Below are 115,343 nucleotides of genomic sequence, written 5' to 3' on the forward strand. Positions count from 1 at the left end.
CGGGAGAAGGCACGCTGGCATGTAGGTGGAGGGCCTTGCGCCCCGAGCTGAAGCCAGTCGCAGATACCAGCTGGCTGCAACTGTTTATTAAAAACACAGCACTGTGCAAACACGAAAGTGGACGTATACGGTGTGACGCCTGCCCGGTGCCGGAAGGTTAATTGATGGGGTTATCGCTTGCGAGAAGCTCTTGATCGAAGCCCCGGTAAACGGCGGCCGTAACTATAACGGTCCTAAGGTACGAAATTCCTTGTCGGGTAAGTTCCGACCTGCACGAATGGCGTAATGATGGCCAGGCTGTCTCCACCCGAGACTCAGTGAAATTGAACTCGCCGTGAAGATGCGGTGTACCCGCGGCAAGACGGAAAGACCCCGTGAACCTTTACTATAGCTTGACACTGAACATTGAGCCTTGATGTGTAGGATAGGTGGGAGGCTTTGAAGTGTGGACGCCAGTCTGCATGGAGCCAACCTTGAAATACCACCCTTTAATGTTTGATGTTCTCACTCAGGCCCGTTATCCGGGCCGAGGACAGTGTCTGGTGGGTAGTTTGACTGGGGCGGTCTCCTCCCAAAGTGTAACGGAGAGCACGAAGGTTAGCTAATCACGGTCGGACATCGTGAGGTTAGTGCAAAGGCATAAGCTAGCTTGACTGCGAGAGTGACGGCTCGAGCAGGTGCGAAAGCAGGTCTTAGTGATCCGGTGGTTCTGAATGGAAGGGCCATCGCTCAACGGATAAAGTACTCCGGGGATAACAGGCTGATACCGCCCAAGAGTTCATATCGACGGCGGTGTTTGGCACCTCGATGTCGGCTCATCACATCCTGGGGCTGAAGTAGGTCCCAAGGGTATGGCTGTTCGCCATTTAAAGTGGTACGCGAGCTGGGTTTAGAACGTCGTGAGACAGTTCGGTCCCTATCTGCCGTGGGCGCTGGAAGATTGAGAGGGGCTGCTCCTAGTACGAGAGGACCGGAGTGGACGCACCACTGGTGTTCGGGTTGTCATGCCAATGGCATTGCCCGGTAGCTACGTGCGGAAGAGATAACCGCTGAAAGCATCTAAGCGGGAAACTTGCCTCGAGATGAGTCTTCCCTGAGGCCTAGAGCCTCCTGAAGGGACGTTAAAGACGATGACGTTGATAGGTCGGGTGTGTAAGCGCTGCGAGGCGTTGAGCTAACCGATACTAATGACCCGTGAGACTTAACCTTACAACACCTGAGCTGTTTGAGAGCGAGCGTGAGACGAGAGCGAAAGCGAACGTTGACGCTCAAAGCGCAGGCGGATGACACCGCCGACACCCGCGCCAACCGCAGGCCAGATATGGCCGCGAAAGGCATAAGCCACACCGACCCCGGTGCGGCGGCAGGGCGTGCAGCGTGCGCAAGAGACAAGACATTATCAGCGATGTTCCGGATAACGCCCGACGGTCACGTGAGTGAGGGTCGGGCAGCAAGAGCCTTCTGCACGGCGAAAGCGGTGCGGACAACGAATTTGCCTGGCGGCACTAGCGCGGTGGTCCCACCTGACCCCATGCCGAACTCAGAAGTGAAACGCCGTAGCGCCGATGGTAGTGTGGGGTCTCCCCATGCGAGAGTAGGGAACTGCCAGGCATCCATTACGTCCCAACGGGTAAGCCCGCTTTGACGAAAAGAAGCATGCTGATATGGCTCAGTTGGTAGAGCGCACCCTTGGTAAGGGTGAGGTCCCCAGTTCGACTCTGGGTATCAGCACCAGTCATTAAACGGTACGAGTTCGGCTGAAAGAATTTGCCTGGCGGCACTAGCGCGGTGGTCCCACCTGACCCCATGCCGAACTCAGAAGTGAAACGCCGTAGCGCCGATGGTAGTGTGGGGTCTCCCCATGCGAGAGTAGGGAACTGCCAGGCATCCATTTAAGAAGCCCTCTGCTAACGCAGAGGGCTTTTTTCTTGCCTCCGAGGCACGCGGTTGTCACGGCCAAGGCCGGGGCGGCAGGCGCTATCAATGAGCCCGAGGCGCAAGCCGGGTGGCTTTTTTGTTGCCTCCGAGGCACGTGGTTGTCACGGCCAAGGCCGGGGCGGCAGGCGCTATCAATGAGCCCGAGGCGCAAGCCGGGTGGCTTTTTTGTTGCCTCAGAAGCACGCAGTTGTCACGGCTAAGGTCGGGGCGGCAGGCGCTATCAATGAGCCCGAGGCGCAAGCCGGGTGGCTTTTTTGTTGCCTCAGAAGCACGCAGTTGTCACGGCTAAGGTCGGGGCGGCAGGCGTTATCAACGAGCCCTCTGCCAGCGCAGAGGGCTTTTTTCTTGTCTCTTATGAGACAGGTGTTCACCAATCAGCACACCTGGTTCATTGGCTCACTTGACCAACCCGATCCACCGACGCCACCGTAATAAGGGTGCGGTATCGACATTATTAAATCAATTTTATTGCTTTAATAGGCGTCGGATGATCTGCTTTATAATCAGTCAACTAGGCCGGGAAACCGGAATGAGATAACCATTTTGAACAGCTTTTGTTCGTTTGATAAATCAATTTGATTGAACTTTTTTTTCTCCCGCATACTGCTATCAGGATGATGGGTGGAAAAGGACTATGAGAACCTCGGGTACGAATCTCGAACACGCCAAGGCTCACAATAGGCGAGTCGTTATTGAGGCTATTCGCCTGAACGGCGAACTCACTCGGGCAGAGCTGGCGCGTTTGACGGCGCTAACGCCGCAAACGGTTTCCAATATCGTCGGCGAGCTGCAGCAGGCGGGGATCTTATCCGCGCATTTGCCCCGGCGCGACGGCGCGCGCGGTCAGCCGGCGATTCCGGTTACGTTGAATCCAGACAGCGCTTACTCTATCGGCATTCATCTTGACCATCAAAGTTTGCTGATCGTACTGGTCGACCTTTCTGGCACGGTGCGCGCAAGACGCTTTACCCTTATACAACAGCCCCATCCTGGCGCCACACTCGCAATGATTACCCAACAGCTGCTGGACATAAAGCAGCAGACGGCGCTTGATTGGCGCAGGATGCTCGGTATTGGGATCGTGATGCCCGGCCCGTTTGGCGTTGAGGGGTTCTCTTCTAAAGGACCAACTACGCTGCATGGCTGGGAACATGTGGATGTCGTCGGGCGGCTATCCGCCGCGACCGGCTGGCCGGTGACCCTGGAGAATGATGCTACGGTGGCCGCTATTGGTGAGCGCTTTCACGGCGTGGCGAAACGGCTGGATTCGTTTATCTATCTCTATTTGGGCACCGGTCTTGGGGCGGGGATTTTTACCGACGGTCATGTCTACGGTGGCCATGCCCAAAACGCTGGTGAAGTGGGGCATATGGTGGTACGACCGGGCGGTCGGCAATGTTATTGTGGCAACCGCGGCTGTCTGGAGCGTTACCTGTCTTTGCAGACGGCCTGGGAAGCCTGCGGGCTGAACCCACTTACCGCGCTGCCGGAAGATTTGCTGCAGGTGCCGGCGGCGGATTTTGACCGCTGGGTGACATCGATATTGCCGGCGGCGCGCCAGGCAATCAATATTCTTGAATGCGTATTCGATCCCGAAGCGGTCATCATCGGCGGTTTAATGCCGCAGCCGCTGCTGGAAAAGATCGTTATGCGGTTATCTCCCCTGTTGCGCTCGGTGCGCAGTCGATATAGCGATGCTCACAGGGTGCGTATCGGCATGACCGGCAGCGATACCGCCGCGCTAGGAGCGGCGGCGCTGCCCATATTTGATGAGTTCAACCCGCAATACGACGTGCTGCTGAAATAAACGCACTGCTCAAAAGACTTGTCGGCGGTACCAAAAGTCACAAGCCATACACAACAGAGATGTGATGGTGCAGCGCGCAGACCAGTCGATTACCGCGCTGAAGCGGCGCTGGGAACCGTTTGAAATCCGACATCAAACCATTGTAGGCAACCTGGACCAGAGGCGATAGGTCCAAGAAAATGCGCTACCTGCCGGAGCTGGATGGCGCGATCGTCCGTTAGAGAAAGTGTCCGGCAACGTCTCTTTTGCGCATCAACGAGAAAGAGCGTTTGGTCGACTTTGACCACATTACAGGCGTGACCATCGGTGGGAGAGAATAACCTGCGCCACACGCTGCGGGGACGCTTTACGCAAAGCACCGCATTGCACTGCGGTTGCGCATTAGCTTTGTCCAACATCGTCGCAAGGGAATCAAACATTCCACCCTCGGCATGACTGAGAGTGGAAAATTGACTCGGGCTGCCCCCGCGCAGGGTGGGGTCAGCGCAATGGAGCTGACCTTCTTTGAGCGTGTCTGCCACCGCTGTGGCACAGGAAAGGCAATTGGTTTGCCCTACGCCGTGAAACCCAAACAACCCGCATACCCAGGCTAACGGCCGCAGCCACAAGGGACTAGCGCCGCGGCGGTTCACTTCTTGCAGAATAGGCCCGCGCAAATAATCACTCAGTTCGTTCTTGTAGGCTTCCCGTTGACCCGCTGCGGGAGAATAGGTTGGCGGGCGGAGGCCATCGGTGACAATAAGCGTTTGATATTCTGCCGGGCCGGGGATGTTATTTTCCTCAGTGGAAACGGTAATTATAGAAAATTGCTCATCAGACGCCTGTGATGTCAAACTTGGCGAGGGTGAGTTTCGCTCGACTGTAGCCGGTCGTTGCTCGGCATTGTCCGTGCTGGAGCGTTTCCGATATAACAAGTCGTTTAGTGTGCGAACGACATCTTGAATCTGCTCACTGGGCAAGGCTTCACTGGGATGCCTATTGAGGCTGGCGGAAAACCGTTTTTCACCCCCTTCCTCTATTAGAAAATAGGTGACATTGCCGATTATTACTGCATTAATATCGTTTAACGTAATGTGAGAAAGATTTTGCTGGAAATCACTTAATGATACGAAAGTGGGAACGGTGTTGGCCACCTCTTGTATATTGCAGGACATTGAAGCGATTGATGTATCATCAGGACGGCCTTGCGCCAAACCAGGAAGAATGGATGAAGGGCTCGCTTTATTGAAACTAGTTGTAGGGTTCATGGCAGTACCTTATATATTTAATTGCAAGAGAAATATAGTAGCCATTAATTAAGTGCAATATAAAAAAACGCCTCCAGGAATACGCCACACTGCGGCACAAAATTATGATAACGGGCGTTATTATAAAGTTTCATAACAAGTGTGGGTATGGATATTGGATGCGGAGTATAAACTATTCCGATACGGTTAGATTTGACCGCTTGATTTTCACTATTATTTCATTACCCGGTAATAAAGTCTGCCGCGGAAAGTGATGTTTTCTTAAGGTGAATAAACGCCATCATTTCTTTTTCTCGCTGGGTCGCTATCCATTATAAATCAGCAGGCGTTGGCGTATATCAGGTCCATTCTTGATAATGCACGTACGGCCGCGCGGTATCAGGGCCATTGTACGCCGGCATGTAGGGTAAAAGGTAGCGGCTAACTGCCTGTAGGTGGCAACAAAAATAGCGCAGGGGGAATCATGTTATTCACTGGCGGCAGGATGTCTGGCGCCAGGGTACCTATAGGATTATCCGCGCTGTACTGCAACAAACGCACCGGTTAATTCCATCGTCTTTTTACGAAAAAATAGAGTGAACCAAGCCAAGCAGTAAGGATATTATCGACGTGCTGCCAGCAGGCATGAGCGCGACCCTGTCATTTGCCGAGTGTATTGAAAGAAACAGGCGGGCGAGTACCCGCCGGGAACATTAGTGAATGACCTGTGAGAGAAAAGCGCGGGTCCGCGCCGATTTCGGCTGGGCGAAAAACGCTTCCGGCGGTGCCTGTTCAACAATTTCGCCGCGATCCATGAAGATCACCCGATCGGCCACGGTGCGGGCAAAGCCCATTTCATGGGTCACGCACAACATGGTCATTCCGTCTTCAGCCAGTCCTATCATGGTATCCAGCACCTCTTTCACCATTTCAGGATCCAGCGCCGAGGTCGGTTCATCAAATAACATGATTTTCGGCTTCATGCACAGCGAACGAGCGATAGCGACCCGTTGCTGCTGTCCGCCCGACAATTGTCCGGGGAATTTTTGCGCATGTTCGGCAATGCGCACCCGCTCCAAATAGTGCATCGCCAGCGCCTCGGCCTCTTTCTTGGGCATCTTGCGCACCCAGGTGGGCGCCAGAATGCAATTTTGCAGGACGGTCAGGTGCGGAAAGAGATTAAAGTGCTGAAATACCATGCCGACTTCGGTGCGCACGCGCTCGATATTGCGGAGATCGTCATTAAGCAGGGTACCGTCAACCACAATGTTGCCCTGTTGATGCTCCTCAAGATGGTTGATACAGCGTATCGTCGTGGACTTACCCGACCCGGAGGGGCCGCATAACACGATACGTTCGCCGGCTTTGACCTGCAGATTGATATCTTTCAAAACATGGAACTGTCCATACCATTTATTGACGTTTTCCATTGTAATCATCAGGTTGTCCGCAGGGGCGGCGTTATTATTCATGCTCATAAAAACCTCAATGCTGGTGTCCGGTATGAAAACGCTTTTCCAGATGCTGGCTATAGCGGGACATGCTGAAACAGAAAATCCAATAAACCAGCGCGGCGAAGACATAACCTTCGGTGGACATGCCCAGCCAGGCGGGGTCCACCGTTGCCTGCTGCACGCTGCTAAACAGATCGAATAATCCGATAATGACCACCAGGCTGGTGTCTTTAAATAACGCGATGATGGTATTGACCAGTCCGGGGATGACCATCTTTAGCGCCTGCGGCAAAATAATGAGGCCCTGGGTTTTCCAGTAGCCGAGCGCCAGGGATTCCGCCGCCTCGGTTTGGCCCTTTGGCAGCGCCTGTAGCCCGCCGCGGACGACCTCTGCCACATAGGCGGATTGGAACATGATAACGCCCACCAGCGCGCGCAGCAGTTTATCGATTTGGGTGCCTTCGGAGAGAAAAAGCGGCAGCATCACCGAGGACATAAACAGCACGGTGATAAGCGGTACGCCGCGCCAAAATTCGATAAAGATGATCGCCAGCCATTTTACCACCGGCATAGACGAACGCCGGGCCAGCGCTAGAATTATCCCCAACGGCATCGCGCCGGCGATGCCCACCGCGGCGATAATCAAAGTCAAAGTGAGGCCGCCCCATAAGCGGGTTTCCACGCGGCTCAGGCCGAAAAAGCCGCCGTAAAGCATGATCCAGGTAAAGACGGGAATCGCTATCACCCAGCAGGTGATATAGCGGCCGCGGCGCGGCATACCGCGCCAAAACATCGGCAGCAGCGAGAGCAGGCACACAATAAGGGTGGCATTGATGCGCCAACGCTCGTCCAGCGGATAAAGTCCATACATGAATTGGCCGAAACGCGCGTGGATAAATACCCAGCAGGCGCCTTCGCGAGTGCAATCAAGGCGCGAGGTCCCCAACCAATTGGCTTTGATGAACGCCCACTCCACCAGCGGCGGTAAGGCTATCCACAACAGCCAGAGACAGAACAGGGTCAGAAGGCTATTCGTGAAGTTGGAAAACAAATTGCGTTTGATCCAAGCCGTCGCCAGGACCAGCCGATTACGTGAGACCGACGCGATGGGTTCCTGCGGAGATAAAGTCATAGTCATCGGGACCTCTCAACGTTCCACCAGCGCTTTGCGCTTGTTATAAATATTCATCAGCAACGAAATAGCCAGGCTGATGACCAGATAAACCCCCATGGTAATGGCGATGGTTTCGATGGCCTGGCCGGTCTGATTGAGCACCGAGCCGGCGAACAACGACACCATATCGGGATAGCCGATAGCGGCCGCCAAAGATGAGTTCTTGACGATATTGAGATATTGACTGGTAAGGGGAGGAACGATCACTCGCATCGCCTGCGGCAGGATCACTTTGTTCAGCGTCACCGGATTTGGCAACCCGAGCGAGCGCGCCGCTTCGTGCTGGCCGAACGGCACCGACTGAATACCGGAGCGGATCACCTCAGCAATAAACGCAGACGTGTACACCGACAGCGCCAGCGTCAGCGCCGCGAGCTCGGGAATAAGCGCCATACCGCCGCGGAAATTAAAGCCGCGCAGCTGCGGCACATCCCAGGCGATCGCGGGGCCGGCGATAAACTGCGCCAGCGCCGGCAGCGCTATCAGCAGCACGATTATCCACGGCCAGCTGCGGCGCAATTGGCCGGTTTTAAGCTGATGGCGGCGCTGGAGGCGAAACAGCGCCACGGAGGCAGCCACGGCTATCAGCAACGCGAGAAAGGTCGCCCAAGCGCCCGAGCCGGCGTCGGGAGCGGGTAAATACAGTCCGCGGTTACTAAGAAAGGCAAGGTCGAAAGCGTTTACCGCCTGACGCGGTCCGGGCAGGTTGCGCAATACGGCGAAATACCAGAAGAAGATTTGCAGCAGCGGCGGAATGTTGCGGAAAATCTCGATATACAGGGTGGAGAGTTTACGCAGCAGCCAGTTCTCGGACAGTCTCGACAGGCCGATGATAAAACCCAGTATTGAGGCAAAAACAATACATAGCGCCGATACCAGCAGCGTATTGAGCAGACCGACGACAAAGACTCGCCCGTAGGTGTCGCCTTGTTCAAAATCGATGAGATGCTGCACGATGCCAAAACCGGCGGCGTTATTAAGGAAGTCGAATCCGGAGGTGATACCGCGGTGGTTCAGGTTGGTCAGAGTGTTATGCACCAGATGGCCGACAAACGCCACCAGGATCACAACAGCCAGAATCTGGTAAATCCAGGCGCGAACCGCAGGGTTGGTCAGGGAAAAGTTTCCCGTTACGGTTGGGCGGTGTTGCATAGGTAAGCCTCAGCAGGAAAAATCGAAGAAAAAGCACCGGCGGCGCCGGTGCTCCTGAACTGTGGCAGCTATTAACGTACCGGCGGGGCGTACTGAATGCCGCCGTGATTCCATAAAGCATTCAAACCGCGTTTGATTTTCAGATCGCTGCCCTGACCGACGTTGCGTTCAAACGATTCGCTGTAATTGCCGACTTGTTTAATGATGTTATGCGCCCAGTCGTTGGACAGTTTCAGCTCTTCGCCGTAATGACCTTCTTTGCCGAGTAGATGGGCCATATCCGGGTTTTTCGGGTTGGCGGCCAGTTCGTCAACGTTTTTCGAGGTGATTTCCATTTCCTCAGCGTTAAGCATGGCGTACAGCGACCATTTCACAATAGTGAACCAATCGTCGTCGCCGCGGCGTACCACCGGCCCCAGCGGCTCTTTCGAGATCACTTCGGGTAATACCACCCAGTCATCAGGTTTGCTTAGCTTAATTCGCAGCGCGTATAGCCCTGACTGATCGGTTGCCAACGTATCGCAGCGGCCGGACTCCAGCGCTTTGGCGCTTTCGTCGGCGCGATCGAAGGTCACCGGCGTGTACTGCATTTTATTGGCGCGGAAAAAGTCGGCCACGTTCAACTCGGTATCGGTGCCGGATTGCAAACAGACGGTAGCGCCATCCAGGTCTTTGGCGCTCTTTAAACCGGCTTTGTTATGCGTTAAGAAACCAATGCCGTCGTAATAGTTTACGCCGGCGAAGACAAAGCCCATGTTGCCGTCACGGGAAGAGGTCCAGGTGGTGTTGCGCGACAGAATATCGACTTCACCTGATTGCAGCGCGGTAAAACGCTCTTTGGCGGTCAGCGGAGTGTATTTTACTTTCGTCGCATCGCCAAATACGGCCGCGGCAACTGCCCGGCAAACATCCACATCCAGCCCGGTAAATTTCCCGCTGGCATCAGCATAAGAGAAACCCGGTAAACCATCGCTGATACCGCATTGGATAAAGCCTTTTTTCTTGACCGCGTCCAAAGTGGCCCCAGCGTGAGCCTGATTCGCTACCGCAAACAGGGCAGCGGCGGCAACCAGTGTGGAAATCATCATTTTTTTCATAATTCGTCCTGTGAGGCAGAATAAAGCAGTCGATTTTTTGATGTGCTCGGACACATCTTTCCTTAAGACGGCATAACGCCTGTAACCTCATAGCAAAGGTAATGCCAAAACGGCAGATAGCGGATTGCAGGGTTAAGTTACAACCCATTAACAGCCCATATAATGAGAATGGAGCCTGTTTTGCCCTATTTCGGGGCGTAGAGAGGACTTCAGAGCAGCATTTGCACCATAGAGATGCAGGCAGTTCCGCTATGTGGAATTGCCAAAGGGCCCGCTCGCCAGCACAACAGAAACGAGCCTGGGCGTGGCGGGCCGCGAAACGGGCGAAACGGCAGCACGCCGCGCCCAACAGGCGGCGGCGAGAAAAGCGTGCAGGGTCGTAGTATTATTCCCGCTGGTTATATCGTTTTTCTTCATAATAACGCTTGCGCCCCTGGCGGGAGTATGCGTTAATAGCGTTATCGGTTTGTGGTACAGACCTATTTATGTAAGCCATTTTAGTAAAGTTGTTCAGCAAAAAGCGATAGTCCACCATCACTTCTTCGACGAATTTCCTTCTTAATACGTGCCCATAAGTACATGCTGGCAAGCAGACCCTCTATCGCCGCAGGCGGTTTTTATCTTAATGAAGGAAGTACAAATGTCTAATAAAGTAACTGGTTTAGTAAAATGGTTTGACGCAGGTAAAGGTTTTGGTTTTATCACTCCGGCTGACGGCAGCAAAGATGTGTTTGTTCACTTTTCCGCCATCCAGAGCAACGATTTCAAAACCCTGGACGAAGGCCAGCGCGTAGAATTCACCATTGAGCAGGGTCAGAAAGGCCCGTCTGCTGCTAACGTGGTTGCCCTGTAAGATACGCGTCAAAGGGATGTCGGCGGTGGCCAAGTCTACCGTCCCGGCAACGTCCGGATGATATGCCCTTGCAACGCAGAGAAAGCCCCGGCCTTGGCCGGGGTTTTTTTATTGCCGGTAGCGGCGCGCCACGGACCACCGAAGGTCGCTAGGCGCTTCTTCGCCGTACTTGGTATCTCGGCCGCCACCCGCTCCCGTCTTTTCCGCTTGTTTTAATGTGTTAGGTCAAAAGTGTTTGCCCTAACTCTACGAACACGTTAATTAGTTTACTATTTGACGTCTAAAACAATAACGGGAGAACAGCGGGATGAGGTTATTACCTTTTAGTTATGGCAGAAAAACGTTGCTGGCGCTCATGTTGGGCGCGTTCGGGGCATCCCCATTAATGGTAACGGCGGCAGTGGTGCCGGCCGGGACGCTGCTGGCGGCGGATCAGGACATCGTCCGCAATAACGGCAGTGAGCCCGCGTCTCTTGATCCGCATAAAGTGGAAAGCGACGTTGAATTTAATATTATCAGCGACTTTTTTGAAGGGCTGGTCAGCGTGGATAATGACGGGAAAATCCGTCCGCGTCTGGCCGAACGCTGGGACAATGATCACAATACCCGCTGGGTATTTCATTTGCGACCGGGGCTAACCTGGTCGAATGGCGATCCCATTACCGCGCAGGATGTGGTCTTCAGCTGGCGTCGGCTGGTTAACCCGGTCACGGCCTCGCCCTATGCAAGTTATTTGAGCAACATGCAGGTGCTCAACGCGCAGGATATTGTAGACGGTAAGAAAAGCCCGGATGAATTGGGCATCAAAGCCCTCGATGCCGAGACGGTGGAAGTGACGCTGGTGAAACCTGTCTCCTATTTCCTGCAAATGCTGGCGCATCCCGCTCTGGTCCCCGTTGATAAGAGCGTTATCGATCAATTTGGCGATAAATGGACCCAGCCGGGCAATATTGTCAGCAGCGGCGCCTATAAACTCGACCAGTGGGTAGTGAATGAAAAAGTGGTCGGCATCAGAAATCACCGCTACTGGGATAACGCGCATACGGTTATCAACAAAGTGACTTATCTGCCGGTGACCTCCGGCACCGCCGATGTTAACCGCTACCGCGCCGGCGAAATCGATATAACCTATACCATCCCCGAAACGCTGTTTAAATCATTGAAAAAGGAGATTGGTCCCGAGGTCCATATTTCTCCGAAGCTGGCGGTGTACTATTACGAATTCAATACGCAAAAAGCGCCATTCAACGACCCACGGGTGCGGCTGGCGCTCAATTTGGGCTTGGATAAAAGTATCATCGCTGAAAAGGTCCTAGGCCAAGGGCAGACGCCCGCTTGGACCCTCAGCCACTATGCCGCCGGCGGTTATAATTTGAAAATGCCGGACTACGCGGGCTGGAGCCAGGACAAACGTAATCAAAAAGCGAAAGCGCTGCTCAAAGAGGCGGGTTTCGATGCGCAGCATCCGCTGACGTTTTCCTTACTGTATAACACCTCGGAATCCCATCAGCGTATTGCCATTGCCGCCAGCTCAATGTGAAAGAAAAATTTGGGCGTCGTGGCAACGCTGCAAAATCAAGAATGGAAAACTATGCTCGATACCATGCATACCGGCAATTTCGACCTGGTGCGTTATGCCTGGATAGCAGACTACGATGAGCCCTCGACTTTTCTGAATAATTTCTTGAGCAATAGCAGTGAAAATACCGCCAAATTCGTTAATGCCGATTATGACCAGGCGATTCATGCGGCATCCGCGGCCACGCCGGCGAACGCCGGCCGGTTTTATCAGCAGGCGGAAGCCATTTTGGCGCAACAGGTACCGGCGATCCCCGTCTATTACTACGTTTCAAGTAAGCTGGTAAAACCGTGGATCGGTGGTTTTAATGAATCGGCCCTCGGCTATTACTACACCAAAGATTTGTACGTGAAAAAGCACTAACGCGTTTGAGCGCTGCCTGCTTTCCTCTTGGGCGGCGCAAAAAAAACGTGAAGTTGCACTGTATTAGGCATCCAATGTCAAAAGTTCAGGATCCCGAGCAGTAATAATTGCTGCTCTTTTTACCAGGAATCCATGCTATGTCTTTGCTCGACTCGCCGCGTTTTTCCCCCGGCTTTGCGCTGGTGATAAGCCTGCTGACCTTTGTGCTGTGGTGCGTGATGCCGGTCGCGCCGCTCATTCATCTGGTGGAAGAGGGGCAACTGGTGGAGAACCTGACCCTGGTCGCTTATGCCATTACATTATTGAGTCTGCTGGTATTACCGCTTGATGGCGTGCGCTGGTCTACCCGGCTGGCGATAGGGATAGCGCTGCTGGCGATGATGGCGCGCGAGGCGGATTTACATAAATACATCGACCACATGAGCATGCTCAAGCTGCGGTTTTGGACCGGCTCGTTGCCGGCGTTGGATAAGCTGTATGCGTTGTTGTCGCTGGCGCCGATTGCGATTGCCTGCCTGTATTTGGTGATACGCTATTCCCGGCCGTTGCTGCGCGATATCGTGGCGCATAAAAGCTATGCGACGACCGTCGCTACCTTTGTGGCTTTGATATTTATTACCAATATCCTCGATCGCTCGCTGGGGGAATTTAAAGAAACCCTCGGTTGGCATGCGCCGCTGTGGCTGGTGGCGCTGCAAACATCGCAAGAAGAGTTTCTGGAGCTGCTGTTGCCGGTGCTTGCATTGACCGCCGCGCTGCAATACCGCCGTCAGACCCGTGCCGAACGGGCGGCTTACGCTCTTGATGTGCCCTCAGGTATATAGTCATCCCGGCAGTAGGCGCCATCGCCTTTTTCATGCTCAGGATGCCGGATAAGCGGGCGCCCGCGCGTTTAGGTCCGTCCGGCCTTGGTCCCCTAGCGAAAGGTCATTAATGCCGTCGCATTGACGCTGAATTTGCCGTATTGCGCCGCTCCCGCCGTACGCACGAGCCGTGCCCGGTAAACAAAGGTTGAGGAGGGGAGGGGCTTATCGTTATTGAACGTGACGGGTTGATGGTCGTCATTATCTATCTGGATGCCGATGTTGCTGAGCTGGGTCTGGAGTGTTTTGTCATCGAACAGCCGGCCGGCATAACGGAATTGAATCAACACATTGCGATAATCATCCGCGTTCGCGCAGGTGACGGGAATTTTGAAGTTTAACGCGGGCAGTGGCTCAGATAGGCTCGGCGTCATGACAATGCGGGGAAACGCGACCTGGATACGTTTGGCGGTGATACGACACAACGCCGTGGTGACGGTAATGTGAGGCGGCATCACCCTTAAGACAGGCTGAGAGGCGGCAAGAAGCGTAAGCGCCGGCAGGCTATAGCGCCCGCCCTGCAAATTGCCCGTTTTATACAGGCGCAGGATAAGCGTATCGCCAGGAATCCAAGGCGTATTCTGCGTCAGGCAGCGATCGCCGGCCCGGTTGCAAAGACTCAGACCCAACCCCGCCACGGGCGTTTGGTAAATGCCGCGGCCGGCATCCCATAAGGCGCCCGGCGTAGTGAGAGAGAGCCGTGTCGTCGATAATTTCTCGGCGGCGCTGGCGGGCAGTACCAGGGTTTTTAGCAGCGCCCCCTCCTGCTGCTGAGCCGCCTGATTTAGCGTGATGGCCGGCATCGGCAGCGTCAGTATCGCCGCCGTCGCCTGCAGCGGTGCTGCGGCGAGGACAATAAGCAGCGGTATGAGCCGAGTGATTATTGACATGTTAACTCCCAAATTTGGCTTTGTGGGTTGACGCCTTGCAGACTCGTGCGGCAAGTCATTTCCTCACTTCGGATTTGCAGCGGCCAGCGGCTATCTTGCATATTGAGTGCGGTGAGACCGCCGGCTGATACGATGCCGACGCTGCGATCGCCCGCATCGTACACGACTGCGCCAAACGGTAACGCTGCGCCTTCAGCGGTACGAATATGGGCATAATGGATGTCGCGCTTCTGGGCCGCAAAATCCACTTCGATAATGGCGCCTTGCCGTGGCGCGTTTTGATAGACATTGCTATCCACCTCCACCTGTTTTGTTAGCTTATTGGTGTTAAGGGACGTTTCGTTATAACGATAGGGCGACAACCCGGTGACAATGGCGTTGCCGAAATGATCGGTGGCCACCGCGGTGTTATTGGCGATGGGCAAATCGGAGACGTGGTCGGTATGGACCAGAGCGGTACTCTGGGTCAATGGCTGGCCCAAAGTGATACCATGGTGATGGGCTATAACCGACCCTTCCAGTCCTAAGGTGAGATCATCGCTGTTCTCGTCTTGGCTCCATGAGGTGCTCAGCGTCCCTTTTCCGGCATTCCAGCGCAGGGAACTGTCGTTTTGACGGTAACCGGCCGATGTCGAGGCGCCGATATCGTAGCTCAGGTTATCGTCTTCCAGTAAGCTGCCGCTGAGTGAGAGACGATCGTCGCTGCGGCCGCCCTGACCGCGCGTCTGGTTATAATTCAGATAATGGCGCGCCTCATTGCCCAACGGCAGCGACATATTCAAAGACAAAAGATTGTCTTTTTGGCTGCCGGATTGGTGCGATAGGCTGGTGATAACCGTCATGCGGCTCAGGGTGAAGCTGAAGCTGCCGCCCAAAGAGTGGCTGTTATCCCCCTGGAAGCCCACGGATTGCGCCAGATTTACCGTCAGGCTCACCGCCTCCATCGGCTGAGCGAGCTGTAGGATATAGCGCGTCCGATAGTGTTGGTCTGCTTGAGGCGCCATGGCATCCTGGTATTCCTCGTAACCCTCGGCAAAGCGGTGCTCCGCCGTGAGGTACAGATAACTCCCGGTGGCGGCGAAGCTATGGCTGAGGCCGGTAGTCAACATGGTTCCCTGCTGATGACCGCGCGTTTCGGTATCGCTTGCGCTGCTGTTGATAACGCCATAAAGACCGCCCAGCCAGCGCACGTCGGCGCCCATGCCGGCGGCGAGGTTATGATAATCGTTGGCGTATTGTACGCCGCCTATCAGCGTGAGGCTGTTGGCTAAGCCGTACAACGCATCGGCTTCCGCCAGCGGCGGGGCATCATTCAAACTGCGATTGCGACCGGCATACAGGCTATAGCGCAGACTATGTGCCGGAACCAAGACATCCACCGCGTTATAAGACTGGCTGAAATGGCGAGCGTCGCCGTTGGCTTCCACGATGGTAATATCTATGTCGCCGGCGCTGGAGGAGGCGGGGATATCTTTCAGCGCAAAGGGACCGGGCGGCACTTTACGCGTGGCGATGACGAAGTCGTTTTGTTTGATGATGATAGTGGCGTTGCTGCGCGCCACGCCGGTGATTACCGGGGCATAAACCCGTTCCCGGTTCGCCAACATCTCATTATTGGTGGCCATGGCTGCGCCGCGCAGGTTTTGCGCGGCAAAGATTTTGCCGCTGGTAAAGAAGTCCCCCAGCGTCAGGGTGCTGCGCAACGTATCGAGATCATGCTCAATATAATTTTTGCTGCTCACATAGCGGGTTTTATTGCCGCTTGTCACGTTAAGAAAACCATTATTTCTCACGCGAAACCCCATCATATTGACGCCGTTGGTGAAGTTTCCATACAGTGAATTGCGCCGCCCAACGCCCTCAAGGCGTGTGGTGTCGGTATTAACGGCATAACTGCTGAAGGCGGCATTAATCCCGTCCTGCCACGCCTTTTCGCTGGTGACATCATTTTCGCTGCTCTCCTGCTGGTATTTCTGCGGCACGGTAATCGTCAAGGTGTTATCGCCGAGATCGACATCGGTTTGCGCCTGATGGATATAGGTCGTTAACGGAATTTCGCCTTCCTGACAGTGGTCAATCGCAATACCCCACAATTTTAGCTTATCGCAGGAGAACACCGCTTCAACTTTCTCATTGCTTGTTTTTTTGAAAGTAATGCGTTGGCCGTCGAATTGACGATCGTTAACCACAACCGATAATGTATAGGTGCCCGGTAATATTGCATTGCCTTTATCAAATGCTGAGACATCCGTAATGGATAGGCCGCCGACATTTTCCAGCAGATCGGTCGCATATTTTTCTTCTGCATGTAACCATCCCATACAGAATATAAAAGGAATTAAGAGAAATTTAATTTTCATGAGGAGGAGCCGTAAATGATTAACCAGTCACATGCCACCATCCCTAGGGTGAAATGCGCCCCCAGCGGGGGCGCCAAGCGCGCAATTGATTATTTATAGGCAATTTGAAAAACGGCGTCGGTGGCTAAGCGGCCTGCCTTTACGTCTTCGGAGAGGTCCTCACGCACATAATTTGCGGTAAATTCGAGCGTGTTATCCCCTTCGTTCAACGGCTGGTTGTTTGAGGTGACCGCTATTTCTTTCCCTAATTGTACTAGATTGTTATCACGGTTAATTTGCAATCCAATTCCCTTCGCGGTGCCGAACGAATTACGTAGCACATTGTGCGCCTCGTCAACGTCTTTGCTGCTTACCGTCATTTTCATCTGATCGGCGTCTACATGCTGTAAGCAATTAACATGCAACTGGAAATGTTGGGGCTGTGCCTTGGTGGGCGTCGCGCCTTCGGACAGACCGGCGAAATCACTTACATTCACCGTCGGCAGCCCGACTTTCATTGATTTACCCCTGAGTGAACAGGTCGCCGGTTGCACCAAACCGCTAAAATGAACGGTCGTGGAGGAGTGCATTGCGCCCGCCGCGTTCGAGTCGGTACGGGTACCCGCTGTCGCGGAAGAAATACCACCTGCCATCATCATCGCCACTGTCAAAACAGTTAATTTTTTCATCTTCACATACCTTTATTTTAATGATTTCACCGCACTGCCGATGAAACCTTCTCACTGATATCGCCAAAATCTGTCAGGGTGTCATAAATGACTTTGCCTACTCTGGCGACGTTTTGATTTTTACGGGGTAACGCTTCGCTGGTATAAGGCGCGACCATATCGATGGTTAAGGCTTGTTGGCCGTCTGCCAGCGCTTTATTCACCGTGATAAAATAGGGCGTTGGGTTTTTAACCGTTAATTTCCCACTTTGATAAAACCATTCGAGCTTTTTCCAGGCATCGCCCCTATCCGCGGCAACCCCTTGCGGCCGGAAAAAGAGTTTAATGCGCGTCTGCATCGCTAGCAGTAAGTCGGAGCTGGCAGCATTAGTATCAACTTTGGGGATTTCTTTCACGTTAAGCCAAAATAATTTCTCGCTGCTGCCTTGACGCACTTGGGGATCCACAACATTTACACGCAGCGTGACTTTATGGTGCGCTTTTATTTGCGCTACCGGCGGCTCCACCATCAGATTTTCTTGTGGTTGGCCCGCGCTGTTCTCCAGCCAACTTTGCATCAAATAATCATCATCGGTAGGGTTTTCTACCACGATGGAGGCGGATTGTTCGCCGGCAGGGAAAATCAACCGCGTGCCGTCGAGGATCAATGCGGCTTTGGCTGAGAATAATGGCGAAGCTAACAGCATGACCGGCAGAATAACGCCGCCGAGTCGACGAAAAAGGATAGACATAATATCTCACCGTTTTAGATGGAGTGACTACATGTAGAGGTAAACCGGAGGGTAAGAGTAAAATTAATCGGTTGTCGTGCTAATCCGGGATTATGGCTCTCTACGTCTGATAATTGCCTATCCCTGTGCATCTATTTATGGGCGGTATTATTAAACTTTCTTTCTAAACCAAATCTAAATGAAAATGATTACCCTATTCTATAAATGTTAAATATGCAGCGAAATTGTTGCCCTTTCCGCGAGTGGCCCTAAGGTTTAAAGGCGTTGGTTAATGTTAGTTAGGTGAATACGGCGGCTTTGTTGAAAGAGAAAACGAAATGTTATCGCATCTTGAATAAGGCGAACGTATTTTTTACATGCGGTCTGCGGTATAGGTTCAGCGTTATCAAGATCCCCAGCCCAAAAGCGGGTAGGTACGACGGTCAGTCCACTGTGCCGCAACCGGCGTCAATACTATTACGGGCGGGGGCGGCGCTCGCTTGTGCCGCTGTCGCGTCTTTCAACGTGCCGCCAGTTGTGCAACCAAGGCAATTGCGTTAAAGGTGATAAAGGAGATCAACGCTAGCCGATTCCGCGATAACGGCAGCCTGAATGCGGAGAAATGCACAGGGCCTACGGTGCGCCTTAGGGGAGCGCTAGCCTGTCTGTGCCGGCTGATTTAAGAAAGTGGGGATGTGCCAAACGCGTAATCGGAATGAAAAGGCGTCGCTGGCGCTGGGGAGGGGAATGAGAATACAGCGTGGTGTGTGCGTGAAGCGATGAGGAAGGAGCGAGCTAAACAGGAGGTGTAGATTAGCTGCTCCGCAAAAACTATTCGCTGTTTACCGTAATAGTGCCGGATTGGCACCCCACCAGCATCATACCCGTCGCGACAAAAAACGGCAGACTTGCTCCCGATGGAAACGCTATGGAGAGACTAACGCCTGTGGCGAGCAAATTTAATACGAGAGGGAACTTATTCGCCAATTTGCACAAATTATGACAAATCGGTGCAGCCATTTTTAAACCGCAATTGGCAACCGAGCAAATTCGCGAAGCAAAAGCGGAAAGATCATCGTAGACCGTGACCTCTGCTGCTGGAGGAACGATGTCATTTCGGGTAATAGCGGGGCCGTCTGGAAAATAAGCGGGGAGTGAATTCATAAAAATTATCCATAATTTAGTTAAGTTTTCCTTAATAGTCTCTGTTTCCCGAGGCGGGTAAGGCGCTGTGGACGCTACACCAAGGCGAAATCAGAGGGTTATCATTGATAATTATCTTCACTCTGACGCCGTGACGCAAGCGCTGGCATGCATAACGGCGGGTCACGTCACATTCTCATTCTTTGTTAGAGGTTAAATTATACCTAAAAAATAGATAAATTAGCAATATTACGCGCGATTAAATCTAAACCACGGAGAATATGTTCTATTCCCCAAGGGCGCCATTGCGAAGAGGATCATCTCCGGCTATGTCTAAAGTATTTTAAATTCTCACCACGACCGTGCGGTGCATCATAAATATTCCGTCAATGCGCGGTAATAATCTAAAGGGACTCGTGATGATGACGGTGCAAAAGCATTTCAATCTATGCAGGCAATAAGGCCAAAAAAATGAATATCGACGCGCCGATAAAAGAGGGGCGCCCCGACACCGACATGGGGTGAAACCGCGTGGCTAAGACAAAGCCAAATAGAAGTCGCTGAGCCGTAGCCGATGCCCGACAGGGATTCGGCATCCCGTGTTGTCTTTTTCCTCCTCGGCGTGCTGTATGCATACCACCGTTAGCCAAATGGCGCGCGGGCGTGGGCGATGCGTAAGAGGCCCACGCGCGAAGCGCTGAAGCCAGCAGAGCAGGCGCTTAATGGCAAGCGTGGCCGTAGGCGGGCGGTACGGTCAGTGTGGCACCTATCTCTGCAAGGGACGGCGGGCGCGCAGGGATTCAGGGCTGCGGATATCGGTACAGCAAATTTTCGCGGGGGGAGGAAGATACGCCGGGCGGCAAGCGTGGCGGAGGCGGTGGGCCAGGAGATACAAAGCAAAAAAGGTGTGATGCCGCCAAGCAAAACACCTTTTAAATCAGTGCGATATGAGCTAATTAGTTCATGCCGTATTTTTTCAGTTTCTTACGCAGGGTGCCGCGGTTGATGCCCATCATCTGTGCCGCGCGGGTCTGATTGCCGCGGGTGTATTGCATCACCATGTCCAACAAAGGCTGTTCTACTTCAGCCAATACCAGCTCATACAGGTCGTTGACGTCCTGACCGTTCAATTGAGCAAAATAGTTCTTCAGTGCTTGCTTTACCGAGTCACGCAGGGGTTTTTGCGTTACCTGATCCTGAGAGTTAACGGTGGAAACGGTCAGTACGTCAGAATTTACGCGTTGTTCGAACATAGTTCTGTCTGCTCTTTTTTCTATTACGTAAGATTTGCAAAGTATGCCTCCAACGCCTCCAGCTGTTCGCTGGCATCCTCAATGGCGTTGAATGTGCGCCTAAACTGGTTGTCGGGGGCATGCGCCTGTAAAGACCAGGACACGTGCTTACGAGCGATGCGGAATCCCTTGCCTGGACCATAAAAGTCGTGCAATTTCCTGACATGCTCCATCAACAAATGCTGCACCTCGCCTAACGGCAGCGGCGGCAGCAGTTCCCCCGTATCCAGATAATGCTGGATTTCCCGGAAGATCCAGGGTCTTCCCTGAGCGGCGCGGCCTATCATCAGGGCATCCGCCCCGGTGTAATCCAGCACCGCTCTGGCTTTCTGCGGGTCAGTAATGTCTCCATTGGCGATAACCGGAATGGAAACACACTGCTTAACTGCCCGAATACTGTCGTACTCCGCGTCGCCGTTGAACAGGCAGGCGCGAGTGCGGCCATGAATCGTGATGGCCTGTATACCACAATCTTCGGCCAATTGGGCAATTTGTACACAATTTCGGTGATCCGGCGCCCAGCCTGTGCGAATTTTCAGCGTCACCGGCACGTCGACGGCATGCACCACCGCCATCAGGATCTGCTTTATCAGATCCGGATATTGCAGCAATGCGGAGCCCGCCAATTTTCGGTTCACTTTCTTGGCTGGGCAACCCATATTGATATCAATCAGCTGCGCGCCGTTCGCCACGTTAATGACGGCGGCGGCGGCCATATCAGCAGGATCGCTACCGGCAATTTGCACCGCCCGGATACCGGGTTCATCACTATGTACCATGCGCAAACGCGACTTATCCGTTCGCCATACCTCGGGGTTCGAGGACAGCATTTCCGAAACCGTCATTCCCGCTCCCATCGCGTGACATAAGGCTCTGAACGGGCGGTCTGTCACACCGGCCATCGGAGCCGCAATCAGGCAATTAGCGAGCTGGAGGTGTCCAATACGCATAGACAAAGAGAGACCATACTGTGTCCGCAAGGGCGCGTATATTACGCATTTTTTTCATCAGATGAAAGGCCAAACTTTGAACAATACCGTGTCTGCGATCAATGATTTCGGTCTTTTAGGCGCGGGAAAACCACTTTTTTCATTAAATACATAACGTTAACAAAACTTGTCTATTTTGTGCGTTAACAAATTTTTCCTCACCCCGCCGCGCGGCGCGAGCACATCATTAAAGCGCGGCTGACCGCGGCGCGGACCCGGCGGCTTCGCGCCCCGGTTCGCCTTTAGCGCCGCTGGCCGGTAATGCGGCACCACTCGTCTTTTTCGGCCACCGGATCGAGGGCGAAAGCCGCGGCATACGCCTGCGCCACGCTCTGTGCCTGGCTGGCCAAAATGCCGGACAGTCCAAGAAAGCCCCCCGGCCGGGGTAAATCAATAATGAGCGGCGCCAGTTCGCGCAGCGGTCCGGCGAGGATATTCGCCACCACCACGTCGGCATGCAGCTCCCGCGGCTGCGCTTGCGGCAAATACAGCGCCAAACGGTCCGCCACGCCGTTACGCTGAGCGTTGTCGCGGCTGGCCTGAATCGCTTGCGGGTCGATATCGATGCCGATAGCCTGCGCCGCGCCCAATTTCAGGGCGGCGATGGCCAGAATGCCCGAACCACAGCCGAAATCGATTACCGTCTTGCCGCGCAGGTCAAGACCGTCCAGCCATTGCAGGCACAACGCGGTCGTCGGATGCGTACCGGTACCGAAGGCCAGGCCCGGATCCAGCATCACATTGACCGCCTCTGGGTCCGGCACCGGGCGCCAGCTGGGGCAGATCCACAGCCGTTCGCCGAAGCGCATGGGATGAAAATTGTCCATCCATTCCCGCTCCCAGTCTTTGTCCTCCAACTGCTCGATTTTATGGGCGAAACCGGCGCCCAGCAGGGGATGGCCCTGGAGAGCGTCCACCACGGCCGTCATATCGGTCTCGGCGTCATACAAGCCGATGACATCGGTATCTCCCCATAAGCGCGTCTCGCCCGGTAGGGGCTCATATACGGGGGTATCGTGGGTATCTTCAAAAGTAACCGACACCGCGCCGCTTTCGGTCAGCGCGTCGCTCAAGGTATCGGCCAGTTGGCCGGTGGTGGTGATTTTCAGTTGTATCCAAGGCATAGCGGTTCTCGTCATAACGATGAAACGGGGGGGGCGGCCGGCCGTCCAAAACGGTTGCCCGCCAGGAACGCCAGCAGGCTTAGCGCCAGCGCCAGTACGATCGGGTGAAAGCCGCCCGGCTGCAGGTTGAAACCGGCCAAGAGGGCATAGCTTGCGCCGCCGGTTATCATGCTGCTCAAGGCGCCGGCGGCGTTGGCCCGCTCCCAGTAAAGACCCAGCACCAGCGGCCACAGAAAGACCGCTTCCATGCCGCCGAACGCCAGCAGGTTGAGCCAAATGATCATTTCCGGCGGACGCCAGGCGGCCAGCAGCAGCAGCAGGCCCAGCACCAGCGTGACCAGGCTGGATATGCGCTTTAGCCGGCGTTCGTTGGTCGCCTGCTTGGGCTGTAGGCTTAAATAGAGGTCTTTGATAATGGTGGCTGAAGATTGCAACAATTGCGCGTTAATCGTCGACATGATGGCCGCCAGCGGCGCCGCTAGAAAAATGCCCGCCAGCAGCGGCGGCAGCAGTTGCACCATCAGGGTAGGAACTACCAGGTCGGGCACGTTCAGTCCGGGCAATACCGCGCGGCCCAAGGCGCCCGCCAGGTGCATGCCCAGCATTAATACCCCTATCACCACCGTGCCGAGGATCATGCCGCGGTGGACCGCTTTACTGTCGCGATAGGAGATGCAGCGCACCGCGGTATGGGGAAGGCCGATGACGCCGAAACACACCAGGATCCAAAACGAGGTCATGAATTTTGGCGAGAGGATGCCATCCACGCCCGAGGGTGAAATCAGCGCCGGATCGATGTGCCGCAATGTTGCCACCGCCGCGCCCATACCGCCTGCGGCATGGACCACCGCCACCAACAGGATGGCGGTGCCCAGCAGCATCACCAACCCCTGGAAGGCGTCATTGAGCACGCTGGCGCGAAAGCCGCCGAAAGCGGTATAGAGCGCGATACTGATGCCGAAAATCAGCAGACCGGTATCGTAAGGGATACCGGCGGCGGTTTCCAGCAGGCGAGCGCCGCCGACAAATTGCACCGTCATGGCGCCGATAAACGCCACCAGCAGGCTGACGCTGGCCAGCCATACCAATAGCGGGCTACCAAAGCGGGCCAGAAGCATGTCGTTAAGGGTGACCGCGTTATAACGCCGGGCCAGGATGGCGAATTTCTTGCCCAGGACACCGAGGGATAACCATACCGCCGGCAGTTGAATTATTGATAACAGCACCCAGCCGAGACCATATTTATACGCCGCGCCCGGGCCGCCGATGAACGAGCTGGCGCTGATATAGGTGGCGGTGATGGTCATCGCCAGCACAAAACCGCCCATGGACCGGTTGCCAAGGAAATATTCCTGCAAAAAATTGCCCTGTGCGCGCTGGCGGAAGGCATACAACGAGAGCAGAAACACCAGCGCCAAATAGGCGACCAGCGGCACTATCACTTCACTGCGCATCGCTGTCCTCCAGCGATATATCGCGATAGATAATCCGTACCATTAGCCAACATAGGCCGATAAACAGCAGCGGTATCCACAGACAGGCCATTTCAAACCAATGGGGCAGTCCGGTGATACCCGGATCATTATCCGGCAGGTAAGCCGCCAGTAGCCAGGCGACCAGATAAGCCAGGGTCAGACCGAAAGCCCACCGTGCTTCGCGGTGAGCCTGGAGGAATCGTTTGTCCATAATGACCTTCGCCAAAAGAAGTTAACGCTTGCCGCAAACAACGCGTTTACGGCATGTCGACGGTTTGCCTGACGTTTATCGCCGTCATAGCAAAAGGCCGGTGTTTAACCGGCCTTGACGTATAACGCGCAAATATAAGGGGCCTTGCTCTGGCGTTTAGGTTTCCTGCAAGCCGAGCTTCTTCTCCAGATAATGGATATTGGTGCCGCCCTGCTGGAAATGCTCGTCATTCATGATCTTCAACTGCAAATCGATATTGGTTTTAATGCCGTCGATAATCAGCTCCGCCAGCGCATTTTTCATGCGGGCGATGGCCACGTCGCGGGTTTCACCAAAACAGATAAGCTTGCCTATCATGGAGTCGTAGAACGGCGGTACCGAGTAACCGGCATAGATATGCGACTCCCAGCGCACGCCCAAGCCGCCCGGCGCATGAAACCGGGTGATTTTGCCCGGGCTCGGCAGGAAGCTTGTCGGATCTTCGGCGTTGATACGGCATTCCACCGCGTGGCCGGACACCTTGACATCCTCCTGCTTCAAGGACAAGGGCTGTCCGGCGGCGATGCGCAGCTGTTCTTTGATCAGATCCACGCCGGTTATCATTTCGGTCACCGGGTGTTCCACCTGGATACGGGTATTCATCTCGATAAAGAAAAATTCACCGTTCTCGTAGAGGAATTCAAAGGTGCCGGCGCCGCGATAGCCGATTTCCACACAGGCTTTGGCGCAGCGCTCGCCGATAAAGCGGCGCAATTCTTCGGTAATGCCGGGCGCCGGCGCTTCTTCCACCACCTTTTGATGACGGCGCTGCATGGAGCAGTCGCGCTCCGCCAGGTAAAGGGCGTTGCCTTGACCGTCAGCCAGCACCTGGATCTCGATATGGCGCGGATTCTCCAGATACTTCTCCATGTAGACCATATCGTTATTGAACGCGGCCTTCGCTTCGGCGCGGGTCATACGGATGGAGGCGTCCAGCTCTTTGTCGCTGCGCACCACGCGCATCCCGCGCCCGCCGCCGCCGCCGGAAGCCTTGATGATTACCGGATAGCCGATGCGGTTGGCGATGGCGCGGTTTTTGTCCATATCCTCACCCACCGGTCCGTCGGAACCGGGGACGCAGGGGACGCCGGCCTTTTTCATCGCGTTAATGGCGGAAACTTTATCACCCATCAGCCTAATGGTTTCCGCGCGCGGGCCGATAAAGATGAAGCCTGAGCGCTCAACCTGCTCGGCGAAATCGGCGTTCTCGGAGAGGAAACCGTAGCCCGGGTGGATAGCCACCGAGCCGGTGATCTCCGCCGCGGAGATGATGGCGGGGATATTGAGGTAGCTTTTTACCGACGGCGGCGGGCCGATACAGATTGTCTCATCGGCCAACAGCACATGTTTTAGGTCACGGTCGGCGGTGGAGTGTACCGCCACGGTTTTGATACCCAGTTCTTTACACGCGCGCAGAATACGCAACGCAATTTCACCGCGGTTTGCGATGACGATTTTATCTAGCATTTGGCGCCTCGTTATTCGATGACGACCAGCGGCTCGTCGAATTCAACCGGTTGGCCGTTATCCAGCAGGATAGCTTTCACCACGCCGGCTTTATCCGATTCAATCTGGTTCATCATTTTCATCGCTTCAACGATACAAAGGGTGTCGCCAACGTTGACCTTCTGACCGACCTCGACGAAAGGTTTCGCATCCGGGCTCGGGGTGCGGTAGAAGGTTCCCACCATCGGCGAGCGCACAAGGTGACCGCTCATGGTCGCGGGCACGGCGGCGGCTTCCGCTGCGACAGGCGCGGCGGCGGCCGGGACCGCGGACTGCTGCTGCACCGCAGGGATATAAGCCTGTTGCATCATCGGGTAGGCCGGTTGCGCCGTAGCACGACTGATACGAACCGATTCTTCACCTTCAGAAATTTCCAGCTCGGAAATGCCGGATTCTTCAACCAGTTCAATCAGTTTCTTGATCTTACGAATATCCATGAGTGGGGTTCCATACTCTAATTAATTGGATGTGGACAGGCGTTTGACCGCCGTCTGTAAAGCAAAGTGATACCCATCGGCGCCGAGGCCGCATATCACGCCAACCGCAATATCGGACAGATAGGAGTGATGACGGAAAGGTTCCCGCGCATGCACATTGGAGAGATGAATCTCAATGAACGGGATGTTTACCGCTAACAGCGCATCGCGCAGGGCGACGCTGGTATGGGTAAACGCCGCGGGGTTGATAATGATAAAATCGGTATTCCCCCGGGCCTGATGGATACGGTCGATCAGCGCATGTTCCGCGTTGGACTGAAAATGGCTGAGTTCTGCCCCCAGGCTGCCGGCCAGCGTGCCCAGACTCGCGATGATGTCGGCAAGGGTGGTATGACCATACTTATCCGGTTCGCGGGTGCCGAGCAAATTCAGGTTCGGCCCATTGAGAAGCAAAATGTGGAACTTATCGGCCATTATGCGGCGATCTCCCTTCAATTTACGTTACCCCGTAGAAAATAACCAACGGTAAACGATTTGTCATCTTTTTGCTGACATTTCGATGCTGATTTGCCATCGGGGTCAGGCATTATAATGATATCGCGGATTTTCGCAGCAAATTACTGGCGGTATCCGCGAAGATATCTTTTAACGACCTGTTTCGGGCGGGAGCAAGATAACGCAACTGGTTACTATAACGGAAGTGAAAATTGATCTTTCACCGCCACCATTGGCGAAATTTCTTATAGCGTAGAGCCAGGAGCGCCAGCGCCGCCGCGGCATACAACACCGGCTGCGGCGAAAGGATTTTAACTGACCACAGATAGTGAATCGGCGCTAGGATGGCCACTATATAAATCAGATTGTGCAGGATTTGCCAGCGATTTTTTAATTTGCGCTGCGCCCACAGGGTAGAGGTGCCGGCCAGCAGCAGCAATATCACCCAACTGGTAATGCCGAGCACCAGATAGGGGCGGGTCACCAGCTCCCGGCTGAGTAAACGCAGGTTGTCGATCCCGAGTTCCAGCAGCGCATAACTGGCCAAATGCAGCGTGGCCCAGGCAAAACACCACAGTCCGAGCAACCGCCGGCAACGGACAAGCAGCGGCTGGCGCGCGTAGCGGGCCAGGGGCGTCACCAGTAGCGAGGCCAGCAGCAACTTAAGCGCCATGCGGCCGGTGAAATGCTGGATATCTTTGGCGGGATCGGCGCTGAAGTCGCCTTGGCTGACGGCATAGACCAGCCACAGCAGCGGCAGCAGGGCGGCCAGGTGCAACACTATTTTTAGCCAAAATAGGTGCTTTAGATTCAGACGCACTTAGAAATTCTCCCGCAGGTTCAGACCGCGATACAGGCTGGCCACACGATCGGCATAGCCGTTATACAGCAGCGTCGGTTGTCGTTTAACGTCCAGAATGCCGCCGCTGCCGATAACTCTCTCCGTCGCCTGCGACCAGCGAGGATGATCCACATGCGGGTTCACGTTGGCGTAAAAACCATATTCATTCGGCGCCGCCAGATTCCAGGTGGTGGGCGGTTTATTACGGGTCAGGCGGATATGCACGATGGATTTGATTCCTTTAAAACCGTATTTCCAAGGCGTAATCAGCCTGATGGGCGCGCCGTTTTGCGGCGGTAGCGTTTTGCCATAAACGCCCACGGTCATTAACGCCAGCGGATGCATGGCTTCGTCCAGCCGCAAAGCTTCTACATAGGGATATTGCAGGCCGCCGCCGATAAAGCTGTCTTTTTCTCCCGGCATCTGTTCGGGATCATCAAGGGTCTGGAAGGCAACAAAACGCGCCTGACCGGTGGGTTCCACCAGCTTCAGCAACTGATTGAGCTCAAAGCCTATCCAGGGGATCACCATGGACCAGGCCTCGACGCAGCGCAGTCGGTAAATACGTTCTTCCAGCGCGAACCGCTTGAGTATATCCGCCATGTCCAGCGTCATCGGTTTTGCGACTTCGCCGTCAATACGTATCTGCCACCCCTCGGTTTTCAGACCGCCGGCGTGCGCGGCGGGGTCCGCCTTATCCAGTCCAAATTCGTAAAAGTTGTTGTACCCGGTAACCTTGTCCACCGGCGTGAGCGGTGCTGGTGTATGCCACGCCGCGGGGCGCGTAAAGTCTAACGGTTTACCCGGCGGCGGCTTCACCGCCTTATCCCGGCTGAAAAAAGAGAGCAGATCCGCACGCGCCGCGGGAGAAAGGCTGAGAGTGGCGGCGGTAATACCGAGCGCTTTCAGTACTTTACGACGCTGAAAAAAAACTTCTTCAGCGGTAACGTCGGCCTCGCGCAATCTGGGCAAAGAAATCATGGCGAACTCCATCGGGATAATTTTGGTGCCGGTTTAAGTATGACGTATAAATTGCGTTTTTATTCGCTGACGGAAACGGCTATTTTTAAAGCGGCCGCTTAAGAATATCGGTAACCCCCTTTTGTTATGGAGTTCAGGGATGCGACTCAACGTCCGACTCTCGGCCATGACGGCCATGCTTTGTGCCCTAGTGACGCTGCTGATGCTGGCGGGCAGCGCATTGAGTTATTTCAGGCTGCACCAGCAACGGCTGGACAGGCAGTTGACGGCGATGGCCGACAGCTTCGATCGCTTGATGTTGACGGAGCCGCTGCCTGCCGTGGCGCCCTGGCTGCCGCTGGCGATGGATAGCGCCGGCATTACCCGACTGGAGCTGTTGCGTCGGGGGGAAACCGTTTACCACCTGGCGCTGCCGCCGGGCAGCGGACGCGGCGACCCATTGTCCGACACTCAGCGACAGCGGGAATTGCCGCTGCCGCGCCATCCCGACTACCGGTTGGTCATCTTCTACACCGACACGCTGGCCAGCGATGTTCACTCCCTGCGGGCTACCGCGCCGGTTAGCGTGGCGCTGGGTCTTATCCTCGTGTTTTTGTTTCTCGCTCTGCGCTGGCTGCGCCGGCAAATACAGCCACAAGAATCGCTGGAAACGCGGGCCAGGCGCATTATTTACGGCGAGCGCGAGAATGTGGGCGAGCAGCCGGATGAAATGCCTAGCCTGACCGGCAGCGCCATCGATCGCCTGTTGCGTGATTTGGCGCAGGCGCGTGAGCAGCGCAGTCGGGTGGATATTCTGATACGCGCTTTCGCCGCCCATGACGCGCGCACCGGGCTGACCAACCGGCTGTCGTTCGATAGCCAGCTGGCTCTGCAACTGGAGGATAACCAGGATGTGGGCGCCCACGGCGTGGTGCTGCTGATTATGCGCCCGGACCCCGAGCGGCTGGCGGAGCGTCTGGGGCCGGCCCATGCCGCGGCGATTGACGGCGCGTTAATCAATTTGGTGTCGGTCTCGGTCAAACGTTATCCAGACGCGTTGCTGGCGCACTATTTTCGCGACGATTTAGCGGTACTGTTGCCGCACTGTTCGCTGAAAGAAGCGGAATCCCTCACCCACCAGCTGCTGGGCGCTCTGGCCACCCTGCCGGATATACCGGCCGCCTGCCGCGACGATCTGCTGCACATTGGGGTAAGCGCTTACCGTCCCGGCCAGACGGCGGTGGAAGTGATGGAGAGCGCCGAGCACGCCGCGCGTGAGGCGGGGCTACAGGGGGGTAACGGCTGGTCGGTCTATGATAATCGCGTGCCGCAGCGGGCGCGCGGCAACGTCAAATGGCGCACGCTACTTGAGAACACGCTGACCGGCGGCGGCCCTCAACTGCTGATCCGCCCCGCTTTCGGCCGCGATGGCGCGCTTGACCATTACATCGTCATCAACCGCATCCAGGATGGCGCTGATACCTTGACCGCGGCCGAATTTTTGCCGGTGATGCGCCAATTGGGGCTGGCGCAGCGCTATGAACGCCAACAGCTGCTGCGGTTGATCCCGCTGCTGTCCCAACTGCCGGGGGTGGTCCTGTCGATAGCGATAAGTGTGGACTCACTCTTGCAGCGCGATTTTCGTCACTGGTTGCGCGATACCCTCATGCAGTGCGGTAAATCCGTGCGAAGCCAAATTATGTTTGAACTTGTTGAGGCGGATCTCTGTCAACATTTGGAACCTCTACGTCCGGCGCTACGTCTGTTGACCGGACTCGGTTGTTTGTTAACGGTTAACCGGGCCGGGATGACCCTGGTCAGTACCGGCTACATCAGTATGGTACCGATTTCAGTTATCAAACTGCATCCCGGCCTGGTGCGCGATATCGACCGTCGACAGGAGAATCAACTGTTCGTGCAAAGTTTGCCGGAAGCCTGCATCGGCACCCGGACGCGGGTTTTTGCGACCGGCGTGCGCAGCGCGCGCGAGTGGCAAACCTTGTTGGATCATGCCGTAGCGGGCGGCGAAGGCGATTTCTTCGCACCGATTGCGCCGTTAGGGGAGTTGCTAAAAAAATATTCACGATTTGATCCGAGATTAGTATAAAAGTCCGTGCAAAATTAACGTACAATACGCCTCAACAGCCTCACACGTTAGTAGGCGCTCACAATGCACGAATAGGTCAATTTACACGATTCTGACCCTCATATTCGTTATATTGGACGTCAGCATAAGTGATAATCTCGCACTTCGCCTGACTAAAATCCGCAGAGGAATTTTCTTCGGTTAGTGGGAATGTTAACGGGGACGTATTTTTCATAGAAGTCGCGCGTTTTTACGCCTTGTCGCTGCTTCTCGTGGTTGGTAAAGTAGGCGGATTTCATTTTTCGCCCCAGCTTGCAGGATTATCCTTCAGTTATGTTTAAAAAATTTCGTGGCATGTTTTCCAATGACTTGTCCATCGACCTGGGTACCGCCAATACCCTCATTTATGTGAAAGGACAGGGCATTGTCCTGAACGAACCTTCCGTCGTAGCCATTCGTCAGGACCGAGCCGGTTCGCCGAAAAGCGTTGCGGCCGTCGGCCATGAAGCGAAGCAGATGCTGGGGCGTACGCCCGGCAACATCGCGGCCATCCGGCCGATGAAGGATGGCGTCATCGCCGACTTCTTCGTTACCGAGAAAATGCTGCAACACTTCATTAAACAGGTCCACAGCAACAGCTTCATGCGGCCCAGCCCGCGCGTGCTGGTGTGCGTGCCGGTGGGGGCGACCCAGGTGGAACGTCGCGCGATTCGTGAATCCGCCCAGGGCGCGGGCGCGCGTGAAGTCTTTCTGATCGAAGAACCGATGGCCGCCGCGATCGGCGCCGGCCTGCCGGTCTCCGAGGCTACCGGCTCAATGGTGGTGGATATCGGCGGCGGTACCACCGAGGTCGCGGTCATCTCGCTCAATGGCGTGGTGTACTCTTCTTCCGTGCGTATTGGCGGCGATCGCTTCGATGAAGCTATTATTAACTATGTGCGCCGCAATTACGGCTCGCTGATTGGCGAGGCCACGGCCGAGCGGATCAAACACGGCATTGGTTCCGCCTATCCTGACGATGAGGTGCGCGAGATTGAAGTGCGCGGCCGTAATCTGGCCGAGGGCGTGCCGCGCGGTTTCACTCTGAACTCGAACGAGATCCTCGAAGCGTTGCAGGAACCGTTAACCGGTATCGTGAGCGCGGTGATGGTGGCGCTGGAACAGTGCCCGCCGGAGCTGGCTTCCGATATTTCCGAGCGCGGCATGGTGCTTACCGGCGGCGGCGCGCTGCTGCGTAATCTCGATCGCCTGCTGATGGAGGAAACCGGCATTCCGGTGGTGGTGGCGGAAGATCCACTTACCTGCGTCGCCCGCGGCGGCGGCAAGGCGCTGGAGATGATCGATATGCACGGCGGTGATTTGTTCAGCGAAGAATAACCTGCCTCGAAAAGGGGGGAACCGTCCGGGTAAATGCTGCAATGGGCTGTCCCGGACGGCGCCCCCCTTTTTTGTTGAGGAAAATGCCTAGTTTATGAAGCCGATTTTCAGCAGAGGCCCTTCTCTGCAACTGCGACTTTTTCTGGCGGTCATGGTGGCTATCGCCGTCATTATCGCCGACAGCCGGCTGGGGACGTTCGTTAAAATCCGGACCTATATGGATACGGCCGTCAGTCCCTTCTATTTTCTGGCCAATGGCCCGCGCCAGATGCTGGATAATGTGTCGCAGACGCTGGCGACCCGCGCCCAGTTGGCGCTGGAAAACCGGGCGCTGCGCCAGGAGTTGCTGTTGAAGAACAGCGAGCAGCTGCTGTTGGGCCAGTACAAGCAGGAAAACGCCCGGCTGCGCGAGCTGCTGGGGTCGCCGCTGCGCCAGGATGAACAGAAAATGGTCACCCAGGTGATCTCCACCAGTACCGATCCCTATAGCGATCAGGTGGTGATCGACAAAGGGCTGGATAATGGCGTTTATGTGGGCCAGCCGGTCATCAGCGACAAAGGGGTGGTAGGCCAGGTGATCGCCACCAGCAAGCTCACCAGCCGGGTGCTGCTGATTTGCGATGCGTCCCACGCGCTGCCGATACAGGTGCTGCGCAACGATATTCGTGTGATCGTCGCCGGTAATGGCTGTACCGAGGATTTACAGCTGGAGCATTTGCCGGGCAATACCGACATTCGCGTCGGCGACGTGCTGGTGACTTCCGGTTTGGGGGGGCGCTTCCCGGAAGGGTATCCGGTGGCGGTTGTCTCCTCGGTGAAAGTCGATACGCAGCGCGCCTATACCGTCATCCAGGCACGCCCCACGGCCGGCCTACAGCGTCTGCGCTATTTGCTGCTGCTGTGGGGCGCCGATCCGCGCGGCGAGGTGCCGCTGCCGCCTGACGAGGTGCATAGGGTGGCTAATGAACGCTTGATGCAAATGATGCCGCAGGTGCTGCCGCCGCCTGACGCTATGGGACCGCCGCCGCCGGCCGGTGCCGTGGCCCAGCCCGCCGCGAGCGGCTCGTCGCCGGACAGCGCGGGCGCAACCACTTCAGGCGGTGCGGCCACTCGCGGCGCAGCGGCGGGCGCAACCCCTTCTGCCGGCGCGGCGAATCGCGGCGCAGCGGCGGGCGCAACCCCTTCAGGCGGTGCGGCGAATCGCGGCGCAGCGGCAGGCGCAACCCCTTCAGGCGGTGCGGGCACTCGCGGCGCAGCGGCGGGCGCAACCCCTTCAGGCGGTGCGGCGAATCGCGGCACAGCGGAGGGCGCAACCCCTTCTGCCGGCGCGGCGAATCGCGGCGCAGCGGCGAGAGAGGGCGATGCTCACGGCAGCTCGGCGTCGTCGCGTCAGCAGAGAGAGGGCGCCCGCGCTGACGTGACCCGCCGCGTGGGTGAAAGCGCCCCTCGCGCAGAACGTCCGGCCAGCGGCACCAGCCGCGCGGCGAGTGCCGGAAGCAACGGCGCCAGCCAGGACGCCTCTGGCGCTCCCCAAAACGCCACACCGCCGCGGCGGCCCCTATTTGGCGGCGCGGGAGAGGGACAATGAACCGCTATCACCGCCACGGTGGCTGGATTATTTGGCTCTCCTTCCTCATCGCGATTGTTCTGCAAATCATGCCGTGGCCGCCGCAGCTGTACCTTTTTCGTCCCTCCTGGCTTAATTTGCTGCTCATTTACTGGGTGATGGCGCTGCCGCACCGGGTCAATGTGGGCACCGGTTTTATCCTCGGGCTGATAATGGATCTGATTCTCGGCTCAACCCTGGGGGTGCGTGCTCTGGCGTTCAGTATTCTCGCGTATCTGGTGGTGTTCAAATTTCAGTTATTTCGCAACATGGCCCTTTGGCAACAGGCGCTGATTGTGATACTGCTGTCATTAACAACGCAGGTGATCGTATTCTGGGCGGAGTTTTTGGTGATCAATATTTCATTCCGCCCGGAAATATTCTGGAGCAGCGTGGTGGATGGCGTATTGTGGCCCTGGTTGTTCCTGCTGATGCGCAAAATACGCCGTCAATTTGCCGTGCAGTAGCGAGAAAAGGAAACCGCGATGAAGGCGATATATCTGGCGTCCGGCTCGCCCCGGCGCAGGGAATTACTGGCGCAGCTAGATGTTCCTTTTGCGGTGATTAGCGCCCCGGTGGAGGAGCGCCGCCGCGCTGGCGAAAGCGCGGCAGACTACGTGCAGCGGCTGGCGCGCGATAAGGCCTGCGCCGGCCTGGCCTGCGCGCCGGAACCGCGGCCGGTGCTGGGCGCTGATACGATTGTGGTCCTTAACCGGCAGGTGCTGGAGAAGCCGCGCGATGTGCAACACGCCCGGCAGATGCTGACGCAGCTTTCCGGCCAGCGTCATCAGGTGATGACCGCGGTCGCGCTGGCCGACGCCGCGCGGGTTGCGAGCCGTCTGGTGGTGACCGAGGTGACCTTTCGCGTGCTGACCTCTGACGAGATCGCGCGTTATATCGCTTGCGGGGAACCGATGGACAAGGCCGGCGCCTATGGTATTCAGGGAAAGGGTGGCGCCTTCGTGCGCTCAATTCACGGCAGCTACCCCGCCGTGGTGGGCCTGCCGCTGGTGGAAACCTGGGAACTGCTCGGTGAATTCAACGCTCTGGCTTGAGCAAGAGGAATCTATGACAGCTGAATTACTGGTCAATATCACGCCCTCCGAAACACGGGTTGCCTATATCGACGGCGGCATCCTGCAGGAGATCCATATCGAGCGGGAAGCGCGGCGCGGCATTGTCGGTAATATCTATAAAGGACGGGTGAGCCGCGTGCTGCCGGGCATGCAGGCGGCGTTTGTCGATATCGGGCTGGATAAAGCCGCCTTCCTGCACGCCTCGGATATTATGCCTCATACCGAATGCGTGGCCGGCGAAGAACAAAAGAATTTTCAGGTGCGCGATATCGCCGAGCTGGTGCGCCAGGGGCAGGATATTATGGTGCAGGTGGTGAAAGACCCCCTCGGAACAAAAGGGGCGCGGCTGACCACCGATATTACGCTGCCGTCGCGCTATTTGGTCTTTATGCCGGGGGCCGCCCACGTCGGCGTGTCGCAGCGTATCGACAGCGAGGCGGAGCGTGAGCGTTTAAAACAGATCGTGGCGCACTACTGCGACGAGCAGGGCGGTTTTATCATCCGTACCGCCGCCGAAGGCATCGGCAATGAAGAGCTGTCTCAGGACGCCGCCTTTCTCAAACGGCTGTGGACAAAAGTCATGGAGCGCAAGCGCCGCAATCAGACCCGCTATATGCTGTATGGCGAGTTGGCCCTCGCCCAGCGCATATTGCGTGACTTCGCCGGGGCGGCGCTGGACCGTATCCGGGTCGACTCACGGCTGACGCACGAATTGCTGCTGGAGTTTACCGCCGAATATATTCCGGAAATGACCGCCAAGCTGGAGTATTACAGCGGCAAGCAACCGATCTTTGATCTCTATGATGTAGAAAATGAAATTCAGCGGTCCCTTGAGCGTAAGGTCGAGCTTAAATCCGGCGGCTATCTGATCATTGATCAAACCGAAGCGATGACCACTATCGATATCAATACCGGCGCCTTTGTCGGCCACCGCAATCTCGACGAAACGATCTTCAACACCAATATTGAAGCCACGCAGGCCATTGCGCGCCAGCTGCGGCTGCGTAATCTCGGCGGCATTATCATTATTGATTTTATCGATATGGGCAATGAGGAGCACCGTCGGCGGGTGCTGCATTCCCTTGAGCAGGCGCTGAGTAAAGATCGGGTGAAAACCGGTATCAATGGGTTTTCACAATTGGGACTGGTGGAGATGACGCGCAAACGCACGCGTGAAAGTATTGAACATGTGCTGTGTAGCGAGTGTCCTACCTGTCACGGCCGCGGGACGGTGAAAACCATTGAAACGGTTTGCTATGAAATCATGCGCGAAATCGTGCGCGTGCACCATGCTTACGACTCCGATCGTTTTCTGGTCTATGCGTCGGCTGCGGTAGGTGAAGCGCTGAAAAGCGATGAATCTCACGCGCTGGCCGAGGTGGAAATTTTCGTCGGCAAGCAGGTGAAAGTCCAGATAGAGCCGCTTTACAGCCAGGAACAGTTCGATGTGGTGATGATGTAAGCCGTTGCCGCCAGGCAGATCTGTAACCAGTAAAAGCCGTCACGTCGGACGCGACGGCCGCGCAACAGCAAGCAAGGAGACAGGCGTGAAGCGACTACCGGGGATACTGATGGCGATTGGCGCCACCCTGATCGTCCTGGTGGCGTTGACGGTCAGCGGGTTGCGTCTGGCTTTGCCGCACTTGAACAGCTTTCGTCCGCAGATAGTCTCCGTATTGAATCGCGCTTTCGATGCCGATATCCAACTGCGGCAGTTGCACGGCAGCTGGCAATCCTTTGGGCCGACGCTGGATATCGGGGGGATTGACGCCACTACCGCCGATGAGCGGCTGCACGTGCAGCGCGCCACGCTGGCGCTGGACGTGTGGCAATCCTTGCTGCACTGGCGTTGGCAGTTCCGCGACGTGACCTTTTATCGCCTGCAACTGGATCTGAATACCACGCTGATGGGTCGGGATCATCAAGGTAGCCCCATCAGCTCCGATCGTCTTTCCAATCTTTTTCTGCGCCAGTTCGATCATTTCATCCTGCGCGGTAGCCAGATCACCTTTTTAACCCCTTCGGGCGAACGAACCCGGCTCTCCGTGCCGCAGCTCACCTGGCTTAATACCGCCAACCGCCACCGCGCGGAAGGCAAGATAAGCCTATCGAATACCGATGTGCAGCAGGGCGCGATCGATGTACGAATGGATCTGCACGATCAGCAGGGGTTGCTGGATAACGGCAAAGTGTATCTCAAGGCTCAGGATGTCGATCTCAAGCCGTGGTTTAGCCAACTGCTGCAAAGTCATACCGGCCTGCAAAGCGCCGATTTCAGTCTGGCGGCCTGGCTTACCCTCGAAAACGGCGAAATTGCCGGGGCGGATGCGCTGCTGAGCCGGGGCGCGGCGCTATGGCAGGACGGCGACCAGACGCACCGGCTTGACGTCAATCAACTGGCGCTCCATCTCAGCAAGCGGCAGGATGCCTGGCAGATGGATGTGCCGGCGCTGACTATCGCCACCGATGGCCAATCTTGGGCGCCCGCCGCGCTGTCGCTTTTCTGGCTGCCGGCGAAACGGCAGCTCTTTTTCCCTGACCGGGAAGGTGAGATTCGCCTACGCGCCAGCGGGCTGGCGTTGGAGCGATTCACCCCGTTGCTGCCGCTTATCTCGGCGGTGACGCCGACGCTGCGTGCACGCTGGCACGACCTGCAACCGCGCGGCGAGCTTTCCGCGCTGGCGCTGGACATTCCGCTCAGCGACGCCGGCGCTACGCGTTTTCAGGCGCGCTGGCGCGATCTCGGTTGGCAGCCCTGGGAGTTGCTGCCGGGGGCGGACCATGTTTCTGGCGAGGCAGAAGGCTCGCTGGCCGCGGGGCGGCTGCAGCTCGCGCTGGACGACAGCACGCTGCCCTATCAGAGCATGTTCCGCGCGCCGCTGGCCCTATCCCGCGCTCGCGCAACCTTTGACTGGCGCCACAACCCGCAGGACGGGCTGGTATTATGGGGACGCAACATCGATGCCCAGGCGCGATCGCTTTGGGCCAACGGCGATTTCTACTTCCATAAACCGGTGAAAGGCGAGCCCTGGCTGGACATTCTCGCCGGTCTGCGCCTGGATAATGCCGCCGACGCCTGGCGTTATTTCCCAGAGCCGCTGATGGGGACCCGTCTGGTGGACTATCTGACGGGCGCGCTTAAAGGCGGCCGGGTAGAGAATGCCACTTTGCTGTTTGCCGGCAACCCCAGTCGATTCCCGTTTAAGCATAACGACGGCCAGTTTGAGGTGTGGGTGCCGCTCAAGCAGGCGGAATATCAGTTTGAACCCGGCTGGCCGGCGCTGACGCAGCTGGATATCGACCTGGATTTCGTCAACGACGGCCTGTTTATGCATGCGCCGCAAACCGCGCTCGGCGAGGCTCGCGGTCACAATATCGCCGCCAGTATTCCTGACTATTCCAAAGAAAAATTGTTAATTGATGCCGGCATCAGCGGCGCCGGCAGCGCCATCCGCGACTATTTTCTCCAGACGCCGCTGAAGGCGTCGCTTGGCAAAACGCTCGATGAACTGGAGGTCGGCGGGCCGGTGAATGGCGACCTGCATCTGGATATCCCTCTTGACGGTCAGCCGGTGACCGCCTCCGGCACTGTGGCGCTGAAAGATAACTCATTGTATATCAAACCGTTGGGCACGACCCTGCAGGGGCTAAGCGGCACTTTCCATTACAATAACGGCAATTTGGATAGCGCCCCTCTTGACGGGCAATGGTTTGGCCAGCCGATAGCGGTGAATTTCACCACCCGCGAAAAACCCACCGGCTTTGATATTAACGTGGGCCTGAAAGGGGACTGGGCGCTTAATCAATTGCCCGGGCTGCCGGCCGCGCTGATGGCGTCGGTCAACGGCCGCGCGGCCTGGCAAAGCGACATCGCCGTTGCTTTGCCGCTGAAGGGAGAAACGCGTTATGAGGTCGCGGTGAAAAGCGATCTGAAGAATGTAAGCAGTCACTTGCCCCCGCCGCTGGATAAATCGGGCGGGCAGCCTTTCTCGCTCGCGGTAAACGCCAAGGGGGACATGCACGCCTTCCTGTTAAGCGGCCATGCCGGTAGCCGCAATAGTTTCAATAGCCAATGGTTGTTGGGGCGCCAACTCGCCTTGGCGCGCGGCGCCTGGGCGGAGGGCGGCAAGATACCGCCGCTGCCGACGGATAAAAGCCTGACGCTGTCGCTGCCGGCGCTCGATGGCGAAAAGTGGTTGGCGCTGCTGAAGTCGCCGGCGTCGGGCGGGGAGACGCTGTCGGCCGCACGCTTTCGCTTTCCCGATGCGCTGACGCTGCGTACCCCGGCCCTGACGCTGGGCGGGCAGGTGTGGCATCAACTGGCGTTGACCCGCAATAACGTGGCCGGTGGGAGCAGGGTGACGGCGCAAGGAAAGGAAATTAACGGCGCGCTGACCATGACCGCAAACACACCGTGGCGCGCCGATCTGGACTATCTCTACTACAACCCGGCCTTCGCCGACGCCAGCGCCGATGCCGCGTCGTCCCCCACGGCGGCGCGCCTCAACGACAGCGCGAGTTTCGCTGACTGGCCTGCGCTGGCTGTCGCCTGCCGTCAGTGCTGGATTAAAGGCCAAAATCTGGGGCGCGTCAGCGGCAATATCAAGCCGCAGCAGGATCAACTGCTACTGACCGGCGGCGTGATCGATACCGGCAACGCCCGGCTGACCGCCGAGGGCAGCTGGCTCAGCAGCCGCCGCGAGAACCGGACGTCGCTGAAAGGGACGCTGGAAGGGAAAGATATCGGCGCCGCGGCGGATTATCTCGGCATGGATACGCCGCTGCGCGAAGCGCCCTTTCACCTGAATTACGATTTGCACTGGCGCGCGGCGCCCTGGCAGCCCGATATCGCGAGTCTGAACGGCGTGCTGCATAGCCAATTGGGCAAGGGTAAAATCGAAAATATCAGCAGCGGCAGCGCCGGTCGCATCCTGCGGCTGGTCAGCTTTGATGCGCTGTTGCGCAAATTGCAGTTTGATTTCAGCGACGCTTTCGGCAAGGGGTTTTATTTTGATTCGATCAAAGGCACTGCCTGGTTGAAAGACGGCACCTTGCATACCAACGATCTGTTGATTGATGGCCTGGAAGCGGATATCGCCATGACCGGCGATGTGGATTTCAACCGCCAGCAGATTGATATGGAAGCGGTGATCGCGCCGGAAATTTCGGCCACGGTCGGGGTGGCGACGGCATTTGTGATCAACCCGGTGGTAGGCGCCGCGGTTTTTGCCGCCAGCAAGGTATTGGCGCCGTTGTGGAATAAGTTATCGCTGATTCGCTACCATATAAGCGGCAGCTTGGACGCGCCGGAAATACAGGAAGTTCTGCGCCAGCCGCGCGGTCAGGAGGCCAAGTCGAAATAACGGGCTGTTATTTGACGCCGACGGTGAATTGCCGCAGTCTATAAAGATGACGCATGCCTGTATTCGCGCCGTGGCGGGTCAAATCCATTTTTTAAGAGCGAGCACCTATGAGTCTGACGTTAGTCAGTGAGCATTTACTTTCGGCTAATCAACTGCAGCATGACCATCTGTTCTCTTTATTGGAACAGATGAGCGCACGACGTCTGGACTATGCCGATCTCTATTTCCAATCAAGCTACCATGAAGCATGGGTCATTGAAGACGGCATCATCAAGGAAGGGTCGTATAATATCGACCAGGGCGTCGGCGTGCGCGCGATAAGCGGCGAAAAAACCGGTTTCGCCTATGCCGACCAAATCACGCTGGCGGCGTTGAACCAAAGCGCGATGGCGGCGCGCAGCATCGTCAGTGAAGCGGGCAACGGCCGGGTACATACCTTGGGTGCGGTGGCTTACCGTCCCCTCTATCCGCCGTTGGATCCGCTCGCCAGTCTGCCGCGCGAGGAGAAAATCGCGCTGCTGCACCGGGTGGATAAAGCGGCGCGCGCAGCCGATGCGCGCGTCCAGGAAGTTACGGCCAGCCTGTCGGGGGTGTATGAGCAGATTCTGGTCGCCGCTACCGACGGTACGCTGGCGGCGGATGTGCGCCCGCTGGTGCGTCTGTCCATCAGCGTGCAGGTCGAGCAGGACGGCAAACGCGAGCGCGGCGCCAGCGGCGGCGGCGGCCGTTTTGGCTACGACTTCTTCCTGGAGGAGGTGGCCGGCGAGGTGCGAGCCGATAGCTGGGCGCGGGAAGCGGTGCGGATGGCGCTGGTGAATCTCTCCGCCGCCGCGGCCCCTGCCGGCGCCATGCCGGTAGTGCTCGGCGCCGGTTGGCCGGGCGTGCTGCTGCACGAAGCGGTGGGACACGGCCTGGAGGGGGATTTTAACCGCCGCGGCAGCTCGGTGTTCAGCGGGCAGATGGGCAAGCCGGTGGCGTCCGAGCTATGCACGGTGGTCGACGATGGTACGCTCGCCGGTCTGCGCGGATCGCTGGCCATCGATGATGAAGGCGTGCCGGGGCAATACAATGTGCTGATAGAAAACGGCCGGCTGAAAGGGTACATGCAGGATAAACTTAACGCCCGGCTGATGGGAGTGGCGCCCACCGGCAACGGCCGACGCGAGTCCTACGCGCATTTGCCGATGCCGCGGATGACCAATACCTACATGCTGGCGGGTCAATCGACGCCGGAAGAGATTATCGCCAGCGTGGAGCGCGGCATTTACGCGCCCAACTTTGGCGGCGGGCAGGTGGATATCACCTCCGGCAAGTTCGTTTTCTCCACCTCGGAAGCCTATTTGATTGAAAACGGTCGCGTGACCACGCCGGTGAAAGGCGCAACGCTCATCGGCTCCGGTATCGAGGCAATGCAGCAAATCTCGATGGTCGGCAATGACTTGGCGTTGGATAAAGGGGTTGGCGTTTGCGGCAAAGAAGGCCAAAGCTTACCGGTGGGCGTGGGCCAGCCGACGCTGAAGTTGGACAAAATCACCGTGGGCGGTACCGCCTAAGCCGCGGCTGACGTCGGCGCCGCTACCTCCTGGGCGTCTCGGGCCTCACTGTCGAACGCGGTGGGCCCACGATAGCCTCAGGCATATCGCCTTAAGCCTCTCTTTGCGTCGGCGCCGCCGTCCACACGGCGGGCAACAGCCCATCCCGGCTTAACCGACGCTGTCCTGACGAAAAGTCTGATACATATCCGCCACCTTACTAAAGTAGTCGGTGAGGTGGTTAATGCAGACCTGTACCTTCAGCGGCAACTTATCACGCGCCGTATACACCGCATACACCGGCCGCGGATCGGAGTGATAGCGGCTGAATAAAATTTCCACATTGCCACGTTTGATCTCATCCAGGACCCACATAATCGGCACATAAGCGATGCCGGCGCCGGCGGTCAGCCAGCGGATCAGCGTTTGCGAATCGTTGGTGGCAAAGCGACCGGCCGGCGACAAATGCAGCGTAATGCCTTCCGGCGCAATGAGTTCAAACTCGCTGTCCGGGCGCACGTCATATTCCAGCCAGGAGAAATTGGCCATGTCGCCGGGTTTTTCCGGCGTACCCCGCTGCGCCAGATAGCTTTTAGCGGCGCACACCACCATCGGCATCGAACCCAGCCGGCGCGAAAACAGACCGGAATCCTGTAGCGCGCCCACCCGCACCACCAGATCCAGCCCGTCGGCGATAAGATCCGGCGCCGGAATACCGGTCACCAGGTTGACCGACAGGCCGGGATACTCCTTTAGCATCTCGGCGGTAATCGGCGCCAGAACATTTTGCGCCAGCGTCGAGGAGCTGCCGATGCGCAGGGTGCCGATGGGCGTATTATTAAAGGCGAATAATTGCTCATGCACCTCATTGAATTCCTGCAGCATACGCCGGCAGCCCTGGTAGTAAATTTTGCCGGCTTCGGTCAGGCCGATACTGCGGGTGCTGCGGTTAAGTAGCTTTACCTGCAAGTCATTTTCCAATTTCGCCACGGTCTGACTGACGGAAGAGACGCTCATTTGCAGCCGGCGCGCGGCGCTGGTAAACGAGTTGGCCTCCACCACCCGGGCGAATATCAACATGCGTTTTAGTCTTTCCATTATTCACTCTGGCTTAAAAGTGATTTAGATCACGTTATGTTGAAACCGACGGATTGTACAGGGTAATATAGCAATGTCGATTCGCTTTATCGCGGTCGCTAACCTGAAATAGTTTACCGTTTTATTGGCTTTTTATAAATAGTAACAATTTGAACGGGCTGTACACATTCGGCTAACGCCCCCTTTCCCGGAAAACGTCATCATTCCCCCCGCGGGGTTCTATACTCATCCTGAGCGCGACCGGGGGGGACGGCCTTTTGTCGCGACATCCCTGTCAAGGCGGCGAAAGGCGGCACAGGAATCGACATCGGTTACAGTTAAAGGAAAAAGTATGAGTTTGCTTCCGGTCATGGTGATCTTTGGCCTGTCCTTTCCTCCGGTATTTTTCGAGCTGATCCTCTCGCTGGCGCTGTTTTTCGCGCTGCGCAGGCTATTGCTGCCCAGCGGAATCTATGATTTTGTCTGGCATCCGGCCTTATTCAATACCGCACTGTATTGTTGCGTTTTTTACCTGATTTCTTGTTTGTTCGTTTGAGGTCGTCGTGAAAACCTTTGCCACTAAAATCGTCCGCGTCGCTATCACCCTGCTGCTGGTGCTGATAGCCGCCATCGCTATTTTCCGCGCCTGGTCGTTTTATACCGAGTCGCCCTGGACCCGCGACGCCAAGTTCACCGCCGATGTGGTGGCCATTGCCCCGGACGTCGGCGGCTTGCTCACCGAGGTGCCTATTCGCGATAATCAGCAGGTAAAGAAAGGCGATCTGTTACTCATCATCGACAAACCGCGTTTTCAAGAAGCGCTGGCGCAGGCGGAGGCGGACGTAAGCTATTACCAGGCGCTGGCGGCGGAGAAACAGCGCGAGGCGTCGCGTCGGCGTAGTCTGGGGACCAACGCCATGTCCCAGGAGCAGATCGATCAGGCCAGTAACGATTTTTCGACCGTCAGCCATCAGTTGGCCAAAGCCATCGCGGTGAGGAATTTGGCCAAGTTGGACTTGGCGCGCACCGAAGTACGGGCGCCGGCGGACGGTTGGGTGACCAATTTGAACGTTCACGCCGGCGAGTTCATCACCCGCGGCTCGGTTGCGGTGGCCCTGGTGAAGAAAGATACCTTCTACCTGCTGGCGTATCTGGAAGAAACCAAGCTGGAAGGGGTGCGGCCGGGGTATCGAGTGGAGATCACCCCCCTTGGCAGTAACCGAATTCTCACCGGCACCGTCGACAGTATCGCCGCCGGCGTGAATAACAGCAGCAGCGCGGTGGACAGTAAAGGACTTGCCAGCGTCGACTCCAATCTGGAATGGGTTCGCCTGGCGCAGCGCGTTCCGGTAAAAATCGTGCTTGATAAGCAACAAGGGGATCTCTATCCGGCAGGGACCACGGCCACGGTGGTGATTACCGGCCGGCGCGACGGCCACCCCGGACGGGTCTCACCGCTGATGCAACTTATCCATCGCCTGCGTGAGTTCGGTTAACCGGTGGCCCGCTGATGCTGCAACCTCTGTTCTTCCGCTGGCGCTTCGCCTTTAAGCTGACGTTTGCGATTTTGCTGGCGTTGGTCCTCGGCTTTCATTTTCAGCTGCAAACGCCGCGCTGGTCGGTATTGACCGCCGCCATCGTCGCCGCCGGCCCGGCGTTTGCAGCCGGCGGCGAACCGTTCGCGGGCGCGATCCGTCACCGCGGCATGCTGAGGATCATCGGTACCTTTATCGGCTGCCTGGGCGCGCTGGTTATCATTATCCTGACGTTCCGCGCGCCGGTGGTGATGCTGATGTTGAGCTGCCTCTGGGCCGGCCTGTGCATGTGGATTTCCTCGCTGGTAAAGGTGGAAAACTCTTACGCTTTCGGTCTGGCGGGGTACACCGCGCTCATTATCATCGTCGGTATCCAGAGCTTCCCGCAAATGACCCCGCAGTATGCCGTTGAGCGGGTGAGCGAAATTGTCCTCGGCATTGTTTGCGCCATCCTGGCCGATATCCTTTTTTCGCCGCGCTCCATCAAGCGCGATATCGATCGCGCGCTGGATACGCTTTTGATCGATCATTATCGACTACTGCAACTGTGCGTGAATAATGCGCCGAAAGAAGAGGTGGACAGCGCCTGGAGCGAGCTGGTGAAAGCCACCAACGTGCTGTCGGGAATGCGCAGCAATCTCATGATGGAGTCGGCCCACTGGCAGCGCAGCAATCAGCGGCTGGTGGCGATAAATACCCTGTCGCTCACGCTGATTACCCAGGCGTGCGAAACCTTTTTGATCTTACAAAATCACCCTGATTACCTTAAATCCCATTTACTACTGCTGCTGAGCGAGCCGGCCGACACGGTGAGCGCGATTCATCGCCGGATGAAGCTGATGCGCCAGGTGATCGCCGCCACGCCAAGCCGAGATACGCCGCTGACCCTGTATACCTGGGTGGGCAGCGCGACGCGCTATCTGCTGCTGATGAAAGGGGTGAAAAGCAACAGCCGGATAAGCGGCGTCGAGGCGTCGGTGCTGACCACCCAGCAGGAGGTCACCGCGCCGTCCGCCGAAGGGCGCCACGCGATGATCAACGGTTTGCGCACCGGTATCGCCACCGCGCTCGGCTGTTTGTTCTGGCTGTGGACCGGTTGGAGCGCCGGCAGCGCCTGTATGGTGATGGTGGCGGTGGTGACGTCGCTGGCGATGCGGCTGCCTAATCCGCTAATGGTGGCGAAAGACTTCGTTATCGGCATGTCGGCGGCGCTGCCTATTGGCGCGCTGTATTACATGCTTATCATGCCGTCCACCCAGCAGAGCCTGCTGCTGCTGTGCCTTGCCCTGGGTATTCTGGCGTTTATCATCGGGATTGAAGTACAAAAGCGGCGTTTGGGGACGCTCGGTACCCTGGCGGGCACTATCAATGTCCTGGTGCTCTCCAACCCAATGTCGTTCAATGTCAGTACCTTCCTCGACAGCGCTATTGGCCAGCTTATCGGTTGTATTTTGGCGATGCTGGTGATTTTACTGATCCGCGATACCTCGAAGCAGCGCGCGGGACGTATTCTGCTCAATCGCTTCGTTTATGGCGCGGTGTCGGCGATGTCCACCAATAAGACCCGCCGGCGGGTCAACCATTTGCCGCTGTTGTATCAGCAGCTTTTTCAACTGATGGCCATCTTTCCGGGCGATGTGGCCAAATATCGCCTGGCGCTGCTGCTGATCGTGGCGCATCAGCGGCTGCGTAGCGCGGATATCCCGGTGAATGAAGATCTCTCGGCCTGGCACCGCCAGATCCGCGCCACCGCGGATCAGGTGCTGGTGTCGCGCTCTGATCCGCGCCGCAGTCGTAAGTTTGATCAATTACTGACAGAGATGGGCATTTACCGGCACAAGCTTGAGACCTATCAAGTCGCGCCGGAGATCATCGAATCGGTAGCGCGCCTGACCGATATCCTCCAACGCTACCGCCACGCCCTGAGCGGCTAGCGCCGGCGCTTCCCGTAACGTATTTCCTTGCGCCGCGTCCGCGCGAACCCGCCGTCGGCAACTATACTGATAGTTTACAGCGTTTTTTCCCCCCGGCGGGGACCTCTTTGATTGCGAGGACACCATGACAGACGACACAACGCTCAAGGCCCATACCTTGTTCAACACCGGCTATTTTATCGATGGTCAATGGCACACCTCCGATACCACGTTCGACGTGGAGAATCCGGCCACCGGCGAGGTGCTAGCCCGGGTCGCCAAAGCGGGTAAAACGGAAACCGTTGCGGCCATCGCCGCGGCGGCGAAGGCTTTTCCGGCCTGGCGCGCTAAAACCGCTAAAGAACGTTCGGAAATGCTCTACCGCTGGTATCAGCTCATTATGGAAAATCAGGCCTATCTGGCAAAACTGATGAGCGCCGAGCAGGGGAAACCGGTCAAGGAAGCCGCCGGCGAAGTAGCCTATGCCGCCAGCTTTATTCAGTGGTTCGCCGAGCAGGCCAAGCGGGTCAACGGTGAGATCATACCGCCCGCCAAGGCCCACTCACGCATTTTCGCCACCCGAGAGCCGGTGGGGGTGGTGGCGGCCATCACGCCGTGGAACTTTCCGCTGGCGATGCTCACTCGCAAATTGGGGCCGGCGCTGGCGGCGGGCTGTACGGCGCTTATCAAGCCGGCTAACGCGACCCCGCTGTCGGCGTTCGCGCTGTTGGCGCTGGCACAGCAGGCCGGGGTGCCGGACGGTGTCCTTAACGGCGTCGCCGGCGATACCCAGGCTATCAGCGATGCCATCATGGCCAGCGGCACGGTGCGCAAAGTGACGTTCACCGGCTCGACCGAGGTAGGCAAAACCTTGATGCGCAACGCGGCCGGTACGATGAAAAAAATCTCCATGGAGCTGGGTGGCAATGCCCCGTATATTGTGTTTGACGACGCCGATATCCCGGCGGCAGTGGCGGGCGCCATGGCCAATAAATTCCGTAATGCGGGCCAGGTGTGCGTCAGCGTTAACCGCTTCTTTATCCAGGACGGCGTGTACGATCGGTTCGTCGCGCAGCTGGCGCAGGAAGTGGAAAAATTGAAAGTGGGTAACGGCGCCGATGAAGGCGTGGTGGTCGGGCCGCTGATTAACCGCGCCGGCGTGGAAAAGGCCGAGGAGCATGTTAACGATGCGCTGAAAAAGGGCGCGCGCGTGGTCACGGGCGGTAAGCGGCACCCGCTGGGCGGCAATTTCTTCCAGCCCACGGTGCTGGCCGATGTCACTGATGATATGCAGCTGGCGCGCGAGGAAACTTTTGGTCCGGTTGCCGCCTGTTTCCGTTTTGCCGACGAGGAAGAGGCTATTCGGCGCGCCAACGATACCCCTTATGGTCTGGCCGCATACTTTTATACCCGGGATCTGGCGCGGGTGTTTCGCGTCGCGGCGTCGCTGGAGAGTGGAATGATCGGCATCAACGAATGTGCGGTGTCCACCGAGCTGGGGCCGTTTGGCGGCGTAAAAGAGTCTGGGCTGGGACGCGAGGGATCGGTGCTAGGCATGGAGGATTATCTGGAAGTAAAAACGCTGCATATCGGCGGACTTTGAGGGCGCCGGTGGCCGTCCATGCTGGCGGGCGGCGCCTAGGCGTCCTGACGGGGGGAATTTAACCGGCTTAGCGGAGAGCGCCTTATGGAGAAAGTATCCTTCGATTTCAATCATATAGCCGACCTGCCGGCTTTTTATCGCGCTTTTGATCGCCAATTTGCCATCAGCGAACCTTACGACGCCAACCTCGACGGCCTGTGGCGCATGGTCATGCTGCATTTACCGCTGCCGGTAGAAATTGAATTTTTGCATTTAACCGCGTCGAAAAGACGACGTTTTGGCGCGTTGATACTGCTGTTTGACGAAGCGGAAGAGGAGCTTCAGGGCAAGCTGCATTTCAATGTGCTTACCGACGGCAGCGGCGCTTGACGGCATCGCGCGCCGATGGGGGGCACGGCGCCAGAGCGACGTTCGCGGCGCTGATGGCCAAGATGGCGGCCCTCGGGCGGCTTAGCGCTCCAATTGCGCTGCGGCGGGTGTGATGCCATCGGCCTGGTGCAAAGACCGGCTATCGATGTGCATAAGACGCGGCCGGCGTGCAGGGGAATACGAGCGGCGCGCATGCGTTGAGGCGGGCGTGATTGCCATCGCCCTGGGGCGATAAGCGCAAGGCAGACGCGACGAGCATCGGCCCGCCGGCAACCCAGGCGAGGCGCCCGGTCGCGCGGCGTTATTCCGCCTCGGCCAGCGTGCGCAGGTATTGATAAAGCTGCCGCGCGGTTTTCGGGGGTTTGTTGGCCGCCTGCTCTTTCTGGGCGTTGCGCACCAGCGCCCGCAACTGCTGACGGTCGGCCTGCGGATACGTTTCCAGCACATCCGCAATGGCGTCGTCGCCCTGTGCCAGCAGTTTGTCACGCAGCACCTCCAGCTTATGAAACAAGGTGACCTGCTGATTATGGCGGTTTTTCAGTTTATCCAGCGCCTGCTGGATAGGCTCCGGATCCCGGGCGCGCAGCATTTTGCCGATAAGCTGTATTTGGCGGCGCTGGCCTTCGCGCTTGATGCGCTGCGCGAGCGCGATCGCTGCGCGTAGATCATCGTCCAGCGGGATTTTATCCAGCGCGTTTTTGCCGAGCGACACCAGCTCGACGCCTAATTGTTTCAGCGCCTCGGCGTCGCGCTTGATTTCACTCTTGCTGACCCAAATTATCTCGTCCTGCTCATCGTCTTGCGGCTGCGCGGACTGCGGGTCCTGCCACTCTTCAGGCTGTTTATTCATAGGGGTTCCTTAAAAAGAGGCTCATCCTAGCAGGTTGCTTCGGATGATCAATGGCATTATTTCACCGCGCCACGCCAAAACGCCGTTTATTCCCACACCCCTTCGGCGGGAGAGGCGGAAACGCGCTACGGAGTGCGCGCCGCGGCGGCTAGCGCGGGCACCCTTCGCGCAACGAGGAAGGCGCGTTAGCGCGCGATCCCCGTGGGTCTTCGTGCATACAGTGCCAAATGCATTACGGACTGTTAGACTGAAGACATGATGCAACAGCGGTTTCAGATTGGCTGACCGTATAATCCGATTTTGCCGGGCGTGCGGCGAGATCCCTTCTAGCGGATAATGCTCTATGAATAATAGCGGAACCATGAATTTAGTCACCCAGGTCGCCCAGCAACGCACACTTTTGGAAAACGCGGTCGCACAGGCGCTGGAACTGGCGCACGCCGGGTCGGACGCGGCGGAAGTGGCGGTGACCAAAACCACCGGTATCGGCATTAGCACCCGCTATGGCGAGGTGGAAAATGTCGAGTTCAACAGCGATGGCGCCTTGGGGATAACCGTTTATTATCAGCAGCGCAAAGGCAGCGCCTCCTCCACCGATCTAAGTCAGGACGCCATTGCCCGCACCGTCGCCGCCGCGCTGGATATTGCGCGGTACACGTCGCCCGATCCCGCCTCGGGACCCGCGGAAAAAACGCTGTTGGCGTTTGAGGCGCCGGATCTCGATTTGTTCCACCCCGCCGAGCTTGACGCCGAGCGCGGAATAGCCCTGGCCGCGGCGGCGGAACGGACGGCCCTCGACAGCGATAAACGCATCACCCATACCGAAGGGGGCAGTTTCAATAGCCATTTCAGCACTCGCGTCTTTGGTAATAGCCACGGCATGCTGCAAAGCTACAGCAGCAGCCGTCACTCTCTCTCCTGCAGCGTCATAGCGGAAAGCGGCGGCGATATGGAACGTAATTACGCCTATACCCTCGGCCGCGCCTTCGACGATTTGCGCTCGCCGCAATGGGTGGGGGAGGAGTGCGCGCGCCGCACGCTGGCGCACCTTAATCCGCGCAAGCTGCCGACCATGGAGGCGCCGGTATTGTTTGCCGCCGAGGTGGCAACCGGTCTGTTTGGGCATTTGGTGGGGGCCATCAGCGGTGGTAATGTCTATCGCAAGTCCACTTTCCTGCTCGATTCACTGGGTAAGGCTATCCTGCCCGATTGGCTGTCTATCCACGAATGTCCCCACCTGCTAAAGGGGCTGGCGTCGTCTCCGTTTGACAGCGAAGGCGTGAAGACCTGCGATCGGGCCATCGTCCAGGATGGCGTGCTCAATACCTGGCTGCTTGGCAGTTATGCGGCGCGCAAGCTGGGCCTTGAAAGCACGGGCCACGCCGGCGGGATACACAATTGGCGCATCTCCCATCAGGGGGTGGATTTCGCCGGGCTACTGAAACAAATGGGACGCGGGTTGGTGGTGACGGAACTGATGGGGCAAGGGGTGAGCGCGATCACCGGCGACTATTCCCGCGGCGCCGCCGGCTTCTGGGTGGAAAACGGCGAGATACAATATCCGGTCAGCGAGATAACCATTGCCGGTAACCTGCGCGAGATGCTGCGCAATATCGTCAGCATCGGCAGCGATACCGAAACGCGCAGTAATATCCAATGCGGCTCGGTGCTGCTGTCGGCGATGAAAATCGCCGGCCAGTGATGATGAATTCTCATCCCTGATGACGCGTGACGGGGGCGGATGGACGTCAGGCGCCGATGATGATGATCGCTGGCCAATGCTCCAATCATTGACCATTTCACCTGTTAACAATGGATGCTTACCATGAACTTTGCCGCCGGTATGAAAAGGTTGTCCTCCGCACTATTACCGCTTCTGGCCGTTCTGTTGACCGCACCGGCGACGGCGCGCGATTTGAGCGAGGATATGGATATGATCGCCGCAAACTACAGTGCGGTGCTCCATGCCGATAATCCTGACACCTTGAAGCAGGCGCTGGCGGATATGCACGCCGCGGCAAAAGATGCCCGTGAAGCGACGCCGCCGAAATTGCGCGGGCAGGCGCCGGATAGCCCGCAAATGCAGGACTATCGTCGGGGGATCGATACGCTGTTAGGGCAAATCGAGCAGGCGCAAACGCGGGTCGACCGCGGCGATGTACAGGGGGCGAAGCAGATCGCGGGCCAGTTCAAGCAGACCCGCGATGAGAACCACGCCAAATTTCGCTAGCGCCGGCGGGGCGCGTTACCCGCGGTTTTGCTGATATACCGACAGGTGCGTCCATACCGCACTTATCAGCGGAACGGGCAGGCCGGCGCGGTCGGCGCGGGCTTTGAGATCGCCGATGATCTGATCCGCCTCCACGGCGTTGCCGGCTATCAGATCCCGATATAGGGAGGAGGTCATGGGCGATCCCTGCTGGGTCAGCAGGGCGGTGGTCTCTGCGATAACCTCATCACGCCGCCGGTAGCCGCCGGCCTCTGCGACCGACGCCACCTCTTCTATCAGCGCGCGAGCGAAAGCTTCGCCGCCGGGCGCCGCCGCGACCTGGCCGATGGTGCCGCGCATCAGGCAAGTAATGCCGCCCAGGCTCGAAAGTAATATCCACTTTTCCCACAGCGCGGTGGTGATTGACGGTGCGGCGCAGGCGTCAAAACCGGCGTTGCGCAGTGCCGCATCGATACGCGCCAGCCGCGCGGAGCGACTATCGTCCAGTTCGCCGTAAAATAGCTGGTGCGGCGGGGTAAAATGCACAATGCGGCCCTGCGCGTCCAGCGTAGCGGCGATTTTGCACACGCCGCCCATGACCGCCTCGGCGCCAAAGCGTTCACGCAGGCGCGCCAGATGCCCCATGCCGTTGAGCAGGGGCACGATAGCCGTTTCCGGGCCAACGGCGGGGGCGATATCCTCCATGGCCGCCGCCAGCGAAAAGGCTTTCACCGTCAACAGGATCACATCGTAGTGGTCCGCCAGGTCGCCGGCCTCAACAAGCGTGGGCCGCAGCACCACATCGCCGCAGGGACTGATAATTTGCAGACCGTGTTGGCGCAATGTCTGCGCCCGCGTCCGTCGCACCAAAAAGGTCACGTCGCGTCCGGCCTCGGCCAGACGGCCGCCGAAATACCCGCCGGTCGCGCCGGCGCCCACTACTAATATGCGCATTGCCCTCACCTTTACGAGCTGGAAAAAAGCGTCCAGACGCCGAATTCGCCGTTGCAGTGGTTCCTAACATAAAGGGATAACGTCCGTATCGCAACCGCGGGCACCTGGCTAGCGCCCGCGGCGCGACGGCGCTAGGGCTGCCACAGCGGATCTTTACCGTCGAGCTTGCGGTCAAGGAAAAAGGCGGCGCTTATCAGCGCCAGATGGGTTAGCGCCTGCGGCGTATTGCCGAGGGCATAGCCGCGACGGTCAAATTCCTCCGCATACAGGCCCAGCGGGTTGGCGTAGCGCAGCAGCTTTTCAAATTCAAAGTGCGCTTCGCTCAAACGCCCGGCGCGCGCCAGGCATTCCACATACCAAAACGAGCAGGCGGCAAAGGCCCCTTCTTCCCCCTCCAGGGGGTCAGCGGGCGTCTCCTCGGCGATATAGCGTCGCACCAGGCCATCATGCACCAGATGGGCGCGAATGGCGTCCAGGGTTGCCAACCACTCGGGGTCGGTGGCGCTAACAAAGCGGAAAAGCGGCATTAGCAGCATTGAGGCGTCCAGATCTTTACCGTGGCGCGTAGCGGTGAAATGGCCGAGCTCCGGATTCCAGAAGTTTGACCAAATATCCTCGCGGATGGCGGCGCGGGCTTTGTCCCAACGGCCATAGGGCATCGACAGCGATCGTTTCATGCCAAGGCGCAGGGCGCGGTCCAGCGCCACCCAACACATTAAGCGCGAATGGAGAAAATGCTGCGGTTCGCCGCGCATTTCCCAAATACCCGCATCCGCCTGCTGCCAGCAATCGCACACATGGTTGACGGTATTCACTACGTGTTGCCAACCCTGGTGCGGGATTGCATCGCCGTATTTATTGGCCAGATAGATGGCGTCCATCAGTTCGCCATAGATATCCAACTGCCGCTGGCGGTAAGCCTGATTACCGATGCGTACCGGCCGGGCGCCGCCATAGCCGGTCAGGTGAGGTAAATCGGCTTCCGGCAGTTCGGTGCCGCTGTCGAGACGGTAAACCACCTGCAATTTTTCCGGATCAAAACGGCTGTTGGCCATACACCGGCCGACCCAGCGGTTGAACGCTTTCGCCTCATCGGTATAGCCCAGCCGCATGAGGGCATAGACGCTAAACGAGGCGTCGCGCAGCCATGAGGCGCGATAATCCCAGTTGCGTTCGCCTCCCGGCGTCTCCGGCAGGCCGAAGGTGGCGGCGGCGGCGATCGAGCCGTGCCGGGCGGAGGTAAGCAATTTCAGCGCCAGCGCCGAGCGGTTTACCATTTCCCGCCAGCGGCCGCGGTAATTACTATGCGCCGACCAACGCTGCCAATAGTGCAGCGTTTCGGCGAATAAGACGTCGGTATGATCCACCGCCACCCGGTCGTCGTCGGCACCGCCGAAAACAAATATCGCCTGCTCGCCCGGCCCGAGCGTAAAGGTCGCTGCCGCGGCGTGATCTTCACATTCCAGCGCAACGTTGGCAGCCAGCCGCAGCGACGGCTGACCTTGGGTGACAAAGGTTACCGCGCCATCGTTTAACGTGGCATCAGGTCGGGCGCGCGCATAGTCTGGCATCGGCGCGCAGCGCATGCGCCAGCTGACGCGACCCTTCAATACCTGTAACCGGCGGATAATCAGCGGTAAACGCTCCAGATCGTCGCTAATCGGCATATAATCCGTGACTTCCGCGACCCCCTGCTGCGACAGCCAGCGGGTTTGCAGGATATTGGTGTCCGGCAGGTACAGCTGTTGTAGCCGCGCGTCGGGCCAGTCCGGTTGTAAACTGAACAGGCCGGCTTGCTCGCTATCCAATAGCGCGACGAAAACCGACGGGCTGTCGAGATCGGGCCAGCAGAAATAGTCGATGGTGGCGTCGCGCGCCACCAGCGCAGCGGAACGCAAGTCGCCGATAATGCCGCGATCGCCAATATTGCGGGTAATGCCGGGTTTGGGTAAATCCGTCATAAGGGCGCTTTCCTTCCAGCGGATCGGTAATCAATGACTTCTTAGTGTAGCTGACGCGCGTTAAGGGCCGGGCACGGGCGCTGACAAAACGCACAAGCGGCCACAAATTCATGCAACCCGGCCGGGCGTGTTTCTTACCTAGTACTGCGGCGACGTTTGCTCCCATGCTCGGCGGCGGCCTGCGGGCTTGTCACCGGGTCACAAACGTCAGCAGCGTCGGCAACTGCGAGAGTAGGTAAAGGACGACGCCAATTAGCCCTCCCACCAGGGTACCGTTGATACGGATAAACTGTAAATCGCGGCCGATATTCAGTTCAATTTGCCGCGACATATCTCGCGGATCCCAGCTTTTTACCGTATCGCTAATATGGCGGGTGAGAAACAGGGCGAATTCCGGTGCCATTTTCGCCGCCGCCAACTCCATATGATGATTTAACGACGCGCGCACGCCGGGATCGCGGGACAGGGTTTCGCCCAGCCAGCGGCCGGATTCCGCCACCCGGGCGTGCAGCAACGAGGCGTCGTGCGCAAGATCCGCCTTCAGCCAGGCGCGCATATCGCTCCACAGCCCGCGGATATAGCTATTCAGCGCCTCATCATTTTTCAGATACGCTTTGATCTCCTCGGCTCTGGCGGCCATCGTTGGATCCTGCTTAAGCCGGGTTATCATATGACGGGTAACCCGATCGAAACGCCGGCGCAATTCGTGGCCGCTATCCTGACCGATATCATCCAAAATGGAATTGACCGCGTTGGAAATTAGGTCGGCGCTGTGTTCGCCCAGCCAATCCGTTGGCAGCAACCGTTCTTTGATAGGATGTTCGCGCTTGAACCAGCGCACGATCTGCTCGCTGATAAGCAAACGGGTTTCCGGTTTGTTCAGCAACGCGGTCAATTGCGAAATTGCCGCATCCAGCAGAGCCTGATGGCGGCCGTCGCGGGTCAGGCTATCCAGAATCGAGCCCGTGGAACGGGATAAATCGATTTTATCGATCGCCGCATGTACCGCCTGGCGCAGGAAGCCCTGAATGCGCCGATCGTCGGTGAAATCCAGCAAACCGCTCAGCAACTGTAGGAGATAACCGCTCAGCCGGGCGGCATTATCCGGCGTGCTGAGCCAATTGGCGATGAGGCTCGCCGGATCGTGGCGGCGTATCAGGGCGACAATCGAGGCGGTATCAAGAAATTTATCCTGGACAAATAGCGCGAGATTATCGGCAATTTTTGCCTTATTGCGCGGAATAATGGCGGTGTGACGGGCGATAAAGGGCAGGGGGACGCGATGAAACAGCGCAATCACCGCAAACCAATCCGCCAGCGCGCCCACCATGGCCGCCTCGGAAACGGCTTTCAGACCGTTGACCCAGAAATTGGCCGGCAGGAAAAGCGTGAGGATGAAAACCGCCGCGGCGCTGACCAACAAGGTCAGCGCCAGACGTTTTATTTTACGTAATTCGACCGCTTTGTCGGTCATCGGCCCGTCAATCGGCAAGGGTGCGGCTGAACGCGTCGACGGCGATTATCGCCTGCGCCACGTCTTCAGCGCTGAGATAAGCGTTCAAGTTACGCAAAGTGTCCCCTTCGCTGCAGGCCAGCGCGCCCACTTTCACCAGGTTTTCATAGGGCTCGTTTTCCAGGTGGATAGCCTTAAGCGTGGTCGGCATGGCAATTTGGCGGTAAAAACGGATGTAGCGGGCGATTTCGTCATCCGGGCGCTGCTCCAGCACCATATGGGTCAACGTGCCGTAGGCGACTTTTTCACCGTGGGTCAAATGATGAATATCCCCCTGAATGGCGGTAAAACCGTTGTGGATCGCGTGGGCGCCGGCCAGACCGCCGTTTTCAAAGCCCAGGCCGGAAAGCAAGGTATTGGCTTCCACCACCGCCTCCACCGCCGGCGTGACTTTGCGCTTAGCGACCGCCTGATAGGCGCTATAGCCATAGGTGAGCAAGGTCTCCTCGCAGGCGGCGGCTATCGCCATTCCGGCGATGGTCGGTTTGCCGCCGACCATCGACAGGGCGTTCGTGCGTTTGACCGCCTGGGCCTCCACGTAGGTGGCCAGGCCGTCGGCGATGCCCGAGGCGAACAGCCGCACCGGCGCCTGGGCGCAAACGGCGGTGTCCACCAGCACCAATTCCGGATTTTTGTTGTAAAAGCGGTAGCTATCGAAAACGCCGTCGTCGCTATAGATGACCGACAGCGCACTACATGGGGCGTCGGTGGAGGCGACCGTCGGCACGATAGCCACCGGATGTTTCAACTCATCAGCGACCGCTTTGGCGGTATCCAGCGTTTTACCGCCGCCGAGACCGACCACCACGGACGTTTGCGCATCGCGGGCCACCCCCGCTAGCCGGAGGATTTCGTTGCCCGATGCTTCGCCGTTGAAACGTTCATAATTGTAAGCAATATCGGCTTTTTTTAACGTGGCCTGCACCCGCTCGCCGGTAATACCCCATACCACATCGTCGGCGATGAGAAAGGCTTTGCTGCCCAGGGCGGACAGATAATGACCCAATTCATCCAGGACGCCGCTGCCCTGGACGTATTTTCCTGGTGACGAAAAAATAAAGTTTCTCATAGATTTACCTCGGTCAATGACAATGAACTGTGCCGGCTTGCACCGACGGGCGCCAGGGTAGACAGCTGCTACGATTGTAGTACAGACGGGCGGATAGTGAGGGGCTGAGCACGCCTAAAACCGTTTTTAACAAAAGGGTGCGATCCGCGAGGAGGCTGACTGTCGGCTGACGATGACGCTAAAAACATAATAAGCTGGTAATATTGTTGACGCCACCCTGCATTCGCCGGCGATGGACTCTTTCTGACGCGACCGGCCCTCGGCACGTGCGGCGGCTGCTTTTATGATTTGCGAGAAAATTTACGCTATGCCTACGTTTTCCAAATGTGATATGAAAGGTTTTTGCGGCTTGTTTTTCAGCGTGTTGCTGGCGTTTGGCGCCCTCACGGTCGATGCGCGGGCGAATGATGCGCCGGCGGCCGCGAGCGACAGCGCCACGCCGGTAAAAATCAATGCCGCGGCGGAATTAAGTAAATTGCAAAAAGGTCTCGACTCGCTTAAGCAGCAGGTCTCCAATACCACGGCCGATAATCAACTGAACGCGCTCAACGATAGCGCCCAACAGTTGACCAGTGACGCCGATGCGCTAGTGACCGCGCTGCAACCGGATCGTACACAACTTCAGGCTCAGTTGGATGTATTGGGGCCCGTCCCTACCGATGCTGCAACCAAAGAGACCGGCGCGGTTGCGCAAAGCCGCAAAAGTTTGAACGCGCGCAAAACCCTGCTTGATAATCAGATAGAGCGGGCCAAAACCATTAGCGCCAGCGCCACCAAATTGTCGGTGCAAATTGTTGATATCCGCCGCAATTATATGCGTTCTCAAATGGCGTTGAATTCGGGAAGCATTTTGTCGGCGAGTTTCTGGGCGCCGGTATTGCAGTCTCAGTCTGCCGATAAGCGTCGGCTGGCCGGTTTTGGCGACGACCTTGTCGATGGCTGGCACGAAGCGTGGTCGTCCGAGTGGCGACTTAGCTCGGCGATGTTGCTCGTGCTGGCGCTGCTGATGTGGAGTTTCTGTACACGTATACTGGATAAGCCGCTAGGCTGGTTCAGCATCCATGTCTTGCCCGAGGGAAGGCTACGGCGCAGCTTCCTTGCCTGCTCTACCGCGCTGATAACGGTGTTCAGTATCAGCATTGGCGTGCAATTTATCCATTTCATGTTCGTTAGACTGCCGGATATCTCCGACGAGGTGGTCGACTTCGCCGATGGCGTTTTGCGTCTGACCTTTTTCTCATCACTCATTGCCGGGCTGGGACGTGGTTTTTTATCCAATCAGCGTCCTTCTTGGCGGCTGCCGGCGATGCCCGATGAAATAGCGCGAGCCATGAAACCGATACCGCCGCTGTTGGGGGGAGTGGTATGGATCTCCGGTGTCATTGATCAGCTCAATATTAGCGTGGGTACCAGCGTAGCCACGGCAAGTTTAGGCTACGGCCTGTCATCATTGCTGATAGCGTCAGTCGTGCTTACCGGCCTCATACGCATCAAACGGACGCGGCGCGAGCAATTAACCGATGCGACAACGACGCAAAAGCGCTCGGCAGTGGTGGGGCTGGTGCTTATATGCGTTACAGTGACCGCGATTGCCATCTTGCTTGCGTTGTTGATTGGCTATATCTCCTTAGCACGCTTTTTAACCTTTGAACTCATCTGGGTGGGCATCGTGCTCTCCCTGCTTTATTTTCTGATCCATTTAGTGGTGGACCTATGTGACGGTTTGTTCGCCCCCAATACGCCATTGGGGCAGCGAATAAAGCAAATGTTTAATCTCGACGACCGGCATCTCTCCCAGGCAGCCACCTTACTGTCGGCCATCGGCAAGACGCTATTGCTACTGTTTGGCGCTATCGCATTGATTAATGGCAATTTCGGTTCCACCACCCCGTTAGCGCTGTTGCATAAAGTGCTGGAAGTCTGGGGTGGAAAGGGACTGGAGAAGCTTAAAATCGTCCCTGCCCACGTGGTGAATGCACTGATTTTCCTGGCTATCGCCATCTATGTTTTACGCTCGGCCAGACGCTGGCTGGAGAAAGATTTCCTGCCGAAGACCATGATGGAACCGGGAATGCGTTCCTCGCTGGTGACGCTGTTTAGCAATGTCGGCTATGTGCTGGTGATCCTGTTGACTTTATCCACACTCGGTATCCAGTGGAATAATTTGGCCTGGATCGTCAGCGCGCTGTCGGTGGGGATCGGTTTCGGCCTACAGGAGATCGTGAAGAATTTCATTTCCGGCCTGATCCTGCTGACGGAACGCCCGGTAAAAGTCGGCGATCTCATCAGTATCAGCGGCATAGAAGGCGATATTCGCCGCATCAACGTGCGCGCCACCGAGATCCAGCTTGGCGACCGCTCGACGGTAATCGTGCCCAATTCCCAACTGATTTCCCAGAACGTGCGCAATGCCACTATGGGTAACGCGCAAGGCGTGGCCACGATCGCGCTGACGTTCCCGCTGGATATCGACCCTGAAAAGGTCCGCACGCTGCTGCTGGAAGCCTACCGCGAACATGAGGCGGTGCAAAGCGCGCCCGCGCCGTCGGTGACTTTCAGCCAACTGACGCCATCGGGAATCGTATTGAGCGTTACCGGTTTTGTCAGTAGCCCGCGCGTCGTGGCATCCACCAAAAGCGATTTGCTGTTCGAGATCTTAAAGCGCCTGCGCGCCGAGGGCATAACGCTGTCGATGCCGCAGAAAATGATAGTCGAGAACGCTAACCTGTCGTCCACGACACCGCCCGAATCCTGATCTTTTATCTGCCGGCGTAGAAGCAGGCCCGCGTGCGCCTCACGCCGCAAGCCTGCAAACGTCTGCGCCACGGCCCAGGTCGGGCCCGCCTGCGCATTGGCGGCAAGTCAGTTCAGGTCGGCGCCGGTGCACTGGACGGGCCGGTGCACTGGACGGGCTGGCGCGCGGTTAGCGTCAAATCTGTCTAGGTCGGCGCCGGCGCATTGGCGGCCTCCAAGCGTAAGCGAAGGTTGCGGGTTGACTGGCGGCACCGAAGGCCGGGCGCCCTTCCCGCCGCGGGCGGTGGGTGATTTACCGCGTTTTTAACCGTCGCGGGGCGGTGTTTGCTGGCCTTCCCCCAAGCTGCGCTGCATCAACAGGGTATCCACCCAGCGGCCATGTTTGAAACCTACCGCTTGAAGCTTGCCTATCAAGTGAAAACCGAGCTTCTGATGCAAACGAAACGAAGCGTGATTTTCCGCGTTACCGATAATCGCCAGCATCTGGCGCCAGCCCCCTTTTTCCGCCCTGGCGATGGCCTCGTGCAACAGCAGCGAACCGAGCCCGCGTCCGGCCTTTGCCGGATGGATGTACACGGAATCCTCGACGGTGAAACGATAGGCGTAACGGGGACGGTAAGGGGAAAGATAACAATAACCCAGCAATTCACCGTCCTGCCGGGCCACCAGCCAGGGGAGACCTTGCGCCATTACCGCCGTATGGCGGGCCATCATATCGTTCAAGGACGGAGGCTCGGTCTCGAAACTGGCGATACCGTGTTGCACATGCCAGGCATAGATATCACGAATGGCGAGCAAATCCGCCTCCTGGGCATCGCTGATGAGAATAGCCGAATGCGTCACTTTACCCCCTGGTACCTGGACCGATGAAGTCAACGATAACGCAAAAACAGCATGAAACGTAGAGTCGATACAATATTGCATAAATAATTATTATTTCTCTAGCAAAACCGTGCCGGGGCACTACGCGCGCGTGGTCAGCGTCATGCTGCGCTTCAGTGAAGGCCGCCGGCCGTCTCGACCGGGTAAGGGTGACGACAGTCCGTTTACCCTCAGCGAACGGGCAGCGCGGCGGTGCATCTGGGTCACCCGGGCGTCAGGCTGGTGGCTTCAGGCAAAGCGGCCGATAGCGCAGCGCGGGCATGGCCCGACGCGAGGGATCCAGCATACGATCGGGATAAACTTAATCCCGGCACTCTATTTAATGGCATTTAATGACATGGCTTTCGTGTGAGGTAATGAACAAGGTGAATGCTAAATCAAAAACGGATCACATGTTTTGCATGTAACAAATGTAATAAGCGCTACCATATTCCCGTTATACCCCCCTTTTGTTAGACTCAAGCGGCTGAAAATTAATATCGTGCTGGTCCGCGATGACCCAGGGAAGAGACGGCATCACGTGCTTAGTAGCCGCTATTGATTAGCCTCAAAATTAACCATAAGGACAGTGAGGAATCGATGAATATTGCGCATTATCTCGAATTGCAGGGCATGAAAAAAGGCAGATTGGAAGGGTTGATGGAGGGCATGCGCAAAGGGATGCTCGAGGGGCTGCTGGAAGGGATGGACAAGGGCAGGCTGGAAGGCAAGAAAGAAGGACGCAGGCAGGCTACGCTTAGCATCGCCACTCATCTGCTGGCCGGCGGTGTAGATCGCACGCTAATTAAAAATTGCACTGGACTCACTGAAAAAGAACTGCAGCGTCTGCATACGGAGTATTTTATGAAATTAGTTTAATAAGGTGTTTACCTTATTCCATTTGCCTTAATGGGGAGGGGGAATTCATTTTGCCAAGCGTAATGAATTAGCTTTGCTGAATAATGATTTATAATGCTGGGATAGTCGATAATCAACACTTTATTATGGTGAGTCTGAATTATTATCACTCGCAAGCTAAGAAAAAAGCCGCGCCGAAAAGCCTGCGCGGCAATATTGTTTCCATAAAATCCCAAGTAAGGTTTAGTCTTACAGCGTTCTCAGTATAATTGAAAGAAAATTGCGCTGTAAATACCGAAGTCGTTAACTTGGCATAATAATTTTTATCCGATCCGCCACCCTTCGGGCAGGGTTTAAAAGGATATCTATTATTAGCGTTAACAACAAATTTTAACAACCCGGGTTCGTCATAACACTTTAATGTTATCGCGGGAAAGGATTATTGGAACATATTCTTCGCGCATTATTTGAATAGTTAGCGTACCGGTAAATCGCACTCTTTAGTGCAATGATGCGGTTGAGCAGGGGACATCTTCACGGCCAGGGGGCGCACCGGATTAACGATAGCGCCAACGCGCATAGGCAACGTGGCGAAGGCGTAGTTCGTCAGGGGCGGTTTTACTGGGCTCCGAGTATTGCGGCTCAATGCCCCTGCGCCGACAGCCTAGGGTACATTCAGCCCTGTCGTGGGTAAGGCAAGCGCAAGCGCACCGTAGGCCGCTGTGCGTGGGTTGCGGCACGGCAAGGCAAGGCACTTTCGTGGGCAATACAACCCCGGCGTTAAGGCAGTAAAGCGCGTGGTTTCGAGCTTTGAGACGTCGGGCTCCGCTTATTGAGGCGCAAGATACGGGGCATCGACGCGCAGGGTCCCGGTGATTGAGACGCAAGATCCCGGACATTGAGGGGCAGGGCTCCGGGCGTCGAGACGCAATATTTCGGACATTAGGGCGAAGAGCTCCGGGCGTCGAGACGCAATATTTGGACATTAGGGCGAAGGGCTCCGGGCGTCGAGACGCAATATTTCGGGCATTGAGGCGTAGGTTCAGGGCGTCGAGACACAAGATCTCGGGCATTGAGGCGTAGGCTCCGGGCGTCGAGACGCAATATATCGGGCATTGAGGCGTAGGGCTCCGGGCGTCGAGACGCAAGATCTCGGGCATTGAGGCGTAGGTTCCGGACGTCGAGACACAAGATCTCGGGCATTGAGACACCGGGCTCCGATTATCGAGGCGCAAGATCCGGGACATCGACGCGCAGGGTCCCGGTGATTGAGACGCAAGATCCCGGACATTGAGGGGGCAGGGCTTCGGGCGTCGAGACGCCGGGTTCTGGGTAATAAAGCGCAAAAGAAAGTGTCCTGCAATCCGTTAAAACGCCCGAGGCCGGGCGGCGGCAAAAGGATGCGCCGTTGCCTCAGCCGCCGCCGCCGTCCGGTTACGCCATAATCCCTGTGGCGCGATGGCGCCCGCAGATTTGGCAGAAAGGGCATTCGTGCCATGTAAAGGTGAGACAGGCGTTTGTGTGGCTCGCCGAGCGAATATCGCCAGGGCCGCCGCCTGGCGTTGCTAACCGCAAGAGGCGGTTTGAACCAGCGGCGCGGGGAAAACTAGGCGCGAATGCCGTCGTCGATGTGGAGGATGAAATCGAAAACGCGCCCTTTGCCGTAGCGATCACATGCACCTGTAACACGTTATGTCCTGCCTGGTAACGCAGTCAGGCTCGGCAACGGTATGCACCTATCGGCAGCGCGGGCCGCCAGCACCGGGTGCCAATAAACCGCTCGGAGCGCGGATTTGGGCCGCGTTAGGGTGACGCTTAATGCACATCGGCACGCCATAAAGGCCGGTGGCATAGCCGGCGCTGTGGGCAAAAGCGCGAGCGGCCAAAACCGCTGCCGCCAATGGACCGCGGAGGGAGTGAAGACGAAAATTTATCCTGTTTCGGCTGTCAGGGTAAGTCAGGTAATAGTTACTTCTTCAGTTGATTTGCAAAAGAGTAATTTAATGCGAAGCGTTACTGGATGCGGAAAAATAGCGAACGGTATTATTACGTGTAATATGAAAAAAGCCGCGCCGTAAACGGTGAGCGGCTAAAAAATTTCCAAATAAACGCTAAATGCGTTTGATTTATAACATATAGAGACGGCAGTATAGTTTATTTCACGGCCCGCTGTAAACAACTGAGTGGTAAATGGTTCCATTAATGGAGAAAGGGAATTTAATCCCGCGGTGGATTGTATTATATCTATTTTTTCGCGTGGCGCTTAAATTAATCACGTTCCGTAATCTAGTTAATTTGTCACTAGAATGGTTGATTATCGAACCTTTCCTGCGCGCCTTTTTCGCGTTTCAGGTATATATTACTTCTGGCGCAGGGTTCTTATCACGGGTGATGAATAAGCCGTTGTCATGGCGCCGGCTCGGTATAATCTTGGCAATAGCAGCGCGGCCATTAACCCCAGCAAGCCCGCTAGCGATAGCCAAACGCCAGGCAGCGCATTGTCGCCGCTTTGATGAATAAGCACACTCGCGATGGCGGGGGTGAAGCCGCCAAAGATCGCTGTCGCTAAACTGTAGGCCATGGAAAAACCGGTGGCGCGCACCTCGGCGGGCATGATTTCCGTCAGCGTGACTACCATGGCGGCATTGTAGCCGGCGTAGAGAAAGGAGAGCCAGAGCTCCGCGGCAATGAGACGCTGCAAGGTAGGCGCGTCCGCCAGCCAGTAGAGTACCGGATAGGACGTCAGCAGCATCAGGCTGGTAAAGGTCAGCAACAGCGGGCGGCGACCGATTCTATCCGATAGCGCTCCCATCAGCGGCAGCCAGAAAAGATTGGAGAGACCTACGCCTAACGTAACAATAAAACTTTCCTCGGCGCTGAAATGAAGTATCGCTTTGCCATAGGTCGGGGTAAAAGCGGTGATCATATAAAACGAGACGGTGGTGGCGGCAACCATGCAAACGCCAAGGGCTATCAGCGGCCAGCTGCGCGCCACCGAGTGGAAAATCTCGCGGGTGCGCGGCGGTGGGCGGCGTTTTTGGAATGCCTCGCTTTCCTCCAGCATGCGCCGGATCCAAAACAGGCAGGGCAGGATCAGACAGCCGACGATAAATGGAATACGCCACCCCCAACGCGACATCATCTCCGCGCCGACGTAATGATTGAGCGTCATGCCTAGCAGGGCGGCAAAAATGACCGCGAGCTGCTGACTGGCGGACTGCCAACTGATGTACAGCCCTTTTCTGCCGGCGGGCGCGATTTCCGCCAGATAGACCGACACGCCCCCCAGTTCAACGCCGGCGGAAAACCCCTGCAGTAGCCGGCCGGCAAGCACCAGCGCCGGCGCCAGCAAGCCGAGAGTGGCGTAGCCGGGTACGCAGGCGATGGTCAGCGTGCCGAACGCCATAAGTCCCAGCGTCAATACCAGCCCGGCACGCCTGCCGCGGCGGTCGATATAGGCGCCAAGCACCAGCGCGCCCAGCGGGCGCATCAGAAAGCCGGCGCCAAAGGTCATCATGGTCAACATCAATGAGGCAAAAGGCGTTCCGGCAGGGAAAAAGGTGGCGGCTATGGCGCTGGCATAATAGCCAAATACCATAAAATCATACATTTCTAGAAAGTTACCGCTGATCACTCTGACCACGTTGATGAAGCCGGCCTGCCGGGCCGGCGCGGTAGTAGGCGTAGGCATAATCACTGCTCCGGAAATCAATCGCGGGGGCGGCGCAACGCGTGGGCCGTCAAACGGCCGTTATAGCGCCCCGGTCGTAGTGCTGGAGTATAAGCGGCCAGTCGCGGCGGCGAATGCAGAAAGATGTTGCGCATTCAGGCAATAACGGGCGCGGTCGGTTTGTCCGGCCAAGCCCGCAATTTGGCCATGCCGGCCGTGTCGTTTTACGGTAAACTTTGGTGCGTGTTTAGCGTCGCAATGAATTTTCCCCGCCCGACGGTGTCGAAAATTTTCGCAACCCGGTGGAGCATGATGCCCGCAGTCCGGTGTCTTTATTGCAGTGAGACGGCTCCACACGGACAATACATCGCCCAGTACAGGAACCTATTCCGGCATGGAACGAAGATCATTTATCAAAGCGTCTCTGGCGCTGGCCGCTTACTGCGGCGCGCCGACCATGGCCACATTGTTTACACGTTCAACGCAGGCTGCGGAAAACATTGCCGACGGCAGCGCGAGCCACTTCGATTTCTCCACGCTGAAAAACCTGGCTGCCGATTTGTCACGCAAGCCTTTCGGCGGGCCGCCGGCGGAGTTGCCCAAAACCCTGGCGGAGCTTACGCCGCAGGCCTATAACGAAATTCAATACGACGCCAATCATTCGCTCTGGCACGACATTCCCAACCGCCAGCTGGATGTCCATTTATTCCACGTCGGTATGGGCTTCAAGCGCCGAGTGCGCGTTTACGCCGTGGACCAAAGCCAAGCCTTGGCGCGGGAAATCCATTTCCGGCCAGAATTATTTAACTACCATAACGCCGGCGTCGATACCCAGCAGTTGGAAGGGCGTGATAACCTCGGTTTTGCCGGTTTCAAGGTCAATAAGGCTCCGGAACTCACCCGGCGCGACGTGGTTTCCTTCCTTGGCGCCAGCTACTTCCGCGCGGTGGATGATACCTACCAGTACGGCCTGTCGGCTCGCGGTTTGGCCATCGACACGTTTACCGATAAGCTGGAAGAGTTTCCCGACTTTGTCGCCTTTTGGTTTGAAACGCCAAAAGCCAGCGATACCACCTTTACCGTCTACGCCCTGCTGGACGGCCCCAGCGCGACCGGCGCCTACCGCTTCGTTATCCACTGCGAGGCCCAGCGTGTCGTGATGGATATCGAAAAACACATTCATGCCCGCAGCGATATCAAACAGCTCGGGATCTCGCCGATGACCAGTATGTTTAGCTGCGGTACCAACGAGCGCCGCATGTGCGATACCATTCATCCGCAGATACATGACTCCGATCGGCTAGCGATGTGGCGCGGCAACGGCGAATGGGTGTGTCGACCGCTGAATAATCCGCAAAAATTGCAGTTTAACGCCTACCAGGATGACAATCCGAAAGGGTTCGGTTTGCTGCAGCTTGACCATAATTTCGACAACTATCAAGATGTTATCGGCTGGTACAATCAGCGGCCCAGTTTGTGGGTGGAGCCTGTCGGGCCCTGGGGCAAGGGCAGCGTGAATCTGCTGGAAATCCCGACCACCGGCGAGACGCTGGATAATATCGTCTGCTTTTGGCAGCCCGCCGAGCCGATTAAAGCCGGTAATGAATACAGTTTCCGCTATCGGCTTTACTGGAGCGGCGAGCCCCCTGTCAGCAGCCCGCTGGCCCGGGTTAAGGCGACCCGTACCGGCATGGGAGGATTTCCTGAAGGCTGGGCGCCCGGCGAGCATTTTCCAGATACCTGGGCGCGCCGTTTCGGCGTCGATTTCGTCGGCGGGCAGCTAAAAGCGTCGGCGGATAAAGGCATCGAGCCGGTCATCACACTGTCCAGCGGCAAGGTGAGCAATATTGAAATTCTGTATGTGAAACCGATGGATGGCTACCGCATTCTGTTCGACTGGACGCCCACCAGCGACGCTGTCGATCCCGTCGAGCTGCGTATGTTCCTGCGTACCGGGCAGGAGGCGCTGAGTGAAACCTGGCTATACCAGTATTTCCCGCCGCCGCCGGATAAACGCAAGTATATTGACGATCGCACGATGAGCTGACGCCAGCAACGGTCACGCGTTGTCCTGGCGAGAGCCGGCGCGGGAATATGACTCCGCACCGGCCGTCACGTTACAGACTCGGGTCCACTGCGTTAGGGGCAAGCGCGCGCAGCGGCGCGCTGATAAGCCAGGGCCGCAGGGTCTGTGGCGAAGGATCGGTGGCTTTGATGATGCGTTGTTGTACGATCCATTTCCCTTCCGACGCCAGCAGCGTTGGCAAATCACTTTGCAACTGAATACCAAAATCGGTATCGCGCCACATCGCTTCCAGCGCGGCCTGCTGCAATGTGCCGTGCATGGATGTGGCTACCAGCGCCATGGCGCCGGCGGGATCGCGTTTGAGATCGGCGTCCGCGCGCAGTAATGCCGTCAGGAGTCCTTTGACCACCGCGGGCTTGTTGTTGATAACGCCCTGCGACACCGCCAGTAGAAAGTGGGATTGATAGCTTTCGCTTTGCAGTTCGCGATAGTCGGCGCCCAGCGCTTTGCGCGCGACGCTTTCGACGCCGGCGAACGGTACTATGGCCTGGATATCGCCGCGGAGTAGGGCGGGGATCAGATCCACCGGCGCGACATTGACCCGATCCGCGCTCACCCCCCCCTGGCTCAGCAGTTGGCTCAGATAGTAATCGGTGTTGGTGCCGAGGGGCGTGCCGATCTTCAGCCCGGCCAGATCGCTTACGCTGCGCAGCGGGCCGTATTTGGCCGAGCTGATGACCCGCGTACCCCGGTAGCGCGCGACATCGGCAACGATGCCAAAGGGCTGCTGACGCAGTGCGCCGGTGATGGCGGGAAATTCGGTTAACGTCGCCGCCTCCACTTGCCCGCCCAACAGCGCCTCGAAGGCTTCTCGGCCGCTGGGGAAATTAATGCGCCGCAGGTTAATGCCGGCGTCGTTGAAGTAACCTTTAGCGAGGGCGATTTCTACCTGTGGCATCAGCGGGGTCGGCGACCAGGCAAGCGTCACCGTTTCCGTCGCGGCAGACGCCGCCATGATCATTAGGGCCGGTAACGCCGCAGCAATGCGCCAAACTTGCGTTAATCTCATCGTGTTTCCCGTGGTTGGTTTTGGTCGGTGGGGTAGCCGTTGTTCGCGGCAGGATGCCGTCTGTTGATGGCGGTATAGGGCGTCATGACGGCTGCGCCAGCGGTCGCAGTAATGACAGAATCTCTTCGCGGATATCCAACAGAGTGGCATTCTCGCGATTGAGCGCCCGCGGCCGCGGCTGGTTCAGGCTATAGCTGCGGATAATTTTGCCCGGCGCGGCGGACATCACATCGATGCGGTCCGCCAGCAGCAGCGCTTCGTCCACATCGTGGGTAATAAACAGCACCGTCGCCCGGTGTTTTTGCCAAACGCGCAACAGCAGATCCTGCATAACCCCGCGCGTTTGTGCATCCAGCGCACCAAAGGGCTCATCCATCAACAATACCCGCGGCTCAAACGCCAGCGTACGGGCGATACCCACCCGCTGTTTTTGGCCGCCGGATAACTGGCCGGGATAATGATGGCATAGCGAGGCGAGACCGACCTCTTCTAGCGCCGCCAATGCGCGCCGATGCCGTTCCGCCCGGGATAAATTGAAGCGCTTTAGCGCGAATTTCACGTTGCCCAGCGCCGTCAGCCAGGGGAACAGCGCATATTGCTGAAATATTACCCCCACCTGCGCATCCGGGCCGTTCAGCACGCGGCCGTCAATCCGGATCTGGCCGCTGGCGGGCGCAATAAAACCGGCAATCGCGTTTAATAAGGTCGACTTGCCGCAGCCGGACGGTCCGATAATGGCGCTAAAGGTGCCCGGCGCCAGCTCGAGGCGGGTAACGTCCAGCGCCAATGGCGCCTGGCGCCGGGCGGGGTAACGGATACTGATATCGTCAATCGCAACGTGGCCTGACATGCTTTACCCTCCCGGATTAGTATTGTTGCCAATGCACCAGGCGGCGCCCGATGCGGTGGATTAGGGCGTCCATGAGCGCGCCGAGGATCCCAAGCTCAATGAGCAGGGCGAACATGCGATCGGTACTGATATATTGTCGGGCCTCCTGTAACCGGTAACCGATGCCGGACGAGGCGCCGGACAATTCGGCGGCTACCAGGCTTAAAAAAGCCAGCGCGACGCCCAGTCGGATGCCGGCGAAAATATGCGGGGCGGCGGCCGGGATCACCACCACGAAAAATTCCCGCAGACGGCTGGCGCCCAGCGAACGCGCGGCGCGCAAATAGATTTCCGGGACGTACTCCATGCCGTGATGGGTGTTGAACCACACCGTCAAAAAGACCGTATAGGCAATAACGAAATACTTTGACCCCTCGCCGATGCCGAACCAAACAATCGCCACCGGAATAAGCGCGATGGCCGGAATAGGCCGCATCAGATGCAAAAAGGGCGCCAGCAAGAGGCGAAATAGCGCTATCCGCCCGGTTAATAGCCCGGTGACAACGCCCAGGCTGGCACCGATAACAAAGCCCGCGGCCGCCCTGCCGGCCGAAATAGCCAAATCGCTTTGCAGCACGCCGCTACTCGCCATGTCCACCGCCGCCGCCCACACGCTCCACGGCGAGGGCACAATCGTTTCAGGGAACAGCGCCAGCGCCGACAGGCCGCTCCACAGCAGCAATACGGCGGCGAAAGAGAGCAGGGGACGCAGCAGCGAGACGACTTGGTTAGCGACAACATCAGACATGTTCGACTCCTTCAGGCAATAGCGTAAGGCCGCGGCGTCAGGCATGCCCGGTCGGTAGCCAAGGGATCGCCGCCGCCGGATAGCGGTGGGCGCGAAAGGCGCTGTTTTGATGGCCGCTTATCACCCCTTTCACGCTGTCTGGATATTCAGCGAAGAAGGGAATGACATACTCCCAAACCGTTTCGCCCTCGGGGGTGACTTCAAACAGTCGACCGAACGCCGATTCGCAAATAAAGGTATTGCCATTGGCCAACCGCTGGGCGCTGCCCATATAGGGCGAGAAAAAGGCCGGCGGCAGCGGATCGCTGTATTGCCAGGTAATGTTGCCGCTGTGCGGATCGAACTCCAGCGCTCTGGAGTGCGGCGAGGTGACGCCGGCGCGCACGTTGCCGTTATCAAACACCAGTACCGTCCCGCTGGCGGTCTGCACCGGGGTATGCTGCTGCGCCAGGACGTCATGGCCTACATGCCAGACCACTTCGCCGCTGGCGCGGCTGACCGCCACTACCCCCGAGGTAACGCGTAGACTCATCAGCACCAGGCCCTCGGGGGTCAAGGACAGGCCATTGATCATGGGCCAGTGGCGACGATCAAAAATAGCCTGCACCGGGAAATCTTCCGGCCGCAGGTGTTGCCAGGAACGCCATTCCCAAACAATCTCCCCCGCGCGATTCACTTCCCGCACCACATCCCCCTGGATAACGCCGTCAGGGGCATCCCGGCGCGGGTCGCCGCCGCAAATGCGCGCGGCAATCGCCGCCGGAATAGGCTCCGCGGCGGTGTAAAGCAGATGGCCGTTGGCCAGCCATTGGGCATCGTGATGATGGTGAATGTCCTCATAATGCCAAACGATATCGCCACCGGGCGTGACTTCATAAAAATCGCCGCCGTGCCAAATATCCCAGGCCGGATACAGCGCGGCAGACGTGGCGTGACTCCCGTTATAAGCCAGGTTGCCATTGGGCAGGATCACCGCATCACGTCCCGGCCGTACCGGCAATTGCCATTGATGGGCGATGTCGCCGTCGCTATCTATCAGGTACACCTTCCCCTGCGCCGTTTGCGGCGCAAACAGGGTAAAGCCACCCGCGCTGCGCTGCCGGTCGTTCAGGATGAGGCCGGTGGCGCGCCGGCGTACCGTTACTTGATCACAGAGGGTTGCGGTTTGGGACATAATGGCTCCAAGTATTGCCCCAATAGGGGGGATTAAAACGTTTTACTAGGCAGGGGAAAAAAACGCGCCATGCTTGATTATTCGCGATAACAAGGGGCGCTATATATTTTTAGTAAAACCTTTTACTATTGATCCTGTCAAGACGCCGTTAAACGAAATTTATGTATAAGTAAATGTTATTTAATGTATAAGTAACTTCGATGACGCTAAGGAAATTATCATGTCCGCTGCTCCGCCACCGCCTGAGAGTTTAGCCCGTCGCGCCACATTGATTGATGTTGCCCGTCGCGCCGGCGTCTCGCCTGCGACCGTCTCCAATGCCATCAACGGGCGGCGGTATGTGGAAGCCGGTACCCGCCTGCGCATCGAAGCGGCGATTAGCGAACTGGGGTATATCCCCAATCTGCGCGCCCGCGGTTTGCGTACCGGCAAAGCCAATACGATTGCGCTGTTTTCTTCCATGCCTGCCGCCGTCTCATCCGGACCCGCCAAACTGGGTTTTATGATGGAAGTGGCGATGACCGCGGCCCTGGCGGCGTTGGAAAAAAAACTGGCGCTTATTTTGGTGCCGCCGCAAAGTTTGGGCGTAGAGGATCTGGAAATGGATGGCGCTTTAGTGATCGAGCCGTGCGTGGACGACCCTTATCTTAGCGGGCTGCGGCGGCGGGGTGTGCCGGTGGTGTCTATCGGCAGGCCGCCGGACACCGAGGCCGTGATGCCCTTCGTGGATTTGCAATCGGCGCAGACCGCCGCGCTGCTGTTGGCCCACCTCAGCGCCAGCGGCGCGCGCGATATTGCCCTGTTTATCGGCGATACCGGCCGCAGCGCTTATCAGGACACCGAACAAGACTATTTGCGCTATGCGGCGCAGCACGGCATTGTGCCGCGCGTTTATCGGTTAAATGAGACCGATGGCGAACAGGCGGGGTTCCAGGCGGCGCTGGCGCTGCGGCGGGACGCGCCGCAGGTGGATGGCGTTTTGATCCTGGTCGATACGTTTGCCGCCGGCGCGGTGCGTGCTTTTACTCAATCGGGCGTGTCAATTCCCCAGGAGATGCGTATCGCGACCCGCTATGACGGTATCCGCGCCCGCGAAACCTGGCCGGGGCTGACGGCGGTGAATCTGCATCTGGATGACGTGGCCAGGCTGGCCATCGATCAACTTTTTTTGTTGATGTCCGGCCAGACACCTCGGCAACCCTGCTTGAGCCGGGGCGCGGAATTGGTTATCAGAGGCTCTACCCGCCGGGGGCCGCCGGTAGCATCGGTCTAAAACGGGCACCCTGTTCCGATCGCCTCTCCCGAGCGCGGGAGAAACGCTAGCAAACGGCTACGCCTTCTGTCTCTGTCGGACGCCGGCAGCGACAGAAGGCGCCCCAGAGACGGAAGGGCGCGGCTGATGTTCATGGCGTTGGTGATGTTATGGCACAGCTTGGTTTTTATCGCTAATTCAATCCTATCGCTGCGGACAAAAACGGCGGGGAAAGCTATTTTTTCAGCTATCGCGTTAATAGATGCAATGAATTAGCGCCGACTACCGCTGCGCTATAGAGTGGGCTCAGATAGCTTTTTCCTTTACCGTGAGCCTGAATATGATGAAAGATAAAACGCTGTTAACTACCGCCAGCGGTATCCCGGTGGCCGATAATCAAAACTCCCGTTCCGCCGGCGCGCGCGGCCCCTTGATGCTGGATGATTTTCATCTGGTGGAAAAACTGGCCCATTTTAACCGCGAGGTCATTCCCGAGCGGCGCGTGCATGCCAAAGGCTCCGGCGCCTATGGGACATTCCGCGTGACGCAGGACATCCGCCGTTTGACGACGGCGTCGCCGTTTGAGCACATCGGCAAAGAGACCCCGGTATTACTGCGCTTTTCAACCGTTGGCGGTGAACGTGGCTCGGCGGATACCGAGCGCGATCCGCGCGGTTTCGCGCTGAAATTCTATACCGAGCAGGGTAACTGGGACGTGGTCGGTAATAACACGCCGGTATTTTTTATCCGCGATCCGCTGAAGTTTCCTGATTTCATCCATACGCAAAAACGGGATCCGGCAACCAATTTAAAATCGCCGCAAATGATGTGGGACTTTTGGTCGTTATCGCCGGAATCGCTGCATCAGGTCACCATTCTGTTTTCCGATCGCGGTATTCCCGACGGTTACCGTTTTATGCATGGTTTTGGCAGCCATACCTACAGCCTGATTAACGCTGAAGGCGAGCGCGTCTTTATTAAATGGCATTTTAAAACGCTGCAGGGCATTAAAAATCTGTCGGTGGAAGAGGCCAGCCGCCTGGCGGGCAGCGACCCGGATTATGCGCAACGGGATCTGTTCGGCGCTATCGAGCGGGGTGATTATCCGCGCTGGCGGGTGTGTATCCAGGTCATGACCGAGCTGGAAGCCGCGCAGCGCCAGGAAAACCCTTTCGATGTCACTAAAGTCTGGTCGCAGAAAACCCATCCGCTGCAGGAAGTGGGTATCCTGGAACTTAACCGGAACCCGGATAACTACTTCGCGGAGGTTGAGCAAGCGGCGTTCGCCCCCAGCAACGTGGTCCCCGGCATCGGTCTGTCGCCGGATAAAATGCTACAGGGGCGGGTTTTCGCCTATGCCGATGCGCAACGTTACCGCATTGGCACCAATTATCAGCAGCTGCCGGTCAATGCGCCGCGCTGTCCCTATCACAATTACCAACGTGACGGCGCCATGCGCTTTGACGGCAACGGCGGCGGTACGCCCAATTATGAGCCAAACAGCCACGGCGCCGCGCCGCGTCAGGCGCCCGCGTTCAGGGAGCCGCCGCTGAATTTCAGTGGCCCGGCGGATCGTTACGATCACCGTGAGGATGAAGATTACTATAGCCAGGCCGGCGATCTTTACCGCTTGATGGACCCGCAGCAAAAAAGTCAGCTGACGGCCAATCTGGTCAGAGCCCTGGCTTCGGTGACCCGCGATGTCCAACTGCGGCAAATCGCGCATTTCCTGCGGGCGGATGCGCATTATGGCCGCGCGGTGGCCCGGGGATTGGGAATAGAAGACGACATACTGACATCGGCCAGCGCTTGATAAGACCCCGCGCCGACGGTGCGGACGTCTTCAGAATCACGGCGGGCGCGCCGACAACATAACTCTGGGCCCGGACAATGCCAACGGTTTCGCCGGCGTTAACCGGCGGAACCGCTCTTGGGGCAGTCTTGACCGTGATCGAGATAGCGGTTGCCGCCTTTATCGTCCGGCGGCAGGGTTCCGGCGGGCAGTTTACCGAACCAGCGATAGCGATGGCGGGCCACGCCGTCATAAAGCCTGTCGCGCAGCCCGCGCGGCAGGATGCGCATCACCGCCAGCGCCCGCCACGGCCAGCCCAGCTGGTTCAACGCCTGCAAGAAGGCTTCCGAACGCACCGAAACCTGCCCCTGGGCGATGTAGGCGATGGTATTAAAATTATCCACCGGCAAACCGGCCCAGCGCAACAACGCCTGACCCGGCGGCGATTGTACGGTGGCAAGCCGAATACGCTGACGGCTATCGATACGAATTAAACATTGTATCATCCGTCGGCACAGCACGCATTCGCCGTCAAACAGCATTACCCGGTCGCCGGTGGACAGATGAGGCGGCGGCAAGCGGCGCGGGTTTTTAATCACATACAGCTTCGGTCGAGTGGGACGGTGTGTGGTTTCCGGCATAAAACCCTCCTGTCAACGGTTGACGCGCCGCCGGGGGGCCCTGCGCGGCGCAACCTCGGGCGCTAGCCCCGCAAATCCTGCATGACCGCCTGCTTGAAGTCGCTCATCGGGCAGAAACCGGCGACATCCAGGGGACAGCCGTCGATGGCGAGCGTGACGCGCCGCGGCGGTGAAGCCAGCGACAGCGCACTGTCGTTGCGTATTTGCCTGCTGGTGGGATAGACATATTCGATCTTCATCAAATCCCGATTTTGTTTGTCATCATGCCAGCGCTGAAACACAATTGCACCACTGATTGGCGTACGTTCAAACTGATCCGGAAGCTGGTAATCACGCACTTTCATCGCCGCCAGCAGCGAGGCGATGTTGGAGTCGTGGCCGGCCAGCAGCGTCAATGCCGCGCGCTGAGCCGCCTGCTGGCGTTCTCCCTGCGGCGGCTGCGCATTAAGCGCGCCGGCGATAAAGGTTAACAGCGGTTTCGCCGCATTGGCGGCGATGGCAGGGGAGCCGAACAGCGTTTCATGGTACAAATTCTTTATCGCTTCCAACTGGCGCCATTGCGCAGGGGTAGTGATTTTGCCCCAGCCGACATCGCGCAGCGGGAAACCTTCGTAGTATTGCAGCATAAACGCGTCCGAGGCGCCGGTACCGGTGCGCAAGGGGCCGGTAATGGCCGGCTCTTTACCCTGCTCGAGAACTACCGAGGAGGGTTGTGTCGCCAGGCTACACCGTTTGTCGCGCTGGCAGGCCTGGCTTTGTGAATAATCCAGCACCTGTTCCAACAACTGATAGTTGGGTTTCAGCCGCGTATTCAGGCCGTCGATACCGCCTGGCCCGGCATGTTGCGCGATCGAATTTAACGCCGCGGTTTTGAAGTTTTCGCTCACCGCCGCGGTGATGATGGGATTGAAGGTGGGATCCATCGTGCCCACCGCCGTTTGATGATTCACAGGAATATCGCAGCCGGGAAACGCACCGTCGAGAAAGAATTTCGCCGTATCAATCGTGCGCGGCAGGCTATTGGCGTAGACAAAAACCGCGTCACCTTTGGGACAGCCACGTTCGCCGAACAGATGATTTTGCGCCAGCCATGCGTGGAAATAGTGTCCGACATGATTTTCCACCTTTCCGCCTTTGGGCGTCAGCAGCCCCCCCTCCGTTTGCCATTTCGGCCAGTGGTGCGGCGTCGCCTCCGCCAGCGCGTCGCCATAATTGACCAGCGGGGCGCGGATGCCGTGTCGGCTTAATGCCAGGACCTGCACCAGATGGTAATCCGCCGGCGTGGCGCCGGACTCTGCCGCCTGTGACGGGGCGGCGGTGAAACATGATAGGGTTAACAGCGCGGTAGGCAGGCAGGAAAAAATTTTCGTCATAAACGTTTCCCATTAATCAATAAAAGGCCGCACGGGCGAAAAGGTTAAGCAAATGTTGTCAGCGCTCGAAGCTTCAGCATAATGGATCGGCGGGAAAATAGAGGGATCCTTATCACACCGCAGCAGCGAAACCGCAACAGCGCCTGCGGGACGCCGCGCGCCCTCATGCGTCCTGACCGCACTTTCCGGTGCTCACAGGTGTGACACCGGGTATATGACCGCGTCGCAACGATGTTGCGACCGTCACCTTGTGCGCCGACACCGGGCCTGTCACCCTGATGCCGCATCCGCGGCGGCGCTTTCTCTGCCTGGCGTCAAGCGGCGTCAGCGCTGACGGTATCGCGAGTCTGTAACGCCGCCGGAGGGTTAACGCTTATCTGGCGGCGGCAGCGGCGCTTCCGTTTCTTCCGGTTGCGCGGGGGTCGACAACGTCAATTGATAAAAGGCCAGATCCAACCAGCGGCCAAATTTGTAGGCGACTTGATGCAGCGTTCCGCTAGGGTGGAAGCCGGCCCGTTCATGAAGCCGGATACTGGCCTGGTTGTCGGTATCGATAGCGCCTATCAACACATGTACCCCCTGCTGACCGGCGGCGGTGATTAACGCCTGCAGCAGCAAGTTACCCAGGCCGCGGCCGCGGAAAGCCTGCTGCAAATAAATGGAATGTTCAACGCTATAGCGGTAGGCCGGCCAGGCGCGGAAGGTACCGTAGCTCGCGAAACCGGCCAGCTCCCCGCTATCGGTTTGCAATCCTATTACCGGAAACGAACCGCGGGCTTTAACGGCAAACCAGGCCGTCATGCTCGCGCGGGTGCGTGGGCGATAGTCGTATAGCGCGGTGGTATTGACAATAGCATCATTAAAAATTGCCAGCATGGCATCGGCATGCTGCGTTTCCTGACAGGTAATGATATGCATCACGTTCCCCCAAGCTTCAGTTTCCACTATAATGAATATGTTTCCACTAAATTAATCAAGGATCCGCCGGCATGTCAATCGATCTTCTTATCGCCGCGCGTTTGCAGCGGCTGCGTAAACGTCAGGGGCTGACCATTGAGGCCCTGGCGGCAAAAGCCGGGGTGAGCCGCGGGATGATTTCCAAAATCGAGCGTCAAGACAGCAGTCCCAGCGCGCAGGTGCTCGGGCGACTGGCGGCGGGGCTGGGCGTGCCGTTAGCGGAATTGCTCATTGACGAGCTCGAGCGCGGCGGCGAAGACGGGTTTCGCCCACGGGACCAACAAACCCTATGGCGCGATCCAGAGGCGGGCTATCTTCGCCGCCAGGTGTCGGAGCGCGAGGCCGATACAGGACTGGAGTTGGTCGAAATTACCCTGCCGCCGGGCGCCAGCGTCAGCTATCCCCGCTGGAGTTCCGCGCCTTACCGCCAGCGATTGTGGCTCGTGACGGGCGTGCTGGCGATCACCTATGGTGAACGGCATTATGCCCTTTCCGAGGGGGATTGCCTGACATTTGGCGTTGATTTACCGCTAAATTTTACCAATCCTGGCGCGCAGGACTGCCGTTATTTACTGGTGATAGCGGCAAAATAGTGACATTATTCACGGATAACGCCGCAGTAGCGCCGCCGCAGACGCCACGGCTCCTCGCCTGGCTTACCCAACGAGGGATGCATACGCATAATGGAAAAATACACGCTGACGGTGACCGCCGAAATCGAGCCGGCGTTTGAGCAGGTGATTGCCGGAGGGTTGAATCGTTTCAACGATGAAATGACCGGCTATAACGATCGGCAACCCCTTGCCGTTGTCGTCCGAGATACCCAAACGCAGGTGCCGCTGGGCGGCATTCTCGGTCGTTCATCGCTGGGATTGCTGTTTCTGGAGTTGTTTTATTTACCGCCCGCGCTGCGCGGCAGCGGTCTTGGCAGCAAGCTCTTGGCGACCTTTGAGCAGCAGGGCCGCGAGCGCGGTTGCCGCTCCGGCGTGCTCTACACTATCAATTTCCAGGCGCCTGCCTTCTATGCGCGTTACGGCTGGCGGGCGTTCGGTGAAATCCCCTGCGCGCCGCCCGGCACCAGCCGGATTTTTATGACTAAGGCACTCTAACCACCCCTCCACGCCAGTCGACTCTCTATGAGTAAGGCATGGCAAAACCGGCGCATATTGGCCGGGTGGTTCCATTACGGGGCCCAAGAAGAGGGAAAAGGCGCCGCCGAGGCGTCGGCGGCGTCAGGACAAGGACGACCGTTACTCAGCTGAGAGTACCCGCTGCAAAAAGGTGCGGGTACGGGCCTGCTGGGGATCGGAAAAGATCTGTTCCGCCGGCCCGGATTCCACGATGCGGCCATGATCCATCACCACTACCCGATCCGCCACCTGACGGGCAAATCCCATCTCATGGGTGACCACAATCATGGTCATCCCCTCTTTGGCCAACAGTTTCATCACGCTGAGTACTTCGCCGACCAGCTCTGGATCCAGCGCCGAGGTCGGTTCGTCAAACAGCATCACTTCCGGCTGCATGGCCAGCGCGCGCGCGATGGCCACCCGTTGCTTCTGGCCGCCGGACAAACTCGCGGGCATCGCCTGCGCTTTTTGCGCCATGCCCACCTTGCCCAACAGCGTCATCGCACGGTCGTGGGCGCTGCCCACCGACAGCCCCAACAATTTGCGCGGGCCGATGGCGACATTGTCCAGCACCGTAAGATGGGGGAACAGGTTGAAGGATTGAAACACCATCCCCACCCGGGTCCGCAAATGGTTTAATTGCTTATCGGGCAGCGGCTGACCGTCGCGGATCAGGCAGGATCCGCCGATATGCACGGTTCCCCGCTCCGGCAGTTCCAATCCGTTGCAGCAGCGCAGCAGGGTACTTTTGCCGGATCCGCTGGAGCCGATGATCACCACCACCTCATTTTGCTGCACATCGAAATCCACCTGATGCAGCACGGTATGCTCACCGTAGGACTTCACCAAACCGCGGACGCTTACCATCGGAGCATCACTCATTGCACCATTCCCCCCGCGTGGAGCCGACGTTCGAGCCGGGTCAGTAATTGCGCCGTGCACAGGGTCATCACCAGGTAAATCACCGCAATGACCAGATACACTTCGACCGAACGGTAGGAGACGCTAATAATTTTCTGGCCTTCATGCATCAAATCATCAATGGTAAGCAGCGAAACCAGCGATGAGTTTTTGATGAGGGCAATAAACTCGTTGCCGAGCGGCGGGATCATCCGGACGATGGCCTGGGGAATAATGATAAGCCGCATGGCCTGACCCGACGACATGCCGATAGATCGTGCCGCCTCCATTTGCCCGCGCTCCACCGATTGAATCGCGCCGCGCACGATCTCCGACACATAGGCGCCGGAATAGACACCCAATCCCATAATGCCGCACACATAGGCCGGCAAGAGTACCCCAAATTGCGGCAGGCCGTAGAACAGAATAAACAGCTGTACCAGCAGCGGGGTACCGCGAATAAGCGTGACATACGCGGTGCAAATCCCATAGACCAGGCGTCGTTTAGGATTAAGGCGTCCAATGCCTATCAGCATTCCCAGCAGGCATCCCAACAAAAGGGATGCCGCGGTAACGCCAATGGTGATCTCCGCACCCCGCAATAAATCCGCCCAGCCGGCAAAGGCGGGGGTAAAATCGAGATCCATACTGTACCCTTAGCGCTTAATTAAGATGAGGCCGATTCAAACCATTTTTTCACCAGCGCATCGTAGACGCCGTTGCTTTTGAGCGTTTTCAGCGCCTGATTAATTGACTGCGTTAATTCCGGATGGTTTTTACCAACTACCACGCCGTATTGCTCAACGGTCAATTGTTCATCCAACACGCGGGTGGTTTGACGTACCCGAGCGTAAAGTTTGGCCGCGGGTTTGCCTGTGACCACCGCGTCGGCCCGGCCGGTTTCCAGCATATTGAACATTTCCTGATTTTTCTCGACCTCAAATACCTGGGCCTTGGGGAAATGCTCTTTGACGAATTGTACCGACTTGGTGCCTACCTGAACGGCGATTTTCTTATCCGCGAGATCCGCCGGGCCATGAATGGTTTGATTATTTTTCTGCACCATGATGACCAGACCGCCGGCGTAATAGGGGTCGGAGAAATCGACCACTTTTTTACGCTCGTCGGTAATATAAATTGCCGAGAGCGCAATATCCGCCCGGTTGGCCAGTACCGCAGGCACCAGACCTTTGTAGTCGATATCGACAAACTGCACCGTCCGATGTAACTCTTTGGCCAGCGCCTGCGCCAAATCAATATCAAAACCGGTATGCTGATCCTGGTCGATATATTCCATCGGCGGGAAGGTGGGATCGACCGCAATACGCAACGGTTTATCGGCCGCCTGCGCGCCGATAACATGAGAACCAAGCAGTAATAGCGCGGGGATAAGGCAACGTAACAGCTTCATTTTTCCTCACTTATTAACCAGTTAATAGATGCAGTCGAAAACAGTGTAACTCAGCCCGGCATTATACGCCTCGTTTACCGTCAAAGTAGCCGGCACGTATGGCGGCGCCAATCAGGTTTAAAATCAAGCGGCCGGCAATCATGCACGACATTTGATGAATATCGCGCGACGGCAAAATTTCTACGATATCCATACCTACCACGCGGCCTTTGGCGACCAGACCGTGAATCAGTTTACGCGCCTGGACAAAGGTGACTCCGCCCGGCGCAGGTCCGGCCACCGCGGGCATAATGGACGGGTCGAGGCCGTCGGCGTCGATAGAAAGATAATAGCGTCCGCCATCCGGAATGCGTTTTAGCACTTCATCCATACCGATATCGTGCAGCTCATAGGCGGTGATAATTTGTGCGCCCCATTCGCGGGCGTAGTCCGCTTCTTCCTGACGGGCGCTACCGGAGGCGCGCATGCCGATTTGAATGATGTCTTTGACAAAAGGGTGTTCGGAAGCGCGCCGCATCGGGCTTGAGAGACCATCGCGCACGCCGTTGACCTCGTCGCGCCAGTCGAGATGGGCATCCAGATGGACAATGGTCAACGGGCCTTGATCATCGAAAGCGCGCAGAATAGGGTTGGTAATGCCGTGATCGCCACCGAGAACGATAGGAATAGCGCCGGCCTGTAGGATTTTGCGGGTGGCCTGTTCGGCGCGCTGATAGTGACCGTCAGGATCGTCAAAGTCCGGCACCACGTCGCCGCAATCGACAAAGCGGATATCGTCGCGATTTTGCAGCAGGGGACCGTCGATATCAAAATCATAACGCTCCGGCGCGCGAATGACCCGATCGGAGGCCTGACGGATCGCCGTGGGCGCGCGCGTTTGATCGTTGGCGGCATCGTCGGGGGTATAGGGTTTGCCATAAGGCATGCCGAGTACCGCGAAATCGGCGTCAAGATGGTCCAGATCGAGCGCCAGCTCGGAAAACAGCAGAGATGGGTGGTTGGTCTTCGGTTTTACGGTTAACGGCTTATTCATTAACATGCCCCTGGCAGAAAAAACTGACTGATGATAATAAATGGTGATGAACTTTTTAGCCTGATACTAGCGTCGCGGCGGGCTAAGACGATGCGCATCATTGCGCCAGAATCTGCCGCCGGCCGGCGCCGGTGATCATTAACAACATACGCTTATAAGCAATCGTTTGCCTATTTGGTGGTAACACCCCTTTGGTAGACAAGCGTTACCGATCAACGCCGGAGACCGCTCCGACGTCACACTGTTTTGCAACGGATCGCGCCGCGTCCTATCGTCAAGGGGCTGGCAATACCTAGCCTGGATGAGGCGAATCAAGCAGGAAGATAATGACCGTGAATTGAAAAAAGCCCTGGTAAGGCGGCTAAGACGTTGCTATACCGGTCAGCGGCCGGTAAAAATTGACCTGATGGGGCGGCCATTATCGCACTAAGCCGGTGAAAGGCCGAAAACATTGCCTTTGTGACGACGTGATTGAGTGCTATACCGGCGAAATAGTCGGTAAAAAGGCGCCCCGGTGCAGCGGTCTTTCATTGTTATGCGGCGAAATAGCCGGTAAATAAAGTGCCCTGATGAGGCGGTCTTGCATTGTTATGCCGGCCAACTAGCCGGTAAATAAAATGCCCTGGTGAGGCAGTTTTACATTGTTATGCCGGCCAAAAGCCGGTAAAAAATTGCCCTGGTGAGGCGGTCTTGCATTGTTATGCCGGCCAACTAGCCGGTAAATAAAGTGCCCTGATGAGGCGGTCTTGCATTGTTATGCCGGCCAACTAGCCGGTAAATAAAATTGCCCTGGTGAGGCGGTCTTTCATTATTATGCCGGTCAAAACCGGTGAAAAAGCCTAGTGTAGTGAACTTCGTTATTATCGCGGCCAAGGGCCGTCAAAATGACCCCGGGTACTGCAGCGGTGACTATCGCCTGGGGCCAGACGAGAGGATTTCTGCCTCCTCAGTGTTCCGCCGCTATTCACTTATGAGTTGCCGGCCGGAAGTGACGACCGGCATTGGGTAAAACAAGGCGGGGGTAACAAGCGTAACCTCTGCCCCGTAGACCTATCCTGCCAAACCTTGGCCGGTTAAAAAACTGCCATTTTTTGCAATCATGGTTACGCTTTATGCAACAGGAAGGCTTGCGTGAAAAAATTATCGCCCCTTAACGAACGTGACTTACGCGCTCTGCGTATTTTTCGCGTCGCCGCGCAGGCTCGGGGCTTCTCGGCCGCGGAACGGCTACTTGGCATGACCAAAGCGACGATAAGCCGACAAATCAAAGATATTGAGGATCGGCTTGGCGCCCGCCTGTGCACGCGAGGGCCTCAGGGGTTCGAGCTGACGGATGTGGGGCGCGCCGCATTGCGCGCGACGCAGGAAGCGTTGGATGCCCTGGATCGCATTCGTCCGGAAGTGGACGCCGCCCGGCAGGTTTTAAGCGGCAAATTAGCTCTGGGCCTGACGGACAACGTGATAGGCAACCCGGCCGTGCGGATCCATTTGGCGCTGGGCGCTTTGTGTCGAATGGCGCCTGATGTGGATTTGACGGTCGAAACCTTGACCACCCGTGAACTGATACGCGCGCTACTCGATCGCCGGCTGCACGTCGCCATTAAAGGGGTCTATGAGCGCGTAGCCTCGCTGGAATACGCCGATTTGTTCACCGAGCAGCATTACATCTATGCGCTGGCTGAAGGTTCCGCCACCATCAATGGCGCAACGGCCATGGCCAAACCGGGTCGACATTTACCGCTAATTTATCGTGCCGAGCAACCTTTTGTCGAAGACGCCCTGCAAAAGCAGGGATTTCGCCGCGGGCCGGAGGCGTTTGGTCTGGAGTCGGTTGCCACGCTTATCGCGACAGGCTATTACTCGGGTATTTTGCCGGCGCATTATGCCGCACTGTTGAGCCCGCGTATTCCGATGCAGGTCATCGACGATACGCCGCGCTATAAGGTGACCTTCAGTGCGGTATTCAATAATGCCCGGCCGCTGCCGCGCAGCGCCGAGGTACTGGTGGAGCTCTTGGCCGCGGAACACGCCACGCCGGGTGGTCCGGCGCGTTAAGGGGGGACGCCGGGTGGGCGCGCGTCTTAGGCGGCGCACGCCGTGCCTGGAGCCGAGGCCTTGAACGGCGCACGCCGTGCCTGCTTGGCGCCCGTTACATCGACGCCGCCTGGGGCGGTGAGAAATTCGATAGCCACAATAAATTAAGGGCTGATGGTGACATCAGCCCTTAATGCGTTCGGCGTGTATCCGGAGATGTCCCGCTGAGCGCCTTAGCGAGGGTGTTAGATCGCACACTCGCGTCACTCTCTAGAGCAACGGAAGAGCTATTCCATCAGCGATATGAAAAGTGCCCTGATGGGATAGCCGTTATCCGTGGCCAGCTTATTTATACAGCTCGGCATTACCGCTCAGGGTATCGTTACCGCCGGCGGAAATAATGCGATAGGAACTTGCATTAGCCGCATCCGCTTTGGCGGCCAGCTGATCTTGCAGATCAGACAGGTTGCTGCTGTTTGTGGTGGCGGAAACAACACCGATGCGCTCTTGGCCTGCGGGCGCCGAGGTGACTTCCTGAGCCGCAAAGCTACCGAAGGACAGAGTACTCAGGGCGATGGCTGCAATAAGGGTTTTGACGTTTTTCATCTTCTTTTCTCTCTTTCATATCCCACCGGTAAAGTACGCTTTACCGGTGAGAAAATTAGGCGATGGCGCCGGTCACTGTGGCTCGGCTGGCGTCGGAATAGTGTGGTGGCCGGTGCCGGCCTGGCAGCACCGGACGAGGCCTTGGGTAATGCTGCGCCAGCGGTTAACGGCGGCGGGCAGGCCGTAGAGGTTACTGATAGATTACCGCGGTGCCGTGCAGGTTGTTCTGGCCCGAGGTAGAGGTAATTTTGTACGATTTCGCGCCGGCGGCGTCAGCCTGTGCGGCCAGCTGGCTTTCCAGCGAGGACAGGTTGGTGCCGCCCGTCGCGGAGATAACGCCAACTTTTTGCTGATCGACCGGAACGCTATTCACTAAATCGGCGGCAAAGCTACCAAAGGACAGCGTGGCAAGAGCCAGGGCGGCGATGGTGTATTTGATGGTTTTCATAATGTCTTCTCTCTTAATTTAAATGGGTGTCGTTAAGGCTGTTTTTGTGTCGGCGACGTTATTTGTTAACGTTCGATAACTAAATACTAGTCTTATCTGTGACACCGATCAACCTATTTTTTTAATGATTATTAATTTATTTGTCATGTTATTGAATTTGCTGTCATTAAAAGTCAGCGACTGTCAATTCAGGTCAGCAGGTATGTCGAGATATCACTCTAAGGCGGCGCGGTAAGCCAAAGCGGCATCAGGCGTCGCGGGTGGGGACGTAGACGCCGCTGACGCAACATCGATTCGCTCGTCAGCGTTTTAACCTTGTCGACGCACTTCCACGTATCCGATATTGAGGTGGCGGGCGGGGCGGCGATAGGGTGAAGACAAAGTGAGCGTTGTCGGTGACGATGGCGTAAAGCCACAAACAGACGAGGGGCACCGCGAGCGTTAGCGCCAGATGACGCCACAGCCGATAAACGCGGTAACGCCATCCTAAGCAAGCACGTCCTTACGCTGCCTGCACCTCAAGCGCAAGGATGCTTGCCTGCATGCTCCACCGTCATGAGAAAGTGCAGCCATACGTCCCACGGGCATGCTCCACCGTCAGGAGAAAGTGCAGCCATACGTCCCACGGGCATGCTCCACCGTCAGGAGAAAGTGCAGCCATGCGTCCTACGGGCATGCTCCACCGGCAATAGTTGCTTCCTTCAGGCGTGCCTGAAGGAAGGGCATTGATGAGTATAGCGCAAAGCGACAAAGGGAGAAACTTAATTTTTAACGATCATTAATTATATGCTACTCTCTCCGGTAACCAAGAGAGGATGCCATGAAAACTGAATCAGTCACCGTCGCCAGGCGCGGTCGCGGCCGGCCGAAACAATTTTGCCGCGAAGAGGCCCTGGATAAGGCGCTGGAACTGTTCTGGCGTCATGGTTTTGACGCCACGTCCCTGGCCGATCTGGTGGATGCGACGGGCGCCAAAGCCCCCACTTTATACGGTGAATTCGGAAATAAAGAAGGGCTGTTCTGCGCCGTCATGGACCGGTACGTGGTCAAGTTTTCCTCCACCGCCCGCGAGCGCCTATCCATGCCCGGCTTGACGACCCACCAGGCGCTGGAAAATTTCTTTCGCGCCGCCGCTGCGCTCTATACGGACAAAAACTTGCCGGCCGGATGCTTTATCATCTGTACTTCCTCAACGCTCGCCGCCTCCTCACAGGCGGTAGAAGAGAGGTTGCGGGCGCACCATCATCTGCAGGAGCAAACGCTATTGGCTTTTCTGCAGCGTCGGCAGCAACAGGGGCAATTGGCCATCGACGCCGATTGCGGCCGTTTGGCCAAATATCTGACCTGTACGCTGCAGGGAATGTCGGTGCAGGCGCGCGACGGCGCGGACCGCGAGGATCTCGACGCTATCGTGACCACACTGCTGGCGCAATGGCCCCATTTGCTGGAAAACGCCTAAACTTAGAGTCTCCCTTTTTTTACACCGTGTTTTGGTTCCCCCGCCGGCGCCTGTTACAGGCGGCCGGCTTTGACATGAGACTGGAGAAGAATATGTCCCTTAATGTACTCGGCTTTGCAGCCCAATCCGCCGATTCGGCGCTGGCAGCGCACCGTTTTGTCCGCCGCGATCCGCGCGCGGATGATGTGGTTATCGACATTCTTTATTGTGGCGTTTGCCATTCCGATCTCCATCAGGCCCGCAATGACTGGGGTGGATCGATGTTCCCGCTGATCCCCGGTCATGAAATTATCGGTAAGGTGACCCAGGTGGGGCGGGACGTGAAATCGTTTCGCGTCGGCGATATGGTCGGCGTCGGCTGTATGGTGGATTCCTGTCAGCAATGTGAATCGTGCCAGGCGGGACTGGAACAGTACTGTATGGAAGGATTCACAGGTACTTATAACAGCAAAGATCGTCAAGACGGGCAGGTAACCTTCGGCGGTTATTCGGAAAAAATCGTCGTCGCAGAGAAGTTTGTGTTGCGGATCCCGGAAAAACTGGATCCGTGTTCCGCCGCGCCGCTGCTGTGTGCCGGTATCACCACTTACTCGCCGCTGCGCCACTGGAACGTTCAGCCGGGGGATAAAATCGGTGTAGTGGGCTTAGGCGGTCTGGGCCATATGGCGCTTAAATTGGCGAAGGGGATGGGGGCCGAGGTGACGCTGTTTACCCGTTCGCCGGGTAAAGAGAGTGAAGCCCGCCGTCTGGGCGCCGATCATGTGGTGCTCTCTACCAATGAGCAGCAGATGGCGCAAGTGGCCGGTCATTTCGACTTAATCATCGACACCGTCCCGACCCAGCACGATATTAACCCTTATACCGCGACGCTGAAACTTAACGGCACCGTGGTGCTGGTGGGGCTGATTGGCAACATTGAGCCGGCGCCGCACACCGGTCCGCTCATCATGGGGCGCAGAACCGTTGCCGGTTCGTTGATAGGCGGGATCGCCGAGACGCAGGAAATGCTGGATTTCTGTGCCGAAAAAGGCATTACCTGCGATATCGAAATGATCGATATGCAATATATCAACGAAGCCTATGAGCGCATGCTCAATAGCGACGTTAAATACCGTTTCGTCATCGATATCGCTTCACTGAAGCAATCTGCCTAAAGACGGTGGGCGCGGTGCAATCCGCGCCCATAATCTCCTCCCTTCCCGCCCCAGACGGATCGATAGACACCCTCTAGTCTCCTTGAAGCAGATCAATTGACACCTTCTATCCCACCGTGGCGGCTGGGTTGACACCTTCTGTCTCCCTAAAGGCGGCTCGGTTGACACCGCCTCTCTCACCTCAAAGTGGGGTGTCCGGACGCGCTAGCCGTTCTCAATTGCCCCCCCGCGTCTACAGCCGTCGGCGCTTCCCAGCCGCCGCCCAGCGCCAGGAACAACATGACCTGATCGTCGGACAGTTGGCCTGCCGATTGCGCCAGCGCCGCATCGCTGGACGCTAAACCGCGCTCCGCGTCCAGTACATCCAGATAGCCGATTTTGCCGCTGCTGTAGAGCAGGCGGGTTTTCTGGGCGACATCGGCGGTTGCGGCGCGCGCCGCTTCCAGCGCCTGATAGCGATCCAGATCGCGGGCGTAATTGTTCAGCGCGGTTTCCACCTCCCGCAGAGCCGTCAGTACCGAGCCATCAAAACGGGCCAGCTCAGCGCGGGTGCCGGCCTGCGCCTGCGCAATGCGTGCTTGAACCGCGCCACTGGCAGGTAAAGTCCAGGAGATGAGCGGACCAAGGCTCCAACCGTAGGTGTCCTTTTTACCGATGCCGCTTAACAAACCGGCCGAGCTACCGTCAAGCCCGAGGGTGATTTTGGGATACAAATCCGCCATCGCCACGCCGATACGCGCGGTAGCCGCCGCCAGGCGACGCTCGTTCTGGCGGATATCCGGCCGGCGGCGCAGCAGAGCCGCGCCATCGCCCACCGGTATGACCTGCGTAAGACGCGGCGGCGTAGTGCAATCCGCTACCTGGCGCGGAAAATCTTGCGGCAGGTTGCCGGTGAGCGTGGCAAGCTGATATAGGCTGTTTTGGCGCCGCGCTTCCAGCGGCGGCAGCGTGGCGTTGAGTTGCTGGAGTTGCGCCCGGGCGCGCACGGTATCCAGTTCGCCGGTGCGACCCGCTTGCAGTAGACGGCGGGTGAGATCCACCGATTGTTGCTGCAATTCGATGGAGTGGCGTGTGGTCATCAACCGCAGACCGGTGGCGCACAGGTCGGCATAAGCCCGGGCGGTGTTGGCGGCGACATTGATTTTCACCAGATCAAGCGCGGCCTGCGCCGCTTCGCTGTCGGCGCTGGCGGCCTCCAGCGCGCGCTGGATCTGGCCGAAAAGATCCCATTGGTAAGAGAGGGACAGGCCGCCGTCATAGCGCCAGGCATTGTCGGGCACGGTGCCCGGCGCCAGCACCGACAGCCCCGACGGGTGACCGTAATAGGGTTCGGCATTGGCGCTCAGCGTCGGATTTTGCGCGCTGGACGCTTCCTGAAGCAACGCCTGCTGCCGTTCTAAATTGGCCATGGCAAGACGCAGATCGGTATTGCGCGCCAGCGCCTGACGCACCAAATCGTCCAGGCGCGGATCGTGGTACAGCCGCCACCAATACACCGGCAGCGGCTGCGCGCTGGCGATAGCACCGGACGGTGCCGCTTGGGCGACAGGGTTGTCGTTGTTCGGAGGCTGCGCGCTGGCGATAGCGCCGGACGGTGCCGCTTGGGCGACAGGGTTGTCGTTGTTCGGCGGCTGCGCGCTGGCGGTAGCGCCGGACGGTGCCGCTTGCGCGACAGGGTTGCCGTTGTTCGGCGGCTGCGCGCTGGCGATAGCACCGGACGGTGCCGCTTGGGCGACAGGGTTGTCGTTGTTCGGAGGCTGCGCGCTGGCGATAGCGCCGGACGGTGCCGCTTGGGCGACAGGGTTGTCGTTGTTCGGCGGCTGCGCGCTGGCGGTAGCGCCGGAAGACGCCGCTTGGGTGTCATGCTCGACATCGTGCAGCGGCAAGCTGCCGGCGCGGCTTAAGAGCGCGCTGGCCGGTGGACGGTAATCGGGCCCGACCGGGTGGCCGCCGCAGCCGGCGGTGATCAGCGCCAAGGACAGCGCCAGCGCGCTCGGACGCCTTCGGTAAAAGGCGCCTTTGCTGGGCGGGCGCGTCCGGGCGCGCGGCAAAGTAGCGGCCGCGCGTGGCGCCTGTCGGCTGGAAACGGCCGATGCACCGTTATCGGCGGTGCGCGGCGCTGCGTCGGCGTCGATGGGAGGAACGGCGCGCCTATGTTCAGCGCGCGAGCGACGCACCAGGCTGCCGCCGGTTAACGCGGAAAAAATCATGCGCCGTGCTCCGGTGAGACGTGAGCGGTGGCGGCATTCGTCTCGCCCGGCGCCAGGACGTCGACGGTCACCGTTTGCCCCGCCACCAGCCGCTGCGTCGCCGGCAGCGGATCAATTTTGACGCGTACCGGAATGCGCTGCGCCAACCGCACCCAGTTAAACGTCGGATTCACGCTGGGCAGCAGATTATCACCGGTGATGCGATCGCGCTCGGCGATACCGGCGGCAATACTCTCCACCTTGCCGGTAAAGGGACCGTTGCCCCCCATCGGGATCACCCGTACCGCATCGCCGATATGAATGCGCGGCAGCTTGGTTTCTTCAAAATAGCCTTCGACATAAAACGAACCGCTGTCAACCAGCGCCAAGACCGGTTTTCCGGTGGTGGCGTAGCTGCCCTGGCGCAGCACCAGATTGGTGATCATGCCCTCTACCGGCGCCCGCACCTGAGCGCGCGCCAGATTGAGGCGCGCGCTATCCAACGCCACCTGCGCCTGCGCGAAGCCATTCTGCGCCTGCTCATATTGGGTGCGGCTGCGCTCGCGCTCCTCCTGCGGCACCAAGCTGCCTAACTGGGCATTGCGCTTATCTTCCCGCTGCGCCTGCGCCATAGCGATACGCTGCGCATTCACCGCCACCTCAGCCTGACGCACCGCCAGCTCGTAACGGCTGCGGTCCACCACGAACAGTAGCGTTCCCGCCGCCACATGCTGGTTATCCTGCACCATAACCTCGGTCACCAGGCCGGAAACGTCCGGGGCTATCGGCACCACATTGGCGCGTACGCGTCCGTCGCGGGTCCAGGGCGCCAGCTCATAATGATCCCACAATTGCATGACCGCCCACAGCGCCGCCAGCGTCACCCCGAGGGTTATCAGCACGCGAATAAGCTGGCGGCCTCGCAAGGTAAAAGTTTCTGATTTCATTGGTCATTATCGCTGTAAAAGAGAAGTGGCATAGGTGAGTCCGTACAGTAATAAACAATAAAAGGCGATATCAAACAGCGCCGGATGCCAGACCCAGCGGTACAGCCCGGCCGCGGCCAGCAGCCGGCGCACAACGAAAAATAGCGCCAGGGCGCCCAGCGCCAGCAACATCAACCAGGGGATAAACACGCCGTAAAAACTCGCTTCGCCTATCATGTCGCCTCTCCGACGATCAGGTAATGGGGCGCATGGGGAAACAGGTTATGGCGCAGCCCTACTAGCGCGGTAATTAATGCGCGGCGGTGATGGGTCGTCTCCGGCAGGGACAAAACGGCGCTGAGCGACTGGTCCACCGTCAGCAACAGCGGCGCGGGCGGCAGGTTCTCCGCCCGGTCGAACAGCACCGCCAACTGCTTGAGCAGGCCCGGTAGCGGCAGGGCCGGAAAGTGCGTTTTTACTTGCTGCAGGGCAATGATATTGGCGCCGAGGCGCAAATCGCGCAGCGACTCGCGGGCAACGGTGTTGTGGCGCGTCACCTCGCCCTGCGCGATGCGCGCCACCAATAGGCCAATACGGTCGAGCATTCGCACGGCGAACACCTGCAACTGATATGCCCTGCTGCTGCTGGCGATCATCACCATCTCGCGGCGTATGGCGCGGCGGATCCGGCGCGCGCTCCAGTCGGCGCCCACGGAGCGGATCAGGCGGGTAACGCGGGCGGCGATGAAGGTACCCAATACCTGGGCGGTGGTGGTATTAATGAAACTGGTGACGTCGGCGCGGGCGCTGTCGTGCAGGGAGAGCGTGCCGGCGACGCCAAACAACAGCGGCAGCGCCACCATCAGCAGCGCCGGCCGGGCGCTGTAGCAGCCGAGCAAGATAAACAGCGGCGCGCAGACCAGCACGATCATGCCGAAATCCTGCACGTCCGGCAGCAACACCAGAATATACAAAGCGGAAAGTGGCACCGACCACAGCGTATACTTTAAAAACATATTGATGGCGGGCACCGGATCGTCCATCACCGCAAAAAAGCTGCAAAACACCGCCGCCATCATCGCCGCCGTGGCGCCGTCGGCCCAGCCGCCGACGATCCAGAGAAAGCAAGTGAGGCCGATAGCGACAAACGCCGCCAGCGCAGACAACAGGGCCATGCCAACATCGCGGTGCAATACCCGGTTGCCCAGGGCGGGAGCGCGGCGCTTCGGCCTTACCCCCTGCGCAACGCCTAACTGAATATCCTGGCGCAGCAGCAGGCACTCCTGCCACTGAGCGAGCAGTTCCTCCAAATACCCCGCGAGCGAAACGCGCAGCGCCCGCGTCCAGTCGCTGTCGCCGCGGGTGGTTTCCAGCTCGCGTACCGCGTCGCGCAGCGCCAAATTGGCCGCGCGGTCGGGCGGCGGCACGTTGCCCGCCGGCAGCAGCGGCTCTTGGGCGGCAAGCCAGCGAGTGATGTGCGCTTTCACTGCCCACACGTCCGGCCGCCAGCCGCCTTCGGCCTGATAGAGCGCCTGTAGACGATCTTCCACCGCCGACAGGGTAGGCAATAGCGCCGCCACGCGGTCCTGCATGGTACGCACCGCGGCCGCGGTCCAGCGCAAATTGCCGGTATCGAAGGGAATATGGGTCGCCAGCAGGCGCAACTGCGTGATATCCAGCGACAGACGAACCCGCGCGGCGGAAAGGGCGCCTTCCTGCTCCTGCGGCGGCGGCGCGGCGTCGGCGAAAATATCGGCCAACCAGCGGCGGGTGTCTTTCAGGGTTTTATCCAACAGGCCCATGACGCTGGCGCTGAGACCGGCGGGCAAGACCACGCTGTGGACCAGCGTGGCGCACAGGATGCCCAGGCAGATTTCCTCTACCCGCGATACCGCGGTATCAAAAATGGCGGCCGGATTTTGTACGGCGGGGAAACCGATCAACGCGGCGGTATAACCGGCCAGCATAAAGGCGTAAGCGCGCGGCGTCCGGTCCAGGAGCGACACGAACAGGCAAACGCTGACCCATGCCCCCATCGCCAGCGTTAGCAGCACCGGCGCATTGGACAGGGCGGGGATCAGCAACACCGTGGCGGCGCTGCCGATAAAGGTACCGGTAATACGGAACAGGGCTTTGGAGCGCACCATCCCCGCCAGCGGCTGACTGACCACATACACCGTCATTAACGACCAGAAGGTATTGGGCAGTCCGGCCCGGCTGGAAAGATACAGCGCGAGCATCGCCGCGCTATAGCTCTTCAACGAATAGATGATTTCATCGCGGGAAAAAAAGGGCCAGGTCGGCAGGGACATCACGGGTCAGTCCTTTGTGCCGGCGTCGTCGCTATCCAAAGTGGACAGTCCATTAATGCCCAGCCGCTGCTCCAGCAGGCTGAAGGTGCGCAGGCAGATCTCGATATCGGCCTGGGGAATGCCGGCAAAGAGCGTTTCGCGTAACGCATTGAGCAGGTTTTCGATACGCACGCTGATTTGCGCGCCGGCCTCGGTAAGAAACAGTATTTTGGCGCGCTTGTCGACGCTGTCTTCCTGGCGCAGTACCAGACCGGCGTCCACCAGTTGATTAAGCGAACGCACCAGGGACGGCCCCTCGATACCGAGTTCCATGGACAAACTGCCGGGACGAATACCTTCCGGGTGGCGCCCGATGAGCACCAGCGGCCAAGCGATGGCGGCGGACAGACCCAGCGGCGCCACCACTTTATCGGCGCGGGCGCGATAGGCGCGCGCGATGGGCACCAAGGACACCGTGAAGGCCATCAAAGCTTGTTGACGGAGTAAATTCATGAGGTGGTATTATAGTTAGTATGTAAATAGATAGGATGCTAAATATATGGTGAGCGCAAGCCTGAGTCAATCACTTCTTAGCGCCGCGCCAGCAGGCTTATCAAACCGCTAATACAGCCGTCCATGGGCGGCGGCGGAGGGGCGCCGCGGCGGCGCATCAGCACGACTTTACGCTCCACGACCGGCTGCTGCAAAGCGATGACCCGCAGCGCCGGATCGTTTAGCAGATGGGTATAAAGTTTGGGGACAATGGCGACCGCCAGCCGGGCGCGCGCCAGCCCGTACAGCGTTTCCAGGAAATCCACGCGATAGCGCAGGCGCAGGGTAAGACGGTGACTTTCAATCATCGCCATCATCAGCAGATTGCTATTGCCTTTATGAAACAGCGCGATATCCCGCGGCGTCAGTAACCGCCACGGCAGATGAGGCTGTGCCGCGAGCGGATCGTCGCGGTGTATTACCGCGACAAAATGATCTTCTTGCAGCACCAGGGTCTCTATCTCCGCCGGCACCGTGGAATCCAGTATGCCGATGCCGATATCCAGCGAACCGTTGGCGACCGCGGCCACCAGACCGTCGTTGGTGTTATCGAGGAATTCCATCGCCACCGCGGGGTAGTGAGCGGCCATCCAATCGGTCAGCGCCGGAAACAGCAGCGCCCCCACCGACGGTACCAGCCCGATACGCAGCCGCCCGCCGCCGCCGGTGCGCATAATGGCGTGCATATCTTCAAAGCTGTTCTGCGCAACGTTCAGCAGCCGTTCGGCGTAGGGCAGCAGCAGCGCGCCGCGTTCTGTCAAGGTGACCGATTGCGCCGAGCGGTTGATAAGCTTGCCGCCAAGCACGGTTTCTATCTGGCGTAGCGCGCTGCTGAGCGCCGGCTGGCTGATGGCGAGACGGTGGGCCGTATCGGTAAAGTGACGCAGCCGGGCCAGGGTAACGAAGTACTGCATTTGCTTGAGAGACAGCGCGGGCAGTCGTGCCCAGGGTTCGTTCATAAGCGCGTGGTGGCGGCAACGGAAGAAAGGGAAGCTTGAGCATAACAGCTTCTTATCGGCTGATAAATTTATTCATCTGTACATCAATACGGGTGCTTCCTACAGTGAGGCACCGTTACCCGATGGCCGGAGCCAGTATGTCACCCCTATCCCCCTCTTTACGCCGCCGCGCGGTGCAAGCGGCGCTGGGTGAAATTCCCTTCGATCGGCTGCTCGTCAATGGCCGGATTATCGATATGGTGACCGGCGAAATTCGCGCGGCCGATATCGGTATCGTTGGTCCGCTCATCGCCAGCGTCCACCCGCGCGGACAATTCAGCGCGGCCCGCAGCGTCGACTGTCTGGCCGAGCGGCTGGTGGCGCCGGGGCTAATTGATACCCATGTCCATGTCGAAAGCGCTCATTTGCTGCCGGCCCATTATGCCCAGACCGTAGTGGCGCAAGGTACTACCACCATTTTCTGGGATCCCCACGAGCTGGCCAACGTGCTGGGCGTGGCGGGGGTGCGCTTTGCGGTGGACAGCAGCCGCGATCTGCCTTTGCGGGTGATCGTCAGTGCGCCCTCCAGCGTACCTTCAACGCCGGGGCTGGAGTGCGCCGGCGCGGAGATCGGCGGCGCGGAAATGACGGAAATGCTGGGCTGGCCGGAGGTGGCGGGCGTCGCCGAGGTCATGGACATGGCCGGTGTGTTGCAGGGCAGCGGCAAAATGCAGGCTATTTTGCAGGCCGGTGCGCAGAGCGGCAAGCTCATCGAAGGTCACGCCCGCGGTCTGAGCGGTGCGGCGTTGCAAGCTTACCTGGCCGCGGGGGTAGGATCGGATCATGAGCTGACCTCCGCCGATGACGCGCTGGAGAAGCTCCGCGCCGGTCTGACATTGCAAATTCGCGGCTCGCACCCGTACCTGTTGCCGGACATCGCCGCCGCGCTGAAAACCTTACCCCATCTGTCGGCGCAAATTGTGCTCTGTACTGATGATGTGCCGCCGGACATGTTGCAAAGCCAGGGGGGGCTGATTGCGCTGGTGCGGCTGCTGGTTTCCCACGGACTCCGGGCGGAAGACGTGCTGCGCATGGCCACGCTGAACGCGGCGCAGCGCCTGCGGCGCAACGACCTGGGACTGGTGGCCGCCGGTCGGTTGGCGGATCTGGTGGTGTTTGACTCGCTGACCGAGCTCACGCCGCTTACGGTTTACAGCAACGGCGAGCCGGTCGCCCGCGATGGGCAAGCGCTGCTGACGCCCACACTCCCGCCACCGCCGCAGGCGCTGCTGAACACTATGAAATTACCCCCCTGCCAAGCGGCGGATTTCCAACTGCGCGTGGCGGGCATCCGCCACGGCTGGGCTCGATTACGCACGATCAAAGGGGCGCGTTTTACCGAATGGGGGGAGCGCCAGGTGACGGTGCGCGACGGCGTGGTACAACTGCCTCCCGAGGTAAATATTATCTGGGTCCGCCACCGTCACGGCCGCCATGAGGCGCCTCCCCGGTTGGCGCTGCTGGAAGGATGGGGCGAACTGCGCGGGGCGATCGCCACCTCTTACTCCCACGACGCCCATAATCTGGTGGTTTTGGGCCGCGGTGAACAGGATATGATGCTGGCCGCCAACGCCGTTATCGCCAGCGGCGGCGGCATGGCGGTAGCGCAAAACGGCGAGCTGCTGGCGCAGGTGGCGATGCCGATTGCCGGCATGCTCTCCCCGCTGCCGCTGGAGCAACTGGCGCCGCGCTTTGCCGCTTTGCGCGCCGCCAGCGGGCGGGTGGCGGATTGGCAGGCGCCGTATCGCGTATTCAAGGCCATCGAAGGTACCTGCCTGGCCTGTAATGCCGGACCCCACTTGACCGATCTGGGGTTGACCGACGGCACGCTGCGCACCCTGGTGGACCCGCTAGTGGCGTGCGGCAGTACGCCCTAGCGGCAGGCGTTTTTTGGGACGCGGGCCGCTCGCCCGCGCTTTTTTTGGCTTAAGAGAACGACTGTATGGCTGACCCTATCGACAGCCGGGGCACGCTGCCCCGGCAGAACTGGCTTCACCGCCGCTTCCGGCTGGAGGCGCGGCAGACTACGGTAAAGCGCGAAACGATTGCCGGCATAACCGGCTTCCTCGCCGCCGCCTATTTGCTGATTGTGATCCCCGGTCTGCTGGCCGCCGGCGGCATGGATAAGGGCGCCGCCACCACGGGGACCCTTATCGTGTTTGTCATCAGCACGCTTATCATGGCCTTTTACGGCAATCTGCCATTCATGGTAGGGCCGGGCATCGGCGGATCGGTGTTGGTCGGCGTTACGCTTGCCGGCAGCGAGGGTGTCCCCTGGAGCATCGGGCTAGGTATCGCCTGCTGGTCGGGGGTATTGTTCTTGCTGTTGACGGTGCTGGGGCTCAGGGAAGTGGTCACCCGCGCGGTACCTCAATCCATTAAGCTAGGCTTGACCGCCTCCATCGGTATCTTCGTGGCGATGCTGGGCTTTCGCAATGCCGGATTGGTGCTGGCCAATGCCAAAAGCAGCGCGTTAATGCTGGGGGATTTCACCGCCCCCGGCGCCTGCGTGGCGCTGTTTGGCCTCCTGGTGGCGATTGGTCTACAGGCGCGCAGGGTACCGGGCGCCATTTTGTGGGCGATACTGCTGGCGACCCTGGCGGGGATCCCGGCCGGGATCACCCATCTGCCGGCGCGCTGGCTGGCGCTGCCCCATTCCGTGCTGCCGGTATGGGGCCAGGTGGATCTGCTTGGCGCGTTAAATATCGCGCTACTGCCTTACTTATTCGTTTTTTTCGCCTCGGAGTTCTTCTCTACCATGGGGACTACGCTGGCGGTAGGCGGTGACGCCGGTCTGCTGGATGAGCAGGGCAATATGCCGCAAATCAACCGGCCGTTTCTGGTGGACGCCATCGCCGCCACGCTCGGCCCCTGGGTGGGTATTCCGGCCGCCACGGCGCTGATCGAGTCGTCGGCGTCGGCAGAAGCCGGCGGCAAAACCGGCCTGACCGCGCTGGTGGCCGCCGGGATGTTTTTGCTGATGTTTGTCCTGACGCCGGTGGCGCTGATGATCCCGAAACAGGCCACGGCACCGGCGCTGATTCTGATTGGTTTAACGATGTTCAGCGCGCTGCGCAAAGTTGATCTGTCGTCGTTTACCGATGCGCTGCCGGTGCTGTTAATGGTGATGATTACCCTTATCGCCAACAGTTTCGGCACCGGCATCGCCGGAGGGCTGCTGTGTTACGTGGCGATCAAACTTGTTGCCGGCAAGGGGGGTGAGGTGTCCCCCGGGCTGTACCTGCTGGCCATTCCGCTGCTCTACTACTTCGCCACGCTGGTGAAATAGCGCAACGCCTTCCCTGGCGCAGCGCAGGCTATAGGTACACGCGCAGATACTCGCCCAGGCAGAGGATCGCCATCGCCTGGCCGTAGGGCATGGAGGTCAGGGGAATTTGACGATAATAATCCAGTTCGGCGCCCATCGCGGTGCCGAACGACACCTGCGTCAACTCGCCGCGGTCATTGATCCTTTCAATCACGCCGCGCACCGCTTTTTCCGCCACCGGCTGCCAGCGAGCATCCAGATAGCGCTTACGGATCCCCTTCAAAATACCGTAAGCGAAACCCGCGGTGGCGGAACTTTCCAAGTAGGAGTCGGGATCGTCTAGCAGCGTGTGCCATAAGCCGCTGTCGTCCTGGCAGGCGGCCAGAGCGCTGACCTGGCTTTGCAGCACCTGCAACAGAAAACGCCGGGTGGCGTCATGGGCAGGGAGATCCAGCAGTTCAATGAATTCGGGGATCACCACCGTCAGCCAGCTGTTGCCCCGCGCCCAGCGCGCGTTGGCGAAATTATGGTTGCCGTCAAAACTCCAGCCGTGGAACCATAAGCCGGTTTGCCTATCCATCAGATATTGCACATGCAGCAGAAACTGGTAAGTAGCCTCTTCGACGAATTCGGGGCGGTGCAGCAACTTGCCGATTTTTGCCAGCGGCAGCACGGTCATCATCAGCGTATCGTCCCACATCTGCTGGTGATTTTCGTTATTGTAGACGATATGCTGCATGCCCTGCTTTTCGGTGCGCGGCATGTCATACATGGCCCACTCCGCCCAGCGTTCCAGGTAGGGACGCCAGGCCGGATTGCCGGTCTCTTCATAGCGATAGGCCAGGGTGAGAAACGGACAAACGGTATTGACGTTTTTGGTCGGCGTGCCCTGCGCCAATTGTTGGGTGAACCAATCATCGATAATGGCGCGCATACGGTCGTCGCCCGTTTGCTGGTAATACTGATAAATGCCGTACAAACCGACGCCGTGGGTCCATTCCCAGCCGGCGGCCCAGCCTTTGGTATCAATCACCCGCCCATCGTCCAGCCGCAGCAGAAATTCGCCGCGCTCATCGGTAATATTTACCAGGTTATCGGTCACTTTCTCAATCAGCGCCTTTAAACGTTCGCGCGAAAGGAGGTATTCCGGCTGCCGCAGCAGGGCACTGTGCTTTACGCTGAAAATCGTCATTATCTTTTCCTGCCAGTTTATCGTTTCTCTGAATCCGGGGTGTGCAGGGGAACAAAAGCGCTTTCGTTTACCGGCGCCTGCTTATGCCGGTTGAGATAGCCGATATTGTTATTCCCCCACAAATACTCATATTTCATGCCCGCCAGCATCTCGACGATGGCTTTATTCTCCGGCGTAATGTGTTCCGGTACCAAACGGTTGGCGTCGCGCATTTTGCGCGTCTCCGCCGCCAGCACGCCGTGTGTTTCCAGGTTGAGTTTAAAGCGTAACGAGATGAAAAAGCCGATGGCCAGCACGATGAGGGTACCGACGCTTAGGATCGCCATGATGGTATGGGCCACTTCCGGCGCCTGCTGGCTTTGTCCTGAAACGAAGCCGGACAATTGCAGCACGATACCGACCAGCATCACCGCGCCGGCCTGAGAGGCCTTGCGGGTCAGGGTCATGATACCGGCGAAAATGCCTTCGCGGCGTTGGGCGGTGATAGTCTCATCCACATCGGCGATGTAGGTATAGATATTCCAGGGCACATAGTTGATGCCGCCGCGTCCCAGACCGGCTATCGCCGACACCAGCAGCAGCAGCGCATAGATATCGCTTAAGCCGGCATACCACAGGACGGAATAGGCGATAACGCTCAGACCGAACAGCGAGACCACCAAGCGATAGGAGGGCGCGGGCCCGAACCGGATGCACAGCGGGATCATACCGATCACGGCGACAAATTGCAGAATCGCCATGACTCCCAGCAGGTTGGAGGCGACGGTAGCGCTTTGCATCAGCACGAATACCACGTAATAGGTAAACACCGCGTTGAACACGTCCTGCGCGATATAACCGCCGAGGTAGAGCCCCAGATGCTGGCGGAAGATACGAATACGCAGCGTGGAGGTCAACTCGACATGCAGCCGCTTAAGGCTTTGTTTTAACGTAAGCTGCTGTTTATCTCTTTCCTGCTGCCGCACCGCTTCCGATTTCAGCTCTTCCGGCCGCTCCCAGGTAAACAGATAAACCAGCGTCAAGACCAGGGCGCAAAGAATGGCGAACACCAGGCTGGCATAGAAAAAGGAGATGGCGTTATCTTTGCCGAAATGGGACAACAAAATACCCGGCAAAAACGCGGCCAGGATAGCGGAAAGTTGCGCCAGGGCAATGCGCGCGCCGGAGAATTTGGTTTTCTGCTTGAAGTCGTCCGTCATCTCTGGCACCAGCGTTTCATAAGGCACCAGAATCATGGTGTACACCACATCGAACAGCAAATAGGTGAGCAGGTAATACCAGAACCCCATATCCCCGACCCACATGAAGGTGTAGCTAAATACGCAGGGGATCCCCAGCAGAATAAAAAATTTGCGCCGGCCAAAGCGCTTGCCCAGCCAGGTGTTGCCGAAGTTATCGGTCAGATACCCCATCAATGGGCTAACGACGGCGTCCAGCACGCGGGCGGTGGCGAAAATAAAGGTCGCCTCGATAGGCGTCAGACCGCAAAAGGTGGTGTAAAAATAGAGCAGCCAGGCGGCGGTTAACGCGGTGGTGCCGGCTCCCAGAAAGTCACCTGAGCCATAGGCCAGGTAATTGGGTAAACCTATCGTGCGTGTTTTCATGATCGTTATGCCCCTGATGACAGCATTGGGTGGATCTGAGGGTATTCGCCGATAATGCGATACCTCAAAGTAGCGCCGGGGGGGAGGGCAAACCTTCTCGTTATTGCCATAGTTGCACAGGATGTGGCAAACAGATAAAGAGAAGGGCGATCAACGTCAAAAATATAAAAAAAGGGTTTTTTAAAAAAGAAACAGCGGTTCAAAAATTAGGGGGCGACCCTTTTAAGCAGGCGGCTGCGAAGGGATGAGGCCGCGAGCGCCAAGAAAGGCAGGCGTCGCGGCTGCGGTAGAACGGCCTGGGCCGTTAGCGGCAAAACTAAGGGGCGAGCGTCGCGGCTAGAATAACTGCCAGCCGATCATCAACGTGCCGATAAGGCCCGCCAAATAGGCCAGGGACCGGATAACCGTAACCCCGAACAGGTAACATAGCGCATGAACGACGCGCGCGCCTAAAAACAGCAGCGCGCCGGCGACGGTCAACGCGTTGGTTACCGCCAGGTGTTGCGCCGCCAGCACCACGATGGCGAAGGGCAGCAAATTCTCCAGCAGATTTTGATGCGCCCGCAGCCCGCGCGCGGCGGCCCCCGTGGGCGGCGCAACCGTTTCGCGGTTGCCCATCGTGCCTTTAACGCCCACTTGACGCTGGTATAAAAAGGAGTAAACCAGGGGCAGCAGCAGACAAAGCAACGCAGCAAGTAACAGCGCCAGCATTTCGGTACTCATCGGACTCTCCTTCAACGGCCAGCCCTAAGTATTGTCGCTTGTCGGCCAAACCGCCGCTATAGGGACGCAACATCTTGTTTATGGTTGCGCGCGGCACCGCCATTCAGGCCAAATACCATAGAGGTTCACCCTGTTGCAAACGCCGAAGATTATCGCATACCGCCTGAATATTACCGGCAGCGGAAATGTCGGTAACGCCGCCGATATGCGGCGTGGCAATCACATTCTGTTGAAAAAGACTATCCGCCGGATCCGGCGGCTCCTGCCAAAACACATCCAGGCCGGCGCCTGCCAGTTGACCGCTGATGAGCGCCTGTTCCAGCGCGTGCTTTTCCACTAAACCGCCGCGACCGACGTTAATGAGAAAGCTGCCGGGTTTGCAGTACGACAGGCTTTGCGCATTGATAAGATGGTGGGTTTGCGCCGTATCCGGCAGGCTCAGCACGACAAAATCCGCCTGCCCTAGCAGCGTGGGGAGCTCCGCTAGCGTGCCGAGCCAGTCTAGCTGATAGCGTGCGGCAAACGCCTCATCTACGGTGCGCTTAATGCCGATTATACGCATGCCGAACGCCGCTAGCCGCCGGGCCAACGCTTTACCGATACCGCCCAATCCGACGAGCCCGACGGTTTTGCCCATCAGACCCTGCCCGATGGGACGGCCTAACTGGCGCAGATGCAGCTGTCGCGGAATGTCGGCGGCGTTGCGCGCCAGACCCAGCATCAGATAAATCGCCAGCTCGGCAACGGAGTCAGCATTGCCGGAACTCGCCGAGGGGACGTTAGCCACCGAGATACCGCGCGCCCGGGCGGCGGCGATATCCACCCCTTCCAGTCCGGCGCCCACTTGCTGAATCAGTTTCAACCGATCGGCGCTTTGCAGCAGCGCGGCATCCACCGGCGTCATCGTGGGGATAATGGCATCGAAATTGGCAAGGGAAAGGGTACGGAAATCGCTGGCGGCAACGAATTCCATCTCGGGCAGCGCCTGGCAAAAGCGGGCATATATCCCACCCCAGGCATCTTCTGGCGCGGCGAACAGGACTCTCATCACGCGTTCCTCGGCTATATGATTATTCTGCTAACTATAAGGGTGGTGTGGTGACGGATGCAATCTTCCCGCGCCGCGCTTCAGTGTGTCGCCGTTGGGCGGGGCGGTATCAACATAAGGCGACCGGTCGGAGGCGCCGAGAATTCCCTGCCGGCGGTGGGCGTTATCGCCTTGCCGGCGGACGGCGCTGCCGCTAGAATGAGCCCGCCGGCGGCCGGATAACCCTGTAAAGTTCATTGTTACTTCCTGCTGGCGCAGGCGCAGCAGAGCGGATCCCGCCCGGCACCTCGACCCCGCCGGGCGCTTTAACATGTAAGCCCAGTTAAACGGCGCGAAGCCGGACCGGCCGTCTGTCAGAGACCGGCGAAGGAGAAAAAATGACACTGTTTATGTTTTTGAAATCGCTGCATTTCGTCGGCATGACGCTGTGGATCGGCGGTATGTGTATGTTGGGGGTAGTGATGAACGCCTGGCGCCGCGCGCCGGACGGTGCCGGGCTCATAGCCCTTATCAATGCCGTGCAGCGCTGGAATCAACGTGTGGTACTGCCGGCGATGATCCTGACCTGGCTCACCGGCATCGGCATGACCTTGATGGGCAGTTGGCCGCCTTCGGCCTCGCTGCTGGTAAAGGGGCTATTTGTGCTAATGTTATCGGCGCTGCACGGTATGCAGTCCGGCGCGCTGCGTCGCGGGCTGGCGCAGAACCGCCTAGCGGCGCCGCGGCTGCTGAATTACGCCTGCGGTTTCACCGTGCTGGCGCTGGTGGTCAGCGTGGTGCTGATCGTGGTGCGGCCGTTCTGAACGGCCGCCTACGTCGAGGGCCCTCACCAGGGAGGGCGGTCACCCCGGCCGCCTGAGGATGACTGCCCCGTGCCGTTAGCCTTTAGCAAGCGCGCGTGCGACAAGGGTCGTCAACGGCGTGGTGGAACGGCCTATCAGTCGGCTCAATTGCCGACCGTCATCGAATAAGCCGCCGCGCGCGGCACCGCTTTCCGAATCCGCCAGCATTGCCGCCAACGGCGCCGGCAGACCCGCCTGCTCCAGCAATGCCTGATAGTCCGCCTGCGGCAGATTGACATAGTTCACTTCCTGGCCCGACTGCCGGCTTATTTCCGCCGCCAGTTCGGCGAGCGTCCAGGCGCTGTCCCCCGCGAGTTCGTAAATTTTCCCCGCCTGCCCGTCGCGGGTTAGCGCTTCAGCGGCGGCGGCGGCGTAGTCGGCGCGCGCCGCCGCGGCGATACGGCCGTCCCCCGCGGTGCCGGTCACCGCATGGTGCGCCAGCGCGGCGGGTATGCCGACGGCATAATTTTCGTTATACCAACCGTTGCGCAGCAGCACGACAGGCAGACCCGATTCCGCCAGCAGCGCTTCGGTAGCGCGGTGCTCCTCGCTGAGGCCCAGCGGACTGGTGTCCGCATGCAAAAGGCTGGTATAGGCCAGCAAATCGACCCCGGCCCGTTTGGCGGCATCAATAACCGCCGCATGCTGCGCGACGCGGCGGCCGACTTCGCTTGAGGAGATCAGCAGGAGTTTCTCTACGCCGCTAAGCGCGGCGATAAGTGTGTCAGGCTTACCATAATCCGCCTGCCGTATTTGCACGCCCCGTTGAGCCAAATCGGCGGCTTTCGCCGGCGAGCGCACAAGGGCAATGATCTGCGCGGCGGGCATTTTTTTGAGCAGTTCATCGATAACCAAACGGCCAAGCTGGCCGGTAGCGCCGGTAATAGCGATCATCATTATCTTCCTTTTCAGGTGAAAAAAAACAGCATATCGCTTATGCTAACGAAAAGTAAGTACATACAAAAAGGTAAGTATGATGACCGAAATCCACACGCCAAGCGGCGTACTGGCAACGCGTATGCAGCGGGGGGATGTCCTTGACCCCAACTGCCCCTCCCGGACGGTATTGAAACATTTAACCAGCCGCTGGGGAGTGTTAGTACTGCTCGCGCTGGGGCAGGAGACGCTCCGTTTTAGTCAACTGCGGCGCAAAGTCGGCGGCGTCAGCGAAAAGATGCTGGCGCAGACCTTGGGGCTGCTGGAAGAGGATGGCTTGGTCGTGCGCCGCTCACTGCCGGTGGTGCCGCCGCACGTGGAATATCGATTAAGCGAGCCGGGGCGCGAGGTTAGCCTCAAGGTCGCGGCCTTGACGGATTGGATTGAGGATCACCTGCCGTCCATTCTGTTGGCGCGCGCGCTGCATAAACCGCAAGCGGGAGCCGATTGATGGCTAAGGAGGGTCGGCGCGAGGTCGGCGGTGCGCGTCTGCGACATGCCCGTCGCGCGCGCCGATGATAGCAGCGCTATTTCTGCAAGGCCACTCCTCGGTTCGCCTGTTAATCATCGAATGTCAATACCATTAATATATCAATGAATTCAAAATTAATGGTTTGTTTTAATATGATTAATAACTGCGTTAATCTGGCGTTAATATGATATTTCTTAAGGCTGTAACGTAGCAACCTTAAACTAAGGTTCAATCATTGTGTTAAAAAGGCGCGCGCGATTGACGGTTTTTAATTTTTTATCAAGAATAAATGGCGCTAAAGTTGTTAGTAAGAATGGCATCCATCATCCTTATTTACTCAATCGTACGTGGAGGTCGATATGGAGAGTTTTGCGCCCATTGCCCCCGTTGGCGGGGAACCCTCAAGGTTGCAACGGCGGCTGATGGCCTTTTCGGCGGTATTTGACCCGCCGGGGCTGGCCGTCAACGATGAGGTTTTACATGCGCTGGAGCAGCGGGCCGGTCAACGGCAATACCTTGCCTGGAACTGGTCATTTCGTTTTTAAATTGTGCCTAACGGCAACGCGTTAATTCAAACGAAAATATGCCAGCCGGTATCGGTGTGATTTCCGATTCGGCTGCTTTGGTAGGTCGGTTAATAATGGGCTGCCGGTGTGTTTCGCTATATTGACTTCGGCTTTTCTGACCGGAAACGAAAATGATAATGAAAGAATATCTTGACGATATCAAAATAAGCCCGGTCAGTGCGTTATTGGCGGTGGTTATTACCGCTTTTGGTTTTGTCTGCGCCTTTTTAGTCCTGCTGCTGTTTTTGCAGGACCAGCGTACAGATCGTTTCAGTGCCGAGTACGACCGACTGTATCGTATCGAAACCCGCTTTACGGTTCCCGGTGGTGACGTTATCCGCTCCGCCCGCGTCCCGCTGCCGCTGGCGGATGTGCTGCAACGTGCGCCGCAGGTGGAAGCCGTCGGTTTCGCCTACCGTTTCTTCAGCGATATTCAGACTGCGGAGCGCAGGGTTCCCCGGGTGGAACTTTTTGCCGTCAGCCCCGAGTTTCTCGGTCTGATAAACCCTTTTCAGCAGGCAATCACCCCGCCGCGGGAAAATGAAATTTATATCACTCCCGAATTCAATCGACGGTATCTGGGGTTTGAGACGCCGGTAGGCAAAGCCGTCCAATTGGCGGGGAAGGGGATGTTTATCATTAAAGGGGTGGTCCAGCCGCAGCCCGCGTCCAGCCTGGTGATGCAGGCGATGGTTGCCTTTTCGCCGTCGCTGATGGAGGCGTATTACGCCAGACGAGGGGACTGGTATAGCACCCAGGTTTATACCTTTGCCAGGATGCAAACCCGCGCGCCGCCCGATGATGGCCTGCTGCGGGAGATCGTGCGGCGCCATGCGCCCCCACTGCCCGGTGCGCCCTTTACGCCATCACAGTTTATTCACTTGAGCGCCCGCCCGATCGACGCCATGCACTATGATGGCGGCTACGCCGATGAGATAGCGACGGTGATTTCCCGCCCGCTGCTGTATACCCTTTACGGGGCCGGTGCGTTTGTCCTGGTGACCACCCTTATTAACTTCTTCAATCTCAATGGTATTCTTCACGCGGCCAAGCGGAAGGGGCTGTATATAAGGCGCGCCCTGGGCGCTGCGGATAGCCAATTGCTGCGTGATTCGCTGGCCTCCCTGCTGCCGCAGTTGCTGAGCATCGTTATAGTATCGGCACTGTTGCTGCTGTGGCTGACGGCGGCCTCGCAGCAGGTCGCCGCATTGCTATTGACGCAGCCCTGGACGGCCATTGCGGCGGCTTTCGGCCTGGTGACCGTTGTTCTCGTCGCCATCGTACTGTGTTCCCATTTGTCCTATTTTTTCCTGTTCGTGCTGTGCCGCGGCGGCGCCGTCAATCGCTATGAAACGGTGGTCGCCTGGTATACCAACCGCGCCACGCTGATGCTGCAGCTGTTTGTCTCGGGAGTCATCATCGCCGCCTGGGCCGGGGTGGTGGCGCAGTATCACTATGTCCGCACGGCGGATTTTGGCTATCGCGTCAATGGACTGCTGACTTTCGAGCTGAACGAGGCTGTGGCGGCCACAGGCGCCCTAACGCGGCTTAAGGAGGCGCTGAGAAGGGAAGTCGGCAGCGGTGACATTGCCCTCAGCAGTTGGCGCCCCTTTGACATGTCGCGCAGCAGCCTGACCGTGCGCCACGGCCGCCAGCAGCGCCAACAGGCGTTTACCGCCACTGCGGCCCTGTACGCCAATTGCCATTTTGCCGACGTTTGGGGACTAGAGACACTGGGCGGCAGTGGCGCTCTGACGGCCAGCCAGGCGCCGGACGTGCTGCACGTTATCGCGACCCGCGCGTTTGCGCGGCAGATGGGCTTTGCCACCTGGGATGAAGTCCTCAGCGCGCCCTTTTATGCCGAAATTGACGACAAACCTTTCACCCTGCGCGTACAGCGCGTCGTGGATGACTTTTATTTGGGCGATCTTGGCGCCGAGCCGCAGCCGCTATTGCTTTTCATTACCGACGATCGGCAGCAGTATGGCGCGTTGCGCGTGGACAACGAGGACCAGATGAGACGGGCCAAGCAGGTGCTGGCAAAGCAAATGCTTTCTCCCGACGGCATGCAGACCGTGGCGGAGCTGCACGCGGCGCATTTCCATGACGGACGCCTGATGCAGCATATCATCAGGCTGGTGGCGCTGCTCAGCCTGTCGCTGATGCTGCTAAGCGCCGTGATTATCGGCCAGTCTGAGTCGAGACGCTTGGCGAAAACATTGGCAATTATGGAGGCGCTGGGGGGATCGACCTATACCGGTTTTGTCTATTTCTTAAAGCAAAATGGGGTGCCGCTGGCATTATCGCTGGCGGCAGCCGGCGTAGCGGGATGGGCGCTGCTGAATCGCTGGCTGGCGCAGTACGAACGGGTGACGAGTCTGTGCTATGTCTGGGCGTTCGCCGCGCTGTTGGCGCTGGCGCTTGGCGTGGTGGCGGTCATGTCGCTCACGCTTGTGGCGGATGGTGCGCGGCATCGACGGCACGGTTTCGGCTAAGGGGCGCTGATGGATATCAAAATCGACAAACCGGGCGGCATACATCGGCGGGCACGTTGGATTACCGCCGGCGCCGTGCTGGTGTTTCTGCTGATTCTGGGCCTGCTGTATTGGCTTATGTCGCGGGAAGGCGCGCTGACGGTTCCCCGCCGTGAGGTAACCTTTCATACCGTCCAGCGGCAGCCCTATACCGATATGCTGGTGGTACGCGCTATCGCGATCCCCAATGAAAGCGTGATCCTCTCCTCTGAACGCGGCGGCAAGGTGGTGGAGATCTGCAAATCCTCCTCCGATCCGGTGAAAAAGAATGACGTGATAGCCCGGCTGGCTAATTACGATTTTGTTCTGGATGTCACGTCGCGTATCGCCAGCGCAACTGAACAAATCAACAATTTGCGCAATATGCGTATGCTGCTGGAACGCAACACCCGCGATACCAAGGTGGATCTGCAAAAGTCCTATTACAACGTATTGAAAATTACCCGTAACATCGAGCGCAGCCGGCAGCTGCATGAAAAATCAGCTATTGCCCGCGCAACCTATGAAGATCTGCTCGATGAGTTGCAGCACTGGAAAACCAACTACGCCATATTTGAACAGCACAGCAAGGCTCAGGACAAAATGCTGCCGGTGCAGATTCACGAGATTGATGAATCTATTCGTCAACTGGACAATCTGGTTGGCCTCATCAAGGGCGGGCTGGATCAGTTAGTGCTGACTTCGCCTATTGACGGCATTTTATCGTCCTCGCTGGACATCAAACCGGGTCAGCAGATAAAGCCCGGCGAAAAAGTGGCGGTGATCGACAATCTGGCCGCTTATCACTTCGAGGCCGAGTTCAGCGAATATTATCTGGATAAGATCCGCCGCGGCATGAAGGTGATGGCGCATAGCGGCGATGCGGATATCCCACTGGTCATCGATTCCGTTTCTCCCATGGTGGATAACGGTAAATTCAAAGCCAAGCTGGTGTTGTTACAGCCGCTGCAGCGGTTTCTCAAGCGCGGTCAGTCCGTGGAGGTGCGGCTCGCGCTGGCCGCTGCGGACGAGGCGCTGCTGGTGCCATCGCGGGCGATTTTCTACCAACAGGGTCAGGCCAGGCTGTTCGTGAGCGATGCGCAACGGCGGCGCGCCGTTAAGACGGCGGTAACGATCAAGCCGACGGGCGGGGCACAAACCGCGGTTATCAGTGGCCTGCAGGAGGGGCAGCAGGTGGTTGCTTTCGCCAACAACCAGTACCAAAAAAACAACCTTATTGAGTTTAAGTGACATGATTTGCATTGAAAACGCTGAAAAATTTTTTTTGACGCGGACCATCAAAACCTTGGCGTTGAATACGTTGAGCCTATCGGTGGCGGCCGGCGAGTTTGTCGCGGTCATGGGGCCATCGGGATCAGGGAAAACGACCCTGTTGAACGTTATTGGTCTGTTTGAATCGCTGAATGCGGGGCGTCTGGTGCTGGCGGGACATGATGCCGCCGGTCTCGGTAACGCGCAGAAAGTGACGCTGCGTCGACAGTTGATAGGGTATGTCTTTCAATCGTTTAACCTTATTAGTCCGCTAACGGTGGAAGAAAACGTCGCGCTGCCGTTGAAATATCGCAGCGTGCCGGCGGCGGAGCGGCGGCAACGGGTCGCCGCCGCGCTGGCATCTCTCGGACTGCAAAACCGCGCTCAGCACTACCCCGCTCAGCTTTCCGGGGGGCAGCAACAGCGGGTGGCCATCGCCCGCGCCATGATTTCCCGACCTCCGCTGATTCTGGCGGATGAGCCCACCGGCAATCTGGACAGTAAAACCAGCCGCGACGTGCTTGTGCTGCTGCGCGAAATCCATCGGCAGGGTACCACGGTTATCATGGTGACCCATTCCGATGACGCAGCGGGCTACGCCAGCCGTGTTCTCATGATGAGGGACGGCTATATCGACTGACCGACAATAAGGAAGGCCCATCATGAATGGAATCATACCGGTAAAGGATATTACCCAGGCCTCGTTGGATCCCCCGTTCGCCAAAATGGCGTCAAACCACTATCGCGATCTCGCGGCTTATATGATCGGGCGGCTACCGGCAGAACAACTGCTAACGCGCGATGAAAGGGCCCTCTACCAACGCGAGCGGCAAATTTCACCGTGCGCAAAGCCGCTAGGCTGCGGTAAATTGGTAGTGGTGTTGAAGGCCACCCGATGCTGTAATTTACGCTGTACTTACTGCCATTCTTGGGCCGAAGGGCCGGAACAAACCATGTCGTTTGCCGTGTTGACCAGGGCGCTGCGGCGGATCCTGACGCTGCCGGACATCCATCGATTTGAATTCGTCTGGCACGGCGGCGAGGTGACCATGCTAAGACCCGATTTTTTCAAGAAATTGATTTGGCTGCAGGAGCAGTTCCGCAAGCCGGGGGATGTCATCACCAATTCCATGCAGTCCAATGCGGTAAGCCTCTCGCCCGCCTGGCTGCAATTTCTTGAAGCCATCGGCATGAGCGTCGGCATCAGCCTGGACGGCGTGCCGGCGATTAACGACACGCGCCGGCTGGATAAACGCGGTCGCGGCACCGCTGCGCGCGTGGCCGAAACCATCGGTAGACTGCGCGAACGCGGGATCCCCTATGGCGCGCTCATCGTCGTGGACCGCCAGCTATACCATAGCGACATGCGCGCTATGCTGGAATATTTTCGCCAAATAGCGCTGACCAATATCGAATTCCTCAATATCGTGCCCGATAATCGCCTGACGCCAAACGGTGACCCGGGAGAGGGGTATATTACTTATCGGCAATTCATCGCGTTTTTGAGCAAGATGTTTTTATTATGGTGGCAAAACTATCGCACGGTGATTGCCATTCCGATGTTTGAGGATTTTATCCGGGTGCTGAGCCATCCGACCGCCCGGCTTTCCGCGTGCTATTGGAGCGGCGATTGCGCGCGCGAGGTCATTACGCTTGAGCCAAACGGCACCGTCACGCCATGCGATAAATATGTCGGGATGAAAAATAATAATTATGGTTCATTGATCGATAATGATTTAGCGACGCTGTTGGACAGCGCCGCCCATTACCGTCGGGCGGCCAGAGAAGCGAGGCATGCCCGTCAGGCAATGAAACATTGCCAATGGTTTACGATGTGTCGCGGCGGCTGTCCGCACGATCGTCTGATCAACCGACGTCATGCGCCGGATCATGAGGAAAACTGCTGTGGCACGGGCGTACTGATTGAGACCATCAATCAGTGTCTAACAAAAGCGACCATGACAACGCATAGCCGGTAGCCTGGAGCGCCTTGGCCCGCGACGAGGCGTTGTAAGCCCGCACGGGGCGCCTTTGCCCGCCGCGAGGCGCCCTAGCTCGGACGAACCCTTTTCTCGCGGCAAGCCTTGTTAGCCTGGTCAGGCCGCTTGGGCGTTAAACCGGTAAGTGCGGCGTATCCACCCGGCCATCGTTGCCGATAGCGCCTGCAAAAGGGGCGTGCAGGCCGGGCAAGTGCGCGCGATAACTCTGGGCCGATCGTGGCGCGCACGGCGTTGCCTCCCGCGGGTCCCTGTGCCCTTTAGTCGAATTAAAAAGTCAGATCCGGTATTTCTTCCCTTAACTAACGTGGCATGCTGATGACAGGTAAGGGCCGGTTGCGGCCGCGACATTGACACGGGAGAAAACGATGGCTTCGACGAATGTGCCGGTAGATGAAATAACCCATGATCCCCGCTGGAAGGCGATTGAGCGTCGGGATACGGCGGCGGACGGCACCTTTGTATATGGCGTCGTCACTACCGGCATTTTCTGCTCGCCCTCTTGCGCCTCGCGCCGGCCACGGCCGGAAAATGTCCGTTTCTTCAGCGACGGCGATAGTGCGCTGGCGGCGGGTTTTCGCCCCTGTAAACGTTGCCGGCAAGGCTTGCCGTCGCGGGCGTCGGATCATGCGGCGCGCATCGCGCGCGCCTGCCGCCAGATTGAATCGGCACAGACGCCGCCGGCATTGAATGCGCTGGCGGCGCAGGCCGGCATGAGCGCCAGCCACTTTCACCGGGTGTTTAAAGCCGCGACCGGCCTCACGCCGCATGCCTATGCGGTAGGCTGTCGCCAGGGCCGCATGCGTCAGGCGCTGGCGGGCGCCGAGAACATTACCGGCGTGATGTATGATACCGGTTACCGGTCAAGCGGCCGTTTTTACAGCGAGGCGGAGCAGACGCTGGGGATGACACCTGCCATGTTCCGCGCCGGTGGCAAAGGGATGCGCATTCACGTTTCCGTTGGCCATTGTTCGCTGGGTGAGATTTTAGTGGCCCACAGCGAACGCGGTATCTGCGCCATTTTGCTTGGCGATGACGCCGGTCAGCTACTGCGGGAACTGCGCGAGACATTCCCCCACGGGGAGCTGCTGGGCAGCGATGCGGCGTATCAGCAGCGGGTTGCGCAGGTCATACGCTTTGTCGACGCGCCGCGATCCGGTCTCGATTTGCCGCTGGACATTCGCGGTACCGCTTTTCAGCAGCGGGTGTGGCAAGTGCTGCGCGCCATCGCGCCAGGGGAGACGCTAAGCTATCGCCAGGTGGCGGAGCGCGTCGGCGCACCCGGTGCGGTGCGGGCGGTGGCCGGCGCCTGTGCCGCCAATCTGCTTGCCGTGGCTATCCCCTGTCACCGGGTGGTCCGCAGCGACGGCACGCTGTCGGGCTATCGTTGGGGGGTTGAACGTAAACGCCAACTGCTGGCGCAGGAGGCCGACGACGGCGAGGCGCCGGGAGAGGAATAACGCTTTGCGCAGCCGCGGGCGCCGGGATGCGTTAGCGTTACACGCTGCGCCGGCGCCGCGTGGGCAGCAACTGTATTCCCCAGACCGCGATGCCCGCCATCAGGCCCCAGAACGCCGCGCCGATGCCGAGCAGGGTGATACCGGAGGCCGTGACCAAAAAGGTGATGATGGCCGCATCACGGTGCTCTTCGTCCTGAAGCGCGCGGTGCAGGCTGCCGGCGATGGTGCCGAGCAGCGCCAGGCCGGCGAGGGTATGGATGAGCGGAGCCGGCAGCGCGCTGAAAAGCTGGCCGATGGATCCGCCAAACAGGCCGGTAAGCAGATAAAATCCGCCGGCCGCCGCGGCCGCCATGTAGCGCCGGGCCGGATCGGGGTGCGCCTCCGGGCTAAGGCAGACGGCGGCGCTGATGGCGGCAATACAGATGGAAAAGCCGCCAAAGGGCGCCAGCACTAGCGATGCCAGCGCGGTCCAGGCGACGAGCGGTGATACCGGCGCAGGGTAGCCGGCGGCCTGTAGCGTCGCGACGCCCGGCGCGTTCTGCGAGGCCATGGTGACGATAAAAAACGGCAGGGCGATGCCCATTAACGAGGTAAAGTTAAAACGCGGCGTTATCCATTGCGGGGTGGCTATGTGCAGCGGTTGCGCGCCCATCGTAATGTCGCCCTGCCAGGCCGCCACCGCCAAACCCGCCGCTAGCGCTAGCAACACGGCGAAACGCGGCAGCAGCCGACGGGCGAGCAGGAAACACAGGCACATGGCGAACGTTAGAGTGAATTGGCTTTGCAGCGAAACAAACGCCGCCAGACCAAAACGCAGCAGTATCCCCGCCAGCATCGCCGCCGCAATGCTCTGTGGAATATGCGCCATCAGCCTGGCGAAAAGACCGGTGACGCCGCACAAGAGGATCAGTCCCGAGGCGAAAATAAACACCCCTATTGCCTCCGCCAAAGGCGTGCCCGGCAGGCTGGTGGCCAGCAGGGCCGCCCCGGGCGTTGACCAGGCGGTGAGTATCGGCATTTTGTACCACAGCGACAATCCGAGAGACGTGATGCCGATCCCCAGGCCGAGCATGGTCAGCCAGCCGCCGATTTGCGCCGGCGAAGCGCCGGCCGCCGCCGCTGCCTGAAAAATAATTGCCGCGGTACTGGTGTAGCCCACCAACACCGCGATAAATCCGGCGATAACGGCAGACAAAGAGAGATCGGATAGCCTTGCGCGGGCCGACATAGTATAAGATCTCCAAATTGAGCGCGCGCTCGCACGCCTGGCGTTGAACGGGGCCGTGCGCGCCGGGGTCTCGCGCGTGCCGGCAGGAAGTGAGTTATCGTGCGTTATAACGCACAGCCTGCCGGTGAAGATAGCATCGTGCGCGACAAGGTACAACCGCACTCAGCGCCGCTACGGGTATCCGTCCCGACCTCGAACCAGAAGGAATCCCATGCAAGGAGTAACCGAACAGATCGCCCACACGCTCAAGACCATGCGCAAAGTGCGCGGCTGGAGCCTGGCACATGCCGCGCAACATACCGGGGTGAGCAAAGCGATGCTCGGGCAAATTGAGCGCGGCGAATCCAGCCCCACCGTCGCCACGCTGTGGAAAATTGCCAGCGGAATGAATGTCGCCTTTTCGGCGTTTCTTGAGGATCAGGGGATTGCCGGCTGGGGCGGCCGGCGCAGCGAAGCGCCGGTGTTTCTTGAAACGGGGGGCGGTATGCGCGTGGTGTCGCTGTTTCCCTTCGATCCGGCCTTGGGATTTGAAATGTTCATCGTCGATCTGGCCCCTGGGACGCGCAGCGTGTCGTCACCGCATGCCAGGGGCGTGGTAGAGCATGTTGCGGTAATCGAAGGCGTTCTGGCGTTGACGGTTGACGGCGTGGCGCATCGTTTGACGGCGGGGCAGGGCATACGTTTTGCAGCCGACTGCCAGCATAGCTATCACAACCCGAATGCGGATCGGGTGCGGTTCCATGATTTGATCCATTATCCCGAGCTGGCCTGAGCGGCACACCGCGCCGGACCCGGCACGGGCGCTCGAACCTGCCAACGCGAGAATCGGCAGGCGCTTAACACAACGGCATTGACTGTGGCGGCCGCTCGATCCTGCCAGCGCTTGATCGAGCCGACGCTAAATCCCGCCAATGCCTGACACAGGCCGTTCTCAACCTCCAGGCTGCGCTTTATAACGCTCAATCCAGCCCTGCCGGGCGTTAATTGCTTAGCGGTATAACTTGCGCACCGGCGGGGTCAGCCCGCGGTATTGGCGCCAGTGCGCCAGCGTGATCCGCGTCAGACGGCCGAGTCCCTGATAAAAAGGGTGCACGGTGCCCTCGCAAAGCAGCGTCAGAAAACGCGGCGCCCAAGGCAGAAGATGCTCCTCCAGCAGGGTATCCAGCGAGGACGGGGCGTTTTCCGCCAGCCAGGCGCTGAGCAACAGCAGCAGACCGCAATGATCTTCCGGTTCATTCGTCGCCAGAGCGGGAGCGATCCCTCGCTGTCGTAGCCAGGCCCGCAGCGCCAGCGTGGATTCGCCGTATACTACGCTTTCCTCATCCAGATAAACCGATCCCCATTGGGGAGCGGGTAGCGCGTGCGGCCCGAGAAACAAGCGCTGAAATTCCTGCTCCAGGGTTGCGCGCTGGTCGGCGACCAATCCCTGTTGCATTAACGCCCCTGCCTCGGCCAGCCCCGGCAGCGCCGGCCACTCCTCCAGCCAGGCATCCCCGGCCAGCGCATGCAGCAGCGGTTGCTGCTCCGGCCGTGCGGGGGAGTAATAAAGCAAGGCCCCCAGCGTTCGGCCGGTAAACGCTATCGTGCGGAGCGCCTCCTCTGGTGAAGCGCAAAGTGCGGTTGCCTCGCCGTTGGCGGACGTGCCGCAATGTAGGGCTGCATCGCCGTTGCCGGCAGCGCCGCAAGATGGGGTTGCCTCGCCGTTGGCGGACGTGCCGCAATGTAGGGCTGCTTCGCCGTTGCCGGCAGCGCCGCAAGATGAGGTTCTCACGCCGTTGCCGGCAGCGCCGCTAGATGAGGTTGCCGCGTCGTTGCCGGCAGCGCCGCGATGCGCCGTTGCTCTGCCGCCGCAAGCCGCACCGCAATCCACGGTAACCGCGCCGACGTCGGACGGGCGGCTATCCGCCGACGCCGCGCGAAGATCGCCGTTGCCGCGCTGGCGAACCGCCCCCGGCCGCGGCGAACAATCACGGCGTTGAGCAGGAGAAAAATCAGTCATCATCGACTCCTTGGCAAGGCGGGCAGCCACCGACCGCCCGCGCGCTTAACCGGCAACCGCCATACCGACGGTCATATGCAGGCCGTAAAACACCGCGCGGCCGATGAGTTCGCCGCACAGAACCCATAGCATTCCGAACGCCAGTCCGCCGACCGGCGGCGTTTTACCGCGCAGCAGCGGCAACAGCCAGAACGCTAGACCCAGCACCAGCAGCACCAGACGGCCGGCCATCAGCAGGCCATAATCGGGAATAAGCGTCGCTGCTTGCTGCACCGAGCTGTGGATCGTC

93 protein-coding genes, 1 tRNA gene, 3 rRNA genes and 2 pseudogenes (2 of these 99 cut by a window edge) are annotated in these 115,343 nt (G+C 58.2%); 44 read left to right on the top strand and 55 right to left on the bottom strand.

All coding sequences use genetic code 11. The features are described 5' to 3' along the window. From SANT_RS02390 to SANT_RS02410, 5 genes are all read left to right on the top strand, one after another. A 23S ribosomal RNA gene (locus tag SANT_RS02390) occupies window positions 1-1,209 on the top strand (it extends 1,695 nt beyond the left edge of the window). Between the two features lie 286 nt (window positions 1,210-1,495). Continuing rightward, a 5S ribosomal RNA gene (gene rrf / locus SANT_RS02395) occupies window positions 1,496-1,611 on the top strand. Window positions 1,612-1,658: 47 nt separating this feature from the next. Beyond that, window positions 1,659-1,734, top strand: a tRNA-Thr gene (locus tag SANT_RS02400). A gap of 36 nt (window positions 1,735-1,770) precedes the next feature. Beyond that, window positions 1,771-1,886 (top strand): 5S ribosomal RNA (rrf, locus tag SANT_RS02405). 686 nt (window positions 1,887-2,572) lie between these two features. Next, the gene (locus SANT_RS02410; RefSeq protein ID WP_025420710.1) at window positions 2,573-3,745 is read left to right on the top strand and encodes an ROK family transcriptional regulator; all 1,173 of its coding nucleotides are present in this window, start codon (window positions 2,573-2,575) and stop codon (window positions 3,743-3,745) included. A gap of 89 nt (window positions 3,746-3,834) precedes the next feature. Here SANT_RS02410 and SANT_RS22805 read toward each other — a convergent pair whose 3' ends face one another. The 5 genes from SANT_RS22805 to SANT_RS02435 all read right to left on the bottom strand — a co-directional run bounded on the left by SANT_RS22805 (window position 3,835) and on the right by SANT_RS02435 (window position 9,848). Continuing rightward, on the bottom strand, window positions 3,835-4,992 hold the full coding sequence (locus tag SANT_RS22805; protein ID WP_081730404.1) for a toxin glutamine deamidase domain-containing protein: 1,158 nt from the start codon (window positions 4,990-4,992) through the stop codon (window positions 3,835-3,837). A gap of 692 nt (window positions 4,993-5,684) precedes the next feature. Continuing rightward, window positions 5,685-6,449 carry an amino acid ABC transporter ATP-binding protein gene (locus tag SANT_RS02420; protein WP_269465156.1) on the bottom strand — a complete coding sequence of 255 codons (765 nt, stop codon included), beginning with the start codon at window positions 6,447-6,449 and terminating at the stop codon, window positions 5,685-5,687. Window positions 6,450-6,456: 7 nt separating this feature from the next. Next, on the bottom strand, window positions 6,457-7,563 hold the full coding sequence (locus SANT_RS02425; RefSeq protein WP_025420713.1) for an amino acid ABC transporter permease: 1,107 nt from the start codon (window positions 7,561-7,563) through the stop codon (window positions 6,457-6,459). 9 nt (window positions 7,564-7,572) lie between these two features. Further along, on the bottom strand, window positions 7,573-8,751 hold the full coding sequence (locus SANT_RS02430) for an amino acid ABC transporter permease (protein ID WP_025420714.1): 1,179 nt from the start codon (window positions 8,749-8,751) through the stop codon (window positions 7,573-7,575). Window positions 8,752-8,822: 71 nt separating this feature from the next. Beyond that, on the bottom strand, window positions 8,823-9,848 hold the full coding sequence (locus SANT_RS02435) for an amino acid ABC transporter substrate-binding protein (protein ID WP_025420715.1): 1,026 nt from the start codon (window positions 9,846-9,848) through the stop codon (window positions 8,823-8,825). 640 nt (window positions 9,849-10,488) lie between these two features. Here SANT_RS02435 and cspE point away from each other — a divergent pair. The 3 genes and pseudogenes from cspE (at window position 10,489) to SANT_RS02450 (ending at window position 13,467) form a co-directional block, all read left to right on the top strand. Then, complete coding sequence (gene cspE / locus SANT_RS02440) at window positions 10,489-10,701, top strand: RNA chaperone/antiterminator CspA (protein WP_011410009.1); 213 nt, start codon at window positions 10,489-10,491, stop codon at window positions 10,699-10,701. Window positions 10,702-11,056: 355 nt separating this feature from the next. Continuing rightward, window positions 11,057-12,643, top strand: a pseudogene (locus SANT_RS02445) (ABC transporter substrate-binding protein). 137 nt (window positions 12,644-12,780) lie between these two features. Further along, window positions 12,781-13,467, top strand: a complete 687-nt coding sequence (locus tag SANT_RS02450; protein WP_025420716.1) for a hypothetical protein — start codon at window positions 12,781-12,783, stop codon at window positions 13,465-13,467. A 92-nt stretch (window positions 13,468-13,559) separates the two neighbouring features. Here the strand turns inward: SANT_RS02450 and SANT_RS02455 are convergent, their stop codons facing one another. From SANT_RS02455 to msrP, 15 genes are all read right to left on the bottom strand, one after another. Continuing rightward, a complete protein-coding gene (locus SANT_RS02455) occupies window positions 13,560-14,396 on the bottom strand; it encodes a fimbrial protein (RefSeq protein ID WP_025420717.1) in 837 nt (278 codons plus the stop codon). Then, window positions 14,387-16,717 carry a fimbria/pilus outer membrane usher protein gene (locus SANT_RS02460; RefSeq protein ID WP_158500142.1) on the bottom strand — a complete coding sequence of 777 codons (2,331 nt, stop codon included), beginning with the start codon at window positions 16,715-16,717 and terminating at the stop codon, window positions 14,387-14,389. The genes SANT_RS02455 and SANT_RS02460 overlap by 10 nt, the downstream gene beginning before the upstream one ends. Before the next feature lie 128 nt (window positions 16,718-16,845). Continuing rightward, entirely contained in the window at window positions 16,846-17,424 is a 579-nt protein-coding gene (locus SANT_RS02465; protein WP_071881990.1) for a fimbrial protein, read from the bottom strand. Between the two features lie 26 nt (window positions 17,425-17,450). Continuing rightward, complete coding sequence (locus tag SANT_RS02470) at window positions 17,451-18,155, bottom strand: molecular chaperone (RefSeq protein ID WP_025420720.1); 705 nt, start codon at window positions 18,153-18,155, stop codon at window positions 17,451-17,453. 810 nt (window positions 18,156-18,965) lie between these two features. Continuing rightward, complete coding sequence (locus tag SANT_RS23970; RefSeq protein ID WP_148296228.1) at window positions 18,966-19,298, bottom strand: hypothetical protein; 333 nt, start codon at window positions 19,296-19,298, stop codon at window positions 18,966-18,968. Window positions 19,299-20,233: 935 nt separating this feature from the next. Beyond that, the gene (gene fis, locus SANT_RS02475; protein ID WP_011410014.1) at window positions 20,234-20,530 is read right to left on the bottom strand and encodes a DNA-binding transcriptional regulator Fis; all 297 of its coding nucleotides are present in this window, start codon (window positions 20,528-20,530) and stop codon (window positions 20,234-20,236) included. A gap of 23 nt (window positions 20,531-20,553) precedes the next feature. Continuing rightward, window positions 20,554-21,519, bottom strand: a complete 966-nt coding sequence (gene dusB, locus SANT_RS02480; protein ID WP_038668133.1) for a tRNA dihydrouridine synthase DusB — start codon at window positions 21,517-21,519, stop codon at window positions 20,554-20,556. Between the two features lie 281 nt (window positions 21,520-21,800). Further along, a complete protein-coding gene (gene prmA, locus SANT_RS02485; RefSeq protein ID WP_025420721.1) occupies window positions 21,801-22,682 on the bottom strand; it encodes a 50S ribosomal protein L11 methyltransferase in 882 nt (293 codons plus the stop codon). 11 nt (window positions 22,683-22,693) lie between these two features. Continuing rightward, complete coding sequence (panF, locus tag SANT_RS02490) at window positions 22,694-24,136, bottom strand: sodium/pantothenate symporter (RefSeq protein ID WP_025420722.1); 1,443 nt, start codon at window positions 24,134-24,136, stop codon at window positions 22,694-22,696. Continuing rightward, window positions 24,126-24,368, bottom strand: a complete 243-nt coding sequence (locus SANT_RS02495) for a YhdT family protein (RefSeq protein WP_025420723.1) — start codon at window positions 24,366-24,368, stop codon at window positions 24,126-24,128. Before SANT_RS02495 ends, panF begins: the two co-directional genes overlap by 11 nt. Window positions 24,369-24,524: 156 nt before the next feature. Beyond that, window positions 24,525-25,874, bottom strand: coding sequence for an acetyl-CoA carboxylase biotin carboxylase subunit (gene accC, locus SANT_RS02500; protein WP_025420724.1), 1,350 nt, complete (start codon window positions 25,872-25,874; stop codon window positions 24,525-24,527). 11 nt (window positions 25,875-25,885) lie between these two features. Beyond that, the gene (accB, locus tag SANT_RS23975; protein WP_025420725.1) at window positions 25,886-26,350 is read right to left on the bottom strand and encodes an acetyl-CoA carboxylase biotin carboxyl carrier protein; all 465 of its coding nucleotides are present in this window, start codon (window positions 26,348-26,350) and stop codon (window positions 25,886-25,888) included. A gap of 21 nt (window positions 26,351-26,371) precedes the next feature. Continuing rightward, window positions 26,372-26,824: a type II 3-dehydroquinate dehydratase gene (aroQ, locus tag SANT_RS23980; protein ID WP_025420726.1), complete on the bottom strand. Its 453-nt coding sequence runs from the start codon at window positions 26,822-26,824 to the stop codon at window positions 26,372-26,374. A 241-nt stretch (window positions 26,825-27,065) separates the two neighbouring features. After that, the gene (gene msrQ / locus SANT_RS02515) at window positions 27,066-27,665 is read right to left on the bottom strand and encodes a protein-methionine-sulfoxide reductase heme-binding subunit MsrQ (RefSeq protein WP_025420727.1); all 600 of its coding nucleotides are present in this window, start codon (window positions 27,663-27,665) and stop codon (window positions 27,066-27,068) included. Further along, window positions 27,666-28,667, bottom strand: coding sequence for a protein-methionine-sulfoxide reductase catalytic subunit MsrP (msrP, locus tag SANT_RS02520; protein ID WP_025420728.1), 1,002 nt, complete (start codon window positions 28,665-28,667; stop codon window positions 27,666-27,668). Window positions 28,668-28,806: 139 nt separating this feature from the next. On the opposite strand from msrP, the gene csrD reads away from it, so the two are divergent. From csrD to tldD, 8 genes and pseudogenes are all read left to right on the top strand, one after another. Further along, window positions 28,807-30,753, top strand: coding sequence for an RNase E specificity factor CsrD (csrD, locus tag SANT_RS02525; protein ID WP_025420729.1), 1,947 nt, complete (start codon window positions 28,807-28,809; stop codon window positions 30,751-30,753). 312 nt (window positions 30,754-31,065) lie between these two features. Continuing rightward, a complete protein-coding gene (gene mreB, locus SANT_RS02530) occupies window positions 31,066-32,109 on the top strand; it encodes a rod shape-determining protein MreB (protein ID WP_011410020.1) in 1,044 nt (347 codons plus the stop codon). A 94-nt stretch (window positions 32,110-32,203) separates the two neighbouring features. After that, window positions 32,204-33,160, top strand: a pseudogene (mreC, locus tag SANT_RS02535) (rod shape-determining protein MreC); the annotation flags it as partial. A 533-nt stretch (window positions 33,161-33,693) separates the two neighbouring features. Further along, on the top strand, window positions 33,694-34,182 hold the full coding sequence (gene mreD / locus SANT_RS02540) for a rod shape-determining protein MreD (protein ID WP_025420731.1): 489 nt from the start codon (window positions 33,694-33,696) through the stop codon (window positions 34,180-34,182). Window positions 34,183-34,200: 18 nt separating this feature from the next. After that, window positions 34,201-34,770 carry a Maf family protein gene (locus tag SANT_RS02545; RefSeq protein WP_038668138.1) on the top strand — a complete coding sequence of 190 codons (570 nt, stop codon included), beginning with the start codon at window positions 34,201-34,203 and terminating at the stop codon, window positions 34,768-34,770. Window positions 34,771-34,783: 13 nt separating this feature from the next. Further along, entirely contained in the window at window positions 34,784-36,253 is a 1,470-nt protein-coding gene (gene rng, locus SANT_RS02550) for a ribonuclease G (RefSeq protein WP_025420732.1), read from the top strand. Window positions 36,254-36,338: 85 nt separating this feature from the next. Beyond that, window positions 36,339-40,154 (top strand): AsmA2 domain-containing protein YhdP, encoded by a 3,816-nt coding sequence (gene yhdP, locus SANT_RS02555; protein ID WP_025420733.1) that lies wholly within the window; start codon window positions 36,339-36,341, stop codon window positions 40,152-40,154. A gap of 107 nt (window positions 40,155-40,261) precedes the next feature. Further along, entirely contained in the window at window positions 40,262-41,707 is a 1,446-nt protein-coding gene (tldD, locus tag SANT_RS02560) for a metalloprotease TldD (RefSeq protein WP_025420734.1), read from the top strand. Between the two features lie 150 nt (window positions 41,708-41,857). Here the strand turns inward: tldD and aaeR are convergent, their stop codons facing one another. After that, entirely contained in the window at window positions 41,858-42,784 is a 927-nt protein-coding gene (aaeR, locus tag SANT_RS02565; RefSeq protein ID WP_025420735.1) for an HTH-type transcriptional activator AaeR, read from the bottom strand. 331 nt (window positions 42,785-43,115) lie between these two features. On the opposite strand from aaeR, the gene aaeX reads away from it, so the two are divergent. From aaeX to SANT_RS02590, 5 genes are all read left to right on the top strand, one after another. Then, window positions 43,116-43,319, top strand: a complete 204-nt coding sequence (gene aaeX, locus SANT_RS02570) for a p-hydroxybenzoic acid efflux pump operon protein AaeX (RefSeq protein WP_025420736.1) — start codon at window positions 43,116-43,118, stop codon at window positions 43,317-43,319. A gap of 7 nt (window positions 43,320-43,326) precedes the next feature. Continuing rightward, complete coding sequence (gene aaeA / locus SANT_RS02575; RefSeq protein WP_025420737.1) at window positions 43,327-44,259, top strand: p-hydroxybenzoic acid efflux pump subunit AaeA; 933 nt, start codon at window positions 43,327-43,329, stop codon at window positions 44,257-44,259. 14 nt (window positions 44,260-44,273) lie between these two features. After that, on the top strand, window positions 44,274-46,232 hold the full coding sequence (gene aaeB / locus SANT_RS02580) for a p-hydroxybenzoic acid efflux pump subunit AaeB (protein ID WP_025420738.1): 1,959 nt from the start codon (window positions 44,274-44,276) through the stop codon (window positions 46,230-46,232). A 124-nt stretch (window positions 46,233-46,356) separates the two neighbouring features. Then, window positions 46,357-47,814 carry an NAD-dependent succinate-semialdehyde dehydrogenase gene (locus tag SANT_RS02585; protein ID WP_025420739.1) on the top strand — a complete coding sequence of 486 codons (1,458 nt, stop codon included), beginning with the start codon at window positions 46,357-46,359 and terminating at the stop codon, window positions 47,812-47,814. Between the two features lie 84 nt (window positions 47,815-47,898). Then, on the top strand, window positions 47,899-48,183 hold the full coding sequence (locus SANT_RS02590) for a barstar family protein (RefSeq protein ID WP_025420740.1): 285 nt from the start codon (window positions 47,899-47,901) through the stop codon (window positions 48,181-48,183). A 301-nt stretch (window positions 48,184-48,484) separates the two neighbouring features. Here SANT_RS02590 and yjgA read toward each other — a convergent pair whose 3' ends face one another. Next, a complete protein-coding gene (gene yjgA, locus SANT_RS02595) occupies window positions 48,485-49,033 on the bottom strand; it encodes a ribosome biogenesis factor YjgA (protein ID WP_025420741.1) in 549 nt (182 codons plus the stop codon). 361 nt (window positions 49,034-49,394) lie between these two features. Between yjgA and pmbA the strand changes: the two genes are divergently transcribed. Both pmbA and cybC read left to right on the top strand, forming a co-directional pair. Further along, window positions 49,395-50,735 (top strand): metalloprotease PmbA, encoded by a 1,341-nt coding sequence (pmbA, locus tag SANT_RS02600; RefSeq protein ID WP_025420742.1) that lies wholly within the window; start codon window positions 49,395-49,397, stop codon window positions 50,733-50,735. Between the two features lie 123 nt (window positions 50,736-50,858). Beyond that, a complete protein-coding gene (gene cybC / locus SANT_RS02605) occupies window positions 50,859-51,263 on the top strand; it encodes a cytochrome b562 (RefSeq protein ID WP_335328934.1) in 405 nt (134 codons plus the stop codon). A gap of 15 nt (window positions 51,264-51,278) precedes the next feature. On the opposite strand, the gene panE is transcribed toward cybC, so the two are convergent. From panE to SANT_RS02625, 4 genes are all read right to left on the bottom strand, one after another. After that, complete coding sequence (gene panE, locus SANT_RS02610) at window positions 51,279-52,196, bottom strand: 2-dehydropantoate 2-reductase (protein WP_025420744.1); 918 nt, start codon at window positions 52,194-52,196, stop codon at window positions 51,279-51,281. A 131-nt stretch (window positions 52,197-52,327) separates the two neighbouring features. Continuing rightward, entirely contained in the window at window positions 52,328-54,157 is a 1,830-nt protein-coding gene (locus SANT_RS02615) for a glycoside hydrolase family 15 protein (protein WP_025420745.1), read from the bottom strand. Between the two features lie 190 nt (window positions 54,158-54,347). Beyond that, the gene (locus SANT_RS02620) at window positions 54,348-55,631 is read right to left on the bottom strand and encodes a DUF445 domain-containing protein (RefSeq protein WP_025420746.1); all 1,284 of its coding nucleotides are present in this window, start codon (window positions 55,629-55,631) and stop codon (window positions 54,348-54,350) included. A 7-nt stretch (window positions 55,632-55,638) separates the two neighbouring features. Further along, window positions 55,639-56,739 (bottom strand): glycerol dehydrogenase, encoded by a 1,101-nt coding sequence (locus SANT_RS02625; protein WP_025420747.1) that lies wholly within the window; start codon window positions 56,737-56,739, stop codon window positions 55,639-55,641. A gap of 307 nt (window positions 56,740-57,046) precedes the next feature. Here SANT_RS02625 and SANT_RS02630 point away from each other — a divergent pair, with 307 nt between their 5' ends. After that, window positions 57,047-59,494 carry a DUF3772 domain-containing protein gene (locus SANT_RS02630; RefSeq protein WP_051440206.1) on the top strand — a complete coding sequence of 816 codons (2,448 nt, stop codon included), beginning with the start codon at window positions 57,047-57,049 and terminating at the stop codon, window positions 59,492-59,494. A gap of 302 nt (window positions 59,495-59,796) precedes the next feature. Here the strand turns inward: SANT_RS02630 and SANT_RS02635 are convergent, their stop codons facing one another. Next, window positions 59,797-60,336: a GNAT family N-acetyltransferase gene (locus SANT_RS02635; protein ID WP_025420749.1), complete on the bottom strand. Its 540-nt coding sequence runs from the start codon at window positions 60,334-60,336 to the stop codon at window positions 59,797-59,799. A gap of 618 nt (window positions 60,337-60,954) precedes the next feature. Between SANT_RS02635 and SANT_RS02640 the strand changes: the two genes are divergently transcribed. Next, the gene (locus SANT_RS02640) at window positions 60,955-61,233 is read left to right on the top strand and encodes a hypothetical protein (RefSeq protein ID WP_025246665.1); all 279 of its coding nucleotides are present in this window, start codon (window positions 60,955-60,957) and stop codon (window positions 61,231-61,233) included. 2,338 nt (window positions 61,234-63,571) lie between these two features. Here the strand turns inward: SANT_RS02640 and SANT_RS02645 are convergent. Beyond that, the gene (locus SANT_RS02645; protein ID WP_025420750.1) at window positions 63,572-64,903 is read right to left on the bottom strand and encodes an MFS transporter; all 1,332 of its coding nucleotides are present in this window, start codon (window positions 64,901-64,903) and stop codon (window positions 63,572-63,574) included. A gap of 373 nt (window positions 64,904-65,276) precedes the next feature. On the opposite strand from SANT_RS02645, the gene SANT_RS02650 reads away from it, so the two are divergent. Next, complete coding sequence (locus tag SANT_RS02650) at window positions 65,277-66,929, top strand: glucan biosynthesis protein D (protein ID WP_025420751.1); 1,653 nt, start codon at window positions 65,277-65,279, stop codon at window positions 66,927-66,929. Between the two features lie 70 nt (window positions 66,930-66,999). Here SANT_RS02650 and SANT_RS02655 read toward each other — a convergent pair whose 3' ends face one another. From SANT_RS02655 to SANT_RS02670, 4 genes are all read right to left on the bottom strand, one after another. Next, window positions 67,000-67,977: an ABC transporter substrate-binding protein gene (locus tag SANT_RS02655; protein ID WP_025420752.1), complete on the bottom strand. Its 978-nt coding sequence runs from the start codon at window positions 67,975-67,977 to the stop codon at window positions 67,000-67,002. Window positions 67,978-68,059: 82 nt separating this feature from the next. Then, window positions 68,060-68,827: an ABC transporter ATP-binding protein gene (locus SANT_RS02660; RefSeq protein ID WP_025420753.1), complete on the bottom strand. Its 768-nt coding sequence runs from the start codon at window positions 68,825-68,827 to the stop codon at window positions 68,060-68,062. A gap of 16 nt (window positions 68,828-68,843) precedes the next feature. Further along, window positions 68,844-69,614, bottom strand: coding sequence for an ABC transporter permease (locus SANT_RS02665; RefSeq protein ID WP_025420754.1), 771 nt, complete (start codon window positions 69,612-69,614; stop codon window positions 68,844-68,846). Window positions 69,615-69,651: 37 nt separating this feature from the next. After that, window positions 69,652-70,788, bottom strand: coding sequence for an aryl-sulfate sulfotransferase (locus tag SANT_RS02670; RefSeq protein WP_025420755.1), 1,137 nt, complete (start codon window positions 70,786-70,788; stop codon window positions 69,652-69,654). 220 nt (window positions 70,789-71,008) lie between these two features. On the opposite strand from SANT_RS02670, the gene SANT_RS02675 reads away from it, so the two are divergent. Next, entirely contained in the window at window positions 71,009-72,061 is a 1,053-nt protein-coding gene (locus SANT_RS02675; RefSeq protein WP_051440081.1) for a LacI family DNA-binding transcriptional regulator, read from the top strand. A gap of 322 nt (window positions 72,062-72,383) precedes the next feature. Further along, complete coding sequence (locus tag SANT_RS02680; RefSeq protein WP_025420757.1) at window positions 72,384-73,853, top strand: catalase; 1,470 nt, start codon at window positions 72,384-72,386, stop codon at window positions 73,851-73,853. A 98-nt stretch (window positions 73,854-73,951) separates the two neighbouring features. Here the strand turns inward: SANT_RS02680 and SANT_RS02685 are convergent, their stop codons facing one another. The 3 genes from SANT_RS02685 to SANT_RS02695 form a co-directional block, all read right to left on the bottom strand. Then, a complete protein-coding gene (locus SANT_RS02685) occupies window positions 73,952-74,473 on the bottom strand; it encodes a thiol-disulfide oxidoreductase DCC family protein (protein WP_025420758.1) in 522 nt (173 codons plus the stop codon). 62 nt (window positions 74,474-74,535) lie between these two features. After that, a complete protein-coding gene (agp, locus tag SANT_RS02690) occupies window positions 74,536-75,846 on the bottom strand; it encodes a bifunctional glucose-1-phosphatase/inositol phosphatase (protein WP_025420759.1) in 1,311 nt (436 codons plus the stop codon). A gap of 366 nt (window positions 75,847-76,212) precedes the next feature. Continuing rightward, window positions 76,213-76,791 (bottom strand): GNAT family N-acetyltransferase, encoded by a 579-nt coding sequence (locus SANT_RS02695; protein WP_237234640.1) that lies wholly within the window; start codon window positions 76,789-76,791, stop codon window positions 76,213-76,215. Between the two features lie 44 nt (window positions 76,792-76,835). Here SANT_RS02695 and SANT_RS02700 point away from each other — a divergent pair, with 44 nt between their 5' ends. Beyond that, window positions 76,836-77,396, top strand: coding sequence for a helix-turn-helix domain-containing protein (locus SANT_RS02700; protein ID WP_025420761.1), 561 nt, complete (start codon window positions 76,836-76,838; stop codon window positions 77,394-77,396). Window positions 77,397-77,486: 90 nt separating this feature from the next. Next, window positions 77,487-77,912 (top strand): GNAT family N-acetyltransferase, encoded by a 426-nt coding sequence (locus tag SANT_RS02705; protein WP_025420762.1) that lies wholly within the window; start codon window positions 77,487-77,489, stop codon window positions 77,910-77,912. A 141-nt stretch (window positions 77,913-78,053) separates the two neighbouring features. Here the strand turns inward: SANT_RS02705 and SANT_RS02710 are convergent, their stop codons facing one another. The 4 genes from SANT_RS02710 to SANT_RS02725 form a co-directional block, all read right to left on the bottom strand. Further along, complete coding sequence (locus SANT_RS02710) at window positions 78,054-78,815, bottom strand: amino acid ABC transporter ATP-binding protein (RefSeq protein ID WP_025420763.1); 762 nt, start codon at window positions 78,813-78,815, stop codon at window positions 78,054-78,056. Next, entirely contained in the window at window positions 78,812-79,480 is a 669-nt protein-coding gene (locus SANT_RS02715) for an amino acid ABC transporter permease (RefSeq protein ID WP_025420764.1), read from the bottom strand. Before SANT_RS02715 ends, SANT_RS02710 begins: the two co-directional genes overlap by 4 nt. A 20-nt stretch (window positions 79,481-79,500) precedes the next feature. Further along, entirely contained in the window at window positions 79,501-80,244 is a 744-nt protein-coding gene (locus SANT_RS02720; protein WP_025420765.1) for a transporter substrate-binding domain-containing protein, read from the bottom strand. Window positions 80,245-80,305: 61 nt separating this feature from the next. Further along, window positions 80,306-81,277 (bottom strand): agmatinase, encoded by a 972-nt coding sequence (locus tag SANT_RS02725; RefSeq protein ID WP_025420766.1) that lies wholly within the window; start codon window positions 81,275-81,277, stop codon window positions 80,306-80,308. A gap of 1,131 nt (window positions 81,278-82,408) precedes the next feature. Here SANT_RS02725 and SANT_RS02730 point away from each other — a divergent pair. After that, entirely contained in the window at window positions 82,409-83,332 is a 924-nt protein-coding gene (locus SANT_RS02730) for a LysR family transcriptional regulator (RefSeq protein WP_025420767.1), read from the top strand. 324 nt (window positions 83,333-83,656) lie between these two features. On the opposite strand, the gene bhsA (SANT_RS02735) is transcribed toward SANT_RS02730, so the two are convergent. Together bhsA (SANT_RS02735) and bhsA (SANT_RS02740) are read right to left on the bottom strand one after the other, a co-directional pair. Next, window positions 83,657-83,917 carry a multiple stress resistance protein BhsA gene (bhsA, locus tag SANT_RS02735; RefSeq protein ID WP_025420768.1) on the bottom strand — a complete coding sequence of 87 codons (261 nt, stop codon included), beginning with the start codon at window positions 83,915-83,917 and terminating at the stop codon, window positions 83,657-83,659. A 190-nt stretch (window positions 83,918-84,107) separates the two neighbouring features. Continuing rightward, a complete protein-coding gene (gene bhsA, locus SANT_RS02740; protein WP_025420769.1) occupies window positions 84,108-84,365 on the bottom strand; it encodes a multiple stress resistance protein BhsA in 258 nt (85 codons plus the stop codon). 820 nt (window positions 84,366-85,185) lie between these two features. On the opposite strand from bhsA (SANT_RS02740), the gene SANT_RS02745 reads away from it, so the two are divergent. Then, window positions 85,186-85,824, top strand: coding sequence for a TetR/AcrR family transcriptional regulator (locus SANT_RS02745; RefSeq protein ID WP_025420770.1), 639 nt, complete (start codon window positions 85,186-85,188; stop codon window positions 85,822-85,824). A gap of 92 nt (window positions 85,825-85,916) precedes the next feature. Further along, entirely contained in the window at window positions 85,917-86,978 is a 1,062-nt protein-coding gene (locus SANT_RS02750; protein ID WP_025420771.1) for an NAD(P)-dependent alcohol dehydrogenase, read from the top strand. Window positions 86,979-87,154: 176 nt separating this feature from the next. On the opposite strand, the gene SANT_RS22810 is transcribed toward SANT_RS02750, so the two are convergent. The 6 genes from SANT_RS22810 to SANT_RS02780 form a co-directional block, all read right to left on the bottom strand. Further along, complete coding sequence (locus SANT_RS22810; RefSeq protein ID WP_025420772.1) at window positions 87,155-89,188, bottom strand: efflux transporter outer membrane subunit; 2,034 nt, start codon at window positions 89,186-89,188, stop codon at window positions 87,155-87,157. Next, the gene (locus SANT_RS02760; RefSeq protein ID WP_025420773.1) at window positions 89,185-90,114 is read right to left on the bottom strand and encodes an HlyD family secretion protein; all 930 of its coding nucleotides are present in this window, start codon (window positions 90,112-90,114) and stop codon (window positions 89,185-89,187) included. The genes SANT_RS22810 and SANT_RS02760 overlap by 4 nt, the downstream gene beginning before the upstream one ends. 6 nt (window positions 90,115-90,120) lie before the next feature. Further along, complete coding sequence (locus SANT_RS02765; protein ID WP_025420774.1) at window positions 90,121-90,330, bottom strand: DUF1656 domain-containing protein; 210 nt, start codon at window positions 90,328-90,330, stop codon at window positions 90,121-90,123. Further along, window positions 90,327-92,405 carry an FUSC family protein gene (locus tag SANT_RS02770; protein WP_025420775.1) on the bottom strand — a complete coding sequence of 693 codons (2,079 nt, stop codon included), beginning with the start codon at window positions 92,403-92,405 and terminating at the stop codon, window positions 90,327-90,329. Before SANT_RS02770 ends, SANT_RS02765 begins: the two co-directional genes overlap by 4 nt. A gap of 6 nt (window positions 92,406-92,411) precedes the next feature. Next, window positions 92,412-92,897, bottom strand: coding sequence for a MarR family winged helix-turn-helix transcriptional regulator (locus SANT_RS02775; protein ID WP_025420776.1), 486 nt, complete (start codon window positions 92,895-92,897; stop codon window positions 92,412-92,414). Window positions 92,898-92,974: 77 nt separating this feature from the next. Continuing rightward, entirely contained in the window at window positions 92,975-93,895 is a 921-nt protein-coding gene (locus tag SANT_RS02780; RefSeq protein ID WP_025420777.1) for a LysR family transcriptional regulator, read from the bottom strand. Between the two features lie 137 nt (window positions 93,896-94,032). Here SANT_RS02780 and SANT_RS02785 point away from each other — a divergent pair, with 137 nt between their 5' ends. Together SANT_RS02785 and SANT_RS02790 are read left to right on the top strand one after the other, a co-directional pair. After that, on the top strand, window positions 94,033-95,811 hold the full coding sequence (locus SANT_RS02785; RefSeq protein ID WP_025420778.1) for an adenine deaminase: 1,779 nt from the start codon (window positions 94,033-94,035) through the stop codon (window positions 95,809-95,811). 65 nt (window positions 95,812-95,876) lie between these two features. Continuing rightward, entirely contained in the window at window positions 95,877-97,223 is a 1,347-nt protein-coding gene (locus SANT_RS02790) for an NCS2 family permease (RefSeq protein ID WP_025420779.1), read from the top strand. Window positions 97,224-97,251: 28 nt separating this feature from the next. On the opposite strand, the gene SANT_RS02795 is transcribed toward SANT_RS02790, so the two are convergent. The 4 genes from SANT_RS02795 to SANT_RS02810 all read right to left on the bottom strand — a co-directional run bounded on the left by SANT_RS02795 (window position 97,252) and on the right by SANT_RS02810 (window position 101,769). Further along, a complete protein-coding gene (locus tag SANT_RS02795) occupies window positions 97,252-98,394 on the bottom strand; it encodes a glycoside hydrolase family 88/105 protein (protein WP_025420780.1) in 1,143 nt (380 codons plus the stop codon). A 17-nt stretch (window positions 98,395-98,411) separates the two neighbouring features. Next, window positions 98,412-99,998 (bottom strand): MFS transporter, encoded by a 1,587-nt coding sequence (locus tag SANT_RS02800; protein WP_025420781.1) that lies wholly within the window; start codon window positions 99,996-99,998, stop codon window positions 98,412-98,414. Between the two features lie 336 nt (window positions 99,999-100,334). Continuing rightward, on the bottom strand, window positions 100,335-100,721 hold the full coding sequence (locus tag SANT_RS02805) for an MAPEG family protein (protein ID WP_025420782.1): 387 nt from the start codon (window positions 100,719-100,721) through the stop codon (window positions 100,335-100,337). A 103-nt stretch (window positions 100,722-100,824) separates the two neighbouring features. Continuing rightward, complete coding sequence (locus tag SANT_RS02810; protein WP_025420783.1) at window positions 100,825-101,769, bottom strand: 2-hydroxyacid dehydrogenase; 945 nt, start codon at window positions 101,767-101,769, stop codon at window positions 100,825-100,827. A 377-nt stretch (window positions 101,770-102,146) separates the two neighbouring features. Here SANT_RS02810 and SANT_RS02815 point away from each other — a divergent pair, with 377 nt between their 5' ends. Then, complete coding sequence (locus SANT_RS02815) at window positions 102,147-102,572, top strand: CopD family protein (protein WP_025420784.1); 426 nt, start codon at window positions 102,147-102,149, stop codon at window positions 102,570-102,572. Between the two features lie 75 nt (window positions 102,573-102,647). Here SANT_RS02815 and SANT_RS02820 read toward each other — a convergent pair whose 3' ends face one another. Next, a complete protein-coding gene (locus SANT_RS02820; RefSeq protein ID WP_025420785.1) occupies window positions 102,648-103,505 on the bottom strand; it encodes an SDR family oxidoreductase in 858 nt (285 codons plus the stop codon). A 124-nt stretch (window positions 103,506-103,629) separates the two neighbouring features. Here SANT_RS02820 and SANT_RS02825 point away from each other — a divergent pair, with 124 nt between their 5' ends. The 7 genes from SANT_RS02825 to ada all read left to right on the top strand — a co-directional run bounded on the left by SANT_RS02825 (window position 103,630) and on the right by ada (window position 111,827). Further along, the gene (locus tag SANT_RS02825; protein WP_398459993.1) at window positions 103,630-103,998 is read left to right on the top strand and encodes a winged helix-turn-helix transcriptional regulator; all 369 of its coding nucleotides are present in this window, start codon (window positions 103,630-103,632) and stop codon (window positions 103,996-103,998) included. A 380-nt stretch (window positions 103,999-104,378) separates the two neighbouring features. After that, window positions 104,379-104,564 (top strand): hypothetical protein, encoded by a 186-nt coding sequence (locus tag SANT_RS02830; protein ID WP_025420787.1) that lies wholly within the window; start codon window positions 104,379-104,381, stop codon window positions 104,562-104,564. 152 nt (window positions 104,565-104,716) lie between these two features. Next, entirely contained in the window at window positions 104,717-107,080 is a 2,364-nt protein-coding gene (gene darB, locus SANT_RS02835; protein WP_025420788.1) for a darobactin export ABC transporter permease subunit, read from the top strand. Window positions 107,081-107,089: 9 nt separating this feature from the next. After that, on the top strand, window positions 107,090-108,349 hold the full coding sequence (darC, locus tag SANT_RS02840) for a darobactin export ABC transporter periplasmic adaptor subunit (protein WP_025420789.1): 1,260 nt from the start codon (window positions 107,090-107,092) through the stop codon (window positions 108,347-108,349). 1 nt (window position 108,350) lies between these two features. Next, entirely contained in the window at window positions 108,351-109,010 is a 660-nt protein-coding gene (locus tag SANT_RS02845; RefSeq protein WP_025420790.1) for an ATP-binding cassette domain-containing protein, read from the top strand. Between the two features lie 22 nt (window positions 109,011-109,032). Beyond that, entirely contained in the window at window positions 109,033-110,349 is a 1,317-nt protein-coding gene (gene darE / locus SANT_RS02850; RefSeq protein ID WP_025420791.1) for a darobactin maturation radical SAM/SPASM protein DarE, read from the top strand. Between the two features lie 386 nt (window positions 110,350-110,735). Beyond that, window positions 110,736-111,827: a bifunctional DNA-binding transcriptional regulator/O6-methylguanine-DNA methyltransferase Ada gene (gene ada, locus SANT_RS02855; RefSeq protein WP_025420792.1), complete on the top strand. Its 1,092-nt coding sequence runs from the start codon at window positions 110,736-110,738 to the stop codon at window positions 111,825-111,827. Between the two features lie 37 nt (window positions 111,828-111,864). Here ada and SANT_RS02860 read toward each other — a convergent pair whose 3' ends face one another. After that, window positions 111,865-113,055 carry a benzoate/H(+) symporter BenE family transporter gene (locus SANT_RS02860; protein WP_025420793.1) on the bottom strand — a complete coding sequence of 397 codons (1,191 nt, stop codon included), beginning with the start codon at window positions 113,053-113,055 and terminating at the stop codon, window positions 111,865-111,867. 211 nt (window positions 113,056-113,266) lie between these two features. Here SANT_RS02860 and SANT_RS02865 point away from each other — a divergent pair, with 211 nt between their 5' ends. Then, window positions 113,267-113,827 (top strand): helix-turn-helix domain-containing protein, encoded by a 561-nt coding sequence (locus SANT_RS02865; RefSeq protein ID WP_025420794.1) that lies wholly within the window; start codon window positions 113,267-113,269, stop codon window positions 113,825-113,827. Window positions 113,828-114,043: 216 nt separating this feature from the next. Here the strand turns inward: SANT_RS02865 and dmsD are convergent, their stop codons facing one another. Both dmsD and SANT_RS02875 read right to left on the bottom strand, forming a co-directional pair. After that, the gene (dmsD, locus tag SANT_RS24835) at window positions 114,044-115,057 is read right to left on the bottom strand and encodes a Tat proofreading chaperone DmsD (RefSeq protein ID WP_335328935.1); all 1,014 of its coding nucleotides are present in this window, start codon (window positions 115,055-115,057) and stop codon (window positions 114,044-114,046) included. A gap of 42 nt (window positions 115,058-115,099) precedes the next feature. After that, a protein-coding gene (locus SANT_RS02875; RefSeq protein WP_025420796.1) for a DmsC/YnfH family molybdoenzyme membrane anchor subunit crosses the window boundary here: on the bottom strand, window positions 115,100-115,343 show its end. Its footprint extends 617 nt past the window's final position; 244 of the gene's 861 nt are visible here — the last part of the coding sequence; its start codon lies beyond the right edge, outside the window; it ends in the stop codon at window positions 115,100-115,102.

Origin of the sequence: Sodalis praecaptivus (assembly GCF_000517425.1) — a bacterium.
GTDB lineage: Bacteria > Pseudomonadota > Gammaproteobacteria > Enterobacterales > Enterobacteriaceae > Sodalis_A > Sodalis_A praecaptivus.

Excerpts from the sequence above, each read along its gene's own strand:
- SANT_RS02410 (WP_025420710.1), top strand. The coding sequence starts at position 2,573 with ATGAGAACCTCGGGTACGAATCTCGAACACGCCAAGGCTCACAATAGG.
- SANT_RS22805 (WP_081730404.1), bottom strand. The coding sequence starts at position 4,992 with ATGAACCCTACAACTAGTTTCAATAAAGCGAGCCCTTCATCCATTCTT.
- SANT_RS02420 (WP_269465156.1), bottom strand. The coding sequence starts at position 6,449 with ATGAGCATGAATAATAACGCCGCCCCTGCGGACAACCTGATGATTACA.
- SANT_RS02425 (WP_025420713.1), bottom strand. The coding sequence starts at position 7,563 with ATGACTATGACTTTATCTCCGCAGGAACCCATCGCGTCGGTCTCACGT.
- SANT_RS02430 (WP_025420714.1), bottom strand. The coding sequence starts at position 8,751 with ATGCAACACCGCCCAACCGTAACGGGAAACTTTTCCCTGACCAACCCT.
- SANT_RS02435 (WP_025420715.1), bottom strand. The coding sequence starts at position 9,848 with ATGAAAAAAATGATGATTTCCACACTGGTTGCCGCCGCTGCCCTGTTT.
- cspE (WP_011410009.1), top strand. The coding sequence starts at position 10,489 with ATGTCTAATAAAGTAACTGGTTTAGTAAAATGGTTTGACGCAGGTAAA.
- SANT_RS02450 (WP_025420716.1), top strand. The coding sequence starts at position 12,781 with ATGTCTTTGCTCGACTCGCCGCGTTTTTCCCCCGGCTTTGCGCTGGTG.
- SANT_RS02455 (WP_025420717.1), bottom strand. The coding sequence starts at position 14,396 with ATGTCAATAATCACTCGGCTCATACCGCTGCTTATTGTCCTCGCCGCA.
- SANT_RS02460 (WP_158500142.1), bottom strand. The coding sequence starts at position 16,717 with ATGGGATGGTTACATGCAGAAGAAAAATATGCGACCGATCTGCTGGAA.
- SANT_RS02465 (WP_071881990.1), bottom strand. The coding sequence starts at position 17,424 with ATGAAAAAATTAACTGTTTTGACAGTGGCGATGATGATGGCAGGTGGT.
- SANT_RS02470 (WP_025420720.1), bottom strand. The coding sequence starts at position 18,155 with ATGTCTATCCTTTTTCGTCGACTCGGCGGCGTTATTCTGCCGGTCATG.
- SANT_RS23970 (WP_148296228.1), bottom strand. The coding sequence starts at position 19,298 with ATGAATTCACTCCCCGCTTATTTTCCAGACGGCCCCGCTATTACCCGA.
- fis (WP_011410014.1), bottom strand. The coding sequence starts at position 20,530 with ATGTTCGAACAACGCGTAAATTCTGACGTACTGACCGTTTCCACCGTT.
- dusB (WP_038668133.1), bottom strand. The coding sequence starts at position 21,519 with ATGCGTATTGGACACCTCCAGCTCGCTAATTGCCTGATTGCGGCTCCG.
- prmA (WP_025420721.1), bottom strand. The coding sequence starts at position 22,682 with ATGCCTTGGATACAACTGAAAATCACCACCACCGGCCAACTGGCCGAT.
- panF (WP_025420722.1), bottom strand. The coding sequence starts at position 24,136 with ATGCGCAGTGAAGTGATAGTGCCGCTGGTCGCCTATTTGGCGCTGGTG.
- SANT_RS02495 (WP_025420723.1), bottom strand. The coding sequence starts at position 24,368 with ATGGACAAACGATTCCTCCAGGCTCACCGCGAAGCACGGTGGGCTTTC.
- accC (WP_025420724.1), bottom strand. The coding sequence starts at position 25,874 with ATGCTAGATAAAATCGTCATCGCAAACCGCGGTGAAATTGCGTTGCGT.
- accB (WP_025420725.1), bottom strand. The coding sequence starts at position 26,350 with ATGGATATTCGTAAGATCAAGAAACTGATTGAACTGGTTGAAGAATCC.
- aroQ (WP_025420726.1), bottom strand. The coding sequence starts at position 26,824 with ATGGCCGATAAGTTCCACATTTTGCTTCTCAATGGGCCGAACCTGAAT.
- msrP (WP_025420728.1), bottom strand. The coding sequence starts at position 28,667 with ATGATTTCTTTGCCCAGATTGCGCGAGGCCGACGTTACCGCTGAAGAA.
- csrD (WP_025420729.1), top strand. The coding sequence starts at position 28,807 with ATGCGACTCAACGTCCGACTCTCGGCCATGACGGCCATGCTTTGTGCC.
- mreB (WP_011410020.1), top strand. The coding sequence starts at position 31,066 with ATGTTTAAAAAATTTCGTGGCATGTTTTCCAATGACTTGTCCATCGAC.
- mreD (WP_025420731.1), top strand. The coding sequence starts at position 33,694 with ATGAACCGCTATCACCGCCACGGTGGCTGGATTATTTGGCTCTCCTTC.
- SANT_RS02545 (WP_038668138.1), top strand. The coding sequence starts at position 34,201 with ATGAAGGCGATATATCTGGCGTCCGGCTCGCCCCGGCGCAGGGAATTA.
- rng (WP_025420732.1), top strand. The coding sequence starts at position 34,784 with ATGACAGCTGAATTACTGGTCAATATCACGCCCTCCGAAACACGGGTT.
- tldD (WP_025420734.1), top strand. The coding sequence starts at position 40,262 with ATGAGTCTGACGTTAGTCAGTGAGCATTTACTTTCGGCTAATCAACTG.
- aaeR (WP_025420735.1), bottom strand. The coding sequence starts at position 42,784 with ATGGAAAGACTAAAACGCATGTTGATATTCGCCCGGGTGGTGGAGGCC.
- aaeX (WP_025420736.1), top strand. The coding sequence starts at position 43,116 with ATGAGTTTGCTTCCGGTCATGGTGATCTTTGGCCTGTCCTTTCCTCCG.
- aaeB (WP_025420738.1), top strand. The coding sequence starts at position 44,274 with ATGCTGCAACCTCTGTTCTTCCGCTGGCGCTTCGCCTTTAAGCTGACG.
- SANT_RS02585 (WP_025420739.1), top strand. The coding sequence starts at position 46,357 with ATGACAGACGACACAACGCTCAAGGCCCATACCTTGTTCAACACCGGC.
- SANT_RS02590 (WP_025420740.1), top strand. The coding sequence starts at position 47,899 with ATGGAGAAAGTATCCTTCGATTTCAATCATATAGCCGACCTGCCGGCT.
- yjgA (WP_025420741.1), bottom strand. The coding sequence starts at position 49,033 with ATGAATAAACAGCCTGAAGAGTGGCAGGACCCGCAGTCCGCGCAGCCG.
- pmbA (WP_025420742.1), top strand. The coding sequence starts at position 49,395 with ATGAATTTAGTCACCCAGGTCGCCCAGCAACGCACACTTTTGGAAAAC.
- cybC (WP_335328934.1), top strand. The coding sequence starts at position 50,859 with ATGAACTTTGCCGCCGGTATGAAAAGGTTGTCCTCCGCACTATTACCG.
- panE (WP_025420744.1), bottom strand. The coding sequence starts at position 52,196 with ATGCGCATATTAGTAGTGGGCGCCGGCGCGACCGGCGGGTATTTCGGC.
- SANT_RS02615 (WP_025420745.1), bottom strand. The coding sequence starts at position 54,157 with ATGACGGATTTACCCAAACCCGGCATTACCCGCAATATTGGCGATCGC.
- SANT_RS02620 (WP_025420746.1), bottom strand. The coding sequence starts at position 55,631 with ATGACCGACAAAGCGGTCGAATTACGTAAAATAAAACGTCTGGCGCTG.
- SANT_RS02625 (WP_025420747.1), bottom strand. The coding sequence starts at position 56,739 with ATGAGAAACTTTATTTTTTCGTCACCAGGAAAATACGTCCAGGGCAGC.
- SANT_RS02630 (WP_051440206.1), top strand. The coding sequence starts at position 57,047 with ATGCCTACGTTTTCCAAATGTGATATGAAAGGTTTTTGCGGCTTGTTT.
- SANT_RS02640 (WP_025246665.1), top strand. The coding sequence starts at position 60,955 with ATGAATATTGCGCATTATCTCGAATTGCAGGGCATGAAAAAAGGCAGA.
- SANT_RS02645 (WP_025420750.1), bottom strand. The coding sequence starts at position 64,903 with ATGCCTACGCCTACTACCGCGCCGGCCCGGCAGGCCGGCTTCATCAAC.
- SANT_RS02650 (WP_025420751.1), top strand. The coding sequence starts at position 65,277 with ATGGAACGAAGATCATTTATCAAAGCGTCTCTGGCGCTGGCCGCTTAC.
- SANT_RS02655 (WP_025420752.1), bottom strand. The coding sequence starts at position 67,977 with ATGAGATTAACGCAAGTTTGGCGCATTGCTGCGGCGTTACCGGCCCTA.
- SANT_RS02660 (WP_025420753.1), bottom strand. The coding sequence starts at position 68,827 with ATGTCAGGCCACGTTGCGATTGACGATATCAGTATCCGTTACCCCGCC.
- SANT_RS02665 (WP_025420754.1), bottom strand. The coding sequence starts at position 69,614 with ATGTCTGATGTTGTCGCTAACCAAGTCGTCTCGCTGCTGCGTCCCCTG.
- SANT_RS02670 (WP_025420755.1), bottom strand. The coding sequence starts at position 70,788 with ATGTCCCAAACCGCAACCCTCTGTGATCAAGTAACGGTACGCCGGCGC.
- SANT_RS02675 (WP_051440081.1), top strand. The coding sequence starts at position 71,009 with ATGTCCGCTGCTCCGCCACCGCCTGAGAGTTTAGCCCGTCGCGCCACA.
- SANT_RS02680 (WP_025420757.1), top strand. The coding sequence starts at position 72,384 with ATGAAAGATAAAACGCTGTTAACTACCGCCAGCGGTATCCCGGTGGCC.
- SANT_RS02685 (WP_025420758.1), bottom strand. The coding sequence starts at position 74,473 with ATGCCGGAAACCACACACCGTCCCACTCGACCGAAGCTGTATGTGATT.
- agp (WP_025420759.1), bottom strand. The coding sequence starts at position 75,846 with ATGACGAAAATTTTTTCCTGCCTGCCTACCGCGCTGTTAACCCTATCA.
- SANT_RS02700 (WP_025420761.1), top strand. The coding sequence starts at position 76,836 with ATGTCAATCGATCTTCTTATCGCCGCGCGTTTGCAGCGGCTGCGTAAA.
- SANT_RS02705 (WP_025420762.1), top strand. The coding sequence starts at position 77,487 with ATGGAAAAATACACGCTGACGGTGACCGCCGAAATCGAGCCGGCGTTT.
- SANT_RS02710 (WP_025420763.1), bottom strand. The coding sequence starts at position 78,815 with ATGAGTGATGCTCCGATGGTAAGCGTCCGCGGTTTGGTGAAGTCCTAC.
- SANT_RS02715 (WP_025420764.1), bottom strand. The coding sequence starts at position 79,480 with ATGGATCTCGATTTTACCCCCGCCTTTGCCGGCTGGGCGGATTTATTG.
- SANT_RS02720 (WP_025420765.1), bottom strand. The coding sequence starts at position 80,244 with ATGAAGCTGTTACGTTGCCTTATCCCCGCGCTATTACTGCTTGGTTCT.
- SANT_RS02725 (WP_025420766.1), bottom strand. The coding sequence starts at position 81,277 with ATGAATAAGCCGTTAACCGTAAAACCGAAGACCAACCACCCATCTCTG.
- bhsA (WP_025420768.1), bottom strand. The coding sequence starts at position 83,917 with ATGAAAAACGTCAAAACCCTTATTGCAGCCATCGCCCTGAGTACTCTG.
- bhsA (WP_025420769.1), bottom strand. The coding sequence starts at position 84,365 with ATGAAAACCATCAAATACACCATCGCCGCCCTGGCTCTTGCCACGCTG.
- SANT_RS02745 (WP_025420770.1), top strand. The coding sequence starts at position 85,186 with ATGAAAACTGAATCAGTCACCGTCGCCAGGCGCGGTCGCGGCCGGCCG.
- SANT_RS02750 (WP_025420771.1), top strand. The coding sequence starts at position 85,917 with ATGTCCCTTAATGTACTCGGCTTTGCAGCCCAATCCGCCGATTCGGCG.
- SANT_RS22810 (WP_025420772.1), bottom strand. The coding sequence starts at position 89,188 with ATGATTTTTTCCGCGTTAACCGGCGGCAGCCTGGTGCGTCGCTCGCGC.
- SANT_RS02760 (WP_025420773.1), bottom strand. The coding sequence starts at position 90,114 with ATGAAATCAGAAACTTTTACCTTGCGAGGCCGCCAGCTTATTCGCGTG.
- SANT_RS02765 (WP_025420774.1), bottom strand. The coding sequence starts at position 90,330 with ATGATAGGCGAAGCGAGTTTTTACGGCGTGTTTATCCCCTGGTTGATG.
- SANT_RS02770 (WP_025420775.1), bottom strand. The coding sequence starts at position 92,405 with ATGTCCCTGCCGACCTGGCCCTTTTTTTCCCGCGATGAAATCATCTAT.
- SANT_RS02775 (WP_025420776.1), bottom strand. The coding sequence starts at position 92,897 with ATGAATTTACTCCGTCAACAAGCTTTGATGGCCTTCACGGTGTCCTTG.
- SANT_RS02780 (WP_025420777.1), bottom strand. The coding sequence starts at position 93,895 with ATGAACGAACCCTGGGCACGACTGCCCGCGCTGTCTCTCAAGCAAATG.
- SANT_RS02785 (WP_025420778.1), top strand. The coding sequence starts at position 94,033 with ATGTCACCCCTATCCCCCTCTTTACGCCGCCGCGCGGTGCAAGCGGCG.
- SANT_RS02790 (WP_025420779.1), top strand. The coding sequence starts at position 95,877 with ATGGCTGACCCTATCGACAGCCGGGGCACGCTGCCCCGGCAGAACTGG.
- SANT_RS02795 (WP_025420780.1), bottom strand. The coding sequence starts at position 98,394 with ATGACGATTTTCAGCGTAAAGCACAGTGCCCTGCTGCGGCAGCCGGAA.
- SANT_RS02800 (WP_025420781.1), bottom strand. The coding sequence starts at position 99,998 with ATGAAAACACGCACGATAGGTTTACCCAATTACCTGGCCTATGGCTCA.
- SANT_RS02805 (WP_025420782.1), bottom strand. The coding sequence starts at position 100,721 with ATGAGTACCGAAATGCTGGCGCTGTTACTTGCTGCGTTGCTTTGTCTG.
- SANT_RS02810 (WP_025420783.1), bottom strand. The coding sequence starts at position 101,769 with ATGAGAGTCCTGTTCGCCGCGCCAGAAGATGCCTGGGGTGGGATATAT.
- SANT_RS02815 (WP_025420784.1), top strand. The coding sequence starts at position 102,147 with ATGACACTGTTTATGTTTTTGAAATCGCTGCATTTCGTCGGCATGACG.
- SANT_RS02820 (WP_025420785.1), bottom strand. The coding sequence starts at position 103,505 with ATGATCGCTATTACCGGCGCTACCGGCCAGCTTGGCCGTTTGGTTATC.
- SANT_RS02825 (WP_398459993.1), top strand. The coding sequence starts at position 103,630 with ATGCAGCGGGGGGATGTCCTTGACCCCAACTGCCCCTCCCGGACGGTA.
- SANT_RS02830 (WP_025420787.1), top strand. The coding sequence starts at position 104,379 with ATGGAGAGTTTTGCGCCCATTGCCCCCGTTGGCGGGGAACCCTCAAGG.
- darB (WP_025420788.1), top strand. The coding sequence starts at position 104,717 with ATGATAATGAAAGAATATCTTGACGATATCAAAATAAGCCCGGTCAGT.
- darC (WP_025420789.1), top strand. The coding sequence starts at position 107,090 with ATGGATATCAAAATCGACAAACCGGGCGGCATACATCGGCGGGCACGT.
- SANT_RS02845 (WP_025420790.1), top strand. The coding sequence starts at position 108,351 with ATGATTTGCATTGAAAACGCTGAAAAATTTTTTTTGACGCGGACCATC.
- darE (WP_025420791.1), top strand. The coding sequence starts at position 109,033 with ATGAATGGAATCATACCGGTAAAGGATATTACCCAGGCCTCGTTGGAT.
- ada (WP_025420792.1), top strand. The coding sequence starts at position 110,736 with ATGGCTTCGACGAATGTGCCGGTAGATGAAATAACCCATGATCCCCGC.
- SANT_RS02860 (WP_025420793.1), bottom strand. The coding sequence starts at position 113,055 with ATGTCGGCCCGCGCAAGGCTATCCGATCTCTCTTTGTCTGCCGTTATC.
- SANT_RS02865 (WP_025420794.1), top strand. The coding sequence starts at position 113,267 with ATGCAAGGAGTAACCGAACAGATCGCCCACACGCTCAAGACCATGCGC.
- dmsD (WP_335328935.1), bottom strand. The coding sequence starts at position 115,057 with ATGATGACTGATTTTTCTCCTGCTCAACGCCGTGATTGTTCGCCGCGG.